Genomic DNA, 112999 nt, shown 5'->3' on the forward strand with positions numbered 1-112999 from the left:
CGTTCGCCCTCCTGCGCTGCCGACGGAGCCGCGCGAGTACCAGGACTTCTGGCGCACTCCCGGCATCCCCCTGTGGAAGCCGTTCGTTGCAGTGCTGCTGGGTGCCGTCGGTTTCTTCGTGATCTCGTTCGTGGTCACCCTGGCGGCGATGTTCTACGACATCGCCAGCGCCGGGGGCGACGTCGAGAGCGTCATTGAGGGGCTGCTGGAGGGCGAGATCTCGCAGGTGGTCTTCATCGCCAACAGCGTGGCCCTGGGCCTGATGGTGGGTTTGTCGTTCCTGCTGCAGCGCATCGTCGGGCAACGCCCCGGGTTCCTGAGCTCCGTCGTCGGACGGGTCCGGTGGCGTTGGCTGCTGACCTGCTTCGGGATCTCCTTCGTCGCCGTCGCGCTCCTGACGGTCATCGACGTGGCGCTGGTGGGCTGGGACACGCTCGATCTCGCTCCGCGGCCGGGGTGGTTGCTCCTGCTGGTGGCCATCCTCGTGGTGACGCCGTTCCAGGCCGCGGGTGAGGAGTACCTGGTGCGCGGAGTGCTGTTCCGCGCCGTCGGCTCCGTGATCCCCAACCGCACGGTGGGCCTGCTGCTCGGCGCCGTCGCCAGCAGTCTCGTGTTCGTGCTGCTGCACTCCGCCGCGGATCCCTGGCTGAACCTCGTCTACTTCTGCATGGGCATGCTGTTCTGCCACCTGACCTGGCGCACCGGCGGGCTCGAGGCAGCCGTCGCCATGCACACCGCCAACAACATCCTCGGCCTCGCCTTCGTCCCCTTCCAGGAGTGGGGCGGCATCTTCGACCGCAGCGCCGGCGTCGCCGGACCCGAGGTGCTGGTCCAGCTGGGACTGCTGGTGGTGGCCGGTGCGGTCATCGAGGTCCTGGCGCGACGACGTGGCCTCGTGCGCGTCTCGGCGCCCGCCGCACCGTCGGCTCCCTGACCGGGCAGGGAGTCGGGGTCAGGCAGCCCGCGTGGCCCACCACCGCAGCACTCGCAGAGCGCTCAGCGTGATCCACTTCGACGGCTCACCCGCCGGAGTGTCGACGTCGAACCACACCCTGCCGGGCAGGACGTAGTCCCGTGCCCAGGTGCCGTCGTCGCGTCGCTTCGAGCGAATCACCTCCGTCGTCGCGGTCCAGGGCTGGCCGTCGTCGGCGAAGTCCGCCTCCGTGGTGTCCGAGGGGAAGTAGGCGCCCCCGGCCCACTGCCCGTCCGGGTCCTGCTTGGCGAGCAGGGTCGCGCCGAAACCCTCCGTCGCCACCCGCTTGCGAGTGGCCCGCCACGTGTCCTCCGGGGCGCCCACGAGGTCCCTCTCCACCTGCCAGCGCAGGGCGGGGTCCGAGTCCAGTAGCCATGTCACAACGTCGTCGTCGGTCATGGCAGAAACACTAGACCTGGACTCCGACAGATCCGGGTGCTCAGTCCTCGTTGCTGTTCCTGCCGCCCACGAACTCCAGCAACGCCGGGTCCGAGGAGACCAGCACGTCCCCAACCTCGTCGCCGGTGCAGGTGACCAGCTCTATCCGCAGCGCGCCATCCCCGCGGGAGACCACCCGCCAGTTGGCGCCGCCGGCCTCCCAACGCTGCAGTTTCCCCACCGGGTCCATGCTCTCGCCCATGGCCCAACGGTAGGCCCTGCGGCTTGACCGTGGGCATTTCCACACACCCCGGGTTATCCTGATCCCGCCATGACTGTCACCGCGCCGAAGCATTCACTGTTCCCCCAGCTCGAACCCCTGCTGGCAAGCGTCAGCAAGCCCATCCAGTACGTGGGTGGCGAGCACAACAGCGTCGTCAAGGACTGGGACGCGGCCGAGGTCCGCTGGTGCCTGTCCTACCCCGACGCCTACGAGGTGGGCCAGCCCAACCAGGGCGTCGCCATCCTGTACGAGATCCTCAACGAGCAGGACTGGATCCTCGCCGAGCGCACCTATTGCGTGTGGCCGGACATGGAGCAGGCGATGCGGGCAGGCGGCATCCCGCAGTTCACGCTCGACGCGCACCGCCCCGTCGGGTCCTTCGACCTGCTGGGCGTCTCGTTCGCCACGGAACTCGGCTACACCAACCTGCTGCAGATCATCGACCTGGCGGGCATGACGCTGCACGCGGCCGAGCGGGGCGACGACGAGCCGCTCGTGGTGGCCGGAGGGCACGCCGCCTTCAACCCCGAGCCCATCGCAGACTTCATCGACCTGGCCGTCCTAGGCGACGGCGAGGAGGCCTGCCTCCTGATCTCCCAGATCATGCGGGAATGGAAACAGGACGGCAGCCCCGGCGGACGCGACGGCATCCTGCTGCGGCTGGCCGAGACCGGCGCGTTCTACGTGCCCAAGTTCTACGACGTCGACTACCTGCCCGACGGCCGGATCCAGCGGGTGGCGCCCAACCGGGCGACGGTCCCGTTCCAGGTGCGCAAGCACACCCTCATGAACCTCGACGAGTGGCCCTACCCGGCCAGGCCGATCGTGCCGATGGCCGAGACCGTCCACGAGCGCTACTCGGTGGAGATCTTCCGCGGCTGCACCCGTGGCTGCCGCTTCTGCCAGGCGGGAATGATCACCCGCCCCGTGCGCGAGCGCAACATCCAGACCATCGGCAAGATGGTGGCCGGCGGGCTGAAGGCGACGGGCCTCGAGGAGATCGGCCTGCTCAGCCTGTCCAGCGCAGACCACTCAGAGATCGCCGACGTCACCAAGCAACTGGCCGACCGCTACGAGGGCGGCAACGTGTCCCTCTCGCTGCCGTCGACCCGCGTGGACGCGTTCAACATCGACCTCGCCAACGAACTTTCCCGCAACGGCCGACGCTCCGGGCTCACGTTCGCGCCAGAGGGTGGCAGCGAGCGGATGCGCAAGGTCATCAACAAGATGGTCACCGAGGAGGACCTGATCAACACCGTCGCCGCCGCCTTCAGCAACGGCTGGCGCCAGGTCAAGCTGTACTTCATGTGCGGCCTGCCCACCGAGACCGACGAGGACGTCCTCGAGATCGCGGAGCTGGCCTCGAAGGTGATCCAGGTGGGTCGGGAGAAGTCCGGCACCAAGGACATCCGCTGCACCGTCTCCATCGGCGGTTTCGTGCCTAAGCCCCACACGCCGTTCCAGTGGGCGGCCCAGGCCGACGTCGAGACCATCGACAGCCGCCTCCAACTCCTGAAGGACACCATCCGCCAGGACCGCAACTACGGCAAGGCCATCGGCTTGCGCTACCACGACGGCAAGCCCGGCATCATCGAGGGCCTGCTGTCCCGCGGCGACCGCCGCGTGGGCCGCGTCATCGAACGGGTCTGGCGGGAGGGCGGCAAGTTCGACGGCTGGAGCGAGCACTTCAGCTACGAGCGCTGGACCCAGGCGGCGGCCGAGGAACTGGCGGCCTTCGGGCTCGACCTCGACTGGTACACCACCCGCGAGCGCGGCTACGAGGAGGTCCTGCCCTGGGACCACCTGGACGCGGGCCTGGACCGGGACTGGCTGTGGGAGGACTGGCAGGACTCGCTGGACGAGGTCTCCGTCGAGGACTGCCGCTGGACCCCGTGCTTCGACTGCGGGGTGTGCCCCGAGATGGATACCGAGATCCAGATCGGTCCCACCGGCCAGCAGCTGCTGCCGCTGACGGTGGTCAACAACTCACTGGCCTGACGGCCGGAGCTGGTCCTCGATGTACCACTTGTGGCAGCAGACGTAGCCGGCGATGGTCATCGGGACCATCAGGGCCACGAGGATCCACACCGACACCGTCCAGGACCCGGTCAGGCCACCGATCGCACCGAAGGTCACCGGACCGAACGCGGCGATCGTGTAGCCGGTCGACTGTGTGAAGCTGGACAGGGCGGTGGTGCCGCTGGGCGTGCGTGAGCGCATGCCCAGCAGCGCCAGGATCAGGGGGAACGACGCCGTGCCCAGCGCCAGGAACACGGCCCACAGCCAGGGCAGCGTCATCGGGTCGTACAGCAGGCCGAACAGCCCCACGGCCAGACAGCCCATGATCGCCAGGAACAGCCCGACGGGTGCCTGCTTCTGGGCGGTGTACCGGGGCACCCAGAAGGCCAACGGAATGCCCACGCCGGTGGCGATCCCGAGCATCAGGCCGGCGTTGACCTGGCTCATCCCGGCGTCCTGGTAGACCGTGGGCAGCCATCCGAAGATGGTGTAGGCATACGTGCTCTGCAACCCGAAGAAGAGGGCCATCAGCCACCCCATCCGGGTCCGCGCCACCGCTGCGAAGCCGACGTGACCGGCGCTGGTGGAGCGGCCGTGCCTCCCGGTGTTGTGGCGCAGCATCGGCACCCAGCACACGGCCGCCGCGACGGCGATGGCCACTGCGGCGGTGAAGGCCGCCCGCCAGCCGCCCAGCGCGTTGGCCAGCGGCACCGTTCCGATGCTCGCACTGGTCACTCCCACCGAGAGCACCAAGGAGTACAGCGCCGTCGCCAGCCCGACCCGGCCGGGGAAATGGTGCCTGACAAGGCTCGGGAGTAGGACGTTGCAGGTGGCCATGCCGGCGAGTGCCAGCACGGACAGCAGCAGGAACGCCCAGCCGGAGTCCACCCAGGCGCGCGACAGCTGACCGACGATCAGGGCCACGATCGCGGCTCCGACAGTGAACTGCATCCCGATCCGTCGGGAGATCTCTGGGGTCAGTGCCCCGAACAGTGCGAAGCAGAGCGAGGGCAGCGACGTCAGCAGTCCGGCGGTGGTGGGGCCGAGCGAGAGGTCCGCGGTGATGTCGGTCAGCACCGGACCCACCGAAACCGCCACGGGCCGCAGGTTGATCGACAGCACCAGCACCGCCACCAGGGCCAACCACTGCATGCGGCCCTGCGCGGGGGAACCAGACGTCATGGCCGCAACACTAGTGCCCAACTGAAACCTGAAAGTCGGTTCAGGTCGAGTCGGATTGTGGTTATGCTCATGCCAGCGGGCGCGACGGTGCGCGTGTGAACACTTTCTCGGAGGACACCCAATGACGACCCTCGAAGGCATCTCTGCCCGGCGGATCCAGACCCCACGGCTGGGCGTGAACGTCCTGGAGCGCGACGGCGACGACACATCAGCGCCGGTGGAGCGCACGGTGGTGCTGGTGCACGGCAATGTCTCGTCATCGCTGTTCTGGCAACCGCTGATGCTCGACCTGCCGGCGGACCTGCGGGTGCTAGCCGTGGACCTGCGTGGCTTCGGGGGTACCGACCGGCTCCCCGTGGACGCCACCCGCGGTGTGCGGGACTTCTCCGACGACGTCCATGCGGTGCTCGTGGCACTTGGGATCGAGTCCGCGCACCTGGTCGGTTGGTCCATGGGCGGGGGAGTGGTGATGCAGTACGCCCTCGACCACCCCGCACTGAGCCTGACCCTGCAGGCGCCGGTCTCGCCCTACGGGTTCGGCGGCACCCGCCGCGACGGAACCCGCCTGAGCAAGGATGACGCGGGCACGGGCGGCGGGGGCGCCAACCCGGACTTCGTGGCGAGCCTGCGTTCCGGGGACACCACGGCCGACTCGCCGACGTCGGCCCGGAGCGTCTTCCGCTCCAGCTATGTCGCCGCCGGGTACGAGACGGACCTGGAGGACCTGTGGGTGGAGTCGATGCTCACCACCTCCACCGAGGACGGCAACTACCCGGGCAACTCAGCCGCGAGCGAGAACCGGCCCGGGTTCGCGGCCGGGACCGACGGCTTCCTCAACACGATGGCGCCGAAGTACTTCAACACCGCCGGGATCGTCACCCTCGAGGAGAAGCCGCCGATCCTGTGGGTGCATGGCACGGCCGATGCCATCGTCTCCGACGCTTCCTTCTTCGACCTCAACCACCTGGGAGCCATGGGGATCGTCCCGGGCTGGCCGGGTGACGAGGTGGCCCCGGCCCAGGAAATGGTCTCCCAGACCAGGGACGTGCTGGACGCTTACCAGGCCGCCGGCGGGCAGGTGACCGAACTGCTGCTGGAGGGTACCGGCCACTCGCCGCACCTCGAGCGCCCCACACAGGTGCGCGATGCGATCGTCGGGCTGATCCGCGGCTGAGCCGCGCGGCCGCGTCACGGGCGTTGGTTGCGTACAATCTCGCCCGTGATGAGTCGCCAGCCACCCGTCCAGCAGCCACCCCCGGTGCAGAAGCTGCGCCTGCGCTACACCAAGCGCGGCGTGGCACGCTTCACCTCCCACAGGGACTTCGGCCGCGCCCTCGAGCGCGCCATCCGTCGCGCCGAGGTGCCGATGGCCTACTCCTCGGGGTTCACGCCGCACCCGCGCATCTCCTACGGCAGCGCCGCGCCCACGTCCGCGGCCTCGGAGGCCGAGTACGTCGAACTGGGGCTGAGCGAGCACTGCGACCCGCAGAAGGTGACGGACGCGCTGAACGAGGTGCTGCCCACGGGCTTCGTCGTCCTCGACGCCGCGGACGCCGTCAAGCCGTCGCTGGGTGACCTGTTGTCCGCCTCGGACTGGGAGATCCGCCTCGAGGGCGCGGCGCCGGGGGTGCTGGCAGAGGCCGTCGCAGCCCTACTGGCGACCGACGAGCTGAGCGTGGAGCGCATGACCAAGAACGGCAAGCGCACCTTCGACGTGCGGGCCGCCGTGGTGGCGATCGAGGCGCTCTCCGACGATGTGATCGCGCTGCGTTCGCTGCAGCAGCAGCCCCTCGTGCGGCCGGACGACGTCCTGACCGCGCTGCGCCAACTGGACGAGCGCGTGCCGGCCGGTCTCCCGCTGCTCACGAGGCTGGCGCAGGGCCCGCTCGTCGACGGCGAGATCGAGGATCCGCTGCGCCCGAGCGTCGCCTGAGGGCAGGCCTCATGGGCGCGGAGGGGTAACGATTCGGTAACGAACCGTACAGGTGTAATCCAGACCCCTCGGCGGGGTCTGATACCTCTTTGCAACTGCGCGTGCGTGCGCGCGATAAGGGACTCGGGCCGTCACGTCAAGGGGTTGGGGATGATCGGCGGCCGTCGTTAGGTTGGCATGGAATTTCAAGCCAACTCTTAGGAGAGTCCCTCCATGAACATGTCCAGCTTCAACCCGCGCCGTCGTGTCCGCACCCTGGCCGCAGTGGTGGGTGTGGCAGCGCTCGCCCTGACCGCCTGCTCCGGCGACGGCGGCGAGGAGACCGGCGGCGGCGACGACCTGGGACTCATCAACGACGGCACCCTCGTGGTGGCGATGAGCGGCGAGTTCCAGCCGTTCAGCTACTTCGAGGGCAACGAGCTCACCGGCTTCGACTACGACATCGGCGTGGCCATCGCCGAGGAGCTCGGGCTCGAGGTGGACTCCCAGACCGGTGCCTTCGACACCCTCATCGGTGGCGTCCAGGCCAACCGCTACGACGTGCTGATCGCCTCGATGACCCCCACCGAGGAGCGTGACCAGGCCGTCGACTTCACCGACAGCTACTACGTCTCCGGCGCGCAGGCCTTCGTGGCCCCCGACAGCGAGTGCACCGACATCACCGAGATGGACTCGCCCGTCATCGGCGTCGCCAGCGGCACCACCTACCAGAGCTACCTGGAGGACGAGGGCGGCGACTGGGTGGGCGAGGTGCGCACCTTCTCCTCCGACATCACCGCCCTGCAGGACGTGGCCACCGGCCGCCTCGATGCCGCCATGACCGACCGCAACGTCGGTCTGCACCAGATCCAGGAGTCCGGCCTCGACATCGTCGAGTGCGGCGCACCGCTCTACACCGAGGAGCCCGCCTTCGCCGTGAAGGAGGGCAACACCGCGCTGCAGGAGGCACTGAACGAGGCGCTCGCCTCCATCAAGGAGGACGGCACCTACGCGGAGATCTCTGAGAAGTACTTCGGCAAGGACATCTCCACCACTGAGACGGACGGCTGAGTCTCCCGGTGAACGGCTTCTTCGAGCTCTTCGCCGAGTACGCCCCGCTGTTCCTCGAGGCGTCCTGGGTGACGCTGCGGCTCACCGCCGCGGCGTTGCTCATGGCCATGGTCGGAGGCGCACTCGTCTCCGCCCTGGCCATGAGCCGGGTCAAGTTGCTGAAGTGGATCGCGACGGTCTACATCGGCATCGTGCGCGGCACCCCGCTGATCACGCAGATCTTCATCATCTACTTCGGCCTGGCCTACATCATCACGCTCCCCGCGTTCTGGGCAGGGGCGCTGGCGCTGGCCTTCCACAACTCCGCCTACATCGCCGAGATCATCCGCTCCGGCTTCCAGGCGGTCCCGAAGGGTCTCGTCGAGGCGGCGCGCTCGCTCGGCATGTCCCGGGCCAAGACCCTCAAGCGCGTGCAGGCGCCGCTGGCGCTGCGGACCACGCTGCCCGTGCTGGGCAACCAGTACATCATCGCCGTGAAGGACTCCTCGCTGGTCTCCTTCATCGGCATGACCGAGCTGTTCCAGACGTCGCGCAACATGGCGGCCTCCACCTACCAGCCCCTCACGGCCTACATCGTCGTGGCGGTCTACTACCTGGTGATCGTCCTCGCACTGACCGCGCTGGTCAGCTGGCTGGAACACAAGCTCAGCGCGCACAGGAGGCCTGCAGAAGCATGAGCGAGAACAACACTTCCCGCGAACCGGTGGGCGACGAGGTCATCGTCCACATGGAGAACATCGTCAAGCGCTTCGGCAAGACGACGGTGCTGAACGGCATCGACCTCGACGTCTACCAGGGCGAGGTGGTCACCCTCATCGGGCCCTCCGGTGCGGGCAAGAGCACGCTGCTGCGCTGCGTCAACGGCTTGGAGCGCATCAGCGACGGCCGCATCGAGGTGGACGGGCAGCGCCTGTCCTACTCGGAGCAGGACATCAACCGCCTGCGCGCCCGCATCGGCATGGTGTTCCAGCAGTTCAACCTGTTCCCGCACATGACCGTCATCGAGAACATCATGGTGGCCCAGCGCGAGGTCCTCGGCCGCAGTGCGGACGAGGCGCGCGAGCGCGGCGAGACCCTGCTGGAGCGCGTGGGCCTCGGGCACAAGGCCAAGGCCTACCCGGGCAACCTCTCGGGCGGGCAGCAGCAGCGCGTGGCCATCGCCCGCGCCCTCGCCATGGACCCCACCGTCATGCTCTTCGACGAGCCCACCTCCGCGCTGGACCCCGAGCTGGTGGGGGAGGTGCTCGACGTGATGCGCAACCTCGCCGACGACGGCATGACCATGATGGTGGTCACCCACGAGATGCGGTTCGCGCGCAATGTCGCCGACCGGGTGGTCCTCCTCGCCGACGGCGGCATCGCCGAGCAGGGTCCGCCCGAGCAGGTCCTCGATTCGCCCTCCAGCGAGCGTGGCCGTGCCTTCCTGGAGGAACTCCTCAACCACTGACCCGGAACACGGGTTCCAGTCGGGCCCACGCCGCGGCGCGGGCGAAGACCGGGACCCGGTTCCGCGGCGTGCTGGTGGCGATGACGTCGTCTCCCGCGACGGGGGTGCCGGACCACACGTCCACCCAGTCGCCCGGGGGCAGGAACACCGGCCAGTCGCCGTCGCCCGCCTCGAGTACGGGGGCCACGAGCAGGTCGTCGCCCAGCAGCCACTGGACGTGCTCCCAGACCCTCGGGTCTTCGGGGTGCTCGAACCACAACGGCCGCATCAGCGGTGCACTGGTGGCGATCGTCGCGGCCGCCTGTTCGGCCAGATAGGGCACCAGCCGCTCCCGCAGGTGCACCAGGTTCCGGACCTCCCCGATCACCGAGCCGTCACCGGTGAGTTCGGCCACGTTCCACGGCGTCCGGTCGCGGGGCGGCCGGCGGTGGTGGTTGAACTCCGAGTGGTACTGCATGATCGGCACGAACACGCTCGCCGCCATCGCCCGCATGTACAGCTCGGGATCCGGCACGGGCCCGGAGAACCCGGCCACGTCCCAGCCCCAGTGGACGATGCCGCTGGCCGCGGCCGACAGCCCGGCGAGCATGGACCACCGGAACGCCTCCCAGGTGGAGTTCTCGTCGCCGGCCCAGAACGCCCCGTGGGCCTGGGACCCCGTGAAGCCCGCCCGGCTGAAGGTGACCGGCGCTTTCCCGGCGCTCTCCAGCAGTCTTCCGTAGGCAGCGGCGTAGGCCACCGGGAACAGGTTGTTGGACTCGGCGCCGGTGCTGCCGTCGAGGTAGCGCAGGTCCGCACCCCAGGCATGCTCGCCGCCATCGGTCTTGAAGCCGTCGATCCCGAGGTCCTCGACGAGGTAGCGGCGCTTTTCTGTCCACCACCGTGCGGCGCGTTCGTCGGTCAGGTCCGGCATCAGGGCGAGCGGGAACCACCAGCCCCGGTTCCGGTACGGCCGCAGCCGCCCGTCGGGGGCCACCTCGCGGATCAGCACGTCCTCACGGACGGCGGCCTCGGCGTCGGCCCTGGCCTGTCCGCTGGGGTGCGGCCGCATCTTCAGCAGCGGGATCTGCCACAGGTGCACCTTCGTCCCGGCGGCGTGGATCGCGTCCACCATGCCCTTCGGGTCCGGCCAGGCGCCGTCGGCGGGGAACTCGAAGTCGGAAAGGCGCATGGGGCCGGCGTCGTCGCGCACCTCGTAACGGGCGTCCCGGAAGATGGTGAAGGTGCTCTCGTCACTCCAGGCCTCGATCACGACGGAGCCGACGGGGATGTCGTGCTCGGCGTGCAGTGCCAGCTGTCGCTCCACCTCGGCCTGCGTGTTCCACTCGTTGCCGCTGGCCCAGAGCCTGAAGACCCAGTCCGGCAGCTGCCGCGGCCGGCCCACCTCTGCTAGGAACGCGTCGAGGACCTGCGTGGGCGTCCCCGGGTACAGGGCCAGCTCCAGGGGCCGCTCGCCGAGCTCGGACTCCACCACCAGGCGGGTGGCATCGGATGCGCCGACGTTGAACCAGACCCGCCGCGAGGTGCGGACGTGGAACCCCCACCCCGTCCCGCCCACCACGTGCGCGAACGGCATGGGCAGGTAGGTGCGGCGGTGGGCGCCCTGAGACTTGTACTGCTCGAACACGACGGCGTCCAGACAGGTGCCGCGGTGCTGGAGGGCGTCGAAACGTTCCCCGAAACCCGCCACCCTCTCATCGGGCGTGAGTGGGAGGGCGAACCGCAGCCGGAGCGCTTGCTCACCGTCGTGCAGGACCGCCGAGTCCGAGGGCGCCACCCCTTCGACGCCGCCGACGACGGCGAGCATCCCCGGCTCGGCCGCCCGCCAGGACGCCACCCGGCACTCGAACCAACGGGTGGTGGTGCCACCGCCGGCGAATCGGTAGCGCAGCACTGCGTCGGCCTGCACCTCCGGGATCACCACTTCCCAGCCGCCCGCGCTGCGCCCCTTGCGCGCCTGCGCCGAGGCGAGGTGGCCGCCGCTCACGTCCTGGCCCCGGGAGGACCGGGGGACCCGCCCCAGCTCGTGGTGCTCGGTGCGGACGTCGTCGCCCACCGTCACCACCAGTTCGACGGAGACGGATTCGAGCTCCCCGGAGGTGCGCACGCCCAGCCGCAGCGGCTCACCGGCCACGGGGCGGACGGGTGAGCGCTGCTCGGTGTCGTCGGAGTAGGGGTGCCCGGAACCGAGTGGGCGGTGGCGGATCATGCGGTCTCCTCGAGTTCGACGGCCAGCCGCAGCAGCATCGCGTGGCTCCACAACAGGGGTTTGGCGACAGTGCCCCAGCGCTCGAGCCACTCCTGCTCGAAGGACCCGTCGAGGAGGTGGTCGGAGACCTGCTCGGGCAGCATCAGCTCCTCGTCGGCCGTGGCGGCGGCCCACCGCAGCCCGCGCTCCGCGGCGGCGCGATCCCCGACGGCCAGCTGCGCCAACCCGAGGAAGCACGTCAGCAGCGGCCAGCGACCACCGCCGTAGAAGGTGTCGGCGAGGAACCGGTGCACGCCACCATCGACGGCGAGCTCCCGCTCCACGGCCGCGACGGTGCCGGTTGCCAGGTCCGAGGTCGGGTCGAGCACCCGCAACGGTGACACCAGGGAGCTGAGGCTGCCGTCCACGGCTGGGTTGTCCAGCCACTTGGTGAGGTGGCCGTCGACGGCGCCGTCCCCGGCGAGGACCCTGTCGATCGCGGCCCTGACCTCCAGCGCCCGCGTGGCGCGTGAACCTTCGACGAGCCCGGCGTCCACCGCCGCGGACAACCCGGCCGCGATGCAACCCAGGGTCGAGACGTGCACATGGGCGCTGTTTTCCTCCCACCAGTCGAAGCAGGGGCGGTCCCAGGAACTGACGAGGTAGTCCACGGTGAGCTCCGCCGCCCGGGACCAGCGTGTCGCGTCCACGCCGTGGCGGCGGCAGTGCTCCACCAGCGCCCACAGCCAGGTGCCGTAGCCGTCGAGTTGGAAGTCCCACCAGTCGTCGTCGCCGAACTCGCCGTCGAAGGTGTAGCGGGCCGGCAGCATCTTCTCACCCGGCAGGGGAGTGCCCGCCTCGGCTGCGGCCACCACCTCCGCCACCCGCGCCGAGTGCCGTTCCAGGACCCGGGCGCACCAGTCGAAGAATGCGCTCGCCGAGGCCACCTCCCCGGCGGCGGAGGCGCCGTCGGCGATGAACGCGCCGTCGCGGAACCAGCAGAAGCCCTTGTAGGCGGAGAACGTGGGGCTCGCAGGGTAGGCGCCACCCGGGTCCTGCAGGGTGACGATCAGTTCCCGCGAGTGCGCCAGCAGCGCGTCGAGGGCAGGTTGGTGGGAAGGCATGAACGGTGTCCTCCTGGTCGGGGGCGGGGCGGGCGGCTGCCCGCCCCGCGGGGGTGGGATGGGTCAGCCGAGGAGGGCGTTGACGCGCTGCTCGGCCGAGGCGACGGCGTCGGCGACGGACTTGCGGCCCGCGGCAGCCTCGGTCAGCTCCTCGGTGACGATGTCCTGCATCTCGGCCTGGGCGTCACCGATCGACGGGGCCAGGGCCACGCCGTCGAGCGAGTCGAAGACCGCCTGCCGGTTGGCGGGGGAGTCCTGTTCGAGGTAGGTCCCGAGCTTGGCCTCGTCGCTGATGGGCGGCAGCTCCCAGCCGCTGGCGAGCCGGACGTCGACCATCTCGTCGGAACTGGTCAGGAACTCGGCGAAGGCCTGCGCGGCCTCCGGGTTATCGGAGCCCGAAGAAACGGCCACGGCGTTGGAGAACATGGCACTGGCCTGCTCCGCGTCGCCGGGTTCCACGGCGATGTCCCACGCGAAGTCCGCGTCCGCGGCGGCGCCGAACATCCAGATGCCCGTGTGCCACATGGCGAGCTTGCCCTCGGCGAACAGCCCGGAGTCGAAGTCCGGGGTGCCCGCGCCCTGCTCCGCGGTGGGCATGGTGGTGCCGCTCTTGCCCACCAGCCACTCGGCCGCCGCGATCCCCTCCGGGGTGTTGAAGGCGGCTGCCGTGCCGTCGGCGTTCAGGAACTCGCCGCCGGCCTGGGCCACCGTCTTGTAGTACTCGTGGAAGCTGATGGGCTGGTAGTCGCCCCACACACCGGCGTCGGCGTCGGTGAGCTGCTCGGCGGCGGCCTGCTCTTCGGCCCAGGTCCAGTCCGAGGTGGGGTGGTCGAGTCCGGCCGCGTCGAACAGGTCCGCGTTGTAGAACAGCACGACGGTGGAGAACGAGCTGGGCAGCGCGTACGAGGTGCCGTCGGTGGCGTAGGCCTCGGCCAGGTTGGACTGGTAGAGGCTCGTGTCCACCCCGTCGAGCGCCGCGAGGACGCCGTTGGCCTGGTACGCCTTGTAGTTGCCGTACTCGATGTCGAACACGTCGGAGACGGTGCCGCCGGCCAGGTCCGTCTGGAGGGCGGTGAAGTAGTCGGCGTAGGGGAGGGTGGTGACCTCGACGGTGATGCCGGGGTTGGCCTCCTCGAAGGCCGCCACGATGGTGGCGAGGTTCTCCTCGTTGCCACCGTTGGACATGAAGTTCGTGTAGCTGATCGTCACCTCCTCGGCGCCGGTCTCGGTGTCGGCCCCGTCGGTGGCGGGTGCGTCGGGTTCGGTGGTGCCGGCGTCGGCGCCGGGGTCTGCGGTGCCGGAGCAGCCGGCGACGGTGAGGGCGAGGAACGCGGCGAGGCCGGCCCTGAGCCAGGTGTGCTTGGACATGAGGTATCTCCTTCGATACTCGGATGGCTGGATCTGTTGCTGGTTCATTTGATGCCCGAACTCGCGACGCCCTGGATCACGTACTTCTGGGCGAACACGTAGATGGCGAGCATGGGGATGATGGACACGACGGAGCCGGCCATCATCACGTCCCACTGCGTCGTGTACTGGCCCTGCAGCCCGGCCAGGGCGAGTGGGAGAGTCTTGAGCTCCTCCGAGCGGAGGATGATGAGCGGCCACAGGAAGCTGTTCCAGCTGCTCATGAACGAGAACACCGTGAGGGTGGCGAGCGTCGGCCCCACCAGTGGCAGCACGATGGTGCCGAAGATGCGGAAGTGGCCCGCGCCGTCGAGGGTGGCGGCCTCGTCGAGTTCGCGCGGCACCTGGTTCATGGCCTGCCGCAGGAGGAACACGCCGAACGCGCTGGCGATCCCGGGCAACAGGACGCCGAGGTAGGTGTCCACCAGACCGAGGTCCCGCATCTGCACGAACAGCGGCACGATCAGCACCTGGATGGGGACCATCATGGTGGCCAGGTAGATGGCGAACACCAGGCCCCGGCCCGGGAACCGGAGCCGGCTGAACGCGTACGCGGCTAGGGAGCTGGTGAGCAGTTGCAGCACAGTCTGCGCCACGGCCAACCCCACCGAGTTCGCGATCACGCGTGCGAACGGGGTGTTCTCGAAGAGCTCGGCGTAGGCGCCCAGTGACGGGTTCTCAGGCAGCGACGGTGTCGCCGACAACCCCGCCCCGGGCGAGACCGACGTGATCACCGTCCACAAGAATGGGAAGAACATCACGGCGGCCCCGAGGACGAGGACGACGAGCAGCAGCGGGTTGGTGCGCCTACGCATAGTTGACCCACCTCTTCTGGCCCCGGATCTGGATGAGGGTGACCACCAGCACCAGCACGAACAGCAGCCACGAGAGCGCGGCGGCCTCGCCGGCCCGGGAGTACCGGAACGTCAGGTCGTAGATCTGCTGCACCACGACGGTGCTGGCGCCCGCCGGGCCGCCTCCTGTCATGGCGTAGACCTGGTCGAAGACCTGGAACCCGTTGATGAGCGAGATCACCACCACGAAGAACGTCGACGGCGTGAGCATCGGCAAGGTGATGTGGAACAGTCGCCCCCACCAGCCCGCGCCGTCCACCGTCGCCGCCTCGTAGAGCTCCTGGCCGATGGCCTGCAGCCCCGCCAGCAGGATGATCATGACGAACCCGAGGTCCTTCCACGCCGAGGCGAGGATGATCGACGGCATGGCCCACGCCGGGTCCGTCCACCAGCCCGGGCCGTCGATGCCGAACAGTCCCAGGGCGGCGTTGACGATGCCCACCTCGGGGTTGAGCAGCCAGCGCCAGATCAGCGCCACGACGATCCAGCTGGTGACCACGGGCAGGAAGTAGACGCCGCGCAGCAGGCTGCGCAGGGGCAACGCCTGGTTGAGGGCCAGGGCCAGGGCCAGCCCGCCGACGTAGACCAGCGGCAGGTAGCCGACGATGTAGTAGAAGGTGTTCCCGAACGCGTTCAGGGTCTCCGGGTCCTGCAGGAGCTTGGCGTAGTTGCCGAGCCCCACCCACTCCATGGGGGAGAGCAGGTTCCACTTGTGCAGGCTCACCCAGAACGCCCCGAACATCGGGTAGATGGTGAACATGGCCATCGGCAGGGCGCTGGGCAGCAGGAACGCGAGCACCACCAGGGCGTACCTGAGGCGCCGTCCGGCCTTGCCGGGCGGGCGTCGTCGGGTCCGGGTGGCCGTGGTCACCGGCCGGCCTTCTGGGTGGTGCCGCTGCCGGTGAGTCGTTCCCGCACGAGCCTGCCCTGCTCACCGGCCAGGCCTGCGGCGTCGAAGGGGGTGGCCAGCACGAGGCTGGCGGCGCCCTGCGCCCAGCGGTCGTCCTGCCAGGTCTCGACGGCCACCTCCAGGCCGCGCTTGCGGGGCATCAGCGCGGATCGGAAGGCCTCGTCGAAGCTGCCGCGCCAGTGCGCCCAGGCCTCGATGCCCTCGCCGAGGAGGATCAGGATCTCCGGGTCCAGGACGTTGGCGACCCCGGCGACGACGCGCCCGAGCATGCGCCCGGCGTCGGCGAAGAGCTGGAGACTGGCTGCGTCGCCGGCGTCGGCCTGGCCCCGGAGCGTGGCGATGCCGCCGGTGGCGGGGATGGTGCCGGCCTCCTTGGCGCGTCGCACGAGCGCCTCCTGGCCGACGAACGCCTCCAGGCAGCCGCGGGCGCCGCACTGGCACTGCGGTCCGTCCTCCGCCACCGGGACGTGGCCGATCTCGCCGGCGCCGCCGCCGTGGCCGCGCACGATGATGCCGTCGGCGATGATGCCCGCGCCGATGCCGGTCCCGATGGTGACCACGAGTGCGTTGTCGTGGCCGTGGGCCTGCCCGTGCAGCATCTCGGCCATCGCCAGGGCGTTCACGTTGTTCTCCACCAGCACCGGCAGTTCCAGTTGTTGGCGCAGTACGTTGCCGAGCGGGGCGCGGCTCCAGCCGAGCTGGGTGGAGTTGACGTTGCCCAGGCTCTGGTCGTCCACGTCCGCCGGCAGGCCCACGCCGATGCCGAGCAGCGGGCGTTCTCCGCCGCCGTCGATGAACTGCTTGAGCATGCCTGCGAGGGTGCTGATCGCGGTGAGGGCTGCAGTGTTGAACGGCTCGGTGGCGGAACGGACGACAGCGCCGTCGATGCCCACCTCGACGAAGGTGGCGTGGTCCGGGGCGATCTTCACGCCGATGGCGTGGCCCGCGTCGGCGGCGAGTCCCAGCTGGCGCGCCGGGCGGCCGCCCTGCGACGGCGTCAGTTCCAGTTCCACCAGCAGTCCGTCGGCCAGCAGTTGCTTGGTGATCTGCGTCACCAGCGCGGGCGACACGCCGATGAGCCGCGCGAGTTCTGCGCGCGACGTCGGGCCGTTGGTGCCGATCTGGGCAAGGACCGCCGAGCGGTTGATGTCGGACGGGGATGCTGCTGCTGTCACTTGGAAACCTCTTTGTTCAGGACTAAAAGAAGCCTAAAAGTAAGGTGGTGGGGCTGTCAAGGGTCCGCCGCTCCAGGAGGCTGGCATGAGGGCCCGGCGCGTCGCCGTCGCGGGCCCAGTTGACCCGACACGCCGAGAGAAATCGCCGGAACGGTGGCCCGCCACCCTTCCGCCCGATCCAGTCGGCGAGTCGGGTCGTGGGCCAGACGGAGAGCGCGTGGTGGAAGGCCTCCGGAGGGCGAGGATGCACGGGGTTGGGTGGGTGTGTGAGAGAATGGGCAACAGGTCACGCACCGCCGGTGCCGCCGGAGGCCGCTTGAGTCTGTACCGCGACGAAGAATTCGACCGCGGCTGCTCCTGAGCTGGTCCCCGTAGACCGTTGAACTTGGTTTCGTAGCTTCGGCTGCGTCCACTTCCGCGCATCCATGCGCATGAGGAGCCTGATGGTCGAGAACGAGAACGGCAACGCAACAACAGCCGAATCGACGCAGAACCCGCCCACCACCCGCCGCCGTCGCGCGGCATCCCGACCCGCCGGTCCGCCCCCCGAGGTCGCGGCCCCCTTCCAGGTCCCGCAGACCACCACCGCAGCGGCCGCGACGTCGGCCCCGGTCGACGCCCCCGCCGAGACCCCGGCGACCACCGAGTCCGCACCCAAGCGTCGACGCGCCACGCGTGCCGCGGGCAAGGCCGAGTCCGTCGCGGCTCCCGCCGAGGCCACCACCGCGCCCGCTGAGGCTGCCACCACCCCTGCGCCCGCTGAGCGCGCCACTGCACAGCCCGCCACCCCGGCAGCGGAGGAGCCCGCGAAGAAGCCGGCCACCCGTCGCCGCCGCGCCACCCGTGAGACCGGCGCTTCCGACCCGATCGTGGAGATGGCTGCCGAGACCGCCGAGGCGGCAGCCGCGGTCCCTGAGCCCGCTGCCGAAGGCGCTGCCAAGGCGCCCGAGAAGAAGCCCGCCACGCGTCGTCGCGCCACCCGGGCCGCCGCACCCGCGGAGCCGGCCGCCAAGCAGGACGAACTCGACGTCGACCCCATCGCCGCCGCTCTCGAGCAGGCCCAGGCGCAGGCCACCGCCAAGTCCGGCGCCGCCGCCGATGCGGAGGAGAAGAAGCCCGCCACTCGACGTCGCCGCGCCACCCGCGCAGCCGCTCCCGCCGAGCCGGTCGAGGAGAAGGCCGAAGCCGAGCAGAACACTGACCCGATCGCAGCGGCACTGGACCTCGCTGCCGCCGAGTCCAAGGCGAGGACCGCCCAGCCCGAGGCGGCCGACGAGGCCAAGAAGCAGGACGAGAAGCCCGCCACCCGCCGCCGCCGCGCCAGCCGCCCCGCCGCCGCACCCGCGCCCGAGGCTGAGGCCACGGACGAGGAGGCGACGGAGGAGGACTCCATCGGCGCCGCGCTGCGGATGGCCGAGGAGGCCGCCCAGGCCCGCAAGGCACTGGTGAGCGATCCCTTCAACGCCCCTGCCCAGGACCGTCAGGGTGCGCTCGACGAACTGGCAGGCGCCATCGCCGCCGGCCAGTCCGGCGAGGACGAGTCCGACGATGAGGACGAGGACGAGGACGACGAGTCCTCCGACGAAGCCGCCGAGGATTCCGATGACTCGGACTCCGACGACGACTCGGACGACAGCTCCGACGATGACAGCTCCGGTGAGGACGGGCGCCCGTCGCGCCGCCGCCGTCGCCGCGGGGGCCGTCGCCGCCGTCGCGGGGGAGCCCGTGGGGACTCCGAGGACTCGGACGAGTCCAACGGCTCCGACGACTCCGAGACTGAGTCTTCCGACGAGGACTCCGACTCCACCGGAGCCGACGACTCCGACGACAACTCGGACGACAGCTCCGACGACAACGGCACGACGCGCCGCCGTCGCCGTCGCCGTCGCGGAGGCCGCAGCGACAACAAGGAGGGCGGCACCTCCAGCGACGAGATCACCGGCATCGAGGGCTCCACACGCATGGAGGCCAAGCGCCAGCGCCGCAAGGAGAACCGCGCCGCCGGTCGTCGCCGCGCCCCCATCCTGAGCGAGGCCGAGTTCCTGGCCCGCCGCGAGTCGGTGGACCGCAAGCTCGTCATCCGGCAGAGCGACGAGTACACGCAACTGGCAGTGGTCGAGGACGGCATCCTCGTCGAGCACTACGTGGACCGGGCGTCGGCCACCTCGCTCATCGGAAACGTGTACCTGGGCCGCGTCCAGAACGTGCTGCCCAGCATGGAGGCCGCCTTCATCGACATCGGCCGCGGCCGCAACGCCGTGATCTACGCCGGCGAGGTGGACTGGGCCTCGTTCGGCGTCTCCGCCGAGAACCGCAAGGTGGAGAAGGTCTTCAAGTCCGGCCAGAGCGTGCTCGTGCAGGTGACGAAGGACCCCGTCGGCGCGAAGGGTGCTCGACTCACCGGTCACATCTCGCTCCCGGGCCGCTACATCGTCTACTCGCCGGGTGGCCACCTGTCCGGCATCTCCCGCAAGCTGCCCGATGCCGAGCGCTCCCGCCTGCGTGAGATCCTCGGCGGCCTGATCTCCGACGACGAGTCCGTGATCGTGCGCACCGCCGCAGAAGGTGCCAGCTCCGAGGAACTGGTCCGCGACGTCAACCGGCTCAAGGCGCAGTGGGAGGTCATCGAGAAGAAGGTCAAGCAGGGCAAGGCCCCGCAGGCCCTCTACAGCGAGCCCGACCTCACCCTGCGGATCGTGCGTGACCTGTTCACCGAGGACTTCGGCAAGCTCATCGTGCAGGGCAACGGCGGTCCCGAGGACCAGTACGACGCCATCGAGAGCTACGTCTCCCACGTCGCGCCGCACCTTGCGGAGCGCCTGGAGAAGTTCACCCCTGGTGATGACGGCAAGGACGTGTTCTCGCAGTTCCGCATCGACGAGCAGATCGCGAAGGCGCTGGACCGCAAGGTCTACCTGCCCTCCGGCGGCTCGCTGGTGATCGACCGCACCGAGGCCATGACCGTCGTCGACGTCAACACCGGACGCTTCACCGGCACCGGCGGCAACCTCGAGGCCACGGTCACCTCCAACAACCTGGAGGCGGCCGAGGAGATCGTGCGCCAGCTGCGCCTGCGTGACCTGGGCGGCATCATCGTGATCGACTTCATCGACATGGTGCTCCCCAGCAACCGCGAACTGCTGCTGCGTCGCCTGGTCGAGTGCCTCGGCCGTGACCGCACCCGCCACCAGGTGGCCGAGGTCACCAGCCTGGGCTTGGTCCAGCTGACCCGCAAGCGGATCGGCACCGGACTGGCCGAGGCGTTCACCGAGGAGTGCGAGCACTGCCACGGGTCCGGCTACCTGCGCTTCGACGAGCCCGTGGACTCGCAGGAGCACGCCGACGGTGGCGACCGTGGTGGCCGAGGTCGTGGCGGGCGCGGCGGACGTCGTCGCGGCGGCAACGGCGGTGGCAACGGCGGTGGCAACGGCTCCAACGGCTCGAACGGTGGTTCGGGCAACGGTGGCGGCCACAACCACTGACGCAAGCGCGTGACGGCCCCGGTCGGCGAGGAATCGCCGGCCGGGGCCGTTCCCGTTCCCCTTCCCGGTCGCGCCGCACCGGCCAAACCCTCGCTGCTGGCGCCCCCCATCGTCGTCGACCCGACACGCCGTGAAGATCGGGCGGGGAGGGCACCGGCGCCCCTTGCGCCGATTTTCTTCGGCGGGTCGGGTCGAAGGGGCGTCCAGAAGGTGGGTGCCTGCACCACTGACGCGACGGCGTGCGCCCGGAAGGCTGGGTGCCATGACACAGCTGCTGCCCAGCGACCACCCACGCACCCACCCGACGGCGTCCCCCTCCGCCGGCCGACCGCGGCTCCTGCTCGTGTGCTGGTTCCTGCTGCTGGCAGCGCTGGCCGTGGCCGCGCCGTCGGCGCAGGAGGCGCTGGGGGTGCCCTGGGGCGTGGTTGCCCTGGTGATGTTCGCGCCGGCGCTGGCCTCGGCGCTGCTGTGGGTGGTGGCCCGGCAGGTGGCGACGTGGCCCTGTGGCTGCTGCCGGTGCCCGCCGCGGCCGGCCTGCTGGTGGTGACGGTCGCCCGAGCCCAGTCGGTAGGCTGCGGCGGTGGGGGTACAGCCCGGCGTGGGTCGGTTTGACCGGGAGCGGGCCAGCACGTAAAGTTGTCGATCGGTGCTTTTGGCTCCGCGGTTCTCCGTGTGCGGCCAGTGCCCAAGACGAAATCGGTCCTCACCAGGGGGCGCGGATAATGAAGTCGAATGAGCTGAGAAGGTAGGTCAGGCGTGTACGCGATCGTGCGCAACGGCGGACGCCAGCACAAGGTTGCTGTTGGCGACATCCTGGACATCGATCTGGTGTCCGAAGAGGTCGGCGGTACCGTCAACCTGCAGCCCCTGCTGCTGGTGGATGGGGACACCATCACCTCTGCAGCCAAGGACCTCGGCAAGGTCTCCGTGACCGCCGAGATCCTGGGCAACACCAAGGGTCCGAAGATCCGGATCCTCAAGTACAAGAACAAGACCGGTTACAAGAAGCGCCAGGGCCACCGCCAGCGGTACACCCAGGTGAAGATCACCGGCATCGAGAGCTGAGGTAGCTGAGATGGCATCCAAGAAGGGCGTTGGCTCTACTCGTAACGGTCGTGACTCGAACGCGCAGCGCCTCGGCGTGAAGCGCTTCGGCGGCCAGGTCGTCGGCGCGGGCGAGATCATCGTTCGCCAGCGCGGCACCCACTTCCACCCGGGCACCGGCGTCGGCCGTGGCAAGGACGACACCCTCTTCGCGCTGGTTCCCGGCGCCGTCGAGTTCGGTGTCAAGCGCGGACGTCGCGTCGTGAACATCGCTCCGGCCGAGGCCTGAGCACACACGCAACAGCTTTGACGCAAGGAGGGGCAGCCTGATGGCTGCCTCTCCTTTCATTTGTGCCGGACACGGTAGCGTTGTCCAGCAAGACTTCCCAGGAGGAATCCATGGCCATCCCGTCGTTCGTCGACAGAGTCAAGCTGACCGTGCAGGCCGGCAACGGCGGGCATGGTTGCGCCTCCGTCAAGCGTGAGAAGTTCAAGCCCCTCGGCGGCCCCGACGGCGGCAACGGCGGCCGCGGCGGCTCCGTCATCTTCCGCGTCGACGAGGCCGTCACCACCTTGGTGGAGTACCACCGCCAGTCCGTGCGGAAGGCCACCAACGGCCAGCCCGGCAAGGGCGACCACCAGCACGGCGCCAACGGTGAGGACATCGTGCTCACCCTGCCACCCGGCACCCTGATCACCGACGCCAACACCGGCAAGGTGCTGGCGGACCTCACCCGCGACGGCGACGAGTACGTGGCGGCCGGCGGCGGCCACGGCGGGCTCGGCAACGCGGCGCTGGCCTCCGCCTCCCGCAAGGCTCCCGGCTTCGCCCTGCTCGGTGAGGACGGCGAGGAACGGCTGCTGCAGCTCGAGCTCAAGGTGGTGGCCGACGTCGGCCTGGTCGGGTTCCCGTCCGCCGGCAAGTCGTCCCTGATCGCAGCCATCTCACGGGCCAGGCCGAAGATCGCCGACTACCCGTTCACGACGCTCGTGCCCAACCTCGGCGTCGTCGTCGCCGGCGAGGTGACCTACACCGTCGCCGACGTCCCCGGCCTCATCGAGGGCGCCTCGATGGGCAAGGGCCTCGGTTTCGACTTCCTGCGCCACATCGAGCGCTGCCAGGCGATCGTCCACGTCATCGACCTGGGCACCTACGAACCGGGCCGGGACCCGATCGCAGACCTCGAGGTCATCGAGGCCGAACTCAGCGCCCACGGTGGCCTGGAGGACCGCGTCCGGCTCGTCGCGCTCAACAAGATGGACCTGCCCGACGCGCCCGTCCTGGCCGAGATGGCCCGCGCCGAGTTGGAGAAGCAGGGCCACCGCGTCTTCGAGATCTCCACCAAGACCGGTGAGGGCCTGAACGAGCTCAAGTTCACCATGGCCAAGATCGTCGAGGCCCGCCGCGCGGCCCTGCCCGAGCCCGTCGAGGAGCGTCCGGTGCTGCGGCCCAAGCCCGTGGGCCGCGTCGCCAAGGAGCCCGAGTTCACCATCGTGAAGAAGGGCGACGGCGAGGGCGGGTTCCTGTGGCGCGTGCGCGGCGAGAAGCCCGAGCGCTGGATCCGCCAGACGGACTTCAACAACCCCGAGGCCGTGGGCTACCTCGCCGACAGGCTGAACCGGATCGGCATCGAGGCGGAGCTGTTGCGCATCGGTGGGCTGCCCGGCGACGCCGTCGCCATCGGTGGGGAGGACGCCGTCGTGTTCGACTTCGCCCCGCAGGTGGAGATCGGCGCGGAGATCCTGTCCCGACGCGGTGAGGACGCCCGTCTGGAGGAGGAGCGCCCCGCCGCGGCCAGGCGGCGCCGCATCGACGCCGAGTACCACGCCCGCAAGGCCGCCGAAGATGAGGAGTGAGATCAAGGACGCCTCCCGGCTGGTGGTGAAGGTCGGCTCCTCGTCGCTGACCACCCCTGATGGTGGATTCGACGTCGAACGGGTGGAAACCCTCGCCTCCGAGCTGGCGGCCCTGCACCGGGGAGGCTGCCGGGTGGTGCTGGTCACCTCAGGCGCCATCGCCGCGGGCCTCGCGCCCCTCGGCCTGGAGAAGCGGCCCGGGGACCTCGAGACGCAGCAGGCCGCGGCGGCCGTCGGCCAGGGCATCCTGGTCCAGCAGTACCGGCAGGCGTTCGCCAAGCACGACGTGCTGGTGGCCCAGCTGCTGCTCACCGTCGACGACGTGCTGCGCCGAACCACCTACCGCAACGCCCTCAACACCATCTCGCGGCTGTTCCGGCTGGGCGTGGTGCCCATCATCAACGAGAACGACACCACCGCCACCCACGAGATCCGCTTCGGCGACAACGACCGGCTCGCCGCGCTCGTGGCCCACCTGGTGCGCGCCGACGCGCTGGTGCTGCTCACCGACGTCGACGGCCTCTACACCGCCCACCCCAGCGAACCGGGCAGCAAACTGATCACCGAGGTCCCCGACGTGGACCGACTCACCGTGGACACCTCCCGGGTGGGCTCCAAGGTGGGCACCGGCGGCATGCGCACCAAGCTGGAGGCAGCCCGGATCGCATCCCAGGCCGGCGTCCAGGTGGTCCTCGGCCACGCCGACCAACTCCCGCAGATCCTCGCCGGCGACGAGGTGGGCACCCACTTCACACCCATCGGCAAGCGGCGGCCCCGGCGGCTGCTGTGGCTCGCCCACGCCGCCAAGACCCGTGGCGCCCTGCACGTCGACGCCGGTGCGGTACAGGCGCTGAAGAACACCCACGCCTCCCTGCTGGGCGCCGGCGTGGTCCGGGTGGAGGGCGCCTTCAGCGAGGGTGATCCCGTCGCCGTCGTGGGCCCGGACGGCCAGCCGTTCGCGCGCGGCTTCGTGGCCTACGGCTCGGCGGACCTGACGGGACCGTCGGACCAGACCCGGGCCGTCATCCACCGTGACCGCATGATCCTGCTGTGAGCCAGCGGCACCCTGTTGTGTCCCGCTAACGTTCGGCCTGTGACGCAAGCGCAGGAATCTTCACTGGTCTCGGCGGTGCAGCGCCTCCCGCCGGGGTACTTCGCGCTGGTCATGGCCACGGGAATCATCTCGCTCGGTCTCGAACTGGAGGGCTTCCACGTCTTCTCCACCGTGTTGCTGGCGATCGCCGCGGTGGCCTACGCCGTCCTGCTCGTGCTAACGCTCTGGCGGGCGTTTTGGTTCCCGCGGGACGTCGTCGCCGACTTCTCCGGCCCGCGCAACGGCTTCTCCTTCTTCACCTTCGTAGCCGGCACCAACGTGCTCGGCGCGAGGCTCGCGGCCGCCGGGGTCCCGGTCCTGCCGTTCGTGCTGCTGGGGTTGTCCTTCCTCGCCTGGCTGGTGTTGGGCTACGTGATCCCCGGGCTCGTGGTGGGCAGGAACCAGGGCGACGACATCCTCGCCGGCCTGAACGGCACCTGGTTCATCTGGTCCGTCGCGAGCCAGTCCGTGGCCGTGCTCGCGGCGTCGCTGGAGCCGACGGCGGGTGCCTTCAGCAACGGCCTGTCGATCATCGCGGTGCTGTCGTGGGGGATCGGTGTGATCCTGTACGCGGTCATCGGCTGCGCGCTGATCATCCGGGTGCTCACCCGAGGCATCCCCGTCGAGGAGATGGGGCCGCCCTACTGGGTGACCATGGGGGCGGGCGCCATCACGGTGCTGGCGGGCTCCAGGATCGTGGAGATGAGCGACACGGCCATGGTCTCGGTGATGCGCGCCCCGGTGGCGGCGGCCGCCGTCGTGTTCTGGGCGTTCGCGACGTGGCTGATCCCGGCGCTGGTGGGAATCGGGATCTGGCGCCACTTCATCCACGAGGTGCCCCTGCGCTACGAGGCGGCGATGTGGTCCATGGTCTTCCCGCTGGGCATGTACGCGGTGGCCGGCATCTACCTGGGGAGGGCGGACAACCTGCCCATCGTCGGCTGGATCGGGGGCCGGTTCCTGTGGGTGGCGGTGGCCGTGTGGGCGGTGGTGCTGGTGACGATGTGCGTCGGCATCGTCAAAGGCCTGCGAGGCCGGCCAGCCGCGCCAGCGCAGTCGGGGCGCTCCGCCTGACCCGTTCGAGCGCCGCGCCCACTTCGGGGCGGTCCGCGTCTCCCGGTTGCAGGCGGGCCGGGTTCAGGCACGTGGTCTGCGCCCAGGCTGCGACGTCCGGTTCGGCCATGAAGGCGGCCGCCGCGCGAGCACCCCGCACCTGCATCTCCACCCAGCTCGCCAAGGAGTCGGGCAGGGGAGAGGGCGGGCAGAGCCGGTTCTTCTCGGCGTCGTCGGTGCGGGTGGCCTCGACGTAGCCCGCCAGCGCGGCGTTGAAGCAGGGGAACCCGGCGCGGATGGTCTGCAGGCGGATCACCTCGCCCCACAGCGGCACCAGCCGCGGGTACGCGTGCCCGGAGGCGGCGCAGTGCACGACGACGGCGTCGCGATGGATGGGGACCGTGGCGTCCGTGAAGCGGAGCCTTCCGGGCTCGACCGCGGTGACGTGGGCACCGCGCACCACCCGCAGGATGCGGCGCAGGAGGTCCAGTTCCCAGCCGGCGATCGTGGGTGCCTTGGCCATGGTGGGCGCCACCGAGGTGTCGATGCGCAGCATGATCTCGGCCTCCTCGAGCCTGAGGAAGAACTCCTCCAGCGACGACGACGCGGCCGCGGCCTCCCAGGTGTCGGCCACCATCTGGAACATCGTCGCCGGGTCCGGCTGGACGCGGGCGCGGTTGGCCATCCAGGGCTCGCGGGGCCGCACCCAGCACACGGCCTCCGGCGCCACGCCCTGCTGCAGCAGCCACACGCAGGCGTCGGTGGCGGTCTTGCCGGAACCCACCACCACGTACTCGGGATGTTCGGCGCCGACGCGTGGGAGTGCCCCCACCGGGACCACGCGCGTGCCGCGGGCGGCGTCGAAGGGAGCAGGCGTGGTGGCGGGTACGTGCGCGGCCCGGTAGGTGGCGTCCACCACCCGCGCGTGCGGCGGGGCCAAGTGTTGCCGACCCGTGGCGTCGACGAATCCCCGGCCGCCGGTCCAGGTGGACCCGCCGTGGAACTCGACCCGCCCGGTGGCCAGCAGGTGCACCAGCACGCCCTCGAAATAGGCCAGGATCTCGGCACCGGTGGCGCGTTCGGCCAGCCCCGCCTCCGGGCCATCGGTCTGCAGCCGGCCCTGCCCCAGCGGCATGGACGCGACGCCGTAGAAGCTGGAAGCCCGGTGGAGCCGCACGAACGGGTAGGCGTCGCGCCAGTGGCCACCCGGCCCCGGCTGTCGGTCGATGAGCGTTACCCGGGCATCCACGTGCTCGACCAGCGCATCCGCGAAGGCCAGCCCCGCCGCGCCGGCACCCACCACCAAGTACTCGCAAGGCTTCTCACGAGGCATCGTGGGCTCGGTCAACGGGATCGTCGCCCTCGGCGGCCGACCGCTTTGTCATGGGTGAATTCTACTCCCGCGAGGCCGTAGACTGGGTGCCGTAACGTTTCACCCCGGCGCTCGCCGAACCTCCACACCTCTGTTTCGAAAAGGAACGACGTTGCCCGCTTACGACATCCTGGGTTGGGTCGCTGCCGCCTTCGGCATGTCCGCCGCCATTCCCCAGCTCATCCGGATCGGTCGCACCCGCGTCTCCGCGGGCCTGTCCACCCGGCTGTGGCAGATCTCGGCGGGCACCACCGGCGCCTGGGCCATGCACGGCTTCTTCGTCGGCGCCGTCCAGCTCCAGATCCCGAACCTCGTGTGTGCCTCCATCGCCACCGGCATCCTCTGGTTCATCGCGGCGGACCGGAAGGAGAGCTTCCTGCGCAGCCTGCTGCTGCCGCTGGGGCTGGCGCTCGCACTGTTCGGGCTGGACCTCCTGGCCGGAGCCGTCGTCTTCGGACTCGTGGTCGCCGTGCCCGCAGCATTCGCGCAGATCTCGCAGTTCCTCGTGATGCGCCGCGCCGCGGACCTCTCGGGCATCTCGGTGCCCACCCTGCTGGTCAACGTCGTCGTCCAGGCCCTGTGGCTGACGTGGGGGATCGGCGTCACCGAATGGGCCATCACCGTGTGCGCGAGCGTCATGATCATCCTGTGCGGCGGCAACGCCGCCTACTACGGCCTGCGTCGCCTGCGCGGCACCGCTGGCCCCGTCGCGGTGGTGGACGAGATGGCGCCGGGAGGGGTCGAGGCGGTCGCCTAGACTTCCGGGCATGGACTTCAACACCCAGGCCCGCGCCGCTCGGGCCGCGAGCATCGAACTGGTCAGCCTCAACCGCGCAACCAAGGACGCAGCCCTGCACGCCATGGCCGACTCCCTGGCCGCCGCGGAGCCGAGCCTGCTCGAGGCCAACGCCGTCGACGTCTCCAACGCCCGTGAGAACGGGACGCCCGAGTCCATCATCGACCGCCTCAGCCTCAGCCCGGACCGGGTGGCCGGCATGGTGCAGGGCCTGCGGGACCTGGCCGCGCTGCCCGACCCCGTCGGCGACGTGATCCGCGGCTGGCGGCTGCCCAACGGCGTCAAGGTCACCCAGGTCCGGGTGCCGTTCGGTGTGGTGGGAATCATCTACGAGGCCCGCCCCAACGTCACCGCCGACGCCGCCGGCATCTCACTGAAGTCCGGCAACGCGGCGCTCCTGCGCGGCTCCAGCTCCGCCTTCAACACCAACAAGGCTGCAGTCGCCGCCCTGCGTGCCGGTCTGGAGGGCGTCGGGATCAACCCCGACGCCGTCAACCTCGTCGAGGGCGGCCGCGAGGTCACGACGGAGATGATGCAGGCCCGCGGCCTGGTGGACGTGCTCATCCCGCGCGGCGGCGCCGGGCTGATCCAGGCGGTCGTCGATGGCTCCAAGGTGCCCGTGATCGAGACCGGCACCGGCAACACCCACCTGTTCGTCGACGCCTCCGCTGACCTGGACATGGCCTTGGACATCATGGTCAACGCCAAGACCCAGCGCTGCAGCGTCTGCAACGCGCTCGAGACCCTGCTCGTCCACCGCGACGTCGCCGACGAGTTCCTGCCCAAGGCGCTCGCGGCGCTCGGTGAGCACGACGTCACCGTCCACGGTGATGAGGCCTTCGCGGCCGCCTCCGACGACGTGCTGCCCGTCAAGCTGGAGGACTTCACCGGCGAGTGGCTCAGCATGGACCTGTCGGCCAAGGTGGTGGACTCCATCGACGAGGCGCTCGAACACATCCGCACCTACAGCACCGGCCACTCGGAGACCATCGTCACCTCCGACAAGTCCGCTGCCGACCGGTTCGTCGCGGAGGTGGACGCAGCTGCCGTCCTCGTCAACGCCTCCAGCCGATTCGTCGACGGTGGCGAGTTCGGCTTCGGGGCGGAGATCGGCATCTCCACCCAGAAGCTCCACGCCCGCGGCCCGATGGCCCTGCCCGAGATGACCTCCACGAAGTACGTCATCGAGGGCGACGGCCAAGTGCGTGCCTGAGCGCGCCACGAACCGATAGGATCCCCAACATGCTTGCAACACTCTTGGAAACCACCGGGCTGCCCAGCATCACCGCTGGCATCGTCGTGTTCGCCATCGCCATGGCTCTGATCATCTGGGTCACCGGCATGGGTTCGGGTCGGCCAAACACGAAGTGACCAGCACGCAGCTGCGGCGGGACCGCCAGTACTCGGGGGAGCGGTACCGCCTCGGTGTGATGGGCGGCACGTTCGACCCGATCCACCACGGGCACCTGGTGGCCGCCAGTGAGGTGGCCGCCAAGTTCAGCCTCGACGAGGTGGTGTTCGTCCCCACCGGCATCCCTTGGCAGAAGGCGGACCGCGACGTCTCGTTGGCCGAGGACCGCTACCTGATGACGGTGATCGCCACCGCCTCCAACCCCCGGTTCTCCGTGTCCCGGGTGGACATCGACCGCCCCGGCAACACCTACACCGTCGACACGTTGAAGGACCTGCGCGAGGAGCGCGGCCCGGACACGGACCTGTACTTCATCACCGGCGCCGATGCCGTGCGCCAGATCCTCACCTGGCGCGGCGCCGACGAACTGTTCGACCTCGCCCAGTTCGTGGGCGTGACCCGTCCCGGGGTCCCGATGACCGTCGACGACATCAAGCACCTCCCGGGCGACCGCGTGACCCTGCTCGAGGTGCCCGCGCTGGCCATCTCGTCCACCGACTGCCGTGCGCGCGTCGAGGAACGCGAACCGATCTGGTACCTGGTGCCGGACGGCATCGTCCAGTACATCCAGAAGCGTGGCCTCTACCGGCTCGCCGCAGACCCAGACGCATAGGAGAAACCGTTGCCGGTCACCGAAGAAGAACTCACCCCCGTCCGCACCGCCGCCCAGGCCGCCGCTGACAAGCTCGCCACCAACATCGTCGCGTTCGACGTGAGCGAGCAGCTCGCGATCACCGACGTGTTCGTGATCGCCTCCGCCCGCAACGAGCGCCAGGTGGGAGCCGTCGTCGACGGTGTCGAGGAGGCCCTGCTGAAGGACGGCATCAAGCCGGTCCGACGCGAGGGCGACCGCGAGAACCGGTGGGTCCTGCTGGACTACATCGACTTCGTCGTCCACGTCCAGCACACCGAGGAGCGCTCGCTGTACAACCTGGAGCGGCTCTGGAAGGACTGCCCCCAGATCGAACTGGGCCTGGACCTGCCCGAACAGCCCGAGAACGACCCGTTCCAGGACGAGCTCGAGAACTGGTGACCCGATGGTGAACCTCACGCGGCTCGTCCTCCTGCGGCACGGCCGCACGGAGTGGAACCACACCGACCGCATGCAGGGTCAGCACGACGTCCACCTCGACGACGTCGGCATCGAGCAGGCCCACGCGGCCGCCCGCACCCTCGGCAAGCGCGACTTCATGGCCGTCTACTCCTCGGACCTGGCACGTGCCCGCGTGACGGCGGAAACCGTAGCCAAGGACCTCGAACTGCCCGTGGTGGTGGACCCCCGACTGCAGGAGATCCACATGGGCTCCTGGAGCGGCAAGACCCGCGCCGAGGTGGAGGCCGAGTTCCCCGACTTCGCCAAGCTCTACTGGCAGGGCAAGGACTTCCGCCGCTCCCCGGAGGGGGAGACCATCGCGGAGATGGTGGAGCGCGCGATGCCGGCCCTGACGGAGATCATCGAACGCCACCGTGGGCACGACGTCCTCGTCGTCGGGCACGGGTTCATGCTCTCGCAGATCGCGCAGCACCTCGTCGGCATCAAGGCCGAGTCACGCATCCTCGGCGGGCTCGCCAACGCCCACTGGACCGAGATCGGGATCGCGCCGGACGGCAGCGCCTGGATCATCGGCCACAACGTCGCCCCCCAGTGAGCATCAGGACCCCCAGACCCCCAGTTCGTTGCCGCTCGGGTCGAGGAACTGGAACCGCCGCCCGCCCGGGAACTCGTAGGGCCCGCTGCTGATGGTCCCACCCGCCGCTGTGACCGCTTCCGCAGTGGCGTCGAGGTCATCACTGTAGAGGAGGACCAGCGGCCCGCCGCGCGTGACCTGCTCGGCCAGGGCCAGGCCGCCGGCCTCCTCGTCGGTCCCCGCCTCCGCGGCCGTGCGGATGCCGGAGTACTGGTCCCCATAGGAGTTGAACGTCCAGCCGAACGCTGCCCCGTAGAAGTCCCGGGCGGCCTGCATGTCAGTGACGCTGATCTCCACGTAGTCGATGGACAGTGGGATGGAGTGGTTGTGTGCTGCCATGGTTGAAGACTCGCACGACGCCCTGACAGTCCGCGGCCGCTGCGGTGCAACCGAGGGCTGAGACTGCCAAGCTCTCGGTTGCAGGGACCCGGCTTGCCGGGCCGGCCGGGGCTCAGTGCAACCGGGGACTCCAACAGCCAAGCTCTCGGTTGCGGCGACGCGGATTGGCGATCGCCGGGGAGCGTGCGCTAGCATTGCCGAGCCCGCGAATGAGCGGGAACTGGGGCTATGGCGCAGTTGGTAGCGCGCTTCCATGGCATGGAAGAGGCCAGGGGTTCGAATCCCCTTAGCTCCACCACCGGAACCCGCGTCGAAACCTCGGCGCGGGTTCTCCCGTTCCACAACTCACCCGCGCCCTCGCGGGCCGGGAATCGTGGCGGTGCGGTCCGCCATGGCACCGACGAAGTACTCCAGCGGCCCGGCCACGAACAGGGCCCGCCAGATGGCGCAGAACAACACCAATCCCAACGTCAGGCAGATGGCATACGTGTTCGACGTGGCGTCGTCGGGCACGTAGGCGATCACGACGACGTGGGCCGCATACGCGGTCAACGTCATGGACCCGATCACGGACAGGGGCCACATGGCTGCGCGCGCGATCCGGTTGCGCCCGACGAGGATGGCCCCGGCGACCAGGAACACTGCCAGACCACCCGAGGCGAACGCCTCGAAAGGAGAGCCGGAGTGCGGGTCCAGGGTGAACAGGGAGAAGCTTGCGTAGTCGGTGAAGAGGCCGCCCAGCACGCCCACCTGGAGGCGGGTCTGGAGTTCCAGCTGCTCGGGGGAGAGTAGGGGCTGCTGCTCGTCGTACTCCTCCGGGGTGCACCAGTACAGCAACTCCCGGTCCACCTCTAGGCAGAGCTCGGTCTGCTCGTCGTAGGGGAGTTGCTCGTAGAGGACCCAGTAGAGGTCGTAGTCCTCCTCGGTGAAGCTCGCCTCCTGCTCCTCGTACTCCGCCATGGTGCAGGGATAGAGCTCTTCGGCATCCTGGTCCAGGCACCAGTCCTGCAGTACGGGGCCCTCGTCACCCTCCTGCTCCGCGAAGGAGTCGGTGCCGGCGAAGATCGGTGCGAGGGAACCCTGGCTGATCACGAACGGGGCACTCGCGAGCACGAAGGCCGCCAGACCGGCCGCGGCGAACCTGACAAGCACCCGCGTCTCCCGGATGCCGCAGCGGGCAACGGCCATCCCCAGCAGCACGAAACCCAGCCACACCGCTGCGGGATATGTCCCCGAAAGCAGAAGGGTGGGCACGAAGTCCTCGGGGGACCCCGCCGGGTACATCCCGGCCAAGGACAGCATCGCCAGGAGCAGGTCGGCCACCAACCGCCCGAGCGCCAGGTGCAACAGGCCCGCCACCAGCAGCCACTTGGGTGGCCAGCGCAGGCAGGGGAGCACGAGCACGAACCACAGCGCGTAGGAGGCAAGGATCACGGCCACCCCGCTCGGGAGGATGGTCAGCGCACCCGAGACCAACAGGAGGGCCGCGGCCCGGCCACCGATCCTCAGGCGCGTCTGCAACAACTGCGCACCCGACGGGGGATTGGTGCCGCCCGTGATCATGCCGAGCGAGAGGCCCGCCACGACGGCGAACAGGATCGACGAGTGTCCGTGTGAGATGCCCACGAACGCGGACAGTTCCTCGCCCCACTCACCGACGTAGCCGGCGTGGGCGAAGACCATGCCGACCACCGCCAAGCCGCGCACCGCGTCGACCCCCACGATTCGAGGCTTACTACGGTCGCCGCGACGGCGAAGCACCGGGAACCAGGGCCGGCGTCCCGGGGCGGTGGCGTGCGCGTGCGGCCGGGGCGCAGGGACTGGTGGCCCCCAGCGTGGGTCCACCGGGGTGGCTCGGAGTTGGGCGTCCGGTGTGGGCGTGGGTGTCGAAGGGGGTGCCACGGCCACCGGGGCCCCCGCTCCCCGGAAGTCCGGACCAGTCTGCATGAGCGAAGTGTAGGGGTGCGGAACCCGAGTTTCGGCACCCGGGGTTGGAAGCGGCTTCAGTGGCCTGAATGGGTGGCGCACTTGGCTGGTTCACTCTGCCCCGGAGACGGAGCTAACTGCGCCCCCTTGCCCGGCGCCATCTTCGGCAACAGTCCCAAGCAGGCCATCCAACTCGCCCAGCAGGTCGTCGATCCCGGGCTCTTCGACGGGGAAGTGGCCGCACTCGCGCAGCAGCACAATCCTCGACGGCGACGCCGCCCGTGCCAGCACCCGGACGCTCAACTCGGGAGGTGTCCAGTCGTCACGGCCGGGATGCAGCAGGAGGACCGGGACCGTGGCGGTCCGAGGCGCCAGGTGTCGGTGCCGCAGATAAGACGCGAGGAATCCGAGCGGGACCCGGGCGCCGCCGCCGAGTGGATCGCGGGCACACAGCGCCGACAGTTCGGGGTCTCGGCTCATCGCCGACAGGTTGGCGGTCCAGCGCAGGGGGATCATCACCCGGGCGAGTGGCCCGCGGACCAGACGGGTCAACGGCCCGGCCAGCAGTCCCAGCCGTCCGAAGCGCGTGAGGTGGGCCCGGACGCGCCAGTCACGCGGGTCCAGCAGGCAGGTCGCGGCGACGGCGGCCACCGCACCCGTGCGGCAGGCGGTCTCGTAGGCCAGCATCCCGCCGATGCTCGCACCCAGCAGCACAAGAGGCCGGTCGTCGTCCTCCTCCGTGACCAGGTCCGCCAGCAGCTCCAGCCAGTCCTCGTAGCGCACGCTGGCCGGGTCCGGTGTGTCCGTGCGGCCGTAGAGCGGGAGGTCGACGGCGGCGACGTCTACGTCGGCCGTGAGGAGTGACACGAGCGGCCACAACGCACCCACGTGTCCACCGGCCCCGTGGACGAGCAGCAACCGCACCGGTGCGTCGGGCCGACGTCGTCGAGCGACGTGGACTCGGTGACCGCGCCACTGCCACCAGGTCTGTTCGGGATCCACGACGCGTGCAGCCAGGCGGGAAGGCAGGAACGAGGCGTACTCGCTGTCCGTGGTCATGGGAGCAGTGTGCCGGACTCAGCGTCCGTGGCGGTCGCGCCTGCCCAACGGCCACTCGTTCGTCAGCCAAGCCTCGACGGCGTCGGCCAGCGGCCGGTCCAGGTGGGCCCGGTCGGCGCGCACCCAGGACTGCACCTCTACGTCGAAGCCGGGCTTGTGTGAGGGGTAGATGTAGACGCAGCCGATCACGTCCTGGTGCACGGGATCCAGCACGGTGTAGGTGAATCCCTTGCGGGCGGCGAAGTCGGCGGCATGCCGGGTCAGGTCGGCCAGGTTGCGCTCCAGCGACATCCCGTCCGGCGGTGGCCAGCTGCCGTCGGGATAGCCCGGGGTGGCGCGGATGTGCTCGACGCTGGAGGACCACGCCGCGAGGTCCGACTCATTGTGCTGGGGGCCCAGGGGCTCGAGGCGGAAGTCCTCCGTGACGAGCGCCGTCGGCGGATCGAAGTCTTCGGGGACGAACGGTGCATCGGTCATGTGACGACCCTATGCGTTGCTGGATTCATCAGCCGCCGGGATTGCAGCCCGCTAGCATCAGATTCACGTCTCAGAGTCGCTTGCCCCGGGGATCGAACGCCCCGTCGCCCACGGCATTGATTAGGAGCTGAGGATGACGAAGAAGACTGGTGACGGCGGGACACTGTCCGGCGGGCAGGTGTTCTCGTACTCGCTGGGTGACGTCGCCAACAACCTCACGTTCATGATGACGTCGATGTTCCTGATGGTCTACATGACAGACATCGCCGGCGTCTCGACCGGGGTGGCGGGCACCATCTACGGCGTCACCAAGATCTGGGCCGGCGTGGCCGACCTCCTGGCCGGGCAGGTGGTGGACCGCACCAACACGCGGTGGGGGGCGGCTGCGGCCGTGGCTGCTGTTCGGCAGCACGCCTCTCGCGATCGTGTTCGTGCTGCTGTTCAGCGTTCCCGCGGGGCTGAGCCCGGCCCCGAAGCCGAAGCCTGACCGACACCCGCCAGAATCGAGGAGCCATGCCCACCAACAGCCCCGCTGACCAGCCGGAACTCCGTGCCCGCACGAAGGCCACGATCGAGGCCGACGGGCTCCGCTTCAAGGACCTGGACGGCGACGGCGAACTGTCGCCCTACGAGGACTGGCGGCTCCCCGCCGCGGAGCGGGCCGCGGACCTGGTCCAGCGCATGACCCTGGAGGAGAAGGCCGGCCTGATGTTGATCGACACGGTCAACGCCGCCTGGGGCGGGGTCATCACCGACAACGGCCGGCGCTACCTCACCGAGCAGCACATGCGGCGCATCATCTTCCGCAACGTGGTGGCGGTGCCGGGGGAGGAGAAGCAGGGCGACGACGACCACCCGTTCATCGCCGGCTCCTCGGTCACGCCACAGCAGGCGGCGGACTTCATGAACTCGGTGCAGGAACTGGCAGAGGCCAGCCGGCTGGGGATCCCGGTGCTGGCCAAGTCCAACGCCCGCAACCACATCGACCCGGATGCCCGCGCCGGCATCAACGAGAGCAACGGAGCCTTCAGCGGCTTCCCGAAGGAGTCCGGGCTCGCGGCCGCGGCCCTCGGCGAGGACAGCATGGACCCGGTGACCGAGTTCGCAGAGGTGATGGGCGCCGAGTGGCGCGCCATCGGCCTGCGCGGCATGTACGGCTACATGGCGGACCTGATCACCGAGCCCCGCTGGTACCGCACCCACGAGTGCTTCACCGAGAACGCGGACCTCACCGGCAAGATCATCACCGCGCTGCTGCGCACGCTGCAGGGCCCAGACGTCGTCGACGGCTCGTCGCTCAGCCCGAACACCGACGTCGCCCTCACCATCAAGCACTTCCCGGGCGGTGGCCCGCAGGAACGCGGCCTCGACCCGCACTACTCGTTCGGCAAGACCCAGGTCTACCCCGGGGGGAACTTCGCCCAGCACCTCGAGCCGTTCAAGGCCGCCATCGCGGCCGGCGCGGCGGCCATCATGCCGTACTACGGGGTGCCGATGAACGTCACCCACGACGGGGTCACCTACGACCAGATCGGCATGGCCTTCAGCGACCAGGTGGTCAACGGACTGCTGCGGGACAAGCTCGGCTTCGCCGGCTACGTCAACTCCGACACCGGCATCATCACGGACCGGGCCTGGGGCCTGGAGGAGGTCACCGTCCCCGAACGGGTTGCGGCGGCGATCAACTCCGGCTCCGACACGCTGTCCGGGTTCAACGACATCAGCGTCATCACCGACCTCGTGGAAAAGGGCCTCGTCAGCGCCGATCGCATCGACCTGGCGGCCCGACGCCTGCTCACGCCCATGTTCCTGATGGGGCTGTTCGAGGACCCCTACGTCGACGACGGCGCGGCCGACGCGGCGCTCGGCGCGCCGGACCACACCGACGTCGCGCTCGATGTGCAGCGCAAGTCCGTGGTGCTGCTCCAGAACCGTGACCGTTCCGACGGCCAGGGTGCCGTCCTGCCACTGCGGCAGGGCGCGAAGGTCTACGTCCTGGGCGCCCTCGAGACCGACGTGTTGACCGCGCAGGGCTACGATGTGGTCGACGGCAACGCCGAGGAACGACCCAGCGCCGCCGGTGCGGACTACGTGCTCGTCAACCTCAGCGCGCTCACCCTCGGCACCCGCGAGTACAAGAGCGACGACCCGGCCTACGGGCTGCGCCCCGACAAGACCAACCCGATCGTATTCGAGGGCGTCCGCGGCCTCGACGGCAAGAGCCCGTACGGCGCCGCCGACGCGGGCGTGGCCTACGGCGCCGAGAAGTGCACCGACGACGGCCTCCCCTTCGGCGGTCCGCTGCCGTGGGAGAGCGGCGTGATCGACTTCAGCGGCATGGAGGAGGCCGAGTCGTGGAGCGTGCGCCCGTCGCTGCGCACCATCCAGGAGGTGACGGCCGAGGTGGGAGACCCCGCCAAGGTGGTGCTCAACGTCTACTTCCGGCAGCCGTTCGTGCTGGACGAGACCAGCGGGCTGCGCGAGGCCGGGGCCATCGTCGCGACCTTCGGGATCTCCACCGAGGCGCTGGTGGACGTGCTCTCCGGCAGGTTCGCGCCCCAGGGGCGGATGCCGTTCTCCCTCGCGGCCAGCATCGCCGCCGTCGAGGAGCAGGCAAGCGACCTGCCGGGCTACGGCGACACCGCCGACGGGGCGCTGTTCGAGTACGGGCACGGGCTGACGTACTGAGCCCGACAGCCGCCGGACCCGTTTGCTCCCGTCCGGTCAGTTCGCCCCTGCTCCAGCTGGGGCGAACTTTCCTGGCGGGAGCCAGGGCCGACGGGTGTGCCCGGAACCGATTGGAGGTGCCGCGCAGTGTCCCACTACTCTTGGCCGAATGACGAACAGCCGCGCCGAAGCCGCCTATCGTCGTTCCGTCGCAGCGTTCCGGAACCCGACGCTGGACCTGCTCCATGGCCGCCAGGCCCCGTTCGTGGTGACCGCGCTGTCCATCGTGTTCACCCCGGACCGCCCGGCCGTGGCCATCGCCGACGCGCACGCGGAGATCACCGAGGTGTTGGAGCAGCTCCGCTCCGCCGGGGTGGGCGACGACGAGCTGCGCCTGCCCTCCGTCCCGGCCCGCGAGCTCTGCGGCCACTGGGTGAAGGTGGGCTGGCTGGTGCGCCAGATCGACGGCGAGACGGAGGTGTACCGCCTCTCGGCGCACGCCGTCGGTGCCCTCGAGATCGCCGGACGCACCAGCGGGGGAGGGGCCCGGGTCTCGAGTTCCCGCGTCCGCACCCTGCTGGACGCGGTGGAACGCCTTGCCAACGACGCGGAGAGCGATCGCGACGCCCAACTGGCCAGGCTGCAGGCCGAACGCGACGCCCTCGACGCCGAGATCGGCCGCCTGCTCGCCGGCGGTGAACCCGAGGCGGTGGAGGAGGAGCAGCTGATCGAGGAGGCGGAGAACGTCCTCCACCTGGCCCGCGAACTGCCCGCGGACTTCGCCCGGGTGGCCGAGTCCATCAAGGCCATGCAGCGCGACGTCGTCGCGGACCTGCGCCAGGACATTCGGCCCACCGGTGAGGTGCTGCGCGAGTACCTGCAGCGCGGCCAGCACGTCATGGAGGCCACCCCGGAGGGCCGCGCGTTCGCGGGGGCGCTGCGACTGATCGGCAGCCCGGAGCACATCGACCAACTCGCGGACCAGCTCCACTCCGTCCTCGTGCAGCCGTTCGCTCGGCTCCTGGACGCCGAGCAGCGTGCGGAGCTGCGGGCCATAGGCAGGCGTGTGGAGCAGGGGGTGCAGGAGGTGCTCGTGGCGCAGCGCCGCGCCTCCCAGGTCATCACCGCCCAGGTCCGCACCCACGACCCGGTCCGTGACCGCCAGGTGGACGACCTCCTCCGCGACGTCATGTCCGGCCTCCAGGCGTGGATGCAGGCCGGGGGCCGCAGCAACGACGCCGTCGAGCCGCTGCGCAGCTTCCCAGTGGCCGACGTCGGCCACCTGCGCCAGAGCGTGAGCGACATCCAGCCCCCGGGCGCCCCGGAACCGCTGCGGGACGCCGGCGACGTCGAGTTCGTCCACGCCGACACCCGCAACTGGGGCGGCCCGCGCTACCGCGAACTCGAGGAGCACGTCGCGGGGCTGGGGGACACCTTCGACCTCGCCGCCGCGTTCGAGGGGGCGACGGACGAGACCCGCCGCCCCGTGGACCTGCTGGGGCTCCTGGAGATCGCCCACCGCAACGGCATGACGGAGACCGACGACGTCTCCGTGGCAACGGCCATCCGTCCCGACGGCAGCACCCGTCGGTTCGCCTTCGGCGCCGTGACGGCGCGCACCACCATGGAGGACAGCCTTGACTGACACCATCGCCCCCGAGGAGACCACCGACGAGGCCGAGGGACCGTTCATCCAGCCCGTGGCCATGGAGGAGGACCCCGACGAGCTGTTCGCCGGTGACCGCGGCGTGCTGGACCACGAGGTCCGCCGCGCGCTGGTGCGGTTGCTGCAGCGCCGCTTCCTGCAGCGTGACCGCCACAAGGACGACTGGAAGGCGCTCATCGACAACCAGCAGGTCATCGAGTCCAGGCTCAACGACCTGTTCGTCCGGCTGGTTGTGGACCATGAGCGCGGCGTCGCCTACAAGAAGCAGGTGCGCTCCGAGGAGATGGGCGTGCCGATCCTGCTGAAGGACGAGTCCTACACCCGCGCCGAGGCCCTGGTGCTGGTGCACCTGCGCACCGTCTACCAGCGCGAGTCGACGGCGGGGGAGCAGGCCGCACGCGTCGACGTCGAGGACGTCGAACAGACCGTGCTCACCTACTTCGCGGAGTCCGACGGCGACGTCCTGCGCCGCCAGACCCACATCCGCAACGCTCTGGCCCGCCTCCGCAAGGAGGGCATCATCGAGGAGGAGTCCGAGGGTCGCTACCGGATCAGCTCGTTGGTGGAGATCGTCCTCAGTTCCGAGCGGCTGCAGGAGCTCAGCACCTGGCTGCGGGAGCAGACCGCCCGCGGCTCCGGCATGAGCGACGAGGACCTCGACGACGCCGACGAGCGCGACGAGGACGACGAACTCGACGATGCGGACGTCGAGGAGCCCGACGCCGAGACCGACGACGAGCCGGACGACGTCGACGAGGAGCCCCCGGGAGATCCGTTGTTCGGCGACGACGAGGAGAACGCACTGTGAGCATGCTGGACACCCTCTTCGGGCTGATCCCTGCCGCCTCCCGCGGCCAGCAGTGGGTGGCCGAGGAACTGCAACTGGTCAACTGGGGCGGTTACGACGGCCCGCACCGGGTTCGGTTCTCACCCACCTCGACGCTGCTGTGCGGCGGCTCGGGCTCGGGCAAGTCGACCCTGATGGACGCCTACATCGCCCTGATGATGCCGCACACCACCCCGTTCAACGGCGCCTCCAACGGCGGCGTCGTAGGCCGGCCCCGCGGCGTCGACCAGCGCAACATCCTCTCCTACGGCCGCGGCAAGCTGGACGAGGCCCGCACCGACGCCGGCGCCACCCGCACCCGCGTGCTGCGCGGCGACGGCGTGGACACCTGGACCGCCATCGCCATGACCTGGGTGGACCACGACGGGTCACGTTTCACCGCGGTCCGCGCCTGGTACATCCCGGCCTCCGGGCGGGTGCTGGAGGACACCGTGCGCATCCGAGCCACCGTCGACGGACCGTTCGACCTGCGCCGGCTGGAAGCGGCCGTGGGGCGCAGGCTCACCGACTCGGCCGTGCGTGCCACCGGGCTGGAGACGGTCCCGACGGACCGGGAGTTCTCCGCCCGGCTGCACTCGGTGCTGGGCATCGGCGCCGCCGGCGCGGGCGCCAAGGCCATGAGCCTGCTGGCCCGCATCCAGGCCGGGCAGCAGATCACCACGGTTGACGAGCTCTACAAGCGGATGGTGCTCGAGGAGCCCGAGACCCTCGCCGCGGCCGACGCCGTCGTCGAGCACTTCGACGGGCTCGAGAGCACCCGCGAGCGCATGCTGACCGCGCGCAAGCAGGTGGCCACCCTGGCGCCCGTCCGGGAGCTGCGCACCCGCATCGAGGCGGCCTCCGAACGGCTGCGGGTGATCGACGAGGTGGGCCAGTTCACCGAGCCCGACTCAGTCGCGTCGCTGTGGCGGGCCGGGCGTCGCCTGGACCTGCTGCGGGAGGTCGAGACGGAACTGCGCGACCGCTCCCAGGCCGCCGACGCCGTCGTCGCCGAGAAGGAGGCCCTCGCCCGCGCCGCCGAGGACGAGCGCGACGGGCTCAACGACGTGCTGCGCGCCTCTGGCGGCGACAGGCTCGACACGGCCCAGCGGGAACTGCGCGAGGCCGAACGCCGCCTCGAGCAGGTGCGGGCCAACCGGGACAAGCTTGACCGTGCGCTGGCGGTGCTGCAGACCGAGGTCCGCAGCGCGAAGCAGTTCAACGCACTGGCGGACCGCGCCCGCGTCAGCCTTCACGACGCCGACGCCAAGGCCACCGCCCGCGACGCCTACGCCGTCGCGATGGCGGAGAAGGGCCGGGCGGAGGCGCAGGTGACCGAGCTGCAGGCCGAGCACCGGCAGGCGCAGGGCCGGCGCGACAACATCCCCGAGCACCTGCACCGCGCCCGGACGCTGCTGGCGGAGGCGGCCGGGCTGAGCCCCGACGAGCTGCCGTTCGTCGGTGAGCTGGTGGAGGTGCGCACGGAGTTCGAGCCGTGGCGGGAGGCCTTCAACTTGGCGCTGGGCGGGTTCGCCACCACCCTGCTGATCGACGCGGAGGACGTCGCCGGGTTCCGGGCTGCCATCAACTCCACCCGCGTCCCGGTGCGCCTCAGCTACGAGGGCGTCCCCACCGGCATGAGCATCCGTGAGCTGCGCGATGACCGGATCCTGCCCGGCAGGCTGGACTTCCGCCGCACCAAGTTCACCGGTTGGCTGCAGGAGCGGCTGGAGGAGCGCTTCGAGTTCGTCTGCGTGGATGACCCGGCGGACCTGAACCGGCACCGCAAGGCCCTCACCATCACCGGCCAGGTCTCGCAGGGCAATCGCGGCGCCCACGGCGGACAGGGCCGCGGCAACGTGCTCGGCTTCTCCAACCAACGCCGCCTCGCAGACCTCGACGCCCACATCCAGGACGCCCGCGTCCGGCTGCTGGACGCCATCGACGCCGTCGAGAAGGCAGGGACCGCCCTCGATGCGCTCGACGAGCAACGCACCGCCTTCCAGACCGTGCTCGGCCTGGGCTGGGAGCAGGTGGACACCGACGGCGTCGAGGCGCAGCGGGACCGCTGGCTCGGCGTCATCGACGAGGTCACCGAGGGCAACCCGAAGATCGCCAGCATCCAGGCCCAGATCAAGAAGGCCCGCTCCAAGATGAGCGCCCTTAACCAGGACGTCGGCCGCGCCATGGAGAGCCGCGACGCCGTGCAGGAGCGCTGGGCGCGCGTGATGGACGAGGTGGACGAGGCCGGCGCCATCCTCGAGGACGCCGAGGACCGGGAACGCGAGTTGGGTGAGGAACAGGCCGCCTACCTCGACGCCCAGTTCGCCGTCCCCGACGAGCAGCGCGCCGGGAAGCCGTCGGAGGTGCTGGCCCGCTTCGACGCGGCACTGGCGATGGCCTCGCAGCGGCTCGCCGTCGACAGGGCCACCGCCCAGGACACCCTCGTGGAGCAGCGCGAGACCCTGCGCCGCACCCTGACCACGTTCCTCGACCGCTGGCCCAACCCCAACCTGCTGCCGGACCCGGACGGCTCCGTCGACGACTTCGAGCGGATCCTCTCCGAGCTCGAGGCCAGCGGCCTGCACGAGCTGGAGAAGGAGTGGCGCGACTCGCTGCTGAAGCTCTCAGGCAACGACCTGACCAACCTGGACTCGACCCTCGGCCGCGCGCTGCGGGAGATCCGGGAACGGATCGAACCGATCAACCAGATCATGGCTGACCTGCCGTTCTACGACGACCACCACCGCCTCCAGATCATGACCAGGGAGAACCAGTCGGCGGTGCGGCAGCGGTTCCGCAAGGAGCTCCGCGACGTCCGGGCAATGATCGAAGCCGCCGGGAGCGACGAGGAGCGCGAGGCCGTCTACCACCGGATGGCGAAGCTCATCAACCGCATCCGCCGCACCGCCCCGGACTTCTCCGACCTCATCGACGTCCGCAACCACGTCCGAGTCTCGGCCGAACGCGTCCGCGCCGCGACGGGCGAGCACGTCTCGCTGTACGACCACATCGGCGAGAAGTCCGGCGGTGAGTCGCAGGAGCTGATCGCATTCATCGTCGGCGCAGCGCTGCGCTACCAGCTGGGCGACCCCGGCTCGGAGCGGCCCCGCTACGCGCCCGTGTTCCTCGACGAGGCCCTGATCAAGGCCGACGCCCACTTCACCCGCCGCGCCATCGGCGCTTGGCGGGGGCTCGGGTTCCAGCTCGTGATCGGTGCCCCCAACGACAAGTACTCCGCCATCGAGCCACACGTCGACGTCGAGTACGACATCCTCAAGGACACCCGCGGCCGCTCGTGGGCGAAGCCGAAGGTGGCGCTGGCCGACTGACCGTCACCCCGTCGGTTGAGCCGCCCCGGCGAGGAACGAGTCAGGGCGAGTCGAAACCAGCGCAATCGGCACACTGCAGGCGGGGTACGATCACGCACGTGAATCCCATCGTCTCCGCGGAGGAACTCCGCACCCTCGTCGCCTCGGCGAACCCGCCCCGCGTCCTGGACGTCCGCTGGACGCTGGCACAGCCGGACGGCCGCGCGGACCATCTGGCCGCGCACCTGCCCGGCGCGGTCTACGTGGACCTGGAGACGGAGTTGTCCGCGCACGGTGAGCCCTCCGAGGGCCGCCACCCGCTGCCCGACGTCGAACAGCTGCAGGAGTCCGCGCGCCGCTGGGGCCTGCGGGACGGGGACGCGGTGGTGGTGCATGACGCCGGCAACGGGGTCGCGGCCGCCAGGGGCTGGTGGCTGCTGCGCCACGCCGGGATCTCCGACGTCCGCATCCTCGACGGCGGACTCGCCGCCTGGCGGGCCGCCGGGGGAGCGGTGGAGCAGGGCCCGGTGGAACCCGAACGGGGCGATATCGAACTCGGTTGGGGGCACATGCCGGTGATCGGCATCGACGAGGCGGCCGCTCTGCCGGCACACGGCCTGCTCCTGGACGTGCGGGCGCCCGAGAGATATCGCGGCGAGGTGGAGCCGATGGATCCGGTGGCCGGACACATCCCGGGCGCTGTGAATGCACCCAACCTCGAACTCCTCGACTCCGGGGGCCACTTCCGCCCCGCAGCCGAGATCCGCGCCCACCTCACCGGAGTGGGAGCCGACGGCGAGCGCACCGTCGCCGCCTACTGCGGCTCCGGCGTCAACGCGGCCCACGCCGTCGCCGCCATGGAGCTGGCAGGGTTGCGCGCGGCGCTGTACCCCGGCTCCTGGTCGCAGTGGAGCAACACCCCGGGTCTGCCCGTCGCCACCGGGCCGGAGCATGGAGACGCAGCCACCGGTTGATCACCACTGGTTGGTAGCTGTTCGTCACACGCCGGCGCCGTGTTCCGCCGACTGTCACGACGGGGACCTCGCAGTCCCACCATCCGTGAAGCCGCCCACCGCAGCGTCCAACAGCCTCTGGAGTGCTTGGTGCGCCTGCGCTCTCGCCGCAGCGGCGTCCGGGTGCTGGGCCACCCACAACGCTGCTTCGTTCATGGCGCCGGACAGTTGCGCGGTCATCGCATCCAGGACTTCCGTAGGAGTCCCTGTGGAAGCCAGCACCTCACGCAGGTGTGTCACCGAGTTCGCGGAGTCGAGTCGACGCCACTCCTGCCAACCCACCACCGCGGGTCCGTCCACCATCAGCACCTGCACCATGTCCTGGCCGGTGATGGTCTCCAGAAACGCGTGGGAGCCTGCGGAGAGTTGTTTCCGGGGGTCGCTCCCGGCTGCCTCAGCTGCGGCCACGACGGCCTCGGCGACTCGCTTCTGCAGCCCGTCGGCAACGGCGAGGAACAGGCCCAACTTGCTTCCGTAGTGGTGATAGACCGCACCGCGGGTGACTCCCGAGGCCTTGGCAACGTCGTCCAGGGAAACCTTGGAGAAGCCTCGCTCCCGGAACAGCGACGTGGCGCACTCCAGGACCGACCCCGCTGTGCGGGCGGCCTCAGCGGCTGATGCTCTTGCCATGGTGGTTCCTCACGTACAGTGTGTATGTATGATGTGGGATACATGCACATAGTACGTAAGGAGGAGGCGCATGCGGATCACGAGTTTCTACCCGGTGCTGGCCTCGGCGGACGTCGCCAGCGCAGCAGAGTTCTACCGAGGCCGTCTCGGCTTCGAGACCACCTATGAGTCGTCCTGGTATGTGAGCCTCAGGCTGGGTTCCTTCGAACTGGCCCTCCTGTCCCACGACCACCCGACCGTGCCGGAGGGATACCGAAACCTCCCTACCGGGGTGATCGTCAACCTCGAGGTGGATGACGTCGACGCCATGCACGAGCGGTTGGTCCGGGAGGCAGGCCTGGACACGGTGCTGTCCCTGCGGAGCGAGAACTTCGGCCAACGCCACTTCATCGTCGCCGCACCTGATGGGGTCCTGCTGGATGTCATCCAGCCGATCGAGCCGACTGCGGAATTCGCCCAAGCTTACCTGCAGTGAGCGCCTCTGGCCTTCTCGGGTGACGGGTCGCGGGTGTTCCCGGCCGGGGGAGTGCGGGGAGGGTCAGTCCGGGTAGCATCACGCAAGTGAAATCCAGCGTCCCTCCCATGAGTCAGCCCAAGTCACGATGACGGCCACCCTCGTCGCCTCGGGCCTGGCGGGCGGGTACGGGCACCGCACGCTGTTCGACTCGCTGGACCTCACCGTCGCGCCCGGTGACGTGATCGGCGTGGTGGGTGCCAACGGGGCCGGCAAGTCGACGCTCCTGAAGCTGCTGGCGGGTGTCCTCGAGCCGCAGGCGGGCCAGGTGTCGATGTCCCCGGCCGACGCGTTCGTCGGGTGGCTGCCGCAGGAGCACGAACGCGTGCCGGGGGAGACCGTGGCGCAGTACCTCGCGCGGCGGACGGGGTGCTCGGATGCCACCGCTGCCATGGACGCCACCGCTGCTGCCCTCGCGGATCCCGCGGCCGGGGACGCGGCCGCCGACGCGTACTCCGTCGCCCTCGAACGCTGGCTCGCAAGCGGGGCACCGGACCTCGACGAGCGGATCCCGGCGATGCTGGCCGACCTCGGCCTGGAACTCGGGCCGGAACCCGGCACCGTGCTGATGACCGCCCTCTCCGGAGGGCAGGCGGCGCGGGTGGGGCTGGCGGCGCTGCTGCTCTCGCGCTTCGACGTCGTCCTGCTCGACGAGCCCACCAACGACCTCGACCTCGACGGGCTCGAACGGCTCGAGGCGTTCGTCACCGGCCTGCGCGGCGGGGTGGTGCTCGTCAGCCACGACCGCGAGTTCCTGGCACGCTGCGTGACGCGGGTGCTGGAACTCGACCTGGCCCAGAACTCCAACCGCATCTACGGCGGCGGCTACGACGCCTACCTCGAGGAGCGCGCCACGCTGCGCCGACAGGCGCGCGAGAAGTACGAGGAGTTCGCCGAGCAGAAAGCCGACCTCGTCGCCCGTGCCCGCACCCAGCGCGAGTGGTCCAGCCAGGGTGTGCGCAACGCCATCCGCAAGGCACCCGACAACGACAAGATCCGCCGCCGCGCCGCCACCGAGTCCAGCGAGAAGCAGGCCCAGAAGGTCCGCCAGATGGAGAGCCGCATCGCCCGCCTCGAGGAGGTGGAGGAGCCCCGCAAGGAGTGGCGGCTCGAGTTCAGCATCGGTGCAGCACCCCGCTCCAGCACCGTCGTGGCCACGCTGGCCGCCGCCGTCGTGAGGCAGGGCTCCTTCACGCTCGGCCCCGTCTCGCTGCAGGTCAACGCCGGTGAGCGCATCGGCATCACAGGCCCCAACGGGGCGGGCAAGTCCACCCTGCTGCGTGCCCTGCTCGGCCGGCAGGCCGTGGACGAGGGGACCGCCAGCCTGGGCGCCAGCGTCCAGATCGGCGAGATCGACCAGGCCCGCGCCCTGCTGGCAGGAAGCCAGCCGTTGGCGGAGGCATTCGAGGCACTCGTTCCCGAACTGGCCTCCGGTGACGTCCGCACCCTGCTGGCGAAGTTCGGCCTCCGCGCGGACCACGTGACCCGCCCCGTGGACCAGCTCTCGCCCGGCGAACGCACCCGCGCCGGCCTGGCGCTGCTGCAGACCCGAGGGGTGAACGTCCTGGTCCTCGACGAGCCCACCAACCACCTGGACCTGGAGGCCATCGAACAACTGGAGCAGGCGCTCGAGGGCTACGACGGCGCCCTCCTGCTGGTCACGCACGACAGGCGCATGCTGGAGGCGGTCCGGGTGGACCGTCGTTGGCATGTCACCGAGGGTCGCGTCGCCGAGCTCTGAGCAGGGCCCCGCTCAGACAGGGGCCGGGAGCTTGGCCGGGTTGCGGACGAAGTAGAGCGCCGTGATCCCTGCGGGCCCGGTCCGGAGGGTCGCGGTGGTGGTCAGGACGTCGTTCTCGTAGGCGACGATGCCCGCCGCGCCGCTGATTCTCGCCGGCTCCAGCCGCGTGTTCGGGGTCGATGCGATGCCCAACAGGAAGCGGGCCACCTTCTCCGGCCCGGTGATCGGGTGCAGGGCCGCCTTGGCCCGGCCGCCGCCGTCGGAGTACAGCACGGCCTCGGGGGACAGCAGCGCCACTACCTGCTCCACCTCGCCCGTCGCGACGGCCTCGGTGAGCGCCGTCAGCGCCTCGGAGTCGCGCGTCGACTGGTCCGGCGCGGTCTCACCGATCGCCCGCGTCACCTCCTGCTGGGCGCGGGAGACCAGCTTCCTTGCGGCCTCCGGCGTCCGGTCCAGGACGTCGCCGATGCCGGTGTAGTCGACGTCGAGCACCTTGCGCAGCACGTATGCGGTGGCTTGCTCGGGGGTGAGGGTGGACAGGGCGAAATCGAGGGCCTGGCCCAACCCCTCGCGCTGCAGCACCTCCCACTCGGGGGAGCCGTCGTCCACCACCGGTTCCGGCACCCAGGGCCCCAGGTAGGTCTCCCGGCGGCGACGCTGCGAGCGCACCGCGTTGAGGGCCAGCCGGGAGGCCATCACCGACAGGAAGCCCCGCGGGTTGGCCACCTCGGCCAGGTCCACCCGGGCCCACCGCTCCCACGCGTCCTGAACCACGTCCTCCGCGTCGTCCCGGGAACCGGTGATGTGGAATGCGGCGGACAGCATGGTGGGGCGGTGCGCCGTGAACAGCACGCCGTGGTCACCGTCACTCACCCGAGTCCTCCCGCCGCCGGCCAGGTGTAGCTCCCGGCCCGGTTCCGTTCCTGCTGCAGCCAACGCATCGTCAACCTGCAGACCGCCTCCTTCAGCATGCCCCCTGCGGCGCCCGTCAGGGCGAAGCGACGCTCCCTGTCGTCGTGGTGGACGAACTGCACGTGCCCCCGGCCACCTCCCAGGTCCACGCACTGGAGCACGTAGCCCATCCCGAACTCCGGCGCGGACGCACCCCGGCGGCGCGCGAGGATGACGTCGGCCACATGGGCTCCCATCGGCATGGCCGTCGCACATGCGGCCCGCAGGTGCTCGTAGCCCTCGGCTGCGATGCTGACTGCGTCCCCGGCGCCGTACACGTCGGGACGGCCCGGAACCTGCAGCGTCCTGTCCACCAGCAGCCGCCCGAGCGCGTCGACGGGCAACCCGGAGTCCGCGGCCAGCGGCGGGACTGTGAAACCAGTGGCGTCGACGACGATCGACGCGTCCCCGGAGCCCTCCCAATCGCCGAAGCTGGTCTCGACTCCGCCACGCCGCAGCGCTTCCAGGTGGGCGCGGCCCGCCCGGCGCTCCGGGCTCGTGCGCGTCACCACCCGGACCGTGCGCCCCGCGGCCCTCAGTGCGGCAGCGATCTCCACCCCGGTAAGCCCCGCCCCCACGACGGTCACGGGGGCTCGCGGCTCCCGTCGCAGCGCCTCCCGCAGCCGCTCGGCCCCCTCCTCCGTGGTGACCCGGTGGGCCGGGGAGCCCGACGGCGCCCCGGACCCGACTGCGAACACCAGGGTCCCGAACCGGTGCCGGACGCCGGAGGCAAGCCGGACGGACCCGTCGTCGATCCGCACGGCGGTGTCCAGCACCACATCCACCGCCGGGTTCAGGACGGACGCGAGGTCGTGGCCCGCGGAGGGCCGCGCCCCGCTCGCGACGGCGTGCAGCCGGATCCGCTCCACGAACCTCGCCCGCGGTGTGACGAGCGTCACCTGTTCCCCGTTCCCGGCCAGCCGGTTGGCTGCCATGATCCCTGCATAGCCTGCCCCGAGCACGGTGATGGACATGTCCCTGCCTTCCCGGCCGCCCCCTGTGGGCGCCCTTCACTGTTGGGACACCGCACGCTCGGGATCTGTGACTCACCGCAGGATCTGGATGAACGCGTCGTGCGGTTGAATGAGCGCAATCTTCGATTGGGGGACAGGTGTACGCGATCGTGACGAAGGGGCGCTGGCTGGTCGTCGTCCTGGTGGTGCTGGCCGTGGGCGGAACCATCGCGGTGGTGAGCCAGCGGCAGCAGGTGGCGGCACGCGGTGAGCTGAACCTGCTGGAGGCGGCCCACTACAACATCGAGCTGGCCACGCAAGCCGCGCTGGACGAGGCCCTCGGCCAGCAGAGCCTGGCCTTCACCGATGGGGACGCCGAGGCGCTGGACGAACGTGCTTCGTACCTGCGGGCGATCACTGATCGCGGTGAGGAGGAACTCGTGCGCTGGCGGGAGGCGGTCGACGCAGCCGTGGCGGACTACCGGCCCGGGGACCTCGTTTCCATCAGCCTCGCCCTCGACCAGCTGCGCGCCGCGACCATGCCACCCGTACGGCAGCAGCAGCGCGCGGCCGGGGACCGGGTGCTGTGGGCCGTCGTGCTCACCGTCGGCGTGGCCGCGGCCCTCGCGGGCATAGAGTACCGACGTCCGCGAGGTGACCGCTCGTAGGCGACCGAGCGGATCAGCCCGTCGGCCCATCGCTGACCTACCGGGCCGCCTTGTTGCGGACACCGAGCAGGACACCACCGATCACGGCAGCCACCAAGGACCCCCCGAGTACGCCCACCTTCACGTGCTCCAGAGCCACCTCGGTCCCCTCGAATGCCAGTTCGCCCACGAGCAGGGAGACGGTGAATCCGATGCCGGCGACGAACGACATCCCGACCAGGTCCGGCCAACGCAGGCTCGGGTCCAGGCCCAGGGACCTGAACCGGGTGAGCACGAAGGTCACCCCCAGGATTCCGATCGGCTTGCCGAGGACGAGCCCCGCCATGATGCCCAGCGTGACGGGGTCCGACATCGCGGAGACCAGCCCGTCGACCCCGCCGAGCGGGACACCGGCTGAGAAGAAGGCGAACACCGGAACGGCGAACACCGTGGCCACCAGACCCCACCGGTCGGCGAAGTGCGCCGCCAGCCCCTCGAACAGCGGCGTCCCGTCGCGATCCTCGCCGACGCTGACCCGGGCCCGGGGCGTCGCCATCACCGGGACGGTGAATCCCAGCAGCACGCCGGCCACCGTCGCGTGCACACCTGAGGCGTGCACCAGGGCCCACGTGAGAACAGCCAGTGGGACCAGCAGCCACCACGCCCGCACCCCGCGCTGCACAACGAGGGCGAACAACAACAAGGGGACCAGGGCCAGCAGCAGCCACTGGAGCGAGATGCTCTCGGTGTAGGCGACGGCGATGATGGTGATGGCGATGAGGTCGTCGACGATGGCCAGCGTCAGCAGGAACACCCGCAGGGCAGGGGGGAGGAACCGGCCCACCACTGCCAGGACCGCCACCGCGAACGCGATGTCTGTCGCTGTCGGGATGGCCCAGCCGCGCAGGGCTTCCGGGCCGGACGCGGAGTTGACGGCCAGGAAGATCAGGGCGGGGACGACGACGCCGCCCACGGCCGCCGCGATCGGCAGGGCGGCCTTGCGGGGGTCACGCAACTTGCCGTCGACGAACTCCTCCTTGAGTTCGAGGCCGACAACGAAGAAGAAGATCGCCAGCAAGCCGTCAGCGGCCCAGGTGCCGATGCTCAGGTCGAGGTGCAGTCCCGCCGGGCCCACCCGGAAGTCGCGCACGGCGGTGTACCAGTCGGCGGCTGGGGAGTTGGCGAGCACGAGGGCGCCGACGGCAGCCGCGAGCAGTAGGACGCCGCCGAACACGTCGCTGCGGGCCGTGGCGTGGATGCCGCGCCAGAGTTCGTGGGGCAGGATGCGGAAGGACTTGCGGGTGGGCTGGGACATGCGGTCGCTCTCGGGAGTCTGGCGGTGGGCAGGCGGTGCGCACCCCGATCCGTTGCGGTGGGGTGCGGTTCAGCGTGCCGGCGGCGGGCAGCCTGCGATCTCGCCGTGGGCGTTGGTACCCCAGGAACTGTCCCAGCCGTTCGTGCCCGGGTGGCGCCCAGTCCTGAGGAACGGGCGCAGCGTGGCTGCGCAGACCAGTGCCCGGTGGGGGCGCTGGGGTACGACGACGGTGGACACGCCAAGAGTCTAGACGCATCGGGGCGCCCCGCCGCCACCTGCCCTACAGCCTGTCGAGCAGCATCTCGAGCGCCCGCTCGACCGTCTCCGCGACGACGTCACCCGGCTCGCCGTGCAACAGACGATGCTGCACGTCCACGCCCTCCGGGCCGGCGACGGCGAAGTACACCGTCCCCGGCGGCTGGCCCTCCTCGGTGCCGGGGCCGCCCGCACCGGTGACGGCCACGGCCCAGTCCGCGCCCAGCAGTTCCCGCACGCCGCGGGCCATCTGTTGCGCGCATTCCGCCGTGACCACCGGCCCGGGGCTCACGCCGAGGACCTCGAACTTCACGTGCGGGGAGTAGGCCACGACGCCGCCGCGGAACCAGACCGAGGCCTCCGGTGCCGCCCCGAGCGCCGAGGCGATGGCGCCCGAGGTCAGGGACTCGGCCACCGCGACGGTCAGGTCCTTCACCTCTGCCACGTGCGCGATCCCCGCGGCGTACCGCTCTGCGACCGGTCGCTCACTCATGTCCGCTCCTGTCCTGCCAGCTTGTCGACCCACTTCGCGATCCGGCGTGCCCGGACGGTCTCGTTCGGGGCGGTCAGCACCTGGTGCAGCACCGCGTAGCGTTCCTGCCCCTTCAACGAATCGAACCGCTCCGCCGCTGCGGGCGCGGCCGCCAACGCCTGCCGGAGGTCGTCCGGCACCACCGCGTCGGCCGGCCCGGGGTAGGCCCGCTCCCAGCGCCCGTCGTCCTTGGCCCGCTGGATCTCGGCCTGCCCGCGGGGCCGCATCCGCCCCTCGGTGACCAGGCGTTCGACGTGCTCGACGTTGCGCAGCGACCAGATGGAGCGCTTGCGGCGCGGGGTGAACCGCTGCCGGTAGGTGGCGTCGTCGACCCGCTTCGATTGCCCGTCGATCCAGCCGCTGCACAGCGCCTCCTGGAGCGCCTGTGCGTAGGTCAGCGACGTCGGCGACGTGGTTCCCTTCTTGGCCAGGAGCAACCAGCCGCCGTCTGAGGTGGCCTCGTGCTCGTCCAGCCACTCACGCCAGGCGGCCACGTCCGCCACCACCAACACCTCGGGCTCGCTCGGATCGGTCATTGGTCAATCCTGAGGCATGACGGGTCCGTTCGTGCCCGTGGCGCGCATAGGGTTGGGCCATGACCGGAACCGATGCCGTCCGTGAAGCCCTCGACAGCCTCGTGGCGGACGGGAGGCTGGTGGGCTACGTCCTCGGCGTCCGTGAGGGGGATACCAGCAGCGTGGTGGCCGGCGGGACGCGCGCACTCGGCGGACCCGCCATGCCTCCGGACGCCCAGTTCCCGCTCACCTCGAACACCAAGCCGATCGGCGGGGTGCTGGCGATGCGGCTCGTGGAACTCGGGGTGCTGGCGCTCGACGAACCCGTGGACGAGCACCTACCGGAACTCGCGCACCCCCGCGTGCTGGCCCGGCCGGACGGACCCCTCGACGAGGTGGTGGTGGCCGAGCGCCCCATCACGCTGCGCCACCTGCTCACCATGACCGCCGGCTTCGGCTGGATGGAGACCGGGCCGTTGGCCGAGGCGATGGCAGAACAGCAGGTCTCGCCAGGGCCGTACCCGCCCCCGATGAGCCCCGACGAGTACCTGCGTCGCCTCGGCCAACTGCCACTGGCCGGCCAACCCGGGCAGCACTGGCGCTACCACAACAGCAGTGACGTGCTCGGGGTCCTCCTCGCCCGGGCCACCGGAGCCGCCGTCTCGGAACTGCTCGCCGAGCACGTGACCGGCCCGCTCGGTATCCCCGACACCGGCTTCGTGGGTGACCCCGAGCGCATGCCCACCGGCTACGGTGCCGACGCAGCCGGCAACCTGGAGCCCCTGACCCACCCCGGCGAGGTCTTCACGCGCGCCCCGGCGTTCGAGTCCCTCGCCTGCGGACTGGTCTCCACGGTGGCCGACTACCTGGAGTTCCTGCCGGTCCTTGCCGAGGGGCGCCCGGTGATCAGCCGCGGCTCCGCCATCCAGATGGCCACCGACCAGCTGACCCCCGCCCAGCGGGACTCGGCGGCCGGGTTCCTCGAACCGGGCTGTGGCTACGGGTTCCAGGTGGAGACCCGGCCCGACGGTTCCGTCGGCTGGTCCGGCGGCCTCGGCACCATCGGCTACACCAACCCACTCACCGGGAAGTCCGCGGCGCTGTTCACACCCCAGTCCTACGAGGCGCCCGGCACCGCGAAGGCGTTCGAGCAGCTCTGGCAGCTGCTGCGCTGAGCCGGCCCGCGGCCGGGAGCCCGCGGTCCCACTAGTGTGGGTGCCCGACGAAGGAGTCAGACCATGGTCAGTTTCAATACCACCCTGCAGGCAGCCGGAGGCAACAACGTCGGGATCCTCGTACCCGACGAAGTGGTCGAGTCCTTCGGCAGGGGCAAGCGCGTCCCCGTCGTCGTGACCATCGACGGCGGCTACTCCTACCGCAACACCACCGCGTTCATGGGCGGCCAGTACTGGATCTCGTTCAACGCCGAGACGCGCGCCGCCACCGGCAGGGGAGCCGACGACGAGGTGGAGGTCACCCTGGAGGTGGACGACGCCCCACGCGTGGTGGAGGTCCCGCCCGTCCTCGCCGTCGCGTTCGAGAAGCATCCCGGGACTGCCGCAGCCTGGGCCGCGCTGTCCTACAGCAAGCAGAAGGCCCACGCGCTCTCGATCAACGAGGCCAAGACCGAGACCACCCGGGACCGGCGCGTCGCCAAGGTCCTCGAATCCCTCACCAACTGACCCGGAAGGACCCATGCAACCCGTTGCCACCACGCCCATCACCCTCGGCGCCTCCCACCTCGGCAAGCGCGACGACGGCGAGGCCCTGGCCGACGCCATGGTCGCGTCCCCCCTGGGCAACGTCGACACCAGCAACAACTACGCCGCCGGCCGCAGCGAGCAACTCATCGGTGACGCCATCCGCCGACTCGGGGGCCTGCCGGAGGGCAAGCTCGTCTACTCCAAGGCGGACCGCACCGAGGCGGGGGTGTTCGACGGTGAACGGGTGCGGCGCTCCCTGGAGGAGTCCCTGGACAGGTTGGGCCTGCACCGGCTGCCGATCTACTTCTTCCACGACCCGTTCAGCGTCACGTTCGACGAGGCCATGGCGCCCGACGGCGGCGTCCCGGCGCTGGTGCGGCTGCGGGAGGAGGGCGTGATCGGCGCCATCGGAATCGCCACGGGGCCGATCGCCCAGACCGACCAGTACGTGGCCACGGGGCTGTTCGACGCCGTGCTCTGCCACAACCGCTTCACCCTCGTGGACCGGATCGCGGAGCCCACCTTCCGGCGGGCCCGGGAACTGGGCATGACCGTGTTCAACGCCGCCCCGTTCGGTGGCGGCACCCTCGCCAACGGCCAGTCCAGCTACGGCTACCGCGAGATGCCGGCGGACTTCGCCGCCCACGTCGAACGGGTGCGCTCCCTCGCAGACGGGATGGGCGTGGACCTGGCCGCGGCGGCGGTGCAGTTCTCGACCCGCAGCCCGCTCGTGGACACCACCGTCGTGGGCGTTTCCACCCTGCAGCGCCTCGAGCAGCTGGCCGGCCTGGTGGCCACCGACGTACCGGAGGAGTTCTTCGACGAGGTGGAGCGTCTCGGCCCACCGCCCGCCAGCGCCAATGACTGACACCTCTGGCCAAACCACGCCATGAGGCGTTGAATGGGGGCATGATCCGGCAGGCCCCCTCAGGGGTGGCAGCATTCATCGACCGGTTCGGGACCGGACCGGTGGGTGAAGCCGTGCAAATCAGCGGCACCGACGAGTTCGAGGAGGTGTTCGGGCCCCTCGAGCACAGCACGGCCGGTATCGCCGTCGCGCAGTTCTTCGAGAACGGGGGCGAGCACGCGTGGGTGGGGCGCGCCGATCCCGAACCCGGCGCCACCCTGCTGCAGGCGCTGCAGGGGGCGCTCGAAACGCTTGGCGCCGTCGGGTTCGACCTGCTGTGTGTGCCCGCCGCCGCCACCCTTGACGAGCCCGACGCCGCGGCGCACACCCCGAACCTGGTGGCCTTCGCGCAGGACGCGATCCGGTTGTGCACGCAGCGGCGCGCCATCTGGTTGCTGGACCCGCCGCCCTGGCTCCGTGACGCCGCCGCCATGGCGGCCTGGGTCCGGGCCAACCCTCTCGACAGCCCGGACGCCGCGGTCTGGTTCCCGCGGCTGCTGCGGCCGCCGGAGGGGACCGGGACCGGGGCGGCCGGCGCCGTCGCGGGCATGATCGCCCGCACCGATCGGGAACGCGGGGTCTGGAGCGCCCCGGCCGGGCTGCGCGCGGAACTGGTGGGGGTCCGCACGGCCCTCGAACTGACCCAGCAGGACGTGAGCCTGCTCAACCAACTCGGCGTGAACTCCGTCATGAACCACCGGGGCGGGCCCGTCAGCTGGGGAGCCCGCACCATGGCGGGCCGGGACGAACTGGGCAGCGAGTGGAAGTACCTCCCGGTGCGGCGGCTGGCCCTGCACATCGAGTCGAGCCTCCGGCAGGGCCTGCACTGGCACGTGGACGAGGACAACGCCCCGGCGCTGTGGGCGCGGCTGCGGGGGGAGACCGCCGGGTTCCTCGACGGACTCTTCCGGGCCGGCGCCTTCCAGGGCCGGTCGGCCGACGAGGCGTACTTCGTCAGCTGCGACGCCGACACCATCACGGCCACCGACCTCGAGGCCGGGCGCGTCCACGTCGTCGTCGGTTTCTCACCGCTGCGGCCCGCAGAATTCCAGGTCCTGGACATCGAACTGCGCAGGGCGGACCGGGCCGCCGTCGCGGACGCGCCCGAGGCCGCCGTCGCGTCGCCCTCGATGGGCCTGCGAAGGCGGGAAGAAGGGTAGCCTTCCGGCCATGGAGGACAAGCTGAAGGTCGGCCCTGCGAAGACGAGTGCCGCCGGTATCCCCGGCGTGCTCCACGCCATGGGGTTCGCGGTCCGCGAAGGTGCGCTGCTGCCGCTGCTCAAGGTCAACCAGACCGACGGGTTCGACTGCCCCGGCTGCGCCTGGCCGGACCCCGACCACCGCCACGTCGCCGAGTTCTGCGAGAACGGTGCCAAGGCCGTCGCGGAGGAGACCACCCCCCGACGCTGCGGCCCTGACTTCTTCGCCGAGCACGACGTCGCAGACCTGCGGGGTCGCACCGACCACTGGCTGGGCCGGCAGGGACGTCTCACCACCCCCATGTACCTGCGCAAGGGGTCGGCCACCTACGAACCCGTCACGTGGGAGTTCGCGCTGGACCTGATCGCGGCCAAACTGAAGCGGGTGGAGCCCGACGAGGCCGTCTTCTACACCTCCGGCCGCACCAGCAACGAGGCGGCGTTCCTGTACCAACTCCTCGTGCGGCGACTCGGCACCAACAACCTGCCCGACTGCTCCAACATGTGCCACGAGTCCTCCGGCAGCGCCCTCACCGAGACCATCGGCATCGGCAAGGGCACGGTCACCCTCAACGACGTCGAGACCACCGACCTGCTGCTGATCAACGGCCAGAACCCCGGCACCAACCACCCCCGCATGCTCACCGCGCTCGAGAAGCAGAAGGCGGGCGGCGGCAGGATCATTGCAATCAACCCGCTGCCCGAGGCCGGGCTGATCAACTTCAAGAACCCCCAGACCGTCAAGGCCGTCACCGGTGGGGTGCCGTTGGCCGACGAGTTCTGCCAGATCCGCGTCAACGGGGACCTCGCCCTCTTCCGGGCCCTCAACCGCATCCTCATCGACCGCGACGCCATCGACCACGACTTCATCTCCCGGTACTGCGCCGGGTTCGACGAGTACGCCGCCGCCCTCGTGGTGGACCGGGCAGAGACCGAGTTCGCCACCGGGATGCCGTGGAGCCAGATCGAGCGGGTGGCGGACATGGTGTGCGAGTCCCGCTCCGCCATCGTGTGCTGGGCCATGGGGCTCACGCAGCACAAGAACTCCGTGCCCACCATCAAGGAGATCGTCAACTTCCTGCTGCTGCGCGGCAACATGGGCCGCCCGGGTGCCGGCGCGTGCCCCGTGCGCGGCCACTCGAACGTGCAGGGCGACCGTACCGTCGGCATCTACGAGAAGCCGCCGCGGGAGTTCACCGACCGGCTCTCCGCGGCATTCGACTTCGAGGCCCCCACCGAGCACGGCTACGACGTCGTCGAGTCCATCCGAGCCATGCGCGACGGGCGGGTGCGGTTCTTCATGGGGATGGGCGGCAACTTCGTGCGCGCCACCCCGGACTCCGTCGTCACGGAGGAAGCCCTGGCCAACGTGGACCTAACCGTGCAGGTCTCCACCAAGCTGAACGGCTCTCACGCCTTCACCGGCGAGGAGGCGCTCATCCTGCCCACCCTCGGCCGCACGGACGCCGACCCGCAGGCCACCGGTCCCCAGGACGTCACCGTCGAGGACTCCATGGGCATGGTGCACGCCTCCCGCGGCCGCCGCCGCTTCGACGGCGTGCTCTCGGAGGTGGCCATCGTCACCGAACTCGGTCGGCGGGTCTTCGGCGACGCATACTGGGACGACTTCCGCGGCGACTACGCCCTCATCCGGGACAAGATCGAGGAAGTCATCCCCGGCTTCGAGGACTACAACGAACGCATAAAGGCCCCCGGTGGCTTCGCCCTCCCCAACGGCCCCCGCGAGCGGCGCTTCACCACGGCCTCGGGCAAGGCCCACTTCACCGTGAACCCGCTCACGGTGCTGCGGACACCACCCGGCCACCTGATCCTGCAGACCGTCCGCAGCCACGACCAGTACAACACCACCGTCTACGGCCTTGACGACCGCTACCGCGGCATCAAGGGCGGCCGGCGGGTCGTGTTCGTCAACCCGGTGGACCTGGCCGAACTCGGCATCGCCGACGGCGAGCACGTCACGCTGGTCTCGGTGCACTCCTCCGGGGAACGCCGCGCGCCCGGGTTCCGGGTGGTTTCCTACGACACGGCCCGCGGCTGCGCCGCCGCCTACTTCCCGGAGACCAACGTGCTCGTCCCGCTGGACTCGGTGGCCGAGGTCTCCGGCACGCCCACGTCGAAGTCCGTCATCATCCGCCTCGAGCGCGAGGCGGCGGCCTGAGTGCGGCGGGTGACGATTCCGCGCCCGGTGACCCGGGTGGTGGTGGGGGCGACGATCGAGGCCACACGCCGCCCCGACGTGCTGATCGCCGAGGAGCCGCTCGAGATCCGGCTGAACGGCTCACCCCTCGCCGTGACGATGCGGACCCCCGGTGACGACGTCCACCTGGCCCACGGCTTCCTCCTGGGGGAGGGTGTGATCGGCTCGCCCGAGGACGTCGTCACCGCCCGATACTGCGCCGGGTCCGTGGTGGCGGACGAGACCGGCGTGCCGCAGAACACCTACAACGTGCTCGACGTGGCCCTCGCGCCCGGCGTGCCCGCCCCGTCGGTGGACCCCACCCGAAACTTCTACACCACCTCCTCCTGCGGGGTCTGCGGCAAGGCGAGCATCGACGCCATCGAGCAGCAGGCCCGCTGGCCCGTGGCCGACGACGACGTGCGCCTGGACCCGAGGGTGCTCGTCGGCCTGCCTGACGCGCTGCGCGAACAGCAGAAGGCCTTCGACCGCACCGGCGGGCTGCACGCGGCCGGGCTGTTCACCGCCGACGGCGAACTGCTGCGCGCGGCAGAAGACGTCGGCCGGCACAACGCCGTCGACAAGGTGCTGGGCTGGGCGCTGCTGCAGGGGCTGCTGCCGGCGCGGGGACACATGCTGGTGGTCTCCGGCAGGGCCAGCTTCGAACTCACCCAGAAGGCCCTGATGGCGGGGGTGCCGGCGTTGGTGGCGGTGTCCGCGCCGTCGTCGTTGGCAGTGGAGATGGCCGCCGCCGCGGGGATGACCCTGCTGGGATTCGTCCGTGCCCCGCGGTTCAACGCCTACACCGGGGCCGAACGCTTGGACCTCTGAGCGCCGCTGCCCCTGCGGCGGGGATGGAAGAATCACTCGTCCTCGCCCACGAGCACCAGCTGGTGTGACTCACAGCCGCGCCAGCACGGCGTCGAGCATCTCCTCGGTGAGCTTGCCGGTGAAGGTGTTCTGCTGGCTGACGTGGTAGCTGCCGTGCAGCACGACGGGCCGTCCCGACGGGGTGGTCAGCTCGGCGGTGGCCCCGTGACCGAACTTCGGCTTCGGCCGGGGGACGGTCCAGCCGGACCGGCGGGCCGCTGCGATGGCGGCGTCCCAACCGATGGAGCCGAGCGCCAGCATGGAACGCAGCCGGGGCTCAGCGAGGGCGAGTTCCCGGTCCAGCCACGGGGAGCAGGTGGCCTTCTCACTCGTCGTGGGCTTGTTGTCGGGCGGGGCGCAGCGGACGGCGGCGACGATCCGGATGCCCGTCAGCTCCAACCCGTCCCCGGCGGCGACGGCGGTGGGCTGGTTGGCGAACCCGGCGCGGTGCAGCGCCGCGAACAGCCAGTCGCCGGAACGGTCACCGGTGAACATCCGGCCCGTCCGGTTGGCGCCGTTCGCCGCCGGGGCGAGACCCACCACCAGTACGGGTGCGGCCGGGTCCCCGAACGACGGCGCTGGCCGACCCCAGTAGGGCTGGTCGGCGAACGACGCGCGCCGCTGCGTCGTCGCGATTCGCTCCCGCCACTCCACCAGTCGGGGACAGGCGCGGCACACCGAGACGAGGGCGTCGAGGTCCGGGACCGTCGTGGCGTCCGAGGCCAGGCGCTCGACGTCGGACGCGGTGGCCGCCACCGGCGTCGTGGGCGTGGCCGGATCACCCGGCCAGCCGGTCCCGGGCGGGACCGGAGAGTTGAAGGACTGCCCGGTGACGGGGTGCGGGTCGGATCGTCCGGTCGGCCGCGGTGTCGACATCTCAGCTCCCTCGGTGTGGCTTCCTGTCACACTAACCGGTCGCAACCGGGGGAGTGCCGGGACCGGGGTGGGCAGTCAGGTCTGGCGTCCAGCGCTCACGCAGCCATCTCGCCGGTGCCGGAGCCGAGTTCCCGCAACATCTCGGCGGCGGTGTGGACCCCGTTGAAGATGGTGGTCCCGGTCTGGAAACGAGCGCCGTTGGCCAGCGGGCCGGCGGCCACGGCGTCGTAGCCGAGGCGTTCGACGAACTCCCTCACGACCCGAGCCGCAGCGGCATCGTCGGAGGCGACGGCGAGTGCCCTCCGGTCGGGCGTGCCCGGCGGGGTGGAGTGGTCCTCCAGGTCCCGGTAGCCGATGTGGTTGAGCGACTTGACCAGGCGGGCGCCGGCGAAGTGCCGGGCCACCACCTCGCTGCTCGAGGTGCCCCCTTCGAACTCGGGCAGGGTGCCGTCGACGTCGCGCCAGTAATTCATCGCGTCGATGACCACGCGGCCCTCGAGGATGCTCGCGTCGATGCTGCGGTGCTTGTGCAGCGGGACGGCCACCACGACGATGTCCGCCCCCTGCACGGCCTCGGCCGAGGTGCGCGCGGTGGCGCCAGGGATCACGATCTCGGCGATCAGCTCGATGTCCTCGGCGGCACCCGAGCCCGCGACGTCGACCTCGTAGCCCGCGCGCAACGCCGCCCGCGCCACCGCCGAGCCCACCCGTCCGACGCCGAGCACCGCGATCTTCGTCAATTCCGCCTCCAAAGTAGTTGAATCCGCAATCAGTGTAGCAGTGGTGTCCCGGACCCGATGGTGACCAGCGTGAGCGACACGCCGCGTTCAGGCTCTGGAGATCCGCTGCGAGGCGTGTCGTTCACGCCTGTCACCACACCTCGGGTGCCCTAGGCTGGATCGGTCCGAGGGCCGATCTCGAGGAGGAGCATGAACCTCTACTTCCGAATGCTCATGTTGTGGCTGCGCAACCGCAGGGCACCGCGCACCGACGTGTGGGACACGGTCACCACGCCGTTCCGGGTGGCGCCGAGCGACCTCGACGTCCTGCTGCACATGAACAACGGCAAGTACCTCACCATCATGGACCTCGGCCGCGTGGACCTGATGCAGCGGGCGGGCCTCTGGGACGGGCTGAACCAGCGCGGCTGGTACCCGGTGGTGGCGGGCCAGACCATCACCTACCGCCGCTCCCTGAAACTCGGCCAGCACTTCGACCTCCACACCCGCGTGGTGGGGCTGGACGACCGCTGGATCTTCCTCGAGCAGACCTTCGCCGTCGGCGACGTGGTGCACGCCCGCGCGGCCGTCCGCGCGCGGTTCCTCAAGCGCAGCGGTGGCTCGGTGGAGCACGATGAACTGGAGGAGCTGGTGGGCCGGTTCCCGGAGCACCTGGAGGTGCCCGAGTGGATGCTCGAGTGGACGGAGAACACCCGGATCCCGACCAACCGCTGAAGCCGATCAACCGGGTTGCGGGGGCGCTTCGATGAAGCGCAGCCGGGTTGTAGGTTGTCGGGGAACGTCGTCCACCAATAGGAGATTCGGTGAGCCCCACCACCCCCCAACTGGTCCCACAGCCGCGCTCGCTCCGGACCACCGGCGACGGCAACCTCACCATCCCGCGGCAGCTCCCCGTGAGCGCCCCGGTGGGCTGGGCGGACACCGTCGCCGAACTCCTCGCACCGGGCACCGGGATCCGCACCATCGACGCCACCGGTGACGCGTTCCTGAAGGTCACGCGCGCCGCCGGGGAGCCGTCGGGCTACCGGCTGGTCACCGGCCCGGACGGGATCTCGATCGAGGCGTTCGACGACGACGGCCTGGTGCACGCCCTCGCCACGTTGCGCCAGTTGATGCCGGACCACGTCTTCGGCCCCTCCCCGCTACCCGACGCGGCGCTCACCGTCCCCCAGGTGGAGATCGAGGACGCGCCGCGCTTCGAGTGGCGCGGCATGCACCTCGACGTGTGCCGCCACTTCATGCCGCTGCCGTTCCTGCACCGATTCGTGGACCTGCTGGCGATGCACAAGTTCAACCGGTTCCACCTCCACCTCAACGATGACCAGGGCTGGCGCTTCGAGGTCAGGAAGTACCCAGAGCTCACCACCGTCGGCGCAGTCCGGCCCGGCACGCAGTTCCACCACTGGGACACCGACGACGGCACGCCCGTCGGCGGCTTCTACACCCAGGACCAGCTCCGCGCCCTGAACGCCTACGCCAAGCGCCGCGGCGTCACGATCGTCCCGGAGATCGACTTCCCCGGACACGCCCGCGCGCTGCTGGCCGCCTACCCGCAGTTCGGTGAGGACCCACCGGCCGAGCTCGCCACGACGTTCGCGGTGTTCCCGGAGGTGCTGCACCTCAGCGACGAGACCGTCGCGATGGTGGAGGACGTCTTCTCCGAACTCCTCGACGTGTTCGACTCACCCTGGATCCACATTGGCGGCGACGAGTGCCCCACCACCCAGTGGGAGAACAGCGACGCCGCGGCCGCGCTGGCGGCCGAGCGCGGACTCGACGGGGTGAAGGACCTGCAGCCCTGGTTCACCGAACACCTGCGCGACTGGCTCAGCAGCCGTGGCCGCACCGTGATCGGCTGGGACGAGATCATCGACCGCGGCCCCATGCCGGGCGTGGTGGTGATGTCGTGGCGCGGCGGGGAGCCGGGCCGTCGGGCCCTCGCGACGGGCCACCGCGTGATCATGAGCTCCAACGTCCCCTACTACTTCGACTACTACCAGTCGGAGGACATGGCAGAACCGTTCGCGCAGCCCGAGATCTGCACCTGGGAGGCTGTCACGGCGTTCGACCCAGCCGACGGCGTCGCCGAGGAGCACCTGCCGAACCTGCTGGGCGTCCAGGGACAGCTCTGGACCGAGTTCATGCGCACCCCCGCCCACGTCGAGTACATGGCCTTCCCGCGCGCCGCGGCACTGGCCGAGGTGGGTTGGCACGGCCCCCTGGACCCGGCGGACTTCGAGCCGCGGCTCCGCACGCACCTGCGCCGCCTCGACGCCGCCGGCGTCAACCACCGCCCCCTCGAGGGGCCTCACCCGTGGCAGACGGGCGGCACCGGCGCCTACGCCCGGCCCGCGGGCCACGGCCTGGGCGGGGGATTCTCGGAGCAGGTCCCGGACTGAGTCCGGCCCCGGCGTAGGCTGGGGCCATGCCAGCAGCAGGGGGTGCGCTCGAGCGTGGCCGCGAGGCGTTCGAGGCCGCGGACTGGAGAGCGGTCTACGACGCCCTGTTCCCGCTGCGCGCCACCCTAGCCGTCGATGACCTCGCCCTGTTGGCCCGCTCCGAGTGGATGCGCTCCCGCGTTCCCGAGAGCCTGGAGCTGTCCGAGGAACTGTTCCACCGCTACCGCGAGGAGGACCGCGCCGCCGACGCGGCGTCGACGGCGCTGCTGCTCACCGTCTTGTGGGTGACGCGTGGAGAGCCGTCGGTGGGGTCGGCGTGGCTGAGCCGCGCCCGGCGGTTGCTCGCGGAACGCGAGGACTCCGTCGTCCACGGCTACCTCGCCTACGTGGAGGCCATGGTGGCGCTCGAACTCGGGGGCGAGCTCGGGGACAGCCTCGAGCGGCTCTCGCACCTTGCCGGCACCTTCCAGGACCCTGCGCTGGAGTCCTTCGAACTGGTCATCCGTGGCCTGCTGGACCTCAGGGCGGCCGACATCGCCGCCGGCTTCGCACGGCTGGACGAGGCGATGCTGCCGGTCATAGCGGGCCGGGTTCCGGTGGAGTGGGCGGGGGACATCTACTGCACCGTCATCCACGCCTGCCACCAGCTCGCCGACTTCCGACGGATGGCCGACTGGACCCGTGCCACCGAACGCTGGTGCGAGCAGTTCGCCGGCGAGGCCATCTACGGCGGCATCTGCCGCATCCACCGGTTGGAGCTCCGGGCCGTCCACGGCGAGTGGGAGGGCCTCGAGTCGCGCCTGCTCACCGAGAGCCGGGCGTTGGAGGGCGGCAACACCTGGGTGGCCGGGGAGGGGTTCCGGCAGTTGGGCGAGATCCGCAGGCTCAGGGGCGACGACGTCGGCGCGCGCGAGGCCTACCGCTCGGCACTCGAGGCCGGCGTGGACCCGCAGCCCGGGCTCGCGCTCCTGGACCTCGCCGCCGGTCGGGGAGAGGCGGCGTGGGAGGCGCTCGGGACGGCGCTGTCGGCGGCCACCGGCACCCGGAGGGCCGTCCTGCTACGGGCCGGGGTGGAGATCGGCATCGCGGTGGGCCGGCTCGAGGAGGCGGCGGCCATGGCCGACGGGCTCAGGGAGAGCGCGCAACGTTTCGGGACCAGTGGGATGTGGTGCTGGTCACTCCACGCCGACGGCGTCGTGGCCCTCGCGAGGGGCAGGCACTCCGAGGCGGTCGCGCTGCTCGAGCGGGCCGCTGCGTACTTCCGCGCCGAGCGGCGCCGGCACGACGTAGCCCGGGCGCTGGCGGACCTTGCCCAGGCCCACGAGGGCCTGGGCAACCTGGCCGTGGCAGAGGGCTTCCGGGGCGAGTCCGGCCGGATCCTCGCGGCGCTGGCCGCCTGTGACGAGCCCGGGTCGCAGCGTGCCGGGACCGGACCACTGACGGCGCGGGAGGTCGAGGTGTTGGAGTGCGTCGCCGTCGGGATGAGCAACCGCGAGGTGGCGGGCAGGCTCTTCATCAGCGAGAAGACCGTCGGCAGGCACCTGGCCAACATCTACCTGAAGCTCGACGTCGGCACCCGCACGGCCGCCGTGGCATGGTGGCGCGAGCATGCATAGAACGCTGCAGTGGGGCCCCGCAGAATGCAGTTTCCTGCCGATGTCGGGCGTGGGGTCCCCGGCCTAACTTCTTGTTCATGGGCACCGAACGGGTGCCGGAGCAGGAAGGAAGCATCATGACCACCACCAAGGAGCGTCCCGACGTCGGGCAGGCGACGGGACCCACGCCGCTGGAGTTCGTCGACCGCCTGATGGGCGCCGCGCTGGGCTGGGCGGAGGTGAACGCGCTGTACCTCGGAGACCGGCTCGGCTGGTACCGCGACCTCGCCATCCACGGCCCCAGCACCCACGACGAACTCGCGGCCCGCACAGGCACCTCGCCCCGCTACGCCAGGGAGTGGCTCGAGCAGCAGGCGATCACGGGAATCATCGTCGCCGACGACGCCACCGACGGCGAGCAGCGCCGCTACCGACTCGCGCCCGGACCGACGGAGGTCCTCACGGACCAGCAGAGTCTGGCCTACTTCGCGCCGTTCGCCCGGATGGCCGGCGCCGTCGGCAGGCAGCTGCCCGACCTGGTGCGGGCCTACCGTGACGGCACCGGGATCAGCTGGGCCGAGTTCGGCGTGGACGCCCGGGAGGGGCAGGCGGAGATGAACCGGCCCTGGCTGGCGCAACTGCCCGGCGTCTTAGGGAACGTGCCGCAGGTCCACTCGGCGCTCTCCCGGCCGGGCGCGCGCATCGCCGACGTCGGCACCGGCGCCGGCTGGTCCGCCATCGCCATGGCGCAGGCCCACCCGGGGCTGCGGGCCGACGGGTTCGACGTCGACGAGCCCTCCGTGGCGCTCGCCCGGGCCAATGCCGAGCAGGCCGGGGTCTCCGACCGGGTCCGGTTCCACCTGGCCGACGGCGACTCGTTGGCCTCCCACGGCCACTACGACGCCGTGTTCGCCTTCGAGTGCCTGCACGACATGCCACGTCCGGTGGACGTTCTCCGCTCGATGCGGGAGGCGGTGGCCGACGACGGCGTCGTCGTGGTCATGGACGAGCGGGTGGGGGACAGCTTCACCAGCCCGGGGGAGCTGGACGCCCTGTTCTACGCGTTCAGCATCTTCCTGTGCCTGCCGGACTCGATGTCGCACCGGCCCAGCGCGGCCACCGGCACCGTCATGCGGCCCGACGTCCTGCGCGACTACGCGCGGGCCGCCGGCTTCGACGACGTGTCAGTCCTGCCGATCGAGGACTTCGGGCTGTGGCGGTTCTACGAGCTGACCTTCTGACGGGAGATCGGCGTCCGGGTGGCTCGACGCTACCCCCGACGCTCGACGCTACCCCTGGCTCCCGACGCCCACCGCCATGGCGGTAGCGTCCAGCGTCAGGGGTAGCGTCTGCGGATCGGGGAGCGTCCGGGGCTGCGACGACGTCGCCGCGGCCCCGCAGGCACTCAGACCAGCTTGGCGTCCAGAGTGATCTCCTTCACGCCCGCGAGGGCGAGGGAGACCGGGCAGTTCTCCTTGGCCTTGTCAGCCAGCTCGGCGAAGGCCTCCGCGGAGATGCCGGGCACGTCGCCGGTGACGCTGAGGTCGATGCGGGTGATCCCCTCGCCGGCGACGAAGATCACCTTCGCGTTCGTGTCCAGCTTCGTGGCGGTGGTGCCGTTCTCGGCCAGGAAGTGCGAGAACTGCATCGAGAAGCAGGTGGCGTGGGCTGCGGCGATGAGCTCCTCGGGTGTGGTGGTGCCGCCCGCCTCCTCGGCGCGCGCCTTCCAGTTGGCCTGGAACGAACCGGCGCCGGATGTGTCCAGGTTGACCGAACCGGATCCGGTGGGCAGGTCACCCTGCCACTGGGCGGTGGCGGAATTCACGATGGGGTTGGGCATGTACGACTCCTTCGAACGTTCGACGGGGGTTGCCCGCCGACGGCGATCTGCCGTGGATCCCACACTAACCCCGCCCCATGTGTGGCAAGCCGGGATCCGGCCAGCGGGCAGTCGGAACGGATTCGCTGACCCTGACCGCGGCACGTAGGCTTGCGCGGTGCACCAAGGCAAGGTTGGGGCGGTCTCTGCCGCCCGCGGGCGGGCCCTCATGGCCCTGTTCTTCGTACCCGGGATCGTCCTGGCGAGCTGGGTTAGCCGCACCCCGGACATTCGCGACGCGTTCGGGGCGTCGCACGCCCAGATGGGGCTCGTGCTGATGGGGCTGTCCGTGGGCTCAATGGTGGGAATCCTCGCCTCCGGTCCGTTGGTGGCGCGGTTCAGCACGCGCAAGGTGATCGCCGTCGCGGCGTCCCTGACGGCAGTCAGCGTGCCGGTCCTGGCCGTCGGCGCCGGGGCCGCCTCGCCCTGGGTCTTCGCCGTCGGGCTGTGCCTGGGCGGCCTGGCCATGGGCGGCGGCGAGGTGGCGATGAACGTCGAGGGCGCCGAGATCGAACTGTTGGCGGACCGGCCGTTCCTACCCAAGCTGCACGCCTTCTTCTCCATCGGTGCGACGGCGGGCGCCACCCTGGGTATCGTCTTCACCCACTTCCGTGTCCCCGTCGAATGGCACCTGGCCGGGATCGCCGTGGTCGCGTTCGTGATCGTCCCGCTGTGCCTCGGGCACATTCCGCCCGGCGTCGGCCTGGCGGCGCCCCGGACCCCGGAAGCTGCGCCGTCGCGGCCCCTCCTCACCGACGTCCGCCTCCTGCTGATCGGTGTGATCATGCTGGCGCTCGCGCTGGCGGAGGGCTCGGCCAATGACTGGCTGCCGCTCGTGATGGTTGACGGCCACGGCTTCGACCCCGCCCTCGGGTCCCTGTCGTATGCCATCTTCGCGGCCTGCATGGCCGTCGGGCGGCTGTTCGGTGGTCCGCTCGTGACCAAGCTCGGCCAGCGCAACGTGCTGTTGGTGAGCTCGCTGGCGGGAGCGTTCGGGCTCGCGCTGGTCATCTTCGTCGACAACCAGTTGGTGGCCGGTCTCGCAGTCATCGCCTGGGGGCTCGGCGCCGCACTGGGGTTCCCGGTGGCCGTCTCTGCTGCGGGCACGGCCGGGGAGCCCGCCGACGCCGCCCGTCGCGTCTCCTTCGTGGCCACCATCGGCTACATCGCCTTCCTCGCCGGCCCGCCCGTGCTCGGACTGCTCGGCGAGGTGGCCGGCCTGCGTCGCGCACTGATCCTCGTGATGGTGCTCTGTGTCGTCTCGGCGCTGCTGGTGGAAGTGCTGCGGCGCCGGAGCCGGTCCGTCGAGGACCTCGAACTGGTCCAGTGAGCCCCTAATATTCGTCAGACGTAGCGTCTGACCCGGGGGGAGCCCAGAACCACCATGCGCCAGAAGTCGTTGGCTGTTGCCGCAGTCCTCCTGCTGACCGCCTGCTCCACGCCACCGGAGCCCGCCCCGGACCCGTCGGTGCCGGCGCAGGAGCCCACAACCGCAGACCCGGGAACCGCCACACCGGAGACCCCCGCCCCGGACACCTCGGAGCCCGCGGCCCCGACCAACTCCGCGGACAGCGCCCCGGAGGGTGAACCGGCCGCGGAGGGTTGGGTGGCCCCGGAGGCCTGCTCGTCCCTGCAACTCGAGGCCGGGGGCGTCCTCGACGGCGTGGGCCTCGGCGGTTGCGTCTCGACGGCGCTGCGCAGCTTCGGCAGCGGCAGGGAGTACATCACCGGGCCCGACTTCGTGGGATCGGTCGACTTCACCTACACCCCCGAGCTCAGCCTGCGGGCGGAGATGGACTCCGGGGGAGAGTTGATGACGGTTGTCATCGCCGAGGGTGATGTCTGGATGAACATGGGCGGCGAGATGGTCAGGGGCGACGAGTCCGGAGACCCGACGGCCCAGCTGGTGGCCTCCCTCGGTGAGCTGTACCGGTTCTTCTCCTCGCCGGAGGTGACCGCAGACCTGATCGCAGCCAGCCCGGAGTGGGTGGTGGCCGACGAACTGGAGGAGCGGGAACTGCCCAACGGCCAGGTGGTGGCCGCCCACCGCATCGAGGCCGCGGCACCCTTCGCGTGGCAGGAGGTCCCCGTCGACGCCTACACCGTCTGGTTCGCGCCGGACTGGACACCCGTCGGCGCGCAGGGCACCAGCACCATGATGGGCGTCACCGCCACCACGTTGCAGGAGTTCTACGACCTGGGTGCGGACATCACGATCGCCCCGCCGGCCTGACTGCTCAGCCCTCCGGGAGCCCGGGGACGTAGCCGCTGCGGCCCTCCCAGGAGCCGTGCTCCGACAGGGGCCGGAACCGCAGGGTGGTGAACTCGTGGTGGAAGTCGCGGCGCTCCCGCTCACCCATGGCACCGGAGTGTCGGCCGCCGTCGGGGGCGGTGTCCCGACCCCAGACCATGCCCGTCATGGCGCGGGTGGACTCCCACACCGAGAAGGTCGAAACGGTGCGCGGAGGGCGCATCGCGGCCAGCGCCAGCGTCGTGTCCGGATGGTCCCTGACCTGTTCCTCCACCGGCCTGCCCCAGCGGATGAACCGGGGCAGCTCCGGGAGCCGGGTCCGGGCGAGCGTCACGGCCACCACGGGCTCGGCGGGGCGACTGCGCGCGGCCTCCTCCGGCAGGTGGGCGAACTCAGCGACGGCGCCCCAGCGTCGCAGGAACTGCATGCGGACGTGCCAACCCTGTGCCAGGGCCCGGCCGAGGCGGTGGCGCGTCAGGAAGTCCGCCAGCGACCGCTCGTCGGACCACTCCGCGAACACCGCCAGCCGGTGCAGTTGCATCCTCGCCGGTGAGAGCACTGGTGCCCCCAACCCCATGCCTGCCATGGCCTCCATGCGCCGCAGACCGGGGACCGAGGACGCCGACGGTGGCCGCAGCAGCGCCCGCAACGCGGTCGGTACGCCGACGCGTGCGAGGTGGAAGGAGTGCAGCATGGTGGAGAGTCTCCCACGGGCCCGGTCCGGTGTGCATCGGCGGCAGCCGGCCGGAACTGTCGGTGCGTGGGCGTAGCGTTCCGACATGGGAAAAATCATCTTCGACACCGCGACCAGCATCAACGGCTGGATCGCCGACGAGAACAACTCGCTGGACTGGCTCTTCGCCGTCGAGGGCGGGGAGCACCCGGACGAGGGGCTCTTCCCTCAGGGGACCACCGTTCTGGTGGAGGGCTCCACCACCTACGAGTGGCTGCTCGCGCAGGAGGACGTGCTCAACCACCCGGAGAAGTGGCGGGACTTCCACGGCACGAAGCCGACGTTCCTGTTCACCACGCGTGACCTCCCCGTGCCGGAGGGCGCGGACGTGCGCAGGGTCTCCGGACCGGTGACCCAGCACATCGACGCCATCCGTGAAGCAGCGGGCGACGGGGACATCTGGGTGGTCGGCGGGGGAGACCTGGCCGGCCAGTTCCTCGACGCCGGCCTACTGGACGAGATCGCCATCTCTGTCGCACCGGTGGCGCTCACCGGCGGGGCACCGCTGTTCCCGCGTCGAGTGGGATCAGATCGACTTCGGTTGGTCTCCGCCAAGGCGTACGGGCAGTTCGCGAGGCTCGTCTACGAGGTGGTGCGCTGAGCCAGCGCCTCCCGGAGGCGGTCGTACGTGGGGCCGTCGAAGGCGACGATGCGGGCGTCGGCCACGGCGGTCTGGGCGTTGGCGACGGTGGTGATCGCGACGTCGATCGCGTCATCGAGCGGCCAGCCGTAGATGCCCGCACTGATCAGGGGGAAGGCGATGCTGTGCGCCCCCAGTTCCTCGGCCACCTCCAGGCTGCGGCGGTAGCACGACTCCAACAGCCGGCGGTCGGTCTGCCCCGCCCGGTGGTTGGGGCCGACGGTGTGCACCACCCAGCGGGCGGGCATCTGCCCGGCGGTGGTCCAGCCGGCATCCCCCGTGGCCAAGCCTTCGGGGAAGCGGGCGACGCAGTCCGCCAGCACCTCCGGGCCGCCGGCCCGGTGGATGGCGCCGTCCACCCCGCCGCCACCGCGCATGGCGTTGTTGGCGGCGTTGACGACGACGTCCACCGCCTGGGTGGTGATGTCTCCCCGGACCGCCGTGACGCGGGGCATCATCGCTTGACCCGGTGGTTCGGGTTGCCGGCCAACCCCGCGGCGTCGGGCAAGATCTCCTGTTGCGTGGTCCTCATCCGGTGAGTTTTCCACGTCTCGCCTCCGAAGTCACCGGCGGATGCCGGACTCGCGCGCCATCCGGGGTCTGCCAGACTGGCGCCGTGGCAGTGGTGGCGTGGATGGATCGGTACCAGGTGCCGTTGTACGTGGCCGCGCTCGTCGTCGGCGCCGTCGTCGGGCTCATGGCGCCGGGAACCGCCCCGGTGCTGGCGGTGGTGATCGACCCGCTCATAATCCTGCTGCTGTACGTGACCTTCCTGGGGGTCCCGTTCACGACGCTGTGGGCCGGGCTCGGGGACCTACGGTTCCTAGTCACGGTAGGGGTGGTGAACTTCGTGGTGGTTCCCCTCCTGGTGCTCCTGCTGTCGCGGGTGGTGGCTGACGACGCAGTGCTGCTGGTGGGGGTGGCATTCGTGCTGCTGGCACCTTGCATCGACTACGTCATCGCCTTCACGGGACTGGCCGGTGGGGCGCGGGACAGACTGCTCGCAGCCACCCCGCTGCTGATGCTTGCTCAGCTGGCGCTGTTGCCCGGTTACGTGCCGCTGGTGGTGGGCCCCGGACTGGCCACCGCCGTGGAACCCCAGCCGTTCCTACGGGCGTTCCTGGTGCTGGTGCTGGCGCCACTCGCGGCGGCGGTCGTGACGCAGCTGTGGTCTCGGAACAGGCCGCGGAACAAGGCCGAGGAGGTGGGCTCGGCAGCCATGGTCCCGCTGATACTCGGCGCGCTGGCGGTGGTCGTGGCGGCGCACGTCCACGGCGTGGCCGAACACCTCGGCCGATTGGTGCGGGTACTGCCGGTCTACCTCGGTTTCGCCGTAGCCATGGTGGCGGTGGGTGTGCTGGCAGGACGGCTGGCGCGGCTGGACGTGCCCGCGCGAAGGGCCGTCGTGTTCAGCGGGGTGACCCGCAACTCACTGGTGATCCTGCCCCTGGTCCTGGCACTTCCAGCCGGCTACGAGTTGGTGCCGTTGGTGGTGGTCACCCAGACCCTCGTGGAACTGCTGGTCATGGTGGCGCTGGTGCGCGTCGTACCCCGTCTCTTGCCGGAACCGGGGGCGTGAGCACGCCTCAGGCCAGGTCCACCACCTCGAACTCCAGCAGGTCCGCGCCGGTTGCCACGGGCTTGCGGGAGCCGTCGTGCGCGTTGCCGGCCCTGCCGGAGCGCCAGCGCTCGAAGTCCTCCCGGGTGTCCCAGTGGGTTACGACGAAGTACTTCTCGCCACCGGCCGTGGGGCGCAACAGCTGGAAGCTCTGGAAGCCCGGCTCCTGGTCCACGGCGTGCTTGCGGGCGGCGAACCGGGACTCCAGTTCGGGGCCGTGGCCCTCCGGTACGGACAGTGCGTTGATCGCTACGTATGCCATGCCCTGAGCCTGCCACACGGCGGTCTGGAGTGAACGCACGGGGTCGGGATGTGGCGACGACCAATCCGCCAGATTCGCCGTCGTGGCGGAGCCCCGGCTGCTTCAATGGAGGCCGAGTCCTGAGGAGGCACCGGATGGAATCAGAGTCGTTGACCAAGTTGGGCGAGGAACTGCTCACCACCGCCCGGAGCGCGAACGCCGGACGTGCGGCGCGCACGATCCTGGGCGGACACACCCACAGGCTGCGCCAGACCCTGATCGCGTTGCTGGCCGGTCGGGCGATGGGGGAGCACGACTCCCCGGGCGAGGCCACCATCCAGGTCCTCAAGGGCTCGGTGCGGCTGACGTCGGCAAACCACGACTGGCCCGGCACGGAGGGCAGCCTCGGGATCATCCCGCCGGAGCGCCATGAGCTGGAGGCCGACGAGGACTCCGTCGTGCTGCTGACCGTGGTCGTGGAACTGTGAGCCGCAGGGTTACTGGTTGACGTTGCGGCCCACGACGCGCATGTCCTGCGCGGCCAGGTCTGCCTCGATCGCCTCGGTGTTGAGGGTGTTCACGCCCACCACCACGACGCTGGTGTCCAAGTTGCCGCGGTGCACCGCCAAGTGCTGGATGTTGGCGTGATGGGTGCCCATGATCCCGGTCAGCTTGGAGAGCACACCGGGCTCGTCCCGGGCCTCGATGGTGAGGCGGGTGCCGTGGTCCCGGAAGCCGAGCATGTCGATGAACGCGTCGAGGAGGTCGCTCTCGGTGATCACGGCCACCAGTTCGTCGCCGTCCACCACGGGAAGCATCTCGATCTTCTCGTCGCGCATCAGCACTGCCGCCTCCTCGAGGAGGGCATCGGGGCCGATCGTGAGCGCCGGCTTGGACATCACCTGCGCCACGTTCAGCTTGGAGACCAGGTAGGTGGCCTCCTGTGCGCTCAGCGTGGTCGCCTTGGACGGCAGGGCTGCCCGGATGTCGTTGAGGGAGATCACGCCGACCACTCGGCCGTCGTCCACCACCGGGAGGTGCCGCACACCGCGCTCGGACATCTGATCCGCTGCGTCGGGGATGCTCGCCCCCGGCGTCGTGGTGAACGGGTTGGCGGTCATCCGCTGGTGCACGAACATGTCAACCTCCCAGATAGGCGCGCTTCACCTCGTCGGTCTGCGCTAGTTCCTTGGCATCTCCCGACAAGACTATCGAGCCGGTTTCCAGGACGTAGGCCCGGGTGGCGATCTGGAGTGCGATGTTGGCGTTCTGCTCCACCAGCAGCACGGTGGTGCCGGCCTGGTTGATCTTCACGATGATGTCGAAGATCTCCTGTACCAGCAGCGGCGCGAGCCCCATGGAGGGCTCGTCGAGCAGCAGCACCTTCGGGCGCGCCATCAGCGCTCGACCCATGGCGAGCATCTGCTGCTCACCCCCGGAGAGGGTCCCAGCGAGCTGGCGGCGTCGCTCCGCGAGGATCGGGAAGCGGCCGAACACCTCGTCGAGGTCCTCGTGGGAGATGCGCTTGTGCTGGAAGGCGCCCAGGTCCAGGTTCTCCTGGACAGTCATCTCCGGGAACACCCGGCGGCCCTCCGGGACCTGCGAGAGGCCGCGGGAGACGCGGCTCTGCGGGGTGGTGGCGGTGATGTCCGTGCCCTCCAGGGTGATGGAGCCGGAGGTGGGCTTCTTCAACCCGGAGACCGAGCGCAGGGTGGTGGTCTTGCCGGCCCCGTTGGCGCCGATCAGGCAGACGATCTCGCCCTCGTTCACCTCGAACGAGATGCCCTTGATGGCGTGGATGACACCGAAGTGGACGTTCAGGTCCCTGACCTCAAGCACTGGGGGCCTCCTCTCCGAGGTAGGCCTCGATGACCTTCGGGTCGTTGCGGACGTGCTCGGGCGAGCCGTCGCTGATGATCGTGCCGTGGTCCAGGACATAGATCCGCTCACAGATCCGCATCACCAGGCTCATGTCGTGCTCGATCAGCACCACGGTGAGGCCGAAGTCGCGCCGCAGCTGCGAGATCAGGTCCGTGAGGTCGCGGGTCTCGTTGGGGTTCATGCCGGCGGCCGGCTCGTCGAGCAGCAGCAGCTTGGGCCGCACCGCGAGGGCGCGGGCGATCTCCAGGTGGCGCTGGTCGCCGTAGGACAGGTTCCGGGACAACTCCCCGGCCTTGTCCGCGAGCCCCATCACCTCGAGCAGTTCCTCGGACTCCCTGCGGATCCGCTGCTCCTTGGAGCCGAACGTGCCGGCGTGGGTGAATGCCGCGAACAGGGAGTAGGAGAAGTTCTGCTGCATAGCGATCCGCACGTTGTCCAGCACCGTGAGGTCCTTGAACAGGCGGATGTTCTGGAACGTGCGGCCCACCCCGGCGCGGCAGATGGCGTTGGGCTTCTTGCCGCCGATGGAGACGGTGCTGCCGTCGACGTTGAGCTCGATGGTCCCCGACGACGGCGGGTAGACGCCGGTGAGGACGTTGAACAACGTGGTCTTGCCGGCGCCGTTGGGGCCGATCAGGCCCACCAGTTCGCCCTCGTCGACGTGCAGGTTTGCCTTGGAGACGGCGGTCAGGCCGCCGAAGTTGCGGGTCAGGTCGGTCACCCTGAGCAGGCTCATCACTTGACCTCCTCGTCGTCGGGGATTGCTTCGTCCGCGTCCTTCACGATGGCCGGGGCCTCCACGGCTGCAGGGTCCTTGCGGCCGCCGAAGGCCTTGCCGAGGATGCCCAGGCTCACCTCACGGGAGCCCATGATGCCGCCGGGCCGGAAGATCATGATCAGCACCAGCAGCAGCGAGTAGATGATCATGCGCACGTCGGTGAACTGAGCCAGGTACGTGGACAGCACGGCCAGCAGGATGGCGGCGATGATCGATCCGGACATGGAGCCCAGGCCGCCCAGGACGACGATCACGAGGATGTCGATGGATTTCAGGAACCCGAACTGGCCGGGCTGCAGGACGTAGAAGTACGACGCGTACAGGCCGCCGCCGATGCCGGCGAAGAAGGCGCCGATGGTGAAGGTCTGCACCTTCACCCGCGTGGTGTTGATGCCGATTGCCTCCGCGGCGATCTCGTCCTCGCGCACGGCGATGGCGCGGCGGCCGTGGGAGCTGCGGATGTAGTGCCACAGGAACACCAGGGTCAGGGCCAGGAAGAAGAACATCCAGTTCCAGTCCACGTGGCGGGGGATCCCCGACAGGCCGGCGGCACCGTTGGTGATCTCCATGTTGTTGATGGCCACGCGGATGATCTCGGCCATCCCGAGCGTGGCGATCGCCAGGTAGTCCCCGCGCAGGCGCAGCACCGGGAGGCCGATCAGGAAGCCGACGAGGGCGGCCAGGGCCGCGCCCGCCAGGACGCCCAGCACGAAGCCGACCACACCGTCGACGTTCATGGTGATGATGGCGCACGCGTAGGCGCCGATGGCCATGAAGCCGGCGTGGCCGAGGGCGAGCTGGCCCGTGAAGCCGACCACCAGGTTCAGGCTGGTGGCGAGGATGATGTTGATGCAGATCGTCATCATCGTCGCGAACAGGTAGTTGTTGATGACGCCGACCGAGATCAGCGCCAGCACGATTCCGTAGGCCAGGCCCAGGGGGACCAGCCAGCGCAGGATGTTCCTCACCAGGTCCATGTCACACCTTCTCCCGCACGTTCTTGCCCAGCAGCCCGGTGGGCTTGACGATCAGGATGGCGATGAGGATCGCGAACACGACGCCGTCTCGGAACAGCGAGTAGCCGAGCGCGGACACCGCGATCTCCGCGCCACCGATGACGAAGGCGCCGATCAGGGCGCCGGGGATGATCCCGATGCCGCCGAACACGGCCGCGACGAAGGCCTTCAGGCCGGGCATGATGCCCATCAGCGGGTTGATCGAGTTGTAGTAGATGCCCACCAGCACGCCGGCCGCACCAGCGAGCGCGGAGCCGATCGCGAAGGTGAAGGAGATGGTGCGGTCCACGCTGATGCCCATCAGCTGTGCCGCTTCGGGGTCCTGCGAGACGGCCCTCATGGCCTTGCCCATCTTCGTGGTCTTGACGACGAACTGCAGGAGCACCATCAGCAGCACCGAGATGCCGATGATGACCAGTTGCTGGCTCTTGATGACCACGCCGCCGATGTTGTAGGAGGCGTTCATGTAGTCGGGCAGCGCCGGGTAGGCGCGCGGGTCGGCGCCGACGAAGTACATCATCGTGTACTGCAGGAGCAGCGACATGCCGATCGCGGTGATCAGGGAGGCGAGCCGGGTGGACTTGCGCAGCGGCCGGTAGGCGACGCGCTCGATCAGGACGCCCAGCACGGTGCACACGATCATGGCCGCGAGGATCGCCTCGAAGACGCCGAGGTGGAACACCGACATCGTCCAGTAGCCCACGAACGCGCCGATCATGTAGATCTCGCCGTGGGCGAAGTTGATCAGCTTGATGATGCCGTAGACCATCGTGTAGCCGAGCGCGATCAGCGCGTAGATGCTGCCCAGCGACAGTGCGTTGATCGCCTGCTGCAGGAACTCCGTCACCCGTTCACCTCCCCAGTGCTGCGGTGGGCCCGGCCCGCGGGCCCACCGCTTCAGTCAGAACCGAAGACTCGGCTCAGCCGATCTTCTCGCTCGTGGCCTGGACGCCGTCGGCGAGTCCGATGACCACGATGGACTTGACCGGGTTGTGGTTCTCGTCCATGTCGAAGGTGCCGGTGACACCGGTGAAGCCCTTGGTCTCGGCCATGGCGGTCTTGACGCCCTCACCCGTGAGCTCGGCGGCGCGGCCCACGGCGTCGGCGACGAACTTGCCGAGGTCGTAGCCCAGGGCGTGGAACGCGTTGGGCTCCTCGCCGTTGGCCTCCTGGAAGGCGGCGATGAAGTCGACCACCGCCGGGTCCTCGTCGATGGAGGAGTAGTGGTTGGTGAAGTAGACCTCGTTGAGGGCGTCGGCACCGGCCAGCTCGAGGAGCGTGGGGGAGTCGAAGCCGTCGGCGCCCAGGACGGGGGCCTCGATGCCGAGGTCACGGGCCTGCTTGATGATCAGGCCGGCCTCCGAGTAGTAGCCCGGGAGGTAGACGACGTCGAAGCTCTCGCCGCGCAGACGCGTCAGGATGGAGTTGAAGTCGGTGTCACCGGCGGTGAAGCCCTCGGTGGCCGCGATGGTGCCGCCGCGGGCCTCGAACTCGGTGGTGAACGCCGCGGCCAGCCCGGTGGCGTAGTCGGAGCTGTTGTCCTGGATGATGACGGCGGTGCCGGCCGAGAGGTTCTCGTCGGCGAACTGCGCCATGATCGTGCCCTGGAACGAGTCGTTGAAGCAGATGCGGAACGCGTACTCCTTCACGCCGTCGGCGTCGACGGTGACGTCGTCGGCCGTGGCGGAACCAGAGACGACGGGGACCTGGTTGTCCTGCGCGACGGGGATGGTGGCCTTGAAATTGCCGGAGGTGGCGGGGCCCATGCAGGCGATGACGCCGTCCTGCGACATCAGGCGGGTGGCGAGGGTGGTGGCCTCCGCGGCGTCGGACTTGTTGTCCACCTCGACCAGTTCGATCTGCTTGCCGTCGATGCCGCCGGCCTCGTTGACCTCGTCAATGGCCATCTTGATGCCCGCGACGGAGGCCTGGCCGTAGGTCGCCACGTCGCCCGAGAGCTCGTAGTTCACACCGAGCTTGATGGTGTCACCGTCGGCTGCGTTCTCGCCCCCGGGGGAGGCGGAACAGGCGGCCAGCGTGCCGGCCACTGCGACGGCAGCGGTGGTTCCGAAAAGCGCACGACGCGTGAGCTGCATGTTGATTCTCCTAAGAAATAACCGTGCGACCGCCTGCGCGGATCGCCTCCATGGTTGGTAACCTAATCAGCTTTTCGCTGCAAGCGCATTCCGGTGTTTCGCAGTTGACCGGGAAAGCGTGGACGAAGTTGTGAAACTGTGACCAAACCCGCGCCTAGGGTACCCCGACGCAAAGCGACCCGACACGCCGAGTGGAATCGGTGGAAGGGGGCGGGTGCCCCCTCGGGCCGTTTCCGACGGCGTGTCGGGTCGGGTGCGGGGTGCTGCGGGTCAGGCGATGACGCCGAAGCCGGCGGTCCACGGCAGCTTCTCGCCGGCGGCGAGGGTCAGCTGCAGGAAGCCGATGGCCTCGAGCTCGCGGGCCCGCTTCAGGGCGCCGGCGTCGATGGTCTTCACGCCACCGGCGGACACGACGCCGATCAGGGCGGCCTTCGCGTCGGAGTCGTCACCGGCCACCAGCACGGTGGTGGGGACCTGGTCACCGACGGAGCCGGTGGCGAGGGTGGCGGCGAAGTTGGTGTTGAAGGCCTTGAGGACCTTGGCGTTCGGCAGCTTCGCGGCGATCTCGGAGGCGGCGGAGCCGTCGGCGGGGACCACGAGGGAGTCGAAGGTCTCGAAGTTCAGCGGGTTGGTGATGTCCACGACGACCTTGCCGTCGAACTGGCCGGGGCGCTCGGCGATGATCTGGTCGACGGCCGGGTAGGGGACGGCCAGGATGACGATGTCGCCGTTGATGGTCTTGGCCTGGTCCGAGCTGTCGAAGACCTCGACGGAGTTGCCGCCCTTGGTGGCGATGCCGGCGATGGCCTGGCCCATGTTGCCCTTGCCGAGAATGGTGATGGTTGCCATGGTCTGCTCCTTGTGAAGTGGTTGATGCGTCAAGTAACACTCTAGCACGATTACTTGATGTGTCAACCGATTTGCTAGAATCAGTTCCATGAACACCCAATGGCTCACTGAGCAGGAGCGCGCGGCCTGGCTCGGACTCATCGCCGTCGTGGAACTCCTGCCCGGAGTCCTCGAGACGCAACTGCGCCGCGACTCCGACCTCACGCACTTCGAGTACTTCACGCTCGCGATGCTCTCCGAGGCGCCCGAGCGGACGCTGCGGATGACCGAACTCGCAGGCCGCACCAACGCGACGTTGTCGCGGCTCTCGCACGTCGCCAACCGGCTGGAGCGCCGCGGCCTGCTGCACCGCTTCCCGTGCCCGGAGGACAAGCGCGCCACCAACGCCCAGCTCACGGAGCAGGGGTGGCAGAAGGTCGTCTCGGCTGCGCCCGGCCACGTCACCACGGTCAGGGAGTCGATCTTCGCGGCGCTCTCACCCGAGCAGGTGGGACAGATGGCCCAGATCTCGGCGCAGATCCTCGACCAGATCGATCCCGACGGTGTGATGCGCCCCCGCGACGAGGCCCCCCGCGCGTCGGTCTGACGACGCAGGAGACGAAACAGACCCCGGGCGAATCGCCCGGGGTCTGTTGTTTCGTTCGGTCCTGTCAGGCGCGCGGCTGGCGCGCGGCCCAGTCGGTGAGGTCGACGCGTGGACCCGTGAAGAACGGGATCTCCTCGCGCACGTGGAGACGAGCCTCCACCGCGCGCTGGCGGCGCATCACGTCGACGAGGCTGTGCAGCTCGTCGGACTCGAAGGCCAGGATCCACTCGTAGTCACCCAGCGCGAAGCTCGACAGCGTCGAGGCCACCACCTCGGGGTACTCGCGGCCGGCCATGCCGTGCTCGCGCAGCATCCGGGAGCGGTCCTCCTCGGGCAGGTTGTACCACTCGTAGCTGCGCACGAACGGGTAGACGCACAGCCACGGCCGCGGCGCGAACCCGGCGAAGCAGGAAGGGACGTGCGCGCGGTTGAACTCGGCCGGACGGTGCACCGCCATCGCGGACCAAACCGGCTCCAGGAACGCGCCCAGCTCGCTGCCGCGCAGCGCGTGGTAGGCGGCCTGCAGCTTCTCCGGGTCGTCCGAGGTGGCCCACATCATCAGGTCGGCGTCCGCGCGGAAGCCGCCGATGTCGTAGAACCCGCGCACCTCCACACCGATGTCGGACAGCGTCGCCTGGACGGTGTCCACGTCGAGGATCGACGGCAGCGCGCCGGCCGTGGCGAACACGGAGTACATGGCGTACAGCGTCTGGGAGTTGATCGCCTCCAGATCGACGTCAGTTGCGTCGCGGCTGTCTCTGGACGGGTGGCTCATGCGGACTCCTTCTCCTTGGTGGGGCGGGCGTGGCAGCACGGCTTCGCCTCGAGGTACGCGGCGGTGGTGGCCTCGTCGGCCTCGCCGCGCGCGACGGCGGCGCGCGCCTCCAACTGGTCCACCAGCATCTTCACGAACGCCGGGTGGGTGCCGACGCTGGCCGCTCGCACGAACGCCAGGTCGAGTTCCTCGGCGGTCTCGGCCGCCTCGGTGTCCAGGTCGTAGACGACCTCCATGTGGTCGGTGATGAACCCGATGGGTGAGGCCACCACGCCGCCGACGGCCTCGGTGCGCAGCTCCTCGAGGCGGTCGTTCACGTCGGGCTCCAGCCACGGGGTGTGCGGGGAGCCGGAGCGGGAGCAGTAGGTCAGCTCCCAGGTGATCTCCTCACCGGTGAGTTCCTTGACGCGGGCTGCGACCCGTTCGGCCACCCGCAGGTGCTGCTGGTCGTAGGTGGCGCCCGGGGAGCCATCGCCCGAGGCGTCGTTCATCGCGGTGGGGATCGAGTGGGTCACGAACAGCACCCGGGTGTCGCCGTGGAACTCCTTGGTGCGCAGTTCCGCCAGGGCGGCGACGACCGCGTCGGCGTTGGCCTCGACGAAGCCGTCGGTCTCAGCGAAGGCGCCGATCTTGTCGATCCGGATGGCGCCGTCGACGTCCTCCTCCGCCTTGCGGAGGTCCTCGGCGTACTGCCGGCAGCTGGAGTAGGAGTGGTAGGCCGAGGTGGCCAGGCCCAGCACCTGCTGGTGGCCGTCGGCCACGAGCGCCGGCACCGTCTCCGAGTGGTACGGGTGCCAGTTGCGGTTCCCGATCACCACGGGCACGTCGATCCCGCGGCTCGCCAGTTCGGCGCGCAGGGCGTCCAGCAGTTCAGCGTTGCGCTCGTTGATCGGGGACTTGCCGCCGAAGAGCATGTAGTGCTGCGAGACCTCGACGAGGCGTTCGTCCGGAACGCCGCGGCCGGCCGTCGCGTTGCGCATGAACGGCAGGACGTCGTCGGGTTTGTTCGGTCCTCCGTAGGAGGCCACGAGTACAGCGGAGTAGGGGGAGAGGGGGTGGGTCATCCAGCTCGGCCTTGTCTTTCTTCTTCTCGGTCGACGGCAAGCGCGTCGACTCCCAACCCGGTCACCGGGCACTCGGCCCGGTCCAGGGACTCATCGGTGCCGCCGATGCCGTACAGCTCGGCCACGGCGGACAGGTACTCGTCGGTGCGGCCGGAGGCCGCGGCCAGCTTCGCCCGTGACGACGGCACGTGCAGCAGGCGGGTGGCCAGGCGGCGCAGGGCGCGGGCGGCGTCGTCGCGGCTCAGGGACCGGCCCTCAGGGAGGCGTTCCACCTCGTCGTTGACCAGCTCGAGGACGGCCTCGCGCAGGCTCACGACGGCGGGGTCCAGGACGCGGCGCTGCAGCTTGGCGCGCAACTCGTCCGCGCCCTCGGCTACGATCTCCTCGGCGCGGGTGGTGTCCGGGCCGATGCTGGGGGACAGGGTCTGCTGGAGCGTCGCGAGGCTGATGACCTCCACTCCGGGCAGGGCGGCGACGGTGGGTGCGACGTCGCTGTGCAGCGAGAGGTCGAGGATGCGCAATCGCGCGTCGGGGGCGACGTCGGCGGCGGTGATCGCAGGCGTGCCGGAGCCGCGGCACGTCACCACGACGTCGACCTCCCGCAGGGCCTCGGCGAGGTCCTCGGCGACGTCGAGCTGGTGGCTGAGTGCGAAAGCGTCGCCCCGGCCGCTGGCGGAGTGGACGAGGATGTCGGTGGCGCCGCGGGTGCGCAGCGCGGCGACGCTGGCACCGGCGAACGCTCCGGTGCCGACGAGCAGGACCCGCAGTGCCGAGAAGTCGGGGACCTCGAGCAGGTCCAGCGCCACGGACACCACCGAACGCCCGGCGTCGGCCAGCGACGTCTCGCGGGCGACGCGGCGGGAGGCGCGCAGGGCCTCGTCGACGATCATGGTCAGGTCCGGGGAGGACAGTCCCGCGTCCTGCGCCTCGCCCAGTGCCCGGCGGACCTGCCCGGCGATCTCGCGTTCGCCCACGACCATCGACTCGAGGCCTGCGCACACGCGGAAGAGGTGCTGCATGGCCTCGTCGGCGTCGTAGCGGTCCCAGGCGGGCGGCAGGTCGAGCTCACCGGCGATGGCCTCGACGAGCTCGTCGCTGGTGTCCTCGGGGGCGTCGACGATGAACTCGACTCGGTTGCAGGTGGTCAGTGGGAGCACGGCCTCCACGCCGGGAATTCCACGGAGGCGGGCGGCGATCTCGTCGGCCGAATCTACGATGCGCTCCACCTCCACGAGTCCGTGGTGGCGGTGCTGTACGGAGAGGATGCGAAGGGTCACAGTGCCCTCCATTCAACCACCGTTTGTCGAATGGGGCAGAATCGCCACTGTGAACGACTCTGACCAGCCCAGCCTGTTGCAAGCCCTCTCCGGAACGCGCCCAGACCGACTGCCCGTCTGGTTCATGCGGCAGGCGGGACGCTCCCTGCCCGAGTACCGTGAGGTCCGCGGCTCCACCACCATCCTCGAGGCGTGCCTGATCCCGGAACTCGCCGCGGAGATCACCCTCCAGCCCGTCCGCCGCCACGGCGTCGACGCGGCCATCTTCTTCTCAGACATCATGGTGCCGCTGGTGCTGGCGGGCGTGGACGTGGACATCCAGTCCGGCATCGGACCCGTCGTGGCCGAACCCGTCCGCTCCGCCGCCGACGTCGACCGCCTCGTCAGCCACGAACTGGCTGATGTCGACACCATCCGCAGCGCCGCCGCCATCGTCGTGCAGGAGCTGGGTGGGGCCACCCCGCTGATCGGCTTCGCAGGCGCCCCGTTCACCCTCGCCGCGTACCTGGTGGAGGGCCGCGGCAGCCGCGACCACCTCGCCGCCCGGGCCTTAATGCACGCGGACCCGGCGGCCTGGCACCGCCTGCTGGGATGGTGCGCCGAGTTGTCGGCCCAGTTCCTCGAGGTCCAGGTGGAGTCCGGGGCGCGCGCAGTCCAGCTCTTCGACTCGTGGGCGGGATCGCTGCGCCGCGACGACTACCTCGAGTTCGTCGCACCCCACTCCCGCCACGCCCTCGAACGAGTGGCGGGCCGGGTCCCACGGATCCACTTCGGCACCGGCACCCGCCACCTGCTGCGCGACATGGCCGACTGTGGCGTGGAGGCCATGGGCGTCGACTACCGCACCCCCCTCGACGAGGCCGCCGAGCTGCTGCCCGGGCTGCCCCTGCAGGGCAACATCGACCCGGCGAGGCTCGCTGCCGGCTGGGACTCCCTCGCGCAGCATGCCCGCGACGTCGTCGAGCGTGGCCGCGCCGCCCCGGCACACATCGTCAACCTCGGCCACGGAGTGCCGCCCACCACTGACGCGGCGATCCTGACAGACCTGGTAGCGCTGGTGCACGAACTGTGAGTGCGATCGTCGTCGGTGGTGGGATCGCCGGGCTGGTGGCGGCCCGGGAGCTGGCGCTGCGCGGACGATCGGTGACGCTGCTGGAGTCCACCGAACGGGTCGGCGGCATGGTGCAGGGCGTGCCGCTGGCGGGGATCGACGTGGACGCCGGCGCGGAGGCCTACGCCACCCGCACCCCGCTGGTGAGGGAACTCTGCGCCGAGCTGGGGCTCGGCGTCGCCGAACCCGCAGGTCGCAGCCATGTCTGGTGGCCGGAGCGGGGCGCCGTGCCCCTGGCGCGCGGCCTCATGGGCATCCCCGCGAGCCTCGACGACGAAGCCCTCTCGGTGCTGGCACCCGAGGAACTGGAGCGCGCCCGCACGGACGCGACGGCCCCGGTGGGGGAGCTCGGGGCCACGGTGGCCGACCTCGTGACGGCCAGGCTCGGAGAGGCGGTGCTGCGCCGGCTCGTGGCCCCCCTCACCCGCGGCGTGCACGGCCTCGCGCCGGAGAACATGCCGGCCGAACAGTTCGCACCCGGACTCGCGCAGGACACCCGCAGGCTCGGTTCCCTCGTGCGCGCCGTCGCCGAACGCGCCGGCACCAACAGTCCCGTGGAGCAGCCACTGGGAGGGATGCACCAGCTGGTCACCGCCCTCGGCACCTCCCTGCGCGCCAGTGGGGTCGAGGTGCGCACCGAGTCCCGCGTGGCCGCGATCCGCCGACGTTCCGGCAACTGGGTCCTCGAGGTCCCCGGAGGAGAGGCCGAGGCCCGCACCGTCGTCCTCGCCACGCCCGCCCGGGTGACCGCCCGCCTGCTGCGGCCCCAGGGCATCCGATTCACCCCGCCCAGGACCTCCGTGACCCGCAACCTGCTGCTGGCCGTGCGCCATCCCGGACTGGCCGAGGAGCCCGTGGGCTCCGGGGCCCTGCTCGGGGCGCGGCCGGCGGGGATGGTCGCACGTTCGGTGACCCACTACTCGGCCAAATGGCCCTGGGCCCGCCGGGACCGCGTCGAGATCCTGCGGGTGGCGCTGCCGCCGGAGGTGGAGCCGGACCTGGGCCAAGTCCTCGGTGAGCTCTCACAGATCCTCGGCCTGGTGCTCGGCCCCGAGCACGTCGTCGACTCACATCAGGCCACGTGGACCGAGATGCCCCGCGTGCTGCAGCCCACACAACGTGACGAACTGCTCGCCTCCGTCCAGCGACTCGAGGGACTCTCCGTCGCCGGGGCATGGTTGGCAGGCAACGGACTGGCCGCCGTCGTGGCGTCGGCCAAGGAGGCGACCGCATGAGACTGCGACTCGGAACCCGTGGCTCCGACCTGGCCGTGACCCAGTCGAACACCGTGGCCGAGGCGCTGCGGTCCGTCGGGCACGAGGTGGAGATCGTGATCGTCAGGACCCGTGGCGACCGGGAGCGCGGCTCGCTCACGGCGCTCGCAGGGTTGGGGGTGTTCGCCGCCGAACTGCGCACGGCGCTGCTGGCCGGCGAGTGCGACTTCGCGGTCCACTCCTACAAGGACCTGCCCGTGGCAGGCGTCCCCGGCCTGGTGATCGCCGCGGTCCCCGAGCGCGAGGACCCCCGCGACGCGCTGTGCGCCCGCGACGGCCTGACCCTGGCCGAACTGCCGGCCGGCTCCCGCATCGGGACCGGCTCGCCGCGCCGCATCGCCCAGCTCCGGGCGCTGCGGCCGGACTGCGAGTTCATCGACATCCGCGGCAACGTCGGCACCCGCCTGGGCCGCGTGGCCCCGGGGGACCTCGACGCAGTCGTGCTGGCCACCGCCGGTCTGAAGCGGCTGGGTCTCGCGGACGCGGTGACCGAGCACCTCGACATCCTGCCCGCCCCCGGGCAGGGGGCGCTGGCAGTCGAGTGCCGCTCCGACGACGCCTCCACCCTCGAGGCGCTCGCCGTCCTCGACCACCCCGCCACCCATGCCGCCGCCGACGCCGAACGGGCCGTGCTCGCCGAGCTCGGAGGGGGCTGCGCCGCGCCGATCGGCGCCCGCGCCGGCAACGACGACGGGACGCTCGTGCTGCGCGCCGGTGTCTTCGCCGCAGACGGCGTCTCCGCGGTCACCGACCACCTCGAGTTCGACGTCACCGACGCCGCCGGTGCCGGGCGCACCCTTGCCCGGCGCCTCCTGGACGACGGAGCCGGCGCCATCACGCAACTCGACGAGTCCCGCGAGTCCCGGCTGGCGGAGTTCCACGACGACGCCAGCCTCTGGGGCGCCGAACCGCTGGACGGGCTCACGCTCCTGGTGCCCCGGGTAGCGGGACCGCTCTCGGAGGTGCTGCAGGAGGCCGGGGCCACTGTGTGGTGCGAGCCGGTGCAGCGCGTCGTGGCCCTCTCCACCAGGCTCGAGGCCCTGCCCGGGGCCGACTGGGTGGCCGTCACCTCCGCCAGCACGGTGGACGTGCTGGCCGAACTCGGGTGGCGGATCCCCGACGGCGCCCGGATCGCAGCGGTCGGGCCCGCCACCGCCCGCGCACTGGAGGCGGCCGGCTACCGGGTGGACCTCGTCCCCGGGCCACATTCCAGCGCCGAGGACCTCCTGGCCGCCTGGCCGGAGGGGGAGGGCAGCGTGCTGGTGCCCGGTTCGGCACGCTCCCGACCGGTGCTAACCGTCGGCCTGCGGGAACGCGGCTGGGACGCCCGTGCCCTGCCGCTCTACACCACGGAACCGGTGGAGCCGTCGGGTTCGCTATCGCTGGCCTGGGACCGCGGCGAGATCGACGGCGTGCTGGTCACCTCCGGCTCCGTGGCCGATTCCATCGACTCGTCCCTCGGATGGCGGGAGGGCATGATGGTGGTGGCCCTCGGCCGCCCCAGCGGCCACGTCCTCGAACGGCTCGGAGTGCCGGCCGCCGTCGCGGAGACCCAGGACGGCCCCGGGGTGCTCGCCGCGTTCAAGACCCTGCTGGCCTCGCGCCGGCACGAAGGAGAGAAATGACCCAGCGCCCACGCAGGCTGCGCACCACCCCCGCCATGCGCGAACTCGTCCGCGAGACCCGGGTGCACGCCCGCCAACTCGTGCTGCCGGTCTTCGTCGGCGACACCGGGGCCCCGATCTCCTCCATGCCGGGGGTCAGCCGCCACGCGCTTGCCGACATCGGCGGAGTCGCGGCCCGTGCCGTCGACGCCGGGCTCGGCGGGATCATGCTCTTCGGGGTGCCCGAGGAGACGGACAAGGACGCCACCGGCTCGGCCGGGATCGCGCCCGACGGCATCCTGCAGCGGGGCATCTCCGCGGTGCGGGAGCGCGTCGGCGACGAGATCGTCGTGATGGCCGACACCTGCCTGGACGAGTTCACAGACCACGGCCACTGCGGCGTCCTCGACAGCCGGGGGCGGGTGGACAACGACGCCACGGTGGCGGCCTACCGGGACATGGCCCTGGCACAGGCACGGGCCGGAGCGCACGTCGTCGCGCCGTCGGGGATGATGGACCGGCAGGTGCTGGCCATCCGCGACGCGCTCGACGGCGAGGGCTTCACCGACGTCTCCGTGCTGGCCTACTCCGCCAAGTACGCCTCCGCGTTCTACGGCCCCTTCCGCGAGGCCGTCGCCTCGTCGCTGCAGGGCGACCGCCGCACCTACCAGCAGGACCCGGCCAACCGCCGCGAGGGCATGCGCGAGGCCCTGCTGGACCTCGCGGAGGGCGCCGACATGGTGATGGTCAAGCCCGCGAGCCACTACCTCGACGTCCTGGCCGACGTCGCCGAGGCCTCCGAGGTGCCCGTGGCCGCCTACCAGGTCTCCGGCGAGTACTCGATGATCGAGGCCGCAGCGGCACAGGGCTGGATCGACCGGCGGGCCGCAGCCCTGGAGTCGGTGACCGCCATCGTGCGAGCCGGAGCAGACATCGTCCTGACCTACTACGCGGAGGAGATCGCGACATGGCTGAAGTGAACGTCAACGAGACGCTGATGGCGGAGGCCGTCGGGGTCATCCCCGGTGGCGTCTCGTCGCCCGTGCGGGCCTTCGGCGCCGTCGGTGGGTCACCCGTGTTCGTGCAGTCCGCCGAGGGTGCCTTCGTGCACGGCGAGGACGGCCGCACCTACGTCGACCTCGTCTGCTCCTGGGGCCCGGCACTGCTGGGGCACGCGCACCCCGAGGTGGTGGCTGCCGTGCAGGCCGCCGCCGCCCGCGGACTGTCCTTCGGGGCGCCCACCAGGGCCGAGGTCACCCTCGCCGAACTGGTCCGCGGCCGCGTGCCCGCCGCGGAACGCGTCCGCTTCGTGTCCACCGGCACCGAGGCCACCATGACCGCCATCCGGCTCGCCCGCGGCGCCACCGGACGCGACGTCGTGATCAAGTTCGCCGGCTGCTACCACGGCCACAGCGACGCGCTGCTGGCCGCTGCCGGTTCCGGCGTGGCCACCCAGGGCCTGCCGGGCTCCGCGGGCGTCACCGCGGCTGCGACGGCCGACACCGTCGTGCTCGGCTACAACGACTTCGACGCCCTGCGCACCGCCTTCGACGAACTCGGGGACCGGGTGGCGGCCGTGATCACGGAGGCCGCAGCCGCGAACATGGGCGTGGTGGCGCCGTCGGACGGTTTCAACGCGGAGATCCGCAAGCTCACGGCCCGCCACGGTGCGCTGATGGTCCTCGACGAGGTGCTCACCGGGTTCCGCGTGGGACCTGCGGGCTGGTGGGGGCTCGAGGCCGGGGTCGCGGAGCCGGCCTGGACGCCGGACCTGTTCGCGTTCGGCAAGGTGGTGGGCGGCGGGATGCCGCTGGCGGCCCTCGGCGGCCGCGCGGAACTGATGGAGCTCCTGGCCCCCGTCGGCCCCGTCTACCAGGCCGGCACCCTGTCCGGGAACCCGCTGGCCACCGCCGCCGGGATCGCCACCCTCGAACTGGCCGACGCCGCCGTCTACGAGCACGTCGATGCAGCCTCGCTCCGGCTGCAGCAGGCCGTCGGCGCCGAACTCACCGCCGCGGGCGTTCCGCACGTCATCCAGCGCGCGGGCAACCTGTTCTCGGTGTTCTTCCGGGACGAGCCGGTGACCAACTACGCCGAGGCGCAGGCGCAGGACACCGCTGCGTTCGGGCGGTTCTTCCACTCCATGCTGGAGGCGGGTGTGGCGCTGCCGCCGTCGGCCTACGAGGCGTGGTTCCTGTCTGCCGCGCACGACGACGCCGTCCTGGACCGCATCGTCGAGGCCCTCCCGGCTGCTGCTCGGGCGGCCGCGAGGTAGGTGGCCGGTCCCTCCCGACGGCCCCACGGCTCGGGCCGAGTGGATATGGTGGCTTGGTGAAGATCAGGCTCGGAACCAAGGACTCCACCCTCGCCATGCTGCGTGCCGAGGGGCTCATCGAACAACTCGAGGAACGCGGCCATGAGGTCGAGATCTTCAAACTGCCCAACGTCGGGGACTTCGAGAGCATCGGCCAGTTGCGGCTCGGGCTGCTCCGGGACGACTTCGACGTCGTGGTGCACCGCATCAACCGGCTGCCCGACGGCAAGGTGCCCGGCACCGAACTCGCCGCGGTGCCGGAACGCGGCGACCGGCGCGACGTCTTCATCGGACGCGACGGGATGACCATCTCCGCGCTGCCCGACGGCGCCCGGATCGGGGTGGCCACGTCGCTGCGCCGCGCCAAGCTCACGCTGCTGCGCCCGGGCCTGGAGTACGAGGACATCAAGCCCAACCTGTCGGAGTGCCTCGACCGGATCGCCAAGGGTGAGCTCGACGGTGTGCTGTGCGGCGCGGCCGACGTCGACTACCTTGAGCGCACGGAGGAGGTCACCGAACGGCTCGAGACGCCGCCCGCCGCCGGTCAGGGAGCGCTCGGCTACGAGTGCCGCGAGGACGACAAGGACGTCATCGAGGTCCTGGCCGAGTTCGACCACCCGGACACCAGGATCTGCGTGGCGGCCGAACAGGCCGTCAAGGAGTCGCTGGACCTATCCGAGAAGGCGGAGGTGGGGGTGCGGGCCCACCGCCACGGCGTGCTGTCACTGCGCGCCGACGTGTTCCCCCTCGACGGCAGCCCCGTCATCTCCCTCACCCTCGGCATGCCGACCTCGGAGTTCCACGCGGTCCGGACCGGCCACCGCATGGCGGACCTGCTGCGGGATCGGGGCGCGGAGGAGATCGGCCGGGACCCGAAGCCGCCGCCGCTGCCGCCCGAGAAGCGGCACGTCTCCGACGTCACGGAGATGCGGGTGCTGGTGGCCCGCGAGGAGGGCCGGATGTCGGTGGGGTTGCGTTCCGCCGGGCTGGCCGTTGACGCCGTGGCACTGCAGACCCGCGAGCTGCTGAACGTGAGCAGTACGCTCGACGGGGCGGACTGGATCGTGTTCACCTCGACCCGCGCGGTGGCCTCCATCCGTGAGCTGGGTTGGACCCTCCCTCGGGCGGCCAAGATCGCGGCCGTGGGCCCCGGGACCGCCGACGCGCTGGAGTCCATGGGCTACGACGTCGAACTGGTGCCGGACAAGGCAGCCGGCGTGAACGCGCTGCTCGAGGTGTGGCCCGAGGGCACGGGAACCGTCTACGTACCCGGTTCCGCGCTGCTCGCGCCGAGTTTCCTGGCGAAACTGCAGCAGAAGGGCTACACCACCCACCTGGTTCCGGTCTACACCATGGAGACCCTGCCCGTCGCACCGCCCGAGGTGGCGCAGGCGTGGCGCGAGGGCCTCTACGACGCGGTGATCATCGCTTCTGGTTCAAACGCCCTGGCCGTCGGTGAGTTGCTGGGTTGGAACGCAGACATTCCGGTGATCGCCGTGGGGGAGTCGGCCCAGGCAGTGCTGCGACGCGCCCACGTGCCCGTCGCGAAGTTCTCCGACTCCTACCGGCCGCAGGACGTCGTCGGCCTGCTGCGGGAACTGGTGGCTGAGCAGGAGCGCTGACGCTGCGGCTCTTCCGGCCGCCGGTCGGGGTGCGTTTCCTCTCGACGCACGGTTGCGCCAGACGCTGCCGCTCCCGCTGGCACTCGACGCTACCGTCACAGCCGTCGATTGGCGTCGGCGCTCGGCTTTGCGATAGCATTGCGAAGCCCCGCGAAGAGCGGGAACTGGGGCTATGGCGCAGTTGGTAGCGCGCTTCCATGGCATGGAAGAGGTCAGGGGTTCGAATCCCCTTAGCTCCACAGTTGAAGGCAGGGCCCGGTCCAGGATCGGGCCCTTCTGGTTCCGCCGAGAAGCGACGCCGGGCAGGACTTTTCGGGCCCCCGCCCGCCAGATTCGGCAGGTGGTCCCGTAACCTTTTCAGTGTGAGGAACTCCCTGCGCCTGACCGCTTCCGCCGTCCTCCTGGCCGGCCTTCTGACCGGCTGCGCCGACGCCGTGCCCGCTGACAGCCCTGCGCCCGGCACCACTGCGCCCACGCCTGCGGCGGAGCTGGAGCTCGAGGCCGCCTGGCTCGACGACGGTCGCATGGTCGGCGTCGTGACCTGGGGCTCCTCGTCCTGCGTGCCCGTCGCCGCCGAGGTGACGGCCGACGGCCAGACGGTCACGGTGCTCCTCGACGAGGGCGACCCGGACCAGGCCTGCACCGCGGATCTGGTTCCCCGCGCCACCGTCGTCCCGCTCCCAGAGGGGGTGGACCCGACCAGCGACGTCGAACTGGTAGTGACGCTCGCCGGCGCCAGCGGTGACACCGATCTGGACGGCAACGCGGCGCTCACCGGCGTTCCCGGTGACCCGACGGAGTACGAGCCGTCGGGAGGCTGGTTCGACGACTCGGCCCTCGTCCTGCTGACCTGGGGGTCCTCCAGCTGCCCGCCCATCGTCGAGTCGGTGGAGGCAGAGGGCAACGCGGGCACCGTCACCTTCACCGAAGAGCCGCGCAAGTGCACCATGGACATGGCGCCGCGCGCCACCGTGATCGACTTCGGTGAGTTCGAGGCCGACGACGACGCCCCGTTCACGCTCACCCTCGTCGGTGACGGCCTGGACGCGACGCTGGAGGTCCTGACCGACTGATCCACCCCGGTCCCGGCCGGCCGGCGGCGGTGGCGGCTAGCGTAGAACGCATGGACCTCGAGGAACTTCTGCAGCTCGAACGCCAGGGCTGGAACTCGCTGTGCCGGGGGACCGGCGCCGGATTCTACGGCCGTCTCATGACCCCGGCCGCGGTGATGGTGCTCGCACACGGGATGGTCATGGACCGTGACGCGGTGATCGCGTCGCTGGATGATGCCCCGCCCTGGGACCGGTACACGATCACCGAAGCGCGACTCATCGAGGTGGAGACGGACACGGCCCTGCTGGTCTACAGGGGCTCGGCGAACCGCGGCGACGTGACCTTCGATGCGCTGATGTCCAGCCTCTACACGCGGATCGACGGCAGCTGGCGGCTCGTGCTCTACCAGCAGACGCCGGTGCCCGAGGGCTCCTGAGGGGCCGGACTCACTCCCGGACGAAGATGGGCCATCCCAGCTGGACCTCGAGGCCGAACCCGCCGGCGACGATCACACCGATGCCGAGCGCGACTGCGGCCAGGACGACGGCGAAGCAGGCGTAGGCGAGCACGCGCATCCCCGGGTGGGGCTTGTGGTCGGAGACCTTCTGGCCGTCTACGGCGCCGTAGGACAGCGCACGGATGCCGAGCGCGAAGATGGCGGGCAGGCCGGCTCCAAGGACAAGGCCGGCGAGCAGGACATGCCAAGCGCCCTCGACGAGGTGCAGGAAGATGTTCACAGTTCGGCCGCCTTCAACTTCTTCGCCTTCTTCTTGGCCTTCTTCTTCTTGGACTTCTTCGGCGGGCCGGAGACCATCGGCTTGGCGGGCACTGCGGCGATCTGCTCGGCCCACTCATCGTTGACGTTGTTGTGGTCCACCTTGGTGCGCTTGGAGTGGGCGTACATCCAACCCGCCGAGCCCAGCAGGATGGCGAAGATCACCAGCGCGCCGTACATGCCGCCGATGCTGTGTCCCAACAGCCACATCAGGGCGCCGACGGCACCTGCCGCGGGCAGCGTGATGAGCCACGCCATGCCCATCCTGCCGGCCACCTTCCAGTTCACCTTGGCGCCGCGCTTGCCGACGCCGGAACCGAGGATGGAGCCCGTGGCGACGTGCGTCGTGGACAGTGCGAAGCCCATGTGGCTGGAGGCCAGGATGACTGCGGCCGACGACGACTCGGCTGCCATGCCCTGGGGTGCGGAGATCTCCACGAGGCCCTTGCCGAGGGTGCGGATGATGCGCCAGCCGCCGATGTAGGTGCCGGCGGCGATGGCGGCGGCGCAGGTGAACTTCACCCAGAACGGCACCGCGGTGAGGTCGGTCCAGTGGCCGGAGGCGATCAGCGCGAGGGTGATCACGCCCATGGTCTTCTGGGCGTCGTTGGTGCCGTGGGCGAGGGAGACCAGGGACGCGGAGCCGATCTGGCCCCAGCGGAACCCGGACTCGCGGTACTTGTTGGCCACGCCCTTGGTGAGCTTGTAGACCAGCCAGGTCCCCACGGAGGCGACGGCGATCGCGATGGCGGGCGAGACCAGGGCGGGCAGGAGGACCTTCCCGACCACGCCGTCGAGCTTGGTGCCGTCGCCGACCCACTTCACGCCCTCGATGCCGAGACCGGCCATCGTGGCGCCGACGAGCCCGCCGAACAGGGCGTGGGACGAACTGGAGGGCAGCCCCAGGAGCCAGGTGAGCAGGTTCCACACGATGGCGCCCACGAGGCCGGCGAGGATGATCAGCAGGAGGGCGAGGCCGCCGTCGCCGATCAGTTCGGGCCGGGGCGCGCCGGAGGCGTCCTGGATGTTCACGACGGCGTTGGTGACGGTCAGTGCCACCTCCACCGACAGGAAGGCTCCGATGAGGTTCAGGATCGCCGACAGGGTCACCGCAGTCTTCGGCTTCAGGGCCTTCGTGGCGATCGACGTAGCCATCGCATTGCCCGTGTCATGGAAGCCGTTCGTGAAGTCGAATGCGAGTGCCGTGACGACGACCAAGGACAGGATCAACAGTTCCGGGGTCACGAACCATAGTGTGCATCGTTAACCCGAAGTTCACCCAATCGAAGCCTGAAATTCATCAATTTTGCCGGGTTTCAATGACGTTTGTCAACTGGTCATTGACATTATCGCGACGTGGACGGCCGTTCCGCCGAGGACGCTGAGGATCGCGTTGCGTCGCCACAGGTGCAGGACGGCCGTCACGGCCAGTCCCAGGACCACCGCCAGCGTCGCCGGATTGGCACCCGGGTCGGTGTTGCGCAACGTGTAGAAGACCAGGATCGTCATGATGCCGACGGGCATCACGGCACCGAGGTGGGGGAGCAACTCGCTGTCGCGCAGTTGCCCGACGAAGAAGAACGGCAGCGCGCGCACCGCCCACGTGATGGCGGCGCTGATGAGCACGGCGGCGAGGATGTATGACCAGTCAGGCACGGCGCCTCCGGACGTAGAAGGTGACCACGATGATGGCGATGAACGATCCCATCGCGGCTGGCAGCATGCCGTCGCCGAACAGCAGGTAGGAAACGAGCGAGCACACGAGGGCGACGATGGGAAGTGGTACTGAGCGCCGCACCAGGAACGCCTCCATCGCCAGCACGAGGAAGAACGACGACATCGCGAAGTCCAGGCCCACCACGCTGTCCGGGATGAGGTTTCCCGCCAGGCCGCCGATGGTGACCGACGACACCCAGGCCAGGTGGAAGGTGGACTGCAGCGCGAGGATGCGCGTCCCGGACCACTCCCGTGCCACCGAGGACGACGTCAGCGCCCATGCCTCGTCAGTCAGCGCGAACGTGCTGTAGGCCCGCCGCCCCCGGCCTCGGACCTGGTGCAACGGGAACGACAGGGCGTAGAAGGCGTGCCGGAAGTTGACCAGGAACGCCGTGCTGGCGATGGTCGCCAACGGCGCCATCGCGGTGACCAGCCCGAGCACCAGGAACTCCAGGGAGCCCGCGAAGATGACGGCCGCGAACACGGGGCCCCACCACCACTCGAGCCCCGCCTGGACTATGAGGACGCCGAAGGCCATCCCCATCGGCGCGGTGCCGAAGATGGCGGGGAGTGAGATCCGGAGCCCGGCCCGGAACTCCCCGGCCCGAGTGGCTCGATCAGGTGTCACTCCCGCACCATAGCGAGCGGTGGCACGACCGCAGAAACCGCGCCGGCGGGGGTGCGGGACGGTGGGAAGGAGATCGCGCGGCGACCCGGGTCAACGCTCGACGATGTTCTTCAAGGACCCTCCCGTGTGCAGGGCAGCCACGTTGTGGGAGATCAGCGCATCGGGCTCCACCGGACGGCCGCCGGCGGCGTGCGGTGTGAGCAGGACGTTGGGGGCGTCCCAGAGCGGGGACTCGGCCGGCAACGGCTCGACGGCGGTGACGTCCAGCGCCGCCCCCGCGATGCTGCCCTGCCGCAGGGCGGCCACCAGGGCATCCTCGTCAACCGTGGTGCCGCGGCCCACGTTGACGAAGTAGGCGTGCTCGGCCATCGCCTCCAACTCCGACGCACCGAGTGCGTTCCTGGTCTCCGGGGTGTCCGGCAGGATGCTGACCAGCACGTCGGCTCCGGGCAGCACCTGCAGCAGATCCGACTCCGCGACGACGTCGTAGCCGGCACGCGTGCCCGCGCTGCGCGCGATGCCCCGCACCTCCGCGCCGAGTGCCGTCAGCAGCGGAGCCAGCCGCTTCGCGATGCTGCCGAACCCCCACACCAGGACCTTCGCGCCCAGGAGCGTCGTGATCGGGCCGTCCGGGTGCAGTGGCTGGGGGCCGCCCAGCTCGGAGGACCACTCGTGCCTGGACTGCGCCTCGCGGGACTGCGGCAGGCGCCGCACCAGGCCGAGGAGCAGGGCGAGCGTGTGCTCGGCCACCGTCGCGTCGTGCAGGCCCACCCCGTTCGCCAGCACCGTGCCATCGGCGAAACCGGCGCGCAGCAGCGTGTCCGGGCCGGCCATGAGGCCCTGCACGAGCCGCAGCCCGGGCATCGCGGCGGCGGTGGCGTCGAGGTGCTGTTGGCTGTTGGTCCACACCACCAGGACTTCAGCATCGAGATGCTCGGGCGGGATCGGTTCGGCGACGGCGTAGGTCACGGCGGTGACGCCGTCGGGGAGTTCGGGTGACAGCGGGACTGAGTCCGGCAGGAGGATCTTCATCGGTACTTCCTGTAGGGGGATTGCTCTTGGAGTCATTGTGTCAGTGGTGGGTGACAGCCTTGGGTGTCCGAGGGTTCGGGCGGATGGCCCGGCCCGCACCAGGACGGAGATGTCATGGCCAACTACGAGACCGCCAGGGAGGCGTTGGCCTCCGAGCAGCGGTGGAATACCATTCCGGACATGCCCCGCACCCAATCCCGCCAGCTGCTGCGGACCTCAGGTGTGGAGGTCCACGTGACGCGCAAGAAGATGCGGAACCTGCGGTTGCGCGTGGACCCGAGGGACGCGAGCGTCCAACTCTCAGCGCCGCACCACGCGGCAGAGGCGGAGATCGAGGCGTTCGTGCAGCGCAACCTGGAGTGGATCGCGCAGGCCCAGAGCAGCGCCAGGATGAACGTCCCGGAGCGCCTCGTCAACGGCGGCCGCGCCCGGCTGTGGGGTCAGTGGCGGGAACTGGTGGTCAGCGACGGCCCCCGGGCCACAGCACACGTCGAGGACGGACGCATCCACATCACCCGGCCCGCCATGGACGAGGAGGCGGCGCGTCGCGCGCTCACCGCACTCCACCGCCGGGAACTGCTGCCCGCGGTGGAGCACTTCCTGGAAGTCCACTCGGCCTACGTCGGCCGTCGCCCGAGCAACATCCGGCTGGCGCGGATGCGGTCCCGCTGGGGCAGTTGCAACCACGTCACGGGTCGGATGTCGTTCAACATCGCCCTCGCGGAGCGCCCGCAGGACGAACTGGAGTACGTGGTGGTCCACGAGCTCGGCCACCTGCTGGAGGCCAACCACGGCCCGGAGTTCAAGCGCCACCTCACGGCCATGCTGCCGGACTGGCGCACCAGGGACGCTCGGCTGAAGGGACGGATGTGAGGCTCCTGCAGCCGGAGCAGTGGCAGGCCCGTGCGGCGGCCCACGAGGCCAGGGCACGCGCCGCACTCACCGACGTGCTGGCGCGCCGGCGGCGGGGTGACAAGCACCCCGTCGACGACTTCCTGTGGCACTACTACAACCTGCGTCCCGGCCAGCTGCTGAAGTGGCACCCGGGGATGGGCTACGCCCTGGTCGAGGGGCAGCAGGCGGGTCTCGACCCCTTCGACGCGGAGGCGTTCTGGCGCCGACGCTCGGCCACCATCGCCAGCGCGCACCGGCTGCTCGGGGCCGCCCTGGCAGCGAAGCCGAGATTCGGGTGCTTCGGGATGCACGAGTGGGCAATGGTCTACCGCCTCAGGGAGGACGAGACCCGCCACCCCTACCTGAAGCTGCGCTTCCCGCCGGAGGAGACCGCCCGGATCGTCGAGGAGGTGGGGTGCCGCTGCAGCCACTTCGACGCATTCAGGTTCTTCACACCGCCGGCCCGCCCGCTGAACGTGCTGCAACCCACCCGTGAACTCCAACCCCAACTGGACCAACCCGGCTGCCTGCACGTGAACATGGACCTCTACAAGTGGGCGGGGAAACTGTTGCCCGCGGTCGCGTCGGAACTCCTGTTCGACGCGTTCCTGCTGGCGCGCGACATCCGGGAGGTGGACATGCGCGCCTCCGCCTACGACCTGTCCGACTGGGGATACCAACCCGTCCGCGTGGAGACCCCCGAGGGTCGGGCCGAGTACGCGGCACTGCAGCGGACCTTCGCCGAACGCGCCGCGCCGATCAGGCAGCAGTTGTACGAGATCACCACCGAACTCGTGCGGCTCGGCGAAGAACTTGGCAACGAATCCGTCACGACAGGGCGTGTACACGGGTAGAACACGGTCCGCGGAACATATTCTGTGCGCGTCACCGTCACCGAAACGGCTGAACCCGACGGAAGGCTTCCCCCGTGACAACGAAGTACCGACGCTTGATTCCCGCCGCCCTGGCGGTGCTCGTGCTCGCCCTGGGCGGCTGCGCCCCCGACGTGATGGCGCACCCCGGCGGTGTGCCTCCGACCGAGCCAACAGCAGCCGTGGACGAGCCGATGCCCACGCCGTCGGGCACGCCCGAGGCCGACGAGAGCCCGACGCCGGAGCCGAGCCCGAGGGAGTCCGAGACCCCGGCGGCACAGCCCGCGCCGCAGGAGTCGGAGCCCCCGAGCCCTGCCCCGGAACCCAGCCCCAGCGAGCCCACCACCACGCCGCCACCCCCGGCGATCATCGACGTCGGCGACGAGGGCGAGAAGGTGCGTGAACTCCAGAGCCGGCTGCAGCAGATCGAGTGGTTCGAGGGAAAGATCACGCCCAACTACGGCGACCAGACCCGCCTCGCGGTGGAGGGCTTCCAGGCCAAGCGTGGGATCCCGGTGCTGGGATACGTGGACCAAGTCACCTGGGACCGGCTGCTCGCAATGACGCGGATGCCCACCCACGACGAGATGCACAACATCCTCACCCCGGGCCCCACGCTCCTGGCCGAGGGGGCCAAGGGGGACGACGTCAAGGACCTCCAGGCCAGGCTCAAGCAGATCGCCTGGTACTTCGAGAAGGTCGACGGCATCTACGGCGCCAAGACAGTCGAGGCCGTCCGGGGCTTCCAGGAGAAGCGTGAGATCCCCGTCACCGGTGAGGTGGACCAGCGCACCCTGGACCGGCTGCACGGAATGACCCACAAGCCCACCACCGACGAGCTGAACAATGTGGCCCCCAAGCCGGGAGCCGGCGCCATGACGCTCGACGACCGCTGCCTGCAGGGCCGCGTCGTGTGCATCTCCAAGGAGCAGCGCAAGCTCGCCTGGGTCATCGACGGTGAGATCCAGATGACCATGGACGTGCGCTTCGGGTCAGAACTGACACCCACCCGCAACGGGGTCTTCGCCGTGAATTGGAAGTCCCGTGACCACGTCTCCAGCATCTACGACACGGCGATGCCCTACGCGCTGTTCTTCTCCGGCGGCCAGGCCGTGCACTACTCCGCGGACTTCGCCGCCCGGGGCTACAACGGGGCCTCGCACGGCTGCGTGAACGTGCGGGACAAGGCAGCCGTCTCGGCCCTCTTCGACGCCGCGAAGGTGGGGGACAAGGTCGTGGTTTACACCGGCTGACCCCGACCGGAATCCAGACCTGGGTCTGACCGGTGGCGGTTGGGCTTTGGGATATCGTTTGCGGGAGTCACTCGAAAGGCGCTTCTGGTGGAAATCGGTCTGGCCATCGGCCTGCAGGTCATCTCCTCGTTCCTGTTCGCGAGCGGGGCCACCCTGCAGCACCTCGGGGTCAAGTCCACCTTCGACCCGAACGCGCGCCAGTCGTCGAACCGACTGACGATCAAGGGCCTGCTCAGCCTCTTCCTGATCCCCAAGTGGCTGCTCGGCCTGGTGTGCGTCCTCGTGGGTGCGGGCCTCCACCTCGTCGCGTTGAGCATGGCGCCCGTCGCGGTGGTCCAGCCCGTCGGCATCCTCGCCGTTCCGTGGTCGGTGATCCTCGCCTCGAGGATCCACGGCCACAAGGTCCCGCTGCGGATCTGGGGAGCCGTCGGGATCACGGTGGTCGGCGTGGTGGGATTCACCATCTTCTCCTCCGTGTTCGCCACCGGGGACAAGGAGTTCAGCTTTCAGGGCGTCGTCGTGTCATTCATCGTCGTCTGCGTGATCTGCGCCGTCCTGTCGGTGTTCGCGGCCCGGGCGGCGGCGTGGGCCAAGGCCATGCTGTGGTCCTCGGTGGGCGCCATCTTCTACGGTCTGGCCTCCGGCATGATGAAGGCCGCCATGAACCTCGTGCAGAGCGGGGAGTTCGACTTGTTCCACTGGCAGGTGCTGGTCGTGATCGGCTTCATGCTCGCTTGCTACGGCCTGGGCGTCTGGATGATCCAGCAGGGCTACGCCTCGGGGCCGGCGGAGATCACGGTGGGCACGATGACGACCGTCGACCCCTTCGTCGCCGTACTGTTCGGCTTGTTCATCCTTGGCGAGGGCAGCGGCATGGGCCCGTTCCCGGCGCTCGGCATGGCCGTCTCCGGGGCGATCGCCGTCTACGGTGTCGTGCTCCTCTCACGGGACCATCCAGATGCGCTCGAGGAGCGTCGCAAGGACGCCGAGGCGCGCGACGGGGCCAGGCTCATCCCTTGATCGGGAGCGCGGTCACCGCGCTGCCGAAGGCCGAGGTCAACACCAACGTCGCCTCGCCCTGCTCCACCGCGAATGTGGCCGTCCCCTCGTAGGGTTCACCGGCGGTCACGTCGAACGGGGTGGTGTCCAGCGGGTCCGAGACCTGCATCGTGGTGTTGCTGAACATGTAGACGCCGAAGCTCTGTCGGCCGGCGTCGAGCGTGACGCGGAACCTCACGACCAGCCCGTCGCTGGTCCAGTCCTGCTGGAGCAACTCGAACACACCCGTGCCGTTGCCCTCGAAGGGGATCGAGTTGCCCCCGGTGGCGCTCGAACTCGGCGTCTCGGACTGGGTGCTGGTGGCACCGGGCGTCGGGCTGGGTGAGGCAGTGGGTTCCCCCTCACCGGTGACCACCTGCAGCGTGACCAGGACCAGTGCGATGGCGGCCACCACCCCGATCGCCACCAGCCACCACGGCGGCCCCCCGCGGCCGGGCTCCCGGTAGTCCTCGATGGATGGGGCGTGGGGTCCGGGACCCGCCTGCGGGCTCGGCTGCCCGAACGGCTGCCGGGGATCCCGGCCCACCGCGTCGTGGTAGCTCTGCGGCTTCCAGCGAGGGTCCTGATGTGCCCAGGGGGAGTCTTCGTTGCTCATGGTGGCCCCAACGATACAAGCGGTGAGTTCTCCACAGGAGCGACCGGCCGTGACGGATCGTGGTCCCCAATCCACAGACTGTGGACATGAACCCAACAACCACCCTCCGTTGCTCGGGCGCGCAGGACCTGCTCGCCCTCCCCAGCCTGCTGCTGGAGTTCCAACCCACCGAGTCCGTGGTGGCCGTGTGCCTGCGCAGCAACATCGTCCAGTTCTGTGCCCGCTCGGACCTGGACCTCGACGACGAGTCGGTGGCCGAGACCGCAGCACAGGTGATGAGGGGGTTCCGCAACACCCGTGGCAGGGAGATCGTCCTGTTGGGGTACGGCCGTGACCTCGCACGAGTGCGCGAGGCGATCGTCGCGCTCCGGTCCCGGTTGGAGGGCGTCGTGACGGTGGCGCTGGCCGCCAGCAACGGACGCTACTGGGAGCTCGAGGACGACCAGCTACCGTCCCACGACGGCGAACCGTACTCCACCGCGGACAGCGCACTTGCAGCGCGGGCAGTCTTCGAAGGACTGCAGGTGGCGCGCACCCGGGAGGAGGCGGTGGCGGCCGTCCGCCGGCCGCCGGCAAACCTGCTGCCGGGCATCACCGAACGGATGGACACAGCCATGCAGCGGGTGCTGCCGCTGGACCCGGACGATCGAATCGCCCTTTTCGAGGAACTGGTGGAGCGTGACGAGGCCCTGCTGCCCGACGAGGCTGCCGAGCTGGCGGCGGTGCTGACCGACGAGGAGTGCCAGGCCGAGTTCCTGTGCCAGGTCAACACCTCCACCGCCGGACGGTTCCATGCCCGCCTGCTGGAGGCCAGGGCCGCCGCGGACGAGGAGTGCGAGGCAGCCGTGCTGGCCCCGCTGGCGATCGCCTCCTGGTTGTACGGCAAGGGTGCCCAGATGAACGAGTGCGTGGCACAACTGGCCGAACTGGAACCGAGACACCCTGTGCTGCGGATGCTGGACGTGATGTTGACCGACGCGGTCCCACCCAGCCACTGGGACACCTGGGAAGGGCGATAGGCTGTGGGCATGCGCTTCGTAGTGTGCGGGGAGAACCTGATCGACCTGATCCCCGGTGAGTCGGTGTCCACCATTGAGAGCCGCTGGTCCGCGTTCGCCGGTGGCGGCCCGATGAACACCTCGGTCGCCCTGGCGAGGCTCGGTGCCGACACCCACTTCCTGGGCCGCATCGGCGCCGACGCCTTCGGCCGCCAGATCGAGCAGCACCTGGCCGCCAACGGGGTGCAGCTGGACCTCGCCGTCCGGTCCGAGGACCCGACCGCGCTCGGGATCGTGTCCCTCGATGAGCACGGCAAGGCCAGTTACAACTTCCACCTCCGTGGCACCGCCGGGTTCAGCTGGCAGCCGGGTGAGTTCCCCGTCCTGACGGAGTCGGACTGGCTGCACTTCGGGTCCATCGGTTTCGTCGCCGGTTCCGGGACCGGGCCGCTGCTGGACTTCGTCTCCGGCACCGCTGCGGCAGTCAGTTTCGACCTGAACATCCGGCCGACCGTGATCCCGGACCGGGTGGAGTACTTCGACCTCGTCAATCCGCTGTTGGCCGCGGTGGGTCGTTCCGGCGGCATCGTCAAGGCCAGCGACGAGGACATCAACTGGCTGGTGGACGACGAGGACCCAATCCCGTACGCGGAGGCCTGGGCCGCCGAGTACGGGCTGTCCATGTTCATCGTCACCCTCGGTCCCGACGGCGCCATGGCCGTCAAGCCGGACGGCCGCCAGGTGGGTGTGCGGGGGCGCAAGGTCGAACTCGTGGACACGGTCGGTGCGGGGGACACCTTCATGGCCGGGTTCCTCGCCGCCTACGCCGAGGACCCCTCCGACGTCCAGGGCGCACTGGACAACGGCATCGCCGCCTCCGCGCTGGTCTGCACCCGCAGCGGGGCCAACCCGCCCACCGCCGAGGAGGTCGCTGCCTTCCGGGCCTGACTCGGAGACACGAGGGTCGCGGCGCTATATTGAATGACCGTGCGCCGTGCGGCGCGCGGGGAACGAATGAGGAGCGATCTCGTGACGAGTCACGTGGAGCCGACGGCTGCGCACTACGACAGCCAGGCCGCGCAGGAGAAGTGGCAGGCATTCTGGGAGCAGGACAAGACCTTCCAGCCGCTCGACGACGGCAGCCGCGAGCGTCGCTACGTCCTCGACATGTTCCCCTACCCCTCCGGCGACCTCCACATGGGCCACGCAGAGGCCTACGCGATGGGGGACGTCGTCTCGCGCTTCCTGCGGCTACGCGGCTACGACGTCATGCATCCGATCGGGTGGGACTCCTTCGGGCTGCCCGCGGAGAACGCCGCGATCCGGGCCAACACGCACCCGGCCGAGTGGACCTACAACAACATCGAGACCCAGGCCCGCTCCTTCAAGCGCTACGGCCTGAGCCTGGACTGGTCGCGCAGGCTCCACACCTCCGACGAGGACTACTACCGCTGGACCCAGTGGCTGTTCGCCCGCTTCCACGAGCGGGGCCTGGCGTACCGCAAGAACTCGTTCGTCAACTGGTGCCCCAAGGACCAGACCGTGCTGGCCAACGAGCAGGTCATCGACGGCCGTTGCGAGCGCTGTGGCTCCGACGTCACCAAGCGCAAGCTGAACCAGTGGTACTTCAAGATCACCGACTACGCCCAGCAGCTGCTGGACGACATGTCCCAACTCGAGGGCGGTTGGCCGGACCACGTGCTCGCGATGCAGCGCAACTGGATCGGCAGGTCCGAAGGGGCCCACGTCGACTTCACGGTCGAGGGCCGCGAGGAACCGATCACGGTCTTCACCACGCGCCCCGACACGCTGTTCGGCGCCACGTTCATGGTGGTGGCCCCCGACGCGCCGCTGGCTGCGGAACTGGTCTCCGACGAGCAGCGCCCCGCTTTCGAGGCCTACCTGGAGCAGGTCAAGCGCCAGACGGAGATCGAGCGCCAGTCCACCGAGCACGAGAAGACGGGCGTCTGGTTGGGCGTGCACGCCACCAACCCCGTCAACGGTGAGCAGGTCCCGATCTGGGCCGCCGACTACGTGCTGGCCGACTACGGCACCGGCGCCATCATGGCCGTGCCCGCCCATGACCAGCGTGACCTGGACTTCGCCCGCAAGTTCGACCTGCCCGTGCGGACCGTCATCGACGTCGACGGCACCGACCCGGCCGAGACCGGGATCGCCACCAGCGGGGACGGCGCCTACCTGAACTCCGGACCGCTGGACGGGCTCACGGACAAGGCCACCGGCGTCGCGAAGATCACCGAGCAGCTGCAGGCAGACGGCACCGGGGTCGGCACCGTCCAGTTCCGTCTGCGGGACTGGCTGCTGAGCCGCCAGCGCTTCTGGGGCTGCCCCATCCCGGTCATCCACTGTGCGGAATGCGGCGAGGTCGTCGTGGCCGACGATCAGCTGCCCGTGAAGCTGCCCGACCTGCGTGGCTCCGAGCTGTCCCCCAAGGGCACCTCGCCGTTGGCCGGGGCCACCGACTGGGTGAACGTGGAGTGCCCGAAGTGCGGCGGCCCGGCCCAGCGGGACACCGACACGATGGACACCTTCGTCGACTCGTCGTGGTACTTCTTCCGCTACTGCTCGCCCGGCTACGAGCAGGGCCCCTTCAACCCCGACGACGTCGCCAACTGGATGCCCGTGGCGCAGTACGTCGGTGGCGTCGAGCATGCTATCCTGCACCTGCTCTACATGCGATTCTTCTCCAAGGTCCTGCGCGACATGGGCTTGGTCTCCTTCGACGAGCCCATGCTGAAGCTGCTCAACCAGGGGCAGGTCATCAACCAGGGCAAGGCGATGAGCAAGTCACTGGGCAACGGGGTGGACCTGGGTGCCCAGATCGACGAGTTCGGCGTCGACGCCGTCCGCCTGACGATGATCTTCGCAGGACCGCCGGAGGACGACATCGACTGGGCCGAGGTCTCGCCCGCCTCGTCGCTGAAGTTCCTGCAGCGCGCTTATCGCCTGGCCGACGACGTCAGCAGCGAGCCCGGCGTGGACTTCGCCGACGGCGACAAGGCCCTGCGTCACGTCACCCACAAGACCATCGCGGAGATCACCCAACTCGTGGAGTCGGGTCGGTTCAACGTTGCGGTGGCCCGCACCATGGAGCTGGTCAACGCCACCCGCAAGGCTGTCGACAGCGGACCCGGTGGGGCAGACCCGGCGGTGCGTGAGGCCGTGATGTTCGTGGCCCAGGCGCTGAGCCTGGTCGCCCCCTACGTCGCCGAGGAGATCTGGGAGACCCTCGGCCTGCCGCCGTCAGTGGCCAACAGCACCTGGCCCACCGCGGACGACTCCCTCCTGGTGGAGGACTCCGTCACGATGGTGGTCCAGATCCAGGGCAAGATCCGGGCCAAGCTCGAGGTTGCGACGGACATCACGGAGGAGGCTGCCCTCGAGTTGGCGATGGCCGACGCCGGTGTGCAGCGTTCGCTGGACGGTCGGGAGGTCGTCAAGGTGATCGCCCGGCTTCCCAAGATGCTGAGCCTCGTTCCCGGGAAGTAATCCACAGGCAACCGGGTCCCGTGACGGGTCGGGGGTCGGCGCAACCAGAGTGTGGGTATGCCCACCAACTCCGGGATCCCCGACGACGAACTGGCGCGTGCCCGGCTGGCCTGGATCAGCGCAGGCCAGAAGGCCCTGTCCGCGCCCCGGCGTGCCCTGCCACCGGATGACCATGCCCGCGGCGACCCCGGCGACGGTTCGGTGGCTGCACCCGTCGGGGACGAGGGCGAAGCCGCCGGACCGTCCCCGGGGGCCCCGGCCGGCCTCGGTGGGCTGACTGGCCTGCTCCCGCCCGCGGTCGCGGGTGCGCTGGAACAGGCGCTTCGCCGACGCTACGTGGTCGCGGTCCTGCTCCTGCTGCTGGTCGGGCTCGGGATCACGATGGCTGTGCTCAGCCGCAGTTCGGCCTCCCAGGTGCCGATCCAGACACCTCCTGTGGTGGCCACGCAGGTGCCGTCCCCGGTGGAGTCGAGCCCGCCGGAGCCGGTGCTGCTGCGGGTGCACGTGCTCGGCGCGGTCGTGTCACCAGGAGTGGTGGCGGTGCCCGAGGGAGCGATAGTCGCCGACGCCCTGACAGCGGCCGGTGGGCTGTTGCCCGAGGCGGATCCGGCGCAACTGAACCTCGCCGCTCGCCTCGCGGACGGGCAGCAGGTGATCGTGGGCACCCGGGACCAGCCACAGGGCGACGTTCGGGGCCAGCCGGCGCCGGACTCGCCGGGCGGTCAGGAGCAGCCGGGCAAGGTCAACCTGAACACGGCAACCCAGGGGCGACTCGAGGAGCTTCCGGGAGTGGGCCCCGTCCTGGCGGGTGAGATCATCGCGTGGCGGGAGGCCAACGGCGGGTTCAGCTCCGTGGCGGACCTCCAGGAGGTCTCGGGCATCGGCCCCAAGACCTATGAGGCCCTGGAGCCGCTGGTGACGGTATGACCGCCGACGGCCACGACCTGCGCCTGCTGCCCTTGGCCGCTGCCGCCTGGGCCGGCGCCTGGGTGGGCACCGGGGGCTTCCGGCCGGAGGCCTCGGTCCTGTTCAGCGTGTTCGCGTCCCTCGGCATCGCCGCGGTGGTGGCGGCACGGGCGCGTCGGCACTGGGCCTTCCTGTTCGTCCTGGTGCTCACCAGCACCGCCCTCCTGTCGGGGATGCGCGAGTTGCAACTGCATGAATCGCTGCCCGCGCAACTCGCGGCAGAGGGCAGAAGCGTCCAGGTCCGGGTCAGGTTGGTGGGCGACGCTCGTCTCGTGTCCCAGGGAACCCGTCCGCCGCTGGTGGTGGCGGGCGCCCAACTGTTGCGCCTGGAGAGCTCGGAGACAGTCGTGGAGACCGCGCAGGAGGTCGTGGTGTTCGCCGCCGGCGACGTGGGGCGGGAACTGGTGCGGATCGCCCCCGGATCAGTCGTGGAGCTGCGGGCGAGCCTGGCAACGGCCGAGCCTGCGTCACCGGAGGCTGCGATCGTGCGGGCGCGAGAAGTGGTGGACGTGCTCGAGGATCCGGGACCCGTCGACACCCTGGTGAACCTGCTGCGTGCAGGACTGCAGCGCGCGGCCGCGGCCCATTCACCTCCGGAGCAGGCGGCCCTCGTGCCGTCGCTCGTGGTGGGCGACACCTCCGGGATCACCGAGCCGATGACCGAGGACTTCAAGGCCACCTCCCTGAGTCACCTCTTGGCTGTCTCCGGGGCGAACCTGACCCTGATGCTGAGCGTCGTGCTCGCCGTGGCGCGTGCTGTCGGCGTCCGTGGTCGGGCCGTGCGGATCATCGCCGTCGCGTGCGTGGTGCTGTTCGTGCTGGTGTGTCGCAGTGAGCCGTCGGTGGTCAGGGCCGCGGCGATGGGGCTGGTCAGCCTGTCCGCGATCGGGCTGGGGAGAGGGCGGAGGTCCATGCGGCACCTCGGCCTCGCCGTGCTGTGCCTGATGCTGCTGGATCCCTGGTTGGCCCGGAGTTGGGGATTCGCGTTGTCCGTGTCCGCCTGTTGCGGAATCTCTCTGCTGGCACCCGTATGGACCAGGAACATGGCTTGGCTGCCACGCCCGGTGGCCGAGGCCCTGACCATTCCGTTGGCTGCGCAGGTGGCCACCCAGCCACTGATCACGGCCCTGAGCGGGCAGGTCTCGGTCGTCGGCGTGCTCGCCAACATGGTCGCAGGACCGTTCGTGGGACCGGCCACCACCCTCGGGCTGGCAGCCACGGCGCTCGTCTGGTTCCCACCAGCAGCAGCCGCGCTGGCCTGGCTGGCGGGCTGGTGCGTCCAACCGATCCTGTGGACGGCAGAGATCGGTGCGTCGTTGCCGGCTGCGTCACTGGCGTGGCCGGCAGATGTGCTCGGGGTGGCGCTGTGCGTGGTCGGCTGCGTGCTGGTCGCCATCCTGGCCGGCGAGCTGCTGCGCACGCCCCTGGGAGTCCTGGGGTTGGTGGCGGTCATGGTGCTGGGATCCTTCGTGCGGCCGGTGCCGCTCGGATGGCCGGGGCCGTGGAGCGTGGTTTTCTGCGATGTCGGACAGGGTGACGCCACGGTGCTGCGCGCGGCTCCCGGGGCCGCCGTCGTCGTGGACACGGGTTCGGATCCAGGGGCATTGCTGGCGTGCCTCGATTCCCTGGCGGTGACGGCAGTACCGCTGCTCGTGCTCACCCACTACCACTCTGACCACGTCGGTGGCGCGGCTGAGCTGCTGGAGCGCTACGAGCCCGACCAGGTGGTGGTGAGCCCGCTCGCATCACCGGAGGTCCAGGCCGCTGCGGTGGCGCGAGCCGCCACCGATGTCGGAGCGAGCGTCGTGGTGGCTGTCCCCGGCCAGGTGTTCAGGGTGGGGGAGGTCACGTGGACCACCGTCGGTGCCTTCGAGCCGCGCAGGGTGGTCAGCGACGGGGTGGGGGAGAGCGGCGACGAGAACGACTCGTCGGTGGTCGGGCTCGCGGAGGTGGCGGGGCTGCGCGTGCTGCTTCCCGGTGACGTCGAACCGGCCGGCCAGCGCCGGGCCGTTGCGGAGGCGGACCGGCTCGGGCTGTCGCTGGACGCGCACGTGCTCAAGCTGCCGCACCATGGCTCCTCGCGGCAGGAGGAGGCGTTCTTCCTCGCGACTGGGGCGAGTCTGGCGGTTGCCTCGGCCGGCCGTGACAACGACTATGGCCACCCCTCCGACACCGCCCTGGAATTGGCAATGCGCTCCGGGATGCAGGTGGCGCGCACCGACACCGACGGGGCGATCTCGGTGACGTTGGAGGACGGCTCGCTCGGGCTGCGGCGTACCGGCGTGGTTGGTGGACCGGCTTGAGTCCGCGCAGTCCGATTGCCTGAAACGGCTCAGGACCTCGAACCTCGGGCATCGTCCCGACATACTCATCAGACGACTGCCATGGCGTGCAGTGATTCCCGACAACGAAGTGGATGGACACAGATGGCCCAGATGCGCCCAAGATCCCGACTGACCTCGGTAGCCACCGTGACGGCTGCCACCCTGGCGGTGACTCTCGCACCGCTCGCACCGTTCGTGCAGGAGGCCAGCGCCGCCCCGAACGACGCACCGACGATCATCCCCGCCCTGCAGGAGTGGGTGGGAGCCGAGGGCGACTTCACGCTGAGTCCTGAGTCTCGCATTGTCGTGGAGGCCGAGACCCGTGGGGTCGGAGAGCAGCTCGTCACGGACCTCGCAGCCGTCACGGGACTGGAACTCGACGTCACCGAGTCCGCACCCGCTGCCGGCGACATCGTGCTGGACCTGGACGCTGCACTGACCGACGACACCAACCCTGAGCGCTTCGCCGAAGAGGGCTACGTGCTGGAGGCCACTGCCGAGCAGCTCACCATCACGGCCCCCACCAGCGAGGGCGTCTTCTACGGCACCCGCACCGCGCTGCAGGGCATCGTCAAGTCCAACGGGCGCGCGAGCTTCCCCGCGGGTGAGGCCACTGACTGGCCCGACTACGAGGTGCGCGGGTTCAGCCTCGACGTCGGACGACGCTTCTTCAGCGAGCAGTTCATCCGCGACTACATCTCGATGATGAGCTGGTTCAAGCTGAACGAGTTCCAGATCCACCTCAACGACAACCAGATCTTCCTCGATGAGGGGCAGGGCTGGGCCGACGCCTACTCCGGCTTCCGCCTCGCCAGCGACGACCCCGCGTTCGCGGGACTGGCCTCCACCGACGGTTCCTACGACCGTGCCGAGTGGGAGTCCTTCGAGGACGTCGCGGCCTCGCACTCCGTCAAGATCGTTCCCGAGATCGACGTTCCGGCCCACTCCCTGGCCTTCGTCAAGTGGGATCCCGAGCTCGGACTCCACTCGGGCGCTGAAGCGGGCATCCAGTCGGACCACCTCGACCTCACCGACGCCAACTACGACTACACGGCCGACAAGATCAAGTCCGTCTTCGACGAGTTCATCCCGTGGTTCGAGGGCCCCGACGTCCACTTCGGCGCCGACGAGTACCCGCGGGACCAGCGTGACGGCTACCTGCGATTCTTCAACGACATGGCCCAGCACGTCCGCGACGCGGGCAAGCAGCCCCGCGCCTGGGGCTCCGCCGGCGTCATGCACGACGGTGACACGTCCGGCTACGACAAGGACGTGATCATCAGCTCCTGGAACAACGGCTGGTACGGGATGGCTGCCGCGTTCGAGGACGGCTATGAGTTCGTCAACATGAACGACGGGACCCTCTACGTCGTCCCGTTCGCCGACTACTACCACGGGGCCGGTCTGAACAACCAGGGCCTCTACGACGTCTGGTACCCGAACCGCATGTGGGACACCGACATCGTCCCGGCCGGAGCGCCGGCCGGAGCGATGTTCGCCGTGTGGAACGACCTCGTGGACGCTGACTACACCGAGCTGGGCGTTCACGGCCTGATCCGCGAGTCGTTCGCCGTGATCGCGCAGAAGACCTGGAAGGCGCAGGACCCCACCCTGTCCTACGCCGCCTTCACCGACGTCCTGAAGACCGTCGGCCACGGCACCGACCTCCAGGTCATCGAGCAGGAACCGGTGGCCGCCAACGGCGAACTGAGCCTCGGAGCCGACGTGACGGCCTCCAGCAGCACCGAGGGCAACGGCCCGGAGAACCTGACCGACGGCAACATGTTCACCCGCTGGTCCAGCACCGACGACGAGGCCTCGTTCACGATCGACCTCGGCGAGAACCGGACCGTCGGCAGCGTCGAGATCGACTGGGCCTCGCCCGTACCGTCGGCCGTTGCGGTCGAGGTGTCCAACGACGGCGAGAACTGGCGCCCGCTGGTTCCGGCGACGAGGTGTCCGAGATCACCTTCGAGGCGGACTCGGCCCGCTACGTCCGCATGACGGCCACGGCCGACGGCGACTCCGTCACCGCTTGGCGTGCATCCGTGTTCGCCCCGGATCCGCTGACGAAGGGTGCCGTGGCCACTGCCTCCGGTGTCGAGGCGGATTCCACCCCCGCCGCTGCTGCGGTGGACGGCAACCCCGCCACCCGCTGGTCTGCGGACTACTCGACCAACCCGTGGATCGCGCTCGACCTCGGCGAGATGCAGACCTTCGATCGCATTGACATCATGTGGGAGGCGGCCTCCGCCACCGGGTACCGGATCGACGTCTCCGATGACGGCCAGTCCTGGACCGAGGCCAAGACCCTCGACTCCATGCCGGCCGAGGCGCGCACCGACGAGGTGCTCCTCGACGAGCCCGTGACGGCCCGCCACGTGCGGATCACCGTGCTCGCGAGGGCGATCAACCCCTATCTCAGCATCTACGAGATCACCATCCCCGCGCCTGAGGTGGAGGCACCCGAGCCCGAGCCCAGCGAGGAGCCGTCTGAGGAGCCGTCTGAGGAGCCCTCAGAGGAGCCGTCCGAGGGACCGAGCCAGAAGCCGTCCCAGAAGCCGACCGAGAAGCCGCTGGACATCTACGCGACCCCGGGCCTGCACCAGGTCAACGGGCGGCACTGGTGGACCGAGTGCGAGCCGTACTCGCAGACGTTCCGTTGCACCACGAAGATCTGGGCCACCACGGTGGACCAGGTGGGTTCCACCTTCGTCGGCAAGAACGACTGGACGTTCAACAACCTCACCTACCTCGGTTTCATGGACCGTTCGAGGTGGGCGGGCAACCCGCTGGCCGAGACCGGTCACTGGCAGGGTGCTGACGGTCGTCAGTGGCGCACCGAGTGCGACACGGCCGTCACCGGCAAGAACGGTTGCCGCACCTGGGTCCGTGCCGACGTGGTCGTCTCCGAGCAGGTCGACGGTGCGTGGACCTACAGGTGGGACAACATCTGGGTGCTGAACAACATGGTCCGCTTCCGCTGATCGAGAAGGGGGTGGCCCTACGGGGCCACCTCCACCGTGGGCCTCGGCTCCAAGCCGGCCGCGACGTACATCGCATCGATCACCTGCATGGTGGCGAGCGAGTCGTCGGGGCCGGTCAGGACCGGGGCCCCTTCGCGTACCGCGGCCACGAAGGTGGACAGCTGTGCCTCGTAGGTGGTGGGTGAGCCCGGCACCGCATGGTCGACGGTCTCGCCGTCGACCGTGACCAGGATCTGGTTGCCGTGGTGGGGCTTCACGAAGCCGTTGATCTCGATCGTGCCCCGGGTGCCCGTGATGAGGACGTGCTGCACCTCCTCCGGCTCGAACAGCGAACTGGTGATCGTGGAAGTGATCCCGCCGGGGAACTCGAGGGTGTTGGTGAGGGCCTCGTCGATCCTGGGGTCGTCGGTGGTGCGCACCGTGCCGGACAGCACCTTCGGCTCCCCGAACAGGGTGCGCAGGAAGTGCAGCGGGTAGCAGCCCAGGTCCATCGTGGAGCCACCGGAGAGGTCGTGGTTGTAGCGGATGTCGCTGCGGTCTGGCAGGTGGACGAGGAACTCCGAGTCCGCGCTGCGCACCTCACCGATGATGCCATCGGACAGGAGCTCCAGGACCTTGTGGGTGAGGGCGTGGTACCGGTTGTGGAAGGCCTCCATCAGCACCAGCTCCGGGTGCTGTGCCGCCACTTCGGCCACGCGCTGCGCCTCGTCGAAGTTCGAGGCGAACGGCTTCTCCACCAGCACGTGCTTGCCGGCCTCGAGCGCCAGGATGCTCCAGTGGGCATGGTGTGAGTTGGGCAGCGGGTTGTAGATGGCCTCCACCTCAGGGTCTGCGAGCAGGGCCTCGTAGGAGTCGACGGCCCGCTCGATCCCGTGCTCCTCGGCGAAGGCGTCGGCCCGGGCCCGCTCCCGCGCGGCCACTGCGACCAGGCGGACGTCCGGGTTGCCGGCGGCCGGCTCGATCAGCGCCGGTGGCGTGATCCCCGCGGCTCCGAGAATCCCAATCCTCAACGGTTCGGCCTGCGACATCGGTGTCCTCCAGTGGTTGCTCGTGGTTGTGCCGGTCAGTCTAGGGGTTGGCGATGGGCGTCCTGTCGGGGGTAGGTGGCAAGCTTGACCCATGACCGCCTTCGGAACCGCGCTGCTGGTCAGCGGAACGGAACAGCTGCTCGCCGCCCGCGCCGTCGAGGCTCGTCGCAAGGAGGCGCTGGCGGAGCATCCCGACGCCGAGGTCAACCGTCTCGACGCCTCCGAGCTCCAAGGTTCGATGCTGGCGGAGGTGGTGGGGGGATCGCTGTTCGCCAGCCACATCGTCGCCATCATCGGCGACGTCGGTGCCACCCCGCACGAGGTGGTGGACCAGCTCGTGGCCACGGCGAAGAACCCGGGCCCCGAACTCTGCCTCATCCTGGTCCACCACGGCGGGAACAAGGGCAAGGGCCTGATCGACAAGCTGAAGAAGGCCAAGATCGAACTGGAGACCGTCTCCCCCGTGAAGACGTGGGAGATCCCGAAGTTCTGCCAGGCGGAGGCCAAGCGGCAGCGGGTGGGGCTAAGCCAGGACGCTGCCAACGCGTTGGTGGCGGCCATCGGGACGGACCTGCGGGCCCTGGTCTCGGCCATCTCGCAGTTGGCCGACGACGCGGGCGGCGAGGAGATCGATGCGAAGCTGATCGGCCGCTACTTCGCCGGCCGTGCGGACGTCACGTCGTTCGCCGTCGCCGACGCGGTACTGGCCGGCAATTCATCACTGGCGATGGAACGGCTCCGTTGGGCGCTCAGCACCGGAGCGGCGCCGGTCCTGGTGACCAGCGCAATGGCAGCGGCGTTCAGGGGCATGGGCAAGTACCTCGATGCGCAGGGGATGCGGATGAACGAGTATGACCTGGCGCGCCAGCTGGGGGTGCCGCCGTGGAAGATCAAGGACTACTCCCGCAACTCCCGCAACTGGCAGTCCGGGGGAGTGGCCACCGCCATCAAGCTGGTCGCCGCCGCTGACGCGGACGTCAAGGGTGCCGCCACGAGCGCCGAGTACGCGTTGGAGCGGATGGTCCTCGGGGTCCTGGCGCAGCGCCGCAACGCGGGCCGCTGAGGGGCTGCGGGAACGCGAAACAGCGCCCCGACCACCGAGTGGGTCGGGGCGCTGGTCTCGTTCAGCGCTGTGGGTGCCTCAGGAGAGGGCGGCCG

109 protein-coding genes, 2 tRNA genes and 2 pseudogenes (2 of these 113 only partly in view) are annotated in these 112999 nt (G+C 70.1%); 68 read left to right on the forward strand and 45 right to left on the reverse strand.

The genetic code is table 11. From position 1 onward, the window contains the following. Positions 1 to 934 carry the 3' portion of a lysostaphin resistance A-like protein gene (locus tag ACYU7G_RS13820; RefSeq protein WP_461108782.1) on the forward strand. The gene continues 188 nt to the left of window position 1, outside the view, so only the last 934 of its 1122 coding nucleotides appear in the window; its start codon lies beyond the left edge, outside the window; the stop codon is at positions 932 to 934. 18 nt (positions 935 to 952) lie between these two features. On the opposite strand, the gene ACYU7G_RS13825 is transcribed toward ACYU7G_RS13820, so the two are convergent. Together ACYU7G_RS13825 and ACYU7G_RS13830 are read right to left on the reverse strand one after the other, a co-directional pair. Next, positions 953 to 1372, reverse strand: coding sequence for a hypothetical protein (locus tag ACYU7G_RS13825; RefSeq protein WP_461108784.1), 420 nt, complete (start codon positions 1370 to 1372; stop codon positions 953 to 955). 40 nt (positions 1373 to 1412) lie between these two features. Beyond that, entirely contained in the window at positions 1413 to 1613 is a 201-nt protein-coding gene (locus ACYU7G_RS13830; protein WP_461108786.1) for a hypothetical protein, read from the reverse strand. Positions 1614 to 1682: 69 nt separating this feature from the next. Here ACYU7G_RS13830 and ACYU7G_RS13835 point away from each other — a divergent pair, with 69 nt between their 5' ends. Then, the gene (locus ACYU7G_RS13835) at positions 1683 to 3632 is read left to right on the forward strand and encodes a TIGR03960 family B12-binding radical SAM protein (protein ID WP_461108788.1); all 1950 of its coding nucleotides are present in this window, start codon (positions 1683 to 1685) and stop codon (positions 3630 to 3632) included. On the opposite strand, the gene ACYU7G_RS13840 is transcribed toward ACYU7G_RS13835, so the two are convergent. Next, on the reverse strand, positions 3621 to 4835 hold the full coding sequence (locus ACYU7G_RS13840) for an MFS transporter (RefSeq protein WP_461108790.1): 1215 nt from the start codon (positions 4833 to 4835) through the stop codon (positions 3621 to 3623). The genes ACYU7G_RS13835 and ACYU7G_RS13840 overlap by 12 nt on opposite strands. Before the next feature lie 121 nt (positions 4836 to 4956). On the opposite strand from ACYU7G_RS13840, the gene ACYU7G_RS13845 reads away from it, so the two are divergent. The 5 genes from ACYU7G_RS13845 to ACYU7G_RS13865 all read left to right on the forward strand — a co-directional run bounded on the left by ACYU7G_RS13845 (position 4957) and on the right by ACYU7G_RS13865 (position 9265). After that, positions 4957 to 6009: an alpha/beta fold hydrolase gene (locus ACYU7G_RS13845; RefSeq protein WP_461108792.1), complete on the forward strand. Its 1053-nt coding sequence runs from the start codon at positions 4957 to 4959 to the stop codon at positions 6007 to 6009. Positions 6010 to 6057: 48 nt separating this feature from the next. Beyond that, positions 6058 to 6768, forward strand: a complete 711-nt coding sequence (locus ACYU7G_RS13850) for a TIGR03936 family radical SAM-associated protein (protein ID WP_461108794.1) — start codon at positions 6058 to 6060, stop codon at positions 6766 to 6768. A gap of 213 nt (positions 6769 to 6981) precedes the next feature. Next, entirely contained in the window at positions 6982 to 7818 is an 837-nt protein-coding gene (locus ACYU7G_RS13855; protein WP_461108796.1) for a transporter substrate-binding domain-containing protein, read from the forward strand. 8 nt (positions 7819 to 7826) lie between these two features. Then, positions 7827 to 8495, forward strand: coding sequence for an amino acid ABC transporter permease (locus tag ACYU7G_RS13860; protein ID WP_461108798.1), 669 nt, complete (start codon positions 7827 to 7829; stop codon positions 8493 to 8495). After that, positions 8492 to 9265, forward strand: a complete 774-nt coding sequence (locus ACYU7G_RS13865; RefSeq protein ID WP_461108800.1) for an amino acid ABC transporter ATP-binding protein — start codon at positions 8492 to 8494, stop codon at positions 9263 to 9265. Before ACYU7G_RS13860 ends, ACYU7G_RS13865 begins: the two co-directional genes overlap by 4 nt. Here ACYU7G_RS13865 and ACYU7G_RS13870 read toward each other — a convergent pair. The 6 genes from ACYU7G_RS13870 to ACYU7G_RS13895 all read right to left on the reverse strand — a co-directional run bounded on the left by ACYU7G_RS13870 (position 9255) and on the right by ACYU7G_RS13895 (position 16923). Further along, the gene (locus ACYU7G_RS13870; protein ID WP_461108802.1) at positions 9255 to 11474 is read right to left on the reverse strand and encodes a glycoside hydrolase family 31 protein; all 2220 of its coding nucleotides are present in this window, start codon (positions 11472 to 11474) and stop codon (positions 9255 to 9257) included. The two genes, ACYU7G_RS13865 and ACYU7G_RS13870, sit on opposite strands and share 11 nt — an antisense overlap. Further along, entirely contained in the window at positions 11471 to 12577 is a 1107-nt protein-coding gene (locus ACYU7G_RS13875) for a glycoside hydrolase family 15 protein (protein ID WP_461108804.1), read from the reverse strand. The genes ACYU7G_RS13870 and ACYU7G_RS13875 overlap by 4 nt, the downstream gene beginning before the upstream one ends. A 63-nt stretch (positions 12578 to 12640) precedes the next feature. Then, entirely contained in the window at positions 12641 to 13945 is a 1305-nt protein-coding gene (locus ACYU7G_RS13880; RefSeq protein WP_461108806.1) for an ABC transporter substrate-binding protein, read from the reverse strand. A gap of 44 nt (positions 13946 to 13989) precedes the next feature. Next, a complete protein-coding gene (locus ACYU7G_RS13885) occupies positions 13990 to 14799 on the reverse strand; it encodes a carbohydrate ABC transporter permease (RefSeq protein ID WP_461108808.1) in 810 nt (269 codons plus the stop codon). After that, positions 14792 to 15709: a carbohydrate ABC transporter permease gene (locus tag ACYU7G_RS13890; RefSeq protein WP_461108810.1), complete on the reverse strand. Its 918-nt coding sequence runs from the start codon at positions 15707 to 15709 to the stop codon at positions 14792 to 14794. Before ACYU7G_RS13890 ends, ACYU7G_RS13885 begins: the two co-directional genes overlap by 8 nt. Further along, positions 15706 to 16923, reverse strand: coding sequence for an ROK family protein (locus tag ACYU7G_RS13895; RefSeq protein ID WP_461108812.1), 1218 nt, complete (start codon positions 16921 to 16923; stop codon positions 15706 to 15708). The genes ACYU7G_RS13890 and ACYU7G_RS13895 overlap by 4 nt, the downstream gene beginning before the upstream one ends. Before the next feature lie 443 nt (positions 16924 to 17366). On the opposite strand from ACYU7G_RS13895, the gene ACYU7G_RS13900 reads away from it, so the two are divergent. The 7 genes from ACYU7G_RS13900 (at position 17367) to ACYU7G_RS13930 (ending at position 25473) form a co-directional block, all read left to right on the forward strand. Then, on the forward strand, positions 17367 to 20405 hold the full coding sequence (locus ACYU7G_RS13900; protein ID WP_461108814.1) for an Rne/Rng family ribonuclease: 3039 nt from the start codon (positions 17367 to 17369) through the stop codon (positions 20403 to 20405). Between the two features lie 262 nt (positions 20406 to 20667). Then, positions 20668 to 20952, forward strand: coding sequence for a hypothetical protein (locus tag ACYU7G_RS13905; protein ID WP_461108816.1), 285 nt, complete (start codon positions 20668 to 20670; stop codon positions 20950 to 20952). Positions 20953 to 21161: 209 nt separating this feature from the next. Further along, positions 21162 to 21470, forward strand: a complete 309-nt coding sequence (gene rplU / locus ACYU7G_RS13910; protein WP_461108817.1) for a 50S ribosomal protein L21 — start codon at positions 21162 to 21164, stop codon at positions 21468 to 21470. Positions 21471 to 21480: 10 nt separating this feature from the next. Beyond that, entirely contained in the window at positions 21481 to 21738 is a 258-nt protein-coding gene (gene rpmA, locus ACYU7G_RS13915; RefSeq protein WP_143936702.1) for a 50S ribosomal protein L27, read from the forward strand. A gap of 110 nt (positions 21739 to 21848) precedes the next feature. After that, on the forward strand, positions 21849 to 23306 hold the full coding sequence (obgE, locus tag ACYU7G_RS13920; RefSeq protein WP_461108819.1) for a GTPase ObgE: 1458 nt from the start codon (positions 21849 to 21851) through the stop codon (positions 23304 to 23306). Continuing rightward, entirely contained in the window at positions 23296 to 24360 is a 1065-nt protein-coding gene (gene proB, locus ACYU7G_RS13925) for a glutamate 5-kinase (RefSeq protein ID WP_461108821.1), read from the forward strand. Before obgE ends, proB begins: the two co-directional genes overlap by 11 nt. A 39-nt stretch (positions 24361 to 24399) precedes the next feature. Beyond that, on the forward strand, positions 24400 to 25473 hold the full coding sequence (locus ACYU7G_RS13930) for a tellurite resistance/C4-dicarboxylate transporter family protein (RefSeq protein WP_461108823.1): 1074 nt from the start codon (positions 24400 to 24402) through the stop codon (positions 25471 to 25473). Here ACYU7G_RS13930 and ACYU7G_RS13935 read toward each other — a convergent pair. Continuing rightward, positions 25418 to 26785, reverse strand: a complete 1368-nt coding sequence (locus tag ACYU7G_RS13935) for an NAD(P)-binding protein (protein ID WP_461108825.1) — start codon at positions 26783 to 26785, stop codon at positions 25418 to 25420. The two genes, ACYU7G_RS13930 and ACYU7G_RS13935, sit on opposite strands and share 56 nt — an antisense overlap. 151 nt (positions 26786 to 26936) lie before the next feature. On the opposite strand from ACYU7G_RS13935, the gene ACYU7G_RS13940 reads away from it, so the two are divergent. Genes ACYU7G_RS13940 through ACYU7G_RS13965 form a run of 6 tightly spaced genes read left to right on the forward strand, consistent with a single transcriptional unit; the run spans position 26937 to position 30680 of the window. After that, positions 26937 to 27581: a hypothetical protein gene (locus ACYU7G_RS13940; protein WP_461108827.1), complete on the forward strand. Its 645-nt coding sequence runs from the start codon at positions 26937 to 26939 to the stop codon at positions 27579 to 27581. Positions 27582 to 27591: 10 nt separating this feature from the next. Further along, complete coding sequence (locus ACYU7G_RS13945; RefSeq protein ID WP_461108829.1) at positions 27592 to 28833, forward strand: glutamate-5-semialdehyde dehydrogenase; 1242 nt, start codon at positions 27592 to 27594, stop codon at positions 28831 to 28833. Positions 28834 to 28862: 29 nt separating this feature from the next. Continuing rightward, a complete protein-coding gene (locus tag ACYU7G_RS13950; RefSeq protein WP_461108831.1) occupies positions 28863 to 28991 on the forward strand; it encodes a hypothetical protein in 129 nt (42 codons plus the stop codon). Next, on the forward strand, positions 28988 to 29644 hold the full coding sequence (gene nadD / locus ACYU7G_RS13955) for a nicotinate-nucleotide adenylyltransferase (RefSeq protein WP_461108833.1): 657 nt from the start codon (positions 28988 to 28990) through the stop codon (positions 29642 to 29644). Before ACYU7G_RS13950 ends, nadD begins: the two co-directional genes overlap by 4 nt. A 9-nt stretch (positions 29645 to 29653) precedes the next feature. Next, entirely contained in the window at positions 29654 to 30064 is a 411-nt protein-coding gene (rsfS, locus tag ACYU7G_RS13960) for a ribosome silencing factor (RefSeq protein ID WP_461108835.1), read from the forward strand. A gap of 4 nt (positions 30065 to 30068) precedes the next feature. Then, entirely contained in the window at positions 30069 to 30680 is a 612-nt protein-coding gene (locus ACYU7G_RS13965; protein WP_461108837.1) for a histidine phosphatase family protein, read from the forward strand. A 3-nt stretch (positions 30681 to 30683) separates the two neighbouring features. Here ACYU7G_RS13965 and ACYU7G_RS13970 read toward each other — a convergent pair whose 3' ends face one another. Beyond that, positions 30684 to 31058, reverse strand: a complete 375-nt coding sequence (locus ACYU7G_RS13970) for a VOC family protein (RefSeq protein ID WP_461108839.1) — start codon at positions 31056 to 31058, stop codon at positions 30684 to 30686. Between the two features lie 222 nt (positions 31059 to 31280). Between ACYU7G_RS13970 and ACYU7G_RS13975 the strand changes: the two genes are divergently transcribed. After that, positions 31281 to 31356 (forward strand) — tRNA-Ala (locus ACYU7G_RS13975). Positions 31357 to 31403: 47 nt separating this feature from the next. Here the strand turns inward: ACYU7G_RS13975 and ACYU7G_RS13980 are convergent. The 3 genes from ACYU7G_RS13980 to ACYU7G_RS13990 all read right to left on the reverse strand — a co-directional run bounded on the left by ACYU7G_RS13980 (position 31404) and on the right by ACYU7G_RS13990 (position 34520). Beyond that, the gene (locus ACYU7G_RS13980) at positions 31404 to 32780 is read right to left on the reverse strand and encodes a heparan-alpha-glucosaminide N-acetyltransferase domain-containing protein (RefSeq protein WP_461108841.1); all 1377 of its coding nucleotides are present in this window, start codon (positions 32778 to 32780) and stop codon (positions 31404 to 31406) included. A gap of 315 nt (positions 32781 to 33095) precedes the next feature. Next, on the reverse strand, positions 33096 to 34043 hold the full coding sequence (locus ACYU7G_RS13985) for an alpha/beta fold hydrolase (RefSeq protein ID WP_461108843.1): 948 nt from the start codon (positions 34041 to 34043) through the stop codon (positions 33096 to 33098). A gap of 18 nt (positions 34044 to 34061) precedes the next feature. Further along, on the reverse strand, positions 34062 to 34520 hold the full coding sequence (locus ACYU7G_RS13990) for a GNAT family N-acetyltransferase (protein WP_461108845.1): 459 nt from the start codon (positions 34518 to 34520) through the stop codon (positions 34062 to 34064). Positions 34521 to 34653: 133 nt separating this feature from the next. Here ACYU7G_RS13990 and ACYU7G_RS13995 point away from each other — a divergent pair, with 133 nt between their 5' ends. The 6 genes from ACYU7G_RS13995 (at position 34654) to ACYU7G_RS14020 (ending at position 43964) form a co-directional block, all read left to right on the forward strand. Then, on the forward strand, positions 34654 to 35007 hold the full coding sequence (locus ACYU7G_RS13995; RefSeq protein ID WP_461108847.1) for an MFS transporter: 354 nt from the start codon (positions 34654 to 34656) through the stop codon (positions 35005 to 35007). A gap of 26 nt (positions 35008 to 35033) precedes the next feature. Next, entirely contained in the window at positions 35034 to 37208 is a 2175-nt protein-coding gene (locus ACYU7G_RS14000) for a glycoside hydrolase family 3 protein (RefSeq protein ID WP_461108849.1), read from the forward strand. Between the two features lie 148 nt (positions 37209 to 37356). Further along, a complete protein-coding gene (locus ACYU7G_RS14005; RefSeq protein WP_461108851.1) occupies positions 37357 to 38832 on the forward strand; it encodes a DUF3375 domain-containing protein in 1476 nt (491 codons plus the stop codon). Then, complete coding sequence (locus tag ACYU7G_RS14010; protein ID WP_461108853.1) at positions 38825 to 39661, forward strand: DUF4194 domain-containing protein; 837 nt, start codon at positions 38825 to 38827, stop codon at positions 39659 to 39661. Before ACYU7G_RS14005 ends, ACYU7G_RS14010 begins: the two co-directional genes overlap by 8 nt. Before the next feature lie 2 nt (positions 39662 to 39663). After that, positions 39664 to 43011, forward strand: a complete 3348-nt coding sequence (locus tag ACYU7G_RS14015; protein ID WP_461109600.1) for an ATP-binding protein — start codon at positions 39664 to 39666, stop codon at positions 43009 to 43011. Positions 43012 to 43109: 98 nt separating this feature from the next. Further along, a complete protein-coding gene (locus tag ACYU7G_RS14020) occupies positions 43110 to 43964 on the forward strand; it encodes a sulfurtransferase (protein ID WP_461108855.1) in 855 nt (284 codons plus the stop codon). Positions 43965 to 44018: 54 nt separating this feature from the next. On the opposite strand, the gene ACYU7G_RS14025 is transcribed toward ACYU7G_RS14020, so the two are convergent. Next, complete coding sequence (locus ACYU7G_RS14025) at positions 44019 to 44633, reverse strand: TetR/AcrR family transcriptional regulator (protein WP_461108857.1); 615 nt, start codon at positions 44631 to 44633, stop codon at positions 44019 to 44021. A 70-nt stretch (positions 44634 to 44703) separates the two neighbouring features. Here ACYU7G_RS14025 and ACYU7G_RS14030 point away from each other — a divergent pair, with 70 nt between their 5' ends. Then, positions 44704 to 45108: a VOC family protein gene (locus tag ACYU7G_RS14030; protein WP_461108859.1), complete on the forward strand. Its 405-nt coding sequence runs from the start codon at positions 44704 to 44706 to the stop codon at positions 45106 to 45108. 127 nt (positions 45109 to 45235) lie between these two features. Continuing rightward, positions 45236 to 46888: an ABC-F family ATP-binding cassette domain-containing protein gene (locus tag ACYU7G_RS14035; protein ID WP_461108861.1), complete on the forward strand. Its 1653-nt coding sequence runs from the start codon at positions 45236 to 45238 to the stop codon at positions 46886 to 46888. A gap of 12 nt (positions 46889 to 46900) precedes the next feature. On the opposite strand, the gene ACYU7G_RS14040 is transcribed toward ACYU7G_RS14035, so the two are convergent. After that, positions 46901 to 47761 (reverse strand): sigma factor, encoded by an 861-nt coding sequence (locus ACYU7G_RS14040; protein ID WP_461108863.1) that lies wholly within the window; start codon positions 47759 to 47761, stop codon positions 46901 to 46903. Then, on the reverse strand, positions 47758 to 48813 hold the full coding sequence (locus ACYU7G_RS14045; protein ID WP_461108865.1) for an NAD(P)/FAD-dependent oxidoreductase: 1056 nt from the start codon (positions 48811 to 48813) through the stop codon (positions 47758 to 47760). The genes ACYU7G_RS14040 and ACYU7G_RS14045 overlap by 4 nt, the downstream gene beginning before the upstream one ends. 137 nt (positions 48814 to 48950) lie before the next feature. On the opposite strand from ACYU7G_RS14045, the gene ACYU7G_RS14050 reads away from it, so the two are divergent. Then, entirely contained in the window at positions 48951 to 49460 is a 510-nt protein-coding gene (locus tag ACYU7G_RS14050; RefSeq protein WP_461108867.1) for a hypothetical protein, read from the forward strand. A 37-nt stretch (positions 49461 to 49497) separates the two neighbouring features. On the opposite strand, the gene nhaA is transcribed toward ACYU7G_RS14050, so the two are convergent. The 4 genes from nhaA to ACYU7G_RS14070 form a co-directional block, all read right to left on the reverse strand. After that, a complete protein-coding gene (gene nhaA / locus ACYU7G_RS14055; RefSeq protein WP_461108869.1) occupies positions 49498 to 50754 on the reverse strand; it encodes a Na+/H+ antiporter NhaA in 1257 nt (418 codons plus the stop codon). 69 nt (positions 50755 to 50823) lie between these two features. Beyond that, complete coding sequence (locus tag ACYU7G_RS14060) at positions 50824 to 50991, reverse strand: hypothetical protein (RefSeq protein ID WP_461108871.1); 168 nt, start codon at positions 50989 to 50991, stop codon at positions 50824 to 50826. Between the two features lie 43 nt (positions 50992 to 51034). Then, entirely contained in the window at positions 51035 to 51502 is a 468-nt protein-coding gene (locus tag ACYU7G_RS14065; protein WP_461108873.1) for a CinA family protein, read from the reverse strand. Then, positions 51499 to 52077: a YdeI/OmpD-associated family protein gene (locus ACYU7G_RS14070; RefSeq protein ID WP_461108875.1), complete on the reverse strand. Its 579-nt coding sequence runs from the start codon at positions 52075 to 52077 to the stop codon at positions 51499 to 51501. The genes ACYU7G_RS14065 and ACYU7G_RS14070 overlap by 4 nt, the downstream gene beginning before the upstream one ends. A gap of 59 nt (positions 52078 to 52136) precedes the next feature. Between ACYU7G_RS14070 and ACYU7G_RS14075 the strand changes: the two genes are divergently transcribed. From ACYU7G_RS14075 to fdhD, 6 genes are all read left to right on the forward strand, one after another. Further along, a complete protein-coding gene (locus ACYU7G_RS14075) occupies positions 52137 to 53231 on the forward strand; it encodes a serine hydrolase domain-containing protein (RefSeq protein ID WP_461108877.1) in 1095 nt (364 codons plus the stop codon). 63 nt (positions 53232 to 53294) lie between these two features. Next, positions 53295 to 53738 (forward strand): YdeI/OmpD-associated family protein, encoded by a 444-nt coding sequence (locus ACYU7G_RS14080; RefSeq protein WP_461108879.1) that lies wholly within the window; start codon positions 53295 to 53297, stop codon positions 53736 to 53738. A gap of 13 nt (positions 53739 to 53751) precedes the next feature. Continuing rightward, the gene (locus tag ACYU7G_RS14085; RefSeq protein WP_461108881.1) at positions 53752 to 54627 is read left to right on the forward strand and encodes an aldo/keto reductase; all 876 of its coding nucleotides are present in this window, start codon (positions 53752 to 53754) and stop codon (positions 54625 to 54627) included. Between the two features lie 41 nt (positions 54628 to 54668). After that, a complete protein-coding gene (locus ACYU7G_RS14090; RefSeq protein WP_461108883.1) occupies positions 54669 to 55826 on the forward strand; it encodes a phage tail sheath family protein in 1158 nt (385 codons plus the stop codon). Positions 55827 to 55836: 10 nt separating this feature from the next. Then, entirely contained in the window at positions 55837 to 58044 is a 2208-nt protein-coding gene (locus ACYU7G_RS14095; protein ID WP_461108885.1) for an FdhF/YdeP family oxidoreductase, read from the forward strand. 9 nt (positions 58045 to 58053) lie between these two features. Beyond that, the gene (gene fdhD, locus ACYU7G_RS14100) at positions 58054 to 58893 is read left to right on the forward strand and encodes a formate dehydrogenase accessory sulfurtransferase FdhD (RefSeq protein WP_461108887.1); all 840 of its coding nucleotides are present in this window, start codon (positions 58054 to 58056) and stop codon (positions 58891 to 58893) included. A gap of 69 nt (positions 58894 to 58962) precedes the next feature. Here the strand turns inward: fdhD and ACYU7G_RS14105 are convergent, their stop codons facing one another. Both ACYU7G_RS14105 and ACYU7G_RS14110 read right to left on the reverse strand, forming a co-directional pair. Further along, positions 58963 to 59808, reverse strand: coding sequence for a uracil-DNA glycosylase (locus ACYU7G_RS14105; RefSeq protein ID WP_461108889.1), 846 nt, complete (start codon positions 59806 to 59808; stop codon positions 58963 to 58965). Positions 59809 to 59903: 95 nt separating this feature from the next. Beyond that, positions 59904 to 60611, reverse strand: a pseudogene (locus tag ACYU7G_RS14110) (NADPH-dependent F420 reductase); the annotation flags it as partial. A gap of 126 nt (positions 60612 to 60737) precedes the next feature. Between ACYU7G_RS14110 and ACYU7G_RS14115 the strand changes: the two are divergent. The 4 genes from ACYU7G_RS14115 (at position 60738) to ACYU7G_RS14130 (ending at position 65783) form a co-directional block, all read left to right on the forward strand. Continuing rightward, positions 60738 to 61262 carry an acyl-CoA thioesterase gene (locus tag ACYU7G_RS14115; protein ID WP_461108891.1) on the forward strand — a complete coding sequence of 175 codons (525 nt, stop codon included), beginning with the start codon at positions 60738 to 60740 and terminating at the stop codon, positions 61260 to 61262. Positions 61263 to 61351: 89 nt separating this feature from the next. Next, positions 61352 to 62947, forward strand: coding sequence for a beta-N-acetylhexosaminidase (locus ACYU7G_RS14120; RefSeq protein WP_461108893.1), 1596 nt, complete (start codon positions 61352 to 61354; stop codon positions 62945 to 62947). A 26-nt stretch (positions 62948 to 62973) separates the two neighbouring features. Continuing rightward, the gene (locus ACYU7G_RS14125) at positions 62974 to 64563 is read left to right on the forward strand and encodes a LuxR C-terminal-related transcriptional regulator (RefSeq protein ID WP_461108895.1); all 1590 of its coding nucleotides are present in this window, start codon (positions 62974 to 62976) and stop codon (positions 64561 to 64563) included. A gap of 116 nt (positions 64564 to 64679) precedes the next feature. After that, the gene (locus ACYU7G_RS14130) at positions 64680 to 65783 is read left to right on the forward strand and encodes an SAM-dependent methyltransferase (protein WP_461108897.1); all 1104 of its coding nucleotides are present in this window, start codon (positions 64680 to 64682) and stop codon (positions 65781 to 65783) included. 164 nt (positions 65784 to 65947) lie between these two features. On the opposite strand, the gene ACYU7G_RS14135 is transcribed toward ACYU7G_RS14130, so the two are convergent. Continuing rightward, complete coding sequence (locus ACYU7G_RS14135; protein ID WP_461108899.1) at positions 65948 to 66382, reverse strand: OsmC family peroxiredoxin; 435 nt, start codon at positions 66380 to 66382, stop codon at positions 65948 to 65950. Positions 66383 to 66539: 157 nt separating this feature from the next. Here ACYU7G_RS14135 and ACYU7G_RS14140 point away from each other — a divergent pair, with 157 nt between their 5' ends. Together ACYU7G_RS14140 and ACYU7G_RS14145 are read left to right on the forward strand one after the other, a co-directional pair. Further along, positions 66540 to 67751 carry an MFS transporter gene (locus ACYU7G_RS14140; RefSeq protein WP_461108901.1) on the forward strand — a complete coding sequence of 404 codons (1212 nt, stop codon included), beginning with the start codon at positions 66540 to 66542 and terminating at the stop codon, positions 67749 to 67751. Between the two features lie 54 nt (positions 67752 to 67805). Next, positions 67806 to 68654 carry a hypothetical protein gene (locus tag ACYU7G_RS14145; protein WP_461108903.1) on the forward strand — a complete coding sequence of 283 codons (849 nt, stop codon included), beginning with the start codon at positions 67806 to 67808 and terminating at the stop codon, positions 68652 to 68654. Between the two features lie 4 nt (positions 68655 to 68658). Here ACYU7G_RS14145 and ACYU7G_RS14150 read toward each other — a convergent pair whose 3' ends face one another. Next, entirely contained in the window at positions 68659 to 69366 is a 708-nt protein-coding gene (locus tag ACYU7G_RS14150; protein WP_461108905.1) for a hypothetical protein, read from the reverse strand. Positions 69367 to 69451: 85 nt separating this feature from the next. Here ACYU7G_RS14150 and ACYU7G_RS14155 point away from each other — a divergent pair, with 85 nt between their 5' ends. Further along, positions 69452 to 70006: a dihydrofolate reductase family protein gene (locus ACYU7G_RS14155; RefSeq protein WP_461108907.1), complete on the forward strand. Its 555-nt coding sequence runs from the start codon at positions 69452 to 69454 to the stop codon at positions 70004 to 70006. On the opposite strand, the gene ACYU7G_RS14160 is transcribed toward ACYU7G_RS14155, so the two are convergent. Continuing rightward, a complete protein-coding gene (locus ACYU7G_RS14160; protein ID WP_461109602.1) occupies positions 69988 to 70500 on the reverse strand; it encodes an O-acetyl-ADP-ribose deacetylase in 513 nt (170 codons plus the stop codon). The two genes, ACYU7G_RS14155 and ACYU7G_RS14160, sit on opposite strands and share 19 nt — an antisense overlap. A gap of 161 nt (positions 70501 to 70661) precedes the next feature. Between ACYU7G_RS14160 and ACYU7G_RS14165 the strand changes: the two genes are divergently transcribed. Beyond that, positions 70662 to 71624, forward strand: a complete 963-nt coding sequence (locus ACYU7G_RS14165; RefSeq protein ID WP_461108909.1) for an arsenic resistance protein — start codon at positions 70662 to 70664, stop codon at positions 71622 to 71624. Positions 71625 to 71631: 7 nt separating this feature from the next. Here ACYU7G_RS14165 and ACYU7G_RS14170 read toward each other — a convergent pair whose 3' ends face one another. Further along, positions 71632 to 71925: an antibiotic biosynthesis monooxygenase family protein gene (locus ACYU7G_RS14170; protein ID WP_461108911.1), complete on the reverse strand. Its 294-nt coding sequence runs from the start codon at positions 71923 to 71925 to the stop codon at positions 71632 to 71634. Positions 71926 to 72059: 134 nt separating this feature from the next. Here ACYU7G_RS14170 and ACYU7G_RS14175 point away from each other — a divergent pair, with 134 nt between their 5' ends. Further along, positions 72060 to 72392, forward strand: a complete 333-nt coding sequence (locus tag ACYU7G_RS14175) for a cupin domain-containing protein (protein ID WP_461108913.1) — start codon at positions 72060 to 72062, stop codon at positions 72390 to 72392. Positions 72393 to 72401: 9 nt separating this feature from the next. Here ACYU7G_RS14175 and ACYU7G_RS14180 read toward each other — a convergent pair whose 3' ends face one another. From ACYU7G_RS14180 to ACYU7G_RS14210, 7 genes are all read right to left on the reverse strand, one after another. Further along, positions 72402 to 73043 carry a CBS and ACT domain-containing protein gene (locus tag ACYU7G_RS14180; RefSeq protein ID WP_461108914.1) on the reverse strand — a complete coding sequence of 214 codons (642 nt, stop codon included), beginning with the start codon at positions 73041 to 73043 and terminating at the stop codon, positions 72402 to 72404. 1 nt (position 73044) lies between these two features. Beyond that, positions 73045 to 73743: an ABC transporter ATP-binding protein gene (locus ACYU7G_RS14185; RefSeq protein WP_461108916.1), complete on the reverse strand. Its 699-nt coding sequence runs from the start codon at positions 73741 to 73743 to the stop codon at positions 73045 to 73047. Next, on the reverse strand, positions 73736 to 74521 hold the full coding sequence (locus ACYU7G_RS14190) for an ABC transporter ATP-binding protein (RefSeq protein ID WP_461108919.1): 786 nt from the start codon (positions 74519 to 74521) through the stop codon (positions 73736 to 73738). The genes ACYU7G_RS14185 and ACYU7G_RS14190 overlap by 8 nt, the downstream gene beginning before the upstream one ends. After that, positions 74521 to 75540, reverse strand: a complete 1020-nt coding sequence (locus tag ACYU7G_RS14195) for a branched-chain amino acid ABC transporter permease (RefSeq protein WP_461108921.1) — start codon at positions 75538 to 75540, stop codon at positions 74521 to 74523. Before ACYU7G_RS14195 ends, ACYU7G_RS14190 begins: the two co-directional genes overlap by 1 nt. A 1-nt stretch (position 75541) precedes the next feature. Continuing rightward, on the reverse strand, positions 75542 to 76426 hold the full coding sequence (locus tag ACYU7G_RS14200; RefSeq protein ID WP_461108923.1) for a branched-chain amino acid ABC transporter permease: 885 nt from the start codon (positions 76424 to 76426) through the stop codon (positions 75542 to 75544). Between the two features lie 73 nt (positions 76427 to 76499). After that, the gene (locus ACYU7G_RS14205) at positions 76500 to 77675 is read right to left on the reverse strand and encodes an ABC transporter substrate-binding protein (protein WP_461108925.1); all 1176 of its coding nucleotides are present in this window, start codon (positions 77673 to 77675) and stop codon (positions 76500 to 76502) included. Positions 77676 to 77945: 270 nt separating this feature from the next. Continuing rightward, positions 77946 to 78524: an NADPH-dependent F420 reductase gene (locus ACYU7G_RS14210; protein WP_461108927.1), complete on the reverse strand. Its 579-nt coding sequence runs from the start codon at positions 78522 to 78524 to the stop codon at positions 77946 to 77948. Positions 78525 to 78612: 88 nt separating this feature from the next. Here ACYU7G_RS14210 and ACYU7G_RS14215 point away from each other — a divergent pair, with 88 nt between their 5' ends. Then, positions 78613 to 79110 carry a MarR family winged helix-turn-helix transcriptional regulator gene (locus ACYU7G_RS14215; RefSeq protein ID WP_461108930.1) on the forward strand — a complete coding sequence of 166 codons (498 nt, stop codon included), beginning with the start codon at positions 78613 to 78615 and terminating at the stop codon, positions 79108 to 79110. Between the two features lie 64 nt (positions 79111 to 79174). Here the strand turns inward: ACYU7G_RS14215 and hemQ are convergent, their stop codons facing one another. Genes hemQ through ACYU7G_RS14230 form a run of 3 tightly spaced genes read right to left on the reverse strand, consistent with a single transcriptional unit; the run spans position 79175 to position 82226 of the window. After that, positions 79175 to 79885: a hydrogen peroxide-dependent heme synthase gene (gene hemQ / locus ACYU7G_RS14220; RefSeq protein ID WP_461108932.1), complete on the reverse strand. Its 711-nt coding sequence runs from the start codon at positions 79883 to 79885 to the stop codon at positions 79175 to 79177. Then, positions 79882 to 80949 (reverse strand): ferrochelatase, encoded by a 1068-nt coding sequence (hemH, locus tag ACYU7G_RS14225; RefSeq protein WP_461108934.1) that lies wholly within the window; start codon positions 80947 to 80949, stop codon positions 79882 to 79884. The genes hemQ and hemH overlap by 4 nt, the downstream gene beginning before the upstream one ends. Further along, on the reverse strand, positions 80946 to 82226 hold the full coding sequence (locus tag ACYU7G_RS14230) for a glutamyl-tRNA reductase (RefSeq protein ID WP_461108936.1): 1281 nt from the start codon (positions 82224 to 82226) through the stop codon (positions 80946 to 80948). Before ACYU7G_RS14230 ends, hemH begins: the two co-directional genes overlap by 4 nt. Here ACYU7G_RS14230 and hemE point away from each other — a divergent pair. From hemE to ACYU7G_RS14280, 10 genes and pseudogenes are all read left to right on the forward strand, one after another. After that, complete coding sequence (hemE, locus tag ACYU7G_RS14235) at positions 82213 to 83298, forward strand: uroporphyrinogen decarboxylase (protein WP_461108938.1); 1086 nt, start codon at positions 82213 to 82215, stop codon at positions 83296 to 83298. The genes ACYU7G_RS14230 and hemE overlap by 14 nt on opposite strands. Beyond that, on the forward strand, positions 83295 to 84572 hold the full coding sequence (locus tag ACYU7G_RS14240; protein WP_461108940.1) for a protoporphyrinogen/coproporphyrinogen oxidase: 1278 nt from the start codon (positions 83295 to 83297) through the stop codon (positions 84570 to 84572). The genes hemE and ACYU7G_RS14240 overlap by 4 nt, the downstream gene beginning before the upstream one ends. Then, positions 84569 to 85477 (forward strand): annotated as a pseudogene (hemC, locus tag ACYU7G_RS14245) (hydroxymethylbilane synthase); the annotation flags it as partial. The gene ACYU7G_RS14240 and the pseudogene hemC, both read left to right, overlap by 4 nt. Before the next feature lie 147 nt (positions 85478 to 85624). Beyond that, the gene (locus ACYU7G_RS14250; protein ID WP_461109604.1) at positions 85625 to 86236 is read left to right on the forward strand and encodes a uroporphyrinogen-III synthase; all 612 of its coding nucleotides are present in this window, start codon (positions 85625 to 85627) and stop codon (positions 86234 to 86236) included. Between the two features lie 35 nt (positions 86237 to 86271). Further along, positions 86272 to 87195: a porphobilinogen synthase gene (hemB, locus tag ACYU7G_RS14255; RefSeq protein WP_461109606.1), complete on the forward strand. Its 924-nt coding sequence runs from the start codon at positions 86272 to 86274 to the stop codon at positions 87193 to 87195. Continuing rightward, positions 87192 to 88490 (forward strand): glutamate-1-semialdehyde 2,1-aminomutase, encoded by a 1299-nt coding sequence (gene hemL, locus ACYU7G_RS14260; RefSeq protein WP_461109608.1) that lies wholly within the window; start codon positions 87192 to 87194, stop codon positions 88488 to 88490. The genes hemB and hemL overlap by 4 nt, the downstream gene beginning before the upstream one ends. A gap of 56 nt (positions 88491 to 88546) precedes the next feature. After that, positions 88547 to 90151, forward strand: coding sequence for a uroporphyrinogen-III synthase (locus ACYU7G_RS14265; RefSeq protein ID WP_461108942.1), 1605 nt, complete (start codon positions 88547 to 88549; stop codon positions 90149 to 90151). Between the two features lie 166 nt (positions 90152 to 90317). Further along, a tRNA-Ala gene (locus tag ACYU7G_RS14270) sits at positions 90318 to 90390 on the forward strand. Between the two features lie 123 nt (positions 90391 to 90513). Next, positions 90514 to 91224: a hypothetical protein gene (locus ACYU7G_RS14275; RefSeq protein WP_461108944.1), complete on the forward strand. Its 711-nt coding sequence runs from the start codon at positions 90514 to 90516 to the stop codon at positions 91222 to 91224. Between the two features lie 50 nt (positions 91225 to 91274). Next, on the forward strand, positions 91275 to 91640 hold the full coding sequence (locus ACYU7G_RS14280; RefSeq protein WP_461108946.1) for a DUF4440 domain-containing protein: 366 nt from the start codon (positions 91275 to 91277) through the stop codon (positions 91638 to 91640). Between the two features lie 10 nt (positions 91641 to 91650). On the opposite strand, the gene ACYU7G_RS14285 is transcribed toward ACYU7G_RS14280, so the two are convergent. The 5 genes from ACYU7G_RS14285 to ACYU7G_RS14305 form a co-directional block, all read right to left on the reverse strand. Then, on the reverse strand, positions 91651 to 91941 hold the full coding sequence (locus ACYU7G_RS14285) for a hypothetical protein (RefSeq protein ID WP_461108948.1): 291 nt from the start codon (positions 91939 to 91941) through the stop codon (positions 91651 to 91653). Next, a complete protein-coding gene (locus tag ACYU7G_RS14290) occupies positions 91938 to 93224 on the reverse strand; it encodes an inorganic phosphate transporter (RefSeq protein WP_461108950.1) in 1287 nt (428 codons plus the stop codon). The genes ACYU7G_RS14285 and ACYU7G_RS14290 overlap by 4 nt, the downstream gene beginning before the upstream one ends. An 84-nt stretch (positions 93225 to 93308) precedes the next feature. Then, positions 93309 to 93635 (reverse strand): branched-chain amino acid transporter permease, encoded by a 327-nt coding sequence (locus tag ACYU7G_RS14295; protein ID WP_461108952.1) that lies wholly within the window; start codon positions 93633 to 93635, stop codon positions 93309 to 93311. Further along, on the reverse strand, positions 93628 to 94323 hold the full coding sequence (locus tag ACYU7G_RS14300; protein WP_461108954.1) for an AzlC family ABC transporter permease: 696 nt from the start codon (positions 94321 to 94323) through the stop codon (positions 93628 to 93630). The genes ACYU7G_RS14295 and ACYU7G_RS14300 overlap by 8 nt, the downstream gene beginning before the upstream one ends. 90 nt (positions 94324 to 94413) lie before the next feature. Further along, complete coding sequence (locus ACYU7G_RS14305; protein WP_461108956.1) at positions 94414 to 95355, reverse strand: phosphoglycerate dehydrogenase; 942 nt, start codon at positions 95353 to 95355, stop codon at positions 94414 to 94416. A gap of 180 nt (positions 95356 to 95535) precedes the next feature. Between ACYU7G_RS14305 and ACYU7G_RS14310 the strand changes: the two genes are divergently transcribed. From ACYU7G_RS14310 to ACYU7G_RS14325, 4 genes are all read left to right on the forward strand, one after another. Next, on the forward strand, positions 95536 to 96228 hold the full coding sequence (locus ACYU7G_RS14310; protein WP_461108958.1) for a M48 family metallopeptidase: 693 nt from the start codon (positions 95536 to 95538) through the stop codon (positions 96226 to 96228). Then, the gene (locus ACYU7G_RS14315; RefSeq protein ID WP_461108960.1) at positions 96225 to 97103 is read left to right on the forward strand and encodes a 3-methyladenine DNA glycosylase; all 879 of its coding nucleotides are present in this window, start codon (positions 96225 to 96227) and stop codon (positions 97101 to 97103) included. The genes ACYU7G_RS14310 and ACYU7G_RS14315 overlap by 4 nt, the downstream gene beginning before the upstream one ends. Positions 97104 to 97177: 74 nt before the next feature. After that, positions 97178 to 98374, forward strand: coding sequence for a L,D-transpeptidase family protein (locus ACYU7G_RS14320; protein ID WP_461108962.1), 1197 nt, complete (start codon positions 97178 to 97180; stop codon positions 98372 to 98374). An 87-nt stretch (positions 98375 to 98461) separates the two neighbouring features. Then, entirely contained in the window at positions 98462 to 99394 is a 933-nt protein-coding gene (locus ACYU7G_RS14325; protein WP_461108964.1) for a hypothetical protein, read from the forward strand. On the opposite strand, the gene ACYU7G_RS14330 is transcribed toward ACYU7G_RS14325, so the two are convergent. Then, on the reverse strand, positions 99384 to 100028 hold the full coding sequence (locus tag ACYU7G_RS14330) for a hypothetical protein (protein ID WP_461108966.1): 645 nt from the start codon (positions 100026 to 100028) through the stop codon (positions 99384 to 99386). The genes ACYU7G_RS14325 and ACYU7G_RS14330 overlap by 11 nt on opposite strands. A gap of 86 nt (positions 100029 to 100114) precedes the next feature. On the opposite strand from ACYU7G_RS14330, the gene ACYU7G_RS14335 reads away from it, so the two are divergent. From ACYU7G_RS14335 to ACYU7G_RS14365, 7 genes are all read left to right on the forward strand, one after another. Then, on the forward strand, positions 100115 to 101047 hold the full coding sequence (locus ACYU7G_RS14335) for a DUF4192 family protein (RefSeq protein WP_461108968.1): 933 nt from the start codon (positions 100115 to 100117) through the stop codon (positions 101045 to 101047). 9 nt (positions 101048 to 101056) lie between these two features. Beyond that, positions 101057 to 101974, forward strand: coding sequence for a carbohydrate kinase family protein (locus tag ACYU7G_RS14340; RefSeq protein WP_461108970.1), 918 nt, complete (start codon positions 101057 to 101059; stop codon positions 101972 to 101974). Between the two features lie 66 nt (positions 101975 to 102040). Further along, positions 102041 to 104536, forward strand: coding sequence for a leucine--tRNA ligase (leuS, locus tag ACYU7G_RS14345; protein WP_461108972.1), 2496 nt, complete (start codon positions 102041 to 102043; stop codon positions 104534 to 104536). A 57-nt stretch (positions 104537 to 104593) separates the two neighbouring features. Continuing rightward, entirely contained in the window at positions 104594 to 105463 is an 870-nt protein-coding gene (locus tag ACYU7G_RS14350) for a helix-hairpin-helix domain-containing protein (RefSeq protein ID WP_461108974.1), read from the forward strand. Beyond that, positions 105460 to 107805, forward strand: coding sequence for a ComEC/Rec2 family competence protein (locus tag ACYU7G_RS14355; protein ID WP_461108976.1), 2346 nt, complete (start codon positions 105460 to 105462; stop codon positions 107803 to 107805). The genes ACYU7G_RS14350 and ACYU7G_RS14355 overlap by 4 nt, the downstream gene beginning before the upstream one ends. 132 nt (positions 107806 to 107937) lie before the next feature. Further along, positions 107938 to 109830, forward strand: coding sequence for a family 20 glycosylhydrolase (locus ACYU7G_RS14360; protein WP_461108978.1), 1893 nt, complete (start codon positions 107938 to 107940; stop codon positions 109828 to 109830). Then, on the forward strand, positions 109782 to 110813 hold the full coding sequence (locus tag ACYU7G_RS14365) for a discoidin domain-containing protein (protein WP_461108980.1): 1032 nt from the start codon (positions 109782 to 109784) through the stop codon (positions 110811 to 110813). The genes ACYU7G_RS14360 and ACYU7G_RS14365 overlap by 49 nt, the downstream gene beginning before the upstream one ends. Before the next feature lie 17 nt (positions 110814 to 110830). Here ACYU7G_RS14365 and ACYU7G_RS14370 read toward each other — a convergent pair whose 3' ends face one another. Next, a complete protein-coding gene (locus tag ACYU7G_RS14370; protein ID WP_461108982.1) occupies positions 110831 to 111841 on the reverse strand; it encodes a Gfo/Idh/MocA family protein in 1011 nt (336 codons plus the stop codon). A 91-nt stretch (positions 111842 to 111932) separates the two neighbouring features. Between ACYU7G_RS14370 and holA the strand changes: the two genes are divergently transcribed. Further along, positions 111933 to 112904 carry a DNA polymerase III subunit delta gene (gene holA, locus ACYU7G_RS14375; protein ID WP_461108984.1) on the forward strand — a complete coding sequence of 324 codons (972 nt, stop codon included), beginning with the start codon at positions 111933 to 111935 and terminating at the stop codon, positions 112902 to 112904. 78 nt (positions 112905 to 112982) lie between these two features. On the opposite strand, the gene rpsT is transcribed toward holA, so the two are convergent. After that, positions 112983 to 112999 carry the end of a 30S ribosomal protein S20 gene (gene rpsT, locus ACYU7G_RS14380; protein ID WP_461108986.1) on the reverse strand. It continues 247 nt past the right edge of the window, so only the last 17 of its 264 coding nucleotides appear in the window; its start codon lies off the right edge, out of view; it ends in the stop codon at positions 112983 to 112985.

This window comes from Tessaracoccus terricola (assembly GCF_054776555.1).

Coding starts and splice junctions, on each gene's coding strand:
- ACYU7G_RS13825 (WP_461108784.1), bottom strand. CDS start 1,372: ATGACCGACGACGACGTTGTGACATGGCTACTGGACTCGGACCCCGCC.
- ACYU7G_RS13830 (WP_461108786.1), bottom strand. CDS start 1,613: ATGGGCGAGAGCATGGACCCGGTGGGGAAACTGCAGCGTTGGGAGGCC.
- ACYU7G_RS13835 (WP_461108788.1), top strand. CDS start 1,683: ATGACTGTCACCGCGCCGAAGCATTCACTGTTCCCCCAGCTCGAACCC.
- ACYU7G_RS13840 (WP_461108790.1), bottom strand. CDS start 4,835: ATGACGTCTGGTTCCCCCGCGCAGGGCCGCATGCAGTGGTTGGCCCTG.
- ACYU7G_RS13845 (WP_461108792.1), top strand. CDS start 4,957: ATGACGACCCTCGAAGGCATCTCTGCCCGGCGGATCCAGACCCCACGG.
- ACYU7G_RS13850 (WP_461108794.1), top strand. CDS start 6,058: ATGAGTCGCCAGCCACCCGTCCAGCAGCCACCCCCGGTGCAGAAGCTG.
- ACYU7G_RS13855 (WP_461108796.1), top strand. CDS start 6,982: ATGAACATGTCCAGCTTCAACCCGCGCCGTCGTGTCCGCACCCTGGCC.
- ACYU7G_RS13865 (WP_461108800.1), top strand. CDS start 8,492: ATGAGCGAGAACAACACTTCCCGCGAACCGGTGGGCGACGAGGTCATC.
- ACYU7G_RS13870 (WP_461108802.1), bottom strand. CDS start 11,474: ATGATCCGCCACCGCCCACTCGGTTCCGGGCACCCCTACTCCGACGAC.
- ACYU7G_RS13875 (WP_461108804.1), bottom strand. CDS start 12,577: ATGCCTTCCCACCAACCTGCCCTCGACGCGCTGCTGGCGCACTCGCGG.
- ACYU7G_RS13880 (WP_461108806.1), bottom strand. CDS start 13,945: ATGTCCAAGCACACCTGGCTCAGGGCCGGCCTCGCCGCGTTCCTCGCC.
- ACYU7G_RS13885 (WP_461108808.1), bottom strand. CDS start 14,799: ATGCGTAGGCGCACCAACCCGCTGCTGCTCGTCGTCCTCGTCCTCGGG.
- ACYU7G_RS13900 (WP_461108814.1), top strand. CDS start 17,367: ATGGTCGAGAACGAGAACGGCAACGCAACAACAGCCGAATCGACGCAG.
- ACYU7G_RS13905 (WP_461108816.1), top strand. CDS start 20,668: ATGACACAGCTGCTGCCCAGCGACCACCCACGCACCCACCCGACGGCG.
- rpmA (WP_143936702.1), top strand. CDS start 21,481: ATGGCATCCAAGAAGGGCGTTGGCTCTACTCGTAACGGTCGTGACTCG.
- obgE (WP_461108819.1), top strand. CDS start 21,849: ATGGCCATCCCGTCGTTCGTCGACAGAGTCAAGCTGACCGTGCAGGCC.
- proB (WP_461108821.1), top strand. CDS start 23,296: ATGAGGAGTGAGATCAAGGACGCCTCCCGGCTGGTGGTGAAGGTCGGC.
- ACYU7G_RS13935 (WP_461108825.1), bottom strand. CDS start 26,785: ATGCCTCGTGAGAAGCCTTGCGAGTACTTGGTGGTGGGTGCCGGCGCG.
- ACYU7G_RS13945 (WP_461108829.1), top strand. CDS start 27,592: ATGGACTTCAACACCCAGGCCCGCGCCGCTCGGGCCGCGAGCATCGAA.
- ACYU7G_RS13950 (WP_461108831.1), top strand. CDS start 28,863: ATGCTTGCAACACTCTTGGAAACCACCGGGCTGCCCAGCATCACCGCT.
- ACYU7G_RS13965 (WP_461108837.1), top strand. CDS start 30,069: ATGGTGAACCTCACGCGGCTCGTCCTCCTGCGGCACGGCCGCACGGAG.
- ACYU7G_RS13970 (WP_461108839.1), bottom strand. CDS start 31,058: ATGGCAGCACACAACCACTCCATCCCACTGTCCATCGACTACGTGGAG.
- ACYU7G_RS13985 (WP_461108843.1), bottom strand. CDS start 34,043: ATGACCACGGACAGCGAGTACGCCTCGTTCCTGCCTTCCCGCCTGGCT.
- ACYU7G_RS13990 (WP_461108845.1), bottom strand. CDS start 34,520: ATGACCGATGCACCGTTCGTCCCCGAAGACTTCGATCCGCCGACGGCG.
- ACYU7G_RS13995 (WP_461108847.1), top strand. CDS start 34,654: ATGACGAAGAAGACTGGTGACGGCGGGACACTGTCCGGCGGGCAGGTG.
- ACYU7G_RS14000 (WP_461108849.1), top strand. CDS start 35,034: ATGCCCACCAACAGCCCCGCTGACCAGCCGGAACTCCGTGCCCGCACG.
- ACYU7G_RS14005 (WP_461108851.1), top strand. CDS start 37,357: ATGACGAACAGCCGCGCCGAAGCCGCCTATCGTCGTTCCGTCGCAGCG.
- ACYU7G_RS14015 (WP_461109600.1), top strand. CDS start 39,664: ATGCTGGACACCCTCTTCGGGCTGATCCCTGCCGCCTCCCGCGGCCAG.
- ACYU7G_RS14025 (WP_461108857.1), bottom strand. CDS start 44,633: ATGGCAAGAGCATCAGCCGCTGAGGCCGCCCGCACAGCGGGGTCGGTC.
- ACYU7G_RS14030 (WP_461108859.1), top strand. CDS start 44,704: ATGCGGATCACGAGTTTCTACCCGGTGCTGGCCTCGGCGGACGTCGCC.
- ACYU7G_RS14035 (WP_461108861.1), top strand. CDS start 45,236: ATGACGGCCACCCTCGTCGCCTCGGGCCTGGCGGGCGGGTACGGGCAC.
- ACYU7G_RS14045 (WP_461108865.1), bottom strand. CDS start 48,813: ATGTCCATCACCGTGCTCGGGGCAGGCTATGCAGGGATCATGGCAGCC.
- nhaA (WP_461108869.1), bottom strand. CDS start 50,754: ATGTCCCAGCCCACCCGCAAGTCCTTCCGCATCCTGCCCCACGAACTC.
- ACYU7G_RS14065 (WP_461108873.1), bottom strand. CDS start 51,502: ATGAGTGAGCGACCGGTCGCAGAGCGGTACGCCGCGGGGATCGCGCAC.
- ACYU7G_RS14070 (WP_461108875.1), bottom strand. CDS start 52,077: ATGACCGATCCGAGCGAGCCCGAGGTGTTGGTGGTGGCGGACGTGGCC.
- ACYU7G_RS14075 (WP_461108877.1), top strand. CDS start 52,137: ATGACCGGAACCGATGCCGTCCGTGAAGCCCTCGACAGCCTCGTGGCG.
- ACYU7G_RS14080 (WP_461108879.1), top strand. CDS start 53,295: ATGGTCAGTTTCAATACCACCCTGCAGGCAGCCGGAGGCAACAACGTC.
- ACYU7G_RS14085 (WP_461108881.1), top strand. CDS start 53,752: ATGCAACCCGTTGCCACCACGCCCATCACCCTCGGCGCCTCCCACCTC.
- ACYU7G_RS14090 (WP_461108883.1), top strand. CDS start 54,669: ATGATCCGGCAGGCCCCCTCAGGGGTGGCAGCATTCATCGACCGGTTC.
- ACYU7G_RS14095 (WP_461108885.1), top strand. CDS start 55,837: ATGGAGGACAAGCTGAAGGTCGGCCCTGCGAAGACGAGTGCCGCCGGT.
- ACYU7G_RS14105 (WP_461108889.1), bottom strand. CDS start 59,808: ATGTCGACACCGCGGCCGACCGGACGATCCGACCCGCACCCCGTCACC.
- ACYU7G_RS14115 (WP_461108891.1), top strand. CDS start 60,738: ATGAACCTCTACTTCCGAATGCTCATGTTGTGGCTGCGCAACCGCAGG.
- ACYU7G_RS14125 (WP_461108895.1), top strand. CDS start 62,974: ATGCCAGCAGCAGGGGGTGCGCTCGAGCGTGGCCGCGAGGCGTTCGAG.
- ACYU7G_RS14130 (WP_461108897.1), top strand. CDS start 64,680: ATGACCACCACCAAGGAGCGTCCCGACGTCGGGCAGGCGACGGGACCC.
- ACYU7G_RS14135 (WP_461108899.1), bottom strand. CDS start 66,382: ATGCCCAACCCCATCGTGAATTCCGCCACCGCCCAGTGGCAGGGTGAC.
- ACYU7G_RS14145 (WP_461108903.1), top strand. CDS start 67,806: ATGCGCCAGAAGTCGTTGGCTGTTGCCGCAGTCCTCCTGCTGACCGCC.
- ACYU7G_RS14150 (WP_461108905.1), bottom strand. CDS start 69,366: ATGCTGCACTCCTTCCACCTCGCACGCGTCGGCGTACCGACCGCGTTG.
- ACYU7G_RS14155 (WP_461108907.1), top strand. CDS start 69,452: ATGGGAAAAATCATCTTCGACACCGCGACCAGCATCAACGGCTGGATC.
- ACYU7G_RS14160 (WP_461109602.1), bottom strand. CDS start 70,500: ATGCCCCGCGTCACGGCGGTCCGGGGAGACATCACCACCCAGGCGGTG.
- ACYU7G_RS14170 (WP_461108911.1), bottom strand. CDS start 71,925: ATGGCATACGTAGCGATCAACGCACTGTCCGTACCGGAGGGCCACGGC.
- ACYU7G_RS14175 (WP_461108913.1), top strand. CDS start 72,060: ATGGAATCAGAGTCGTTGACCAAGTTGGGCGAGGAACTGCTCACCACC.
- ACYU7G_RS14180 (WP_461108914.1), bottom strand. CDS start 73,043: ATGTTCGTGCACCAGCGGATGACCGCCAACCCGTTCACCACGACGCCG.
- ACYU7G_RS14190 (WP_461108919.1), bottom strand. CDS start 74,521: ATGAGCCTGCTCAGGGTGACCGACCTGACCCGCAACTTCGGCGGCCTG.
- ACYU7G_RS14195 (WP_461108921.1), bottom strand. CDS start 75,540: ATGGACCTGGTGAGGAACATCCTGCGCTGGCTGGTCCCCCTGGGCCTG.
- ACYU7G_RS14205 (WP_461108925.1), bottom strand. CDS start 77,675: ATGCAGCTCACGCGTCGTGCGCTTTTCGGAACCACCGCTGCCGTCGCA.
- ACYU7G_RS14210 (WP_461108927.1), bottom strand. CDS start 78,524: ATGGCAACCATCACCATTCTCGGCAAGGGCAACATGGGCCAGGCCATC.
- ACYU7G_RS14215 (WP_461108930.1), top strand. CDS start 78,613: ATGAACACCCAATGGCTCACTGAGCAGGAGCGCGCGGCCTGGCTCGGA.
- hemQ (WP_461108932.1), bottom strand. CDS start 79,885: ATGAGCCACCCGTCCAGAGACAGCCGCGACGCAACTGACGTCGATCTG.
- hemH (WP_461108934.1), bottom strand. CDS start 80,949: ATGACCCACCCCCTCTCCCCCTACTCCGCTGTACTCGTGGCCTCCTAC.
- hemE (WP_461108938.1), top strand. CDS start 82,213: ATGCGAAGGGTCACAGTGCCCTCCATTCAACCACCGTTTGTCGAATGG.
- hemB (WP_461109606.1), top strand. CDS start 86,272: ATGCGCGAACTCGTCCGCGAGACCCGGGTGCACGCCCGCCAACTCGTG.
- ACYU7G_RS14280 (WP_461108946.1), top strand. CDS start 91,275: ATGGACCTCGAGGAACTTCTGCAGCTCGAACGCCAGGGCTGGAACTCG.
- ACYU7G_RS14305 (WP_461108956.1), bottom strand. CDS start 95,355: ATGAAGATCCTCCTGCCGGACTCAGTCCCGCTGTCACCCGAACTCCCC.
- ACYU7G_RS14310 (WP_461108958.1), top strand. CDS start 95,536: ATGCCCCGCACCCAATCCCGCCAGCTGCTGCGGACCTCAGGTGTGGAG.
- ACYU7G_RS14330 (WP_461108966.1), bottom strand. CDS start 100,028: ATGAGCAACGAAGACTCCCCCTGGGCACATCAGGACCCTCGCTGGAAG.
- ACYU7G_RS14335 (WP_461108968.1), top strand. CDS start 100,115: ATGAACCCAACAACCACCCTCCGTTGCTCGGGCGCGCAGGACCTGCTC.
- ACYU7G_RS14340 (WP_461108970.1), top strand. CDS start 101,057: ATGCGCTTCGTAGTGTGCGGGGAGAACCTGATCGACCTGATCCCCGGT.
- leuS (WP_461108972.1), top strand. CDS start 102,041: ATGAGGAGCGATCTCGTGACGAGTCACGTGGAGCCGACGGCTGCGCAC.
- ACYU7G_RS14350 (WP_461108974.1), top strand. CDS start 104,594: ATGCCCACCAACTCCGGGATCCCCGACGACGAACTGGCGCGTGCCCGG.
- ACYU7G_RS14355 (WP_461108976.1), top strand. CDS start 105,460: ATGACCGCCGACGGCCACGACCTGCGCCTGCTGCCCTTGGCCGCTGCC.
- ACYU7G_RS14360 (WP_461108978.1), top strand. CDS start 107,938: ATGCGCCCAAGATCCCGACTGACCTCGGTAGCCACCGTGACGGCTGCC.
- ACYU7G_RS14370 (WP_461108982.1), bottom strand. CDS start 111,841: ATGTCGCAGGCCGAACCGTTGAGGATTGGGATTCTCGGAGCCGCGGGG.
- holA (WP_461108984.1), top strand. CDS start 111,933: ATGACCGCCTTCGGAACCGCGCTGCTGGTCAGCGGAACGGAACAGCTG.